The organism is Sphingobium lactosutens DS20 (assembly GCF_000445105.1).
GTDB classification, from domain to species: domain Bacteria; phylum Pseudomonadota; class Alphaproteobacteria; order Sphingomonadales; family Sphingomonadaceae; genus Sphingobium; species Sphingobium lactosutens.
The window spans coordinates 2,501-104,502 of the sequence record NZ_ATDP01000090.1 but is presented as its reverse complement, the minus strand read 5'-3'; the positions used below and the strand labels follow the sequence as shown (position 1 = coordinate 104,502).

The window sequence follows — 102,002 nt, the reverse complement described above, 5'->3', positions numbered from 1 at the left end:
TGTTGATTTCCACTGAGAAGTGACCCGGGTAGGGCGTAAATTTCCACTGAGAATTGACCCATGTTGAACTCGTCCCTGGCTTTGACAAGCGAGGGTATATGGAGTGTTGGACATGGCGTTATTGAGCGTTATCCGGCGCTGGCATTTTCGCGATCATCTACCGATCCGGGAGATAGCGCGGCGCACCGGACTATCACGCAACACGATCCGCAAATATTTGCGGTCCGAGACGATCGATCCGCGGTTCAAGGTGCCTGATCGACCAAGCAAACTGGACCCATTTGCTGAGCATCTGGCGGCCTGGCTGCGGCGCGATATGGGCCGATCGCGCAAGCAGAAGCGCACGATCAAGCAGTTTCACGCCGATTTGGTGAGCCTGGGTTATGAAGGATCCTACAACCGGGTTGCCGCTTTTGCTCGGGACTGGCGCGAAGATTATCGGCGCCAGCAACAGATTGGCGGGCGTGGGACATTCGTGCCCCTGTCGTTCGCGCCGGGGGAAGCTTTCCAGTTTGATTGGAGTGAGGACTGGGCAATCATCGCCGGGGTTCGGACCAAGCTGCAGGTCGCGCATTTCAAGCTCAGTTACAGCCGGGCATTCATCGTGCGCGCCTACCTGCTGCAAACCCATGAGATGCTGTTCGACGCCCATAATCACGCCTTCCGCGTGCTGGGCGGCGTGCCGCGCCGGGGTATCTATGACAATATGCGCACGGCCGTCGACAAGGTCGGGCGTGGCAAGGAACGCACCGTCAACGCACGCTTCCTGACGATGGTCAGCCACTATCTGTTCGAAGCTGAGTTCTGTAACCCGGCTGCGGGATGGGAAAAGGGGCAGGTCGAGAAGAATGTCCAGGATGCGCGGCACCGTCTGTGGCAACCCACGCCGCAGGTCGAAAGCCTTGATGCGCTGAACCTGTGGCTGGAGGAGCGCTGCAAGGCGTTATGGGAGGACATCCCTCACGGGATCGAACCCGGATCGGTTGCCAATGCCTGGGCCGATGAATCTGAGTGTCTGATGGTTGCGGGCAGGCCCTTCGATGGTTTTGTGGAATATCGCAAACGGGTATCGCCGACGTGCCTCATCCACTTTGAGCGCAATCGCTACAGCGTACCGGCCTCTTTCGCCAATCGCACTGTCAGCCTGCGCGTCTATCCTGATCGCTTCCAGGTCGTCGCCGAGGGGCAGCCAATCTGCGCACATCAGCGCATCATCAACCGCTCTCACGACGGTCCAGGTCATACGGTTTATGACTGGCGCCATTATCTGGCGGTCGTGCAGCGCAAGCCCGGCGCCCTGCGCAACGGTGCGCCCTTCCTTGAGCTACCCGATGCGTTCCAGCGTCTGCAGCGACATCTGTTGCGCAATCCCGGCGGCGACAGGGAAATGGTCGAAATACTGGCGCTGGTTCTTCATCATGATGAGCAACTGGTGCTGACGGCGGTCACCATGGCGCTGGAGGCTGGCGTTCCGACCAAGACCCATATCCTCAATCTGCTCTATAGGCTGGTCGACGGAAAACCGATCTCCACGCCGCCGGTGACGGCGCCCCAGGCGCTCAAGCTGGTCAGCGAACCGATGGCCAATGTCGAACGCTATGATGATCTGCGCAAGGAGAAGCGTCATGCGTCATGACCCTGCCAGCGGCGCCATCGTCGTCATGCTCCGCAGCCTCAAGATGCATGGCATGGCGCAGGCCGTCACCGATCTCATGGAACAGGGATCTCCAGCGTTCGAAGCCGCCATCCCGATCCTCTCCCAGTTACTCAAAGCCGAGACAGCAGAACGGGAGGTTCGGTCTGTGGCCTATCAGCTCAAGATCGCGCGCTTCCCTGTCTATCGCGATCTGGCCGGCTTCGACTTTACCAGTAGCGAGGTCAATGAAGCTCTGGTGCGTCAGTTGCATCGCTGCGACTTCATCGACATCGCCGACAATATCGTGCTGGTCGGCGGTCCTGGCACCGGCAAGAGCCATGTGGCAACGGCGCTGGGCATCCAGGCCATCGAACATCATCGAAAGCGCGTCCGCTTCTTCTCGACGGTCGAACTGGTCAATGCGCTCGAGCAGGAAAAAGCACAGGGCAAGGCCGGTCAGATCGCCAATCGCCTCCTGCACTCCGATCTCGTTATCCTGGATGAGCTTGGATATCTGCCGTTCAGTGCTTCAGGTGGCGCGCTGCTCTTCCACCTGCTGAGCAAACTCTACGAGCGCACCAGCGTCATCATCACCACAAACCTGAGCTTCAGCGAATGGGCCACCGTGTTCGGCGACGCCAAAATGACCACGGCGCTCCTCGATCGGCTTACCCATCACTGCCACATCCTGGAGACCGGCAACGATAGCTTCCGCTTCAAAAACAGCTCTGCCAAGCAGGCCAGAACCCAAAAGAGAAAACCACGGGTTGACCCACCCGTGACACCCGAAACATAATCCGCAGACGGGTCACTTCTCGATGGAAAACCCGGGTCACTTCTCAGTGGAAATCAACAGATTCGGCCTGCCGGCCATCGATCTCAGCGTATTTGAGCCGGATTTCTGCTTCGCGCATCCTCTCCGAATAGGGTTCCGTTGACGGCTTCGATCCCACTTGCGCATCAGCGTAGGTCGCCGTCGAGGGCACCGTTAACGTATGAGGCTCGAGAACCTGACCCACCTGCGAGGCCATCCGGATAGAATATTCGAACGCAATAGTCCGCCTCGTCCAGATCGATGACAGCGGGTCTAGGGACCTTATCGGCATCTCCCTTCTCGATAAGCCAAAATGTCTCGATCCGGCGTCGTAACGCATCATCAGCCCAGATGTCTTTAAGGTCCTTGCCTTCGACCACCGCAAGCCAATTGATCGGAATGCGGCGGTGCCGTGTGAACGACATCAGCAACGGGGCTCGATCAGCCGCGATGTCAGTAGATGTATTGAGCCCGCCCGGCGAATGAAGCCGGGTGAACTCGACCAAATTGTCAGTCGCGCCGAGAGCGGCTTTATGACGGCTCATCGATTCATTTTCATCGCTCGTTGGGCAGCGGGACTCCCTGAGCAGCCAGTCCTTGAACTCGGTCAGATATTATCCAATCGACATATCAAGTTCCTAACTAGGCTTAGTTGGGCAAGGCACCTCGATCGACGTCCCTGAAGTGGTGGGCTTTGCGGGCACCGAAATTAGGCGTGCGCGATTGAAGTAGACGACAGCATGGCGCATCGGCGCAAGGCATGCGGTTAGCTCTCGAAAGTTCTCCATTCGCGGCGCGAACGTCGCGGCGTTGGATCGTCTGGCTAAGTCGTTTGGCGTGGTGCCGCCTCGGTAAAGTGCGATATCGAAAAAAATCTCCGCGCCAGAGTGCGTAAAACGCGATCCCCAGAATGATCTCAATCATCTGAAGGGCGCCCTCTGGCGCGTCTTAGGTGGTCGCTTCAGCCGATTCCTTTGAAAAAAGAGAACTACGGCGTAATCTCTGTTCAAGTTAATGTGCATGAATCTTTAATGAGAATCATTGCATGACACGCCCGAAGCGCTTATCTGGAGCCCAGGAGATTTGACATGTCGGCCCTCAGCGATCTCAAGCGCCACCTGCGCCCTGGACAGGTTTACCGTCGCAAGGATCTCGCCCGCTGGTCCAACGCCGTCGATCGTCATGTGCGGCAATTGCTGGATGAAGGGCGCCTCGAAAAGGTTTCCGCCGGTGTCTATATGGCGCCGCGTCAAACAAGGCTCGGGGCGGCACCTGCCAAGCCCGAAAAGCTCGTCGAGACATTTCTCGGCGACGACCGTTTTCTGATGGTCTCGCCAAATGCGTTCAACGGGCTCGGGGTCGGTACGACGCAGCTCTACAACGAGCCGGTCGTCTACAACCGCAAGCGGCACGGGAAGTTCACCCTTGATGGGCGTGTCTATGATTTCCGGATGCGGCCGTCTGTACCCAAGCGGCTGTCCAAGGAAATCCTGCTGGTCGATCTGCTGCACAATCTCGATCGGCTGCCGGAAGACAAATCGGCAGTGCTCCCGCGCGCGCTCGAGCGGGCGAAGGAAATGGATCGTTCCCGTCTTGCCAAGGCGGTCCAAGATTTTGGCTCTGCGCGGGCTGAACGCTTGCTCTCGCCTGTTCTCGAACGGGCTTGATCTGTCGGCGGCTAGCGCACGATCCACGGCTCCGCGTCCTGCCGGCGCCGGTCGATCTCGGCAGCTTTCCCGTTGAGATGACATGGCATGTCCGCTACCGTCACGACCCGGCCCACCGCTGGCTGCGTGGACTGGTCGGGCAAGTGATCGGCGAACTCGCGGCGCCAGCTTGACGTTAGCCTTCCTCCGTTGATCATGCTCTCGAACGTTTGCTCTCGCCTGTTCTCGAACGAGCCCGAAGGCGCGTGGCCCCGGGATTATTTAGCGTTCTGGATGTTTGGTCATTCGCCAAGGTTCAAATAGTATCTTGTGTGCTTCAGTTCCCCTTCCTTTCGAAGGGCTCCCAACTCGACCAGTTCTGCGAGATCGCGAGTGGCCGTCGCGGGGGCTGCGTCGGTGATGGTCCGGTAGTTTGCCGCGCTCAGGCCACCCATGAAGCCGTCTGGGCCCTCGGCGAACATTCGGATGAGCGCCTTCTCCTGCCGTACGTTGATCCGATCGCGGAGGCGATCGAGCAACTTGGTCTTAGACAGGAGGAAATAAACCCGATCGAGTGTGCGCTGTTGGGCGGCAAGCGCGATATCCGAGAACCATTCGAGCCAATCGTCGATCCGGTTCGACAGGCTCGCCCATTGAAGCTGGGCGTAGTAATCCTTGCGGTGACGCTGGACGGTCTCTGCAAGAGCCGTGATCGCGGGCGCGCCGAGCCCTTGGGCCAGAGCCTTTTCCGCAATCGCGCGGCCGAGGCGACCGTTGCCATCTTCGAAGGGGTGAATGGTCTCGAACCACAGATGAGCAATACCCGCTCGCGTCAATGCGCTTACCGGTGAAGGGCCGGCCGGCCCGGTATCGTTGAACCAGGCAATGAATGCGCCCATCTCGCCTGGCACCGCTTGCGATGGCGGCGCCTCGAAATGCACCTTCGGCGCGTGCAGGGCTCCCGAGACGATCTGCATGGGATCGGCATGTGTTCGATATCGGCCTATATCGGCGAGGTCCCGCCTACCGTTCATGAGCAAGGCGTGCCAATAGAACAGCATGGCATCGCTGACCGGCTCGCCATAGCTGCGGAAGAGATTCGCCATGAGTTCTGCAGCGCCCGCCTCGGCGGCATTGGCGCGGCGGTGGTCGGCTTTAATTCCCAGGTGCTTCGCGACGGACGATTGCACGCTCGCGCGATCGAGGATCTCTCCCTCAATTGCAGAGCTATCGACAGCTTCCTGTGCCAGGAGTTCGATGGAAAGGTTCTGACGATCGTCGGCATCGAGGTGGGCCATGACACCGACCAGAATACCGGCACCCTTCAGAAACTGGTCCTCACGGCCTCTCAGACGCGTCGCGTCATAGGCGAAGTTAGGCCAGTCGGGTTGTTGCCAATTCCAACGCATGATCGATAGAACCCCTTCCTATCGATTATATATCAGCATTATTTGATCTATAAAAGATGTCACTATCGCTCAAAACGCCGCGTCGGCCAACTCTGCCGCCAGATGAGTTCGGCCTTCAGGGATTTGAAGAAAGTCTCGACGGACGCATTGTCGTAGCAATTTCCCTTGCCGCTCATTGATGGACGCAGGCCATAGGCCTGCAGCTTTTTCTGATAGTCGTAAGAGCAATATTGGCTGCCGCGATCCGAATGGAAAAGGCAGCCCTCGGGAGGCTGACGCAGGCGCACCGCCATATCCAGGGCCCTGATCGCCAGCTCTTTCTTCATCCTGTCGCTGACTGCCCAGCCCACGACGCGACGGCTATGCAGGTCCAGGATGACGGCCAGGTAGAGCCAGCCTTCGGATGTCCAGATATAGGTGATGTCGCCGGCCCATTTACGGTTGGGCGCATCTGCGGCAAAATCGCCGTCCAGCCAGTTCGCTGCGACACCCAGGCGATGGTGGCTGTCAGTCGTAACCCCTTCGACATGCTCAGGACAGGCTTGTGCTTGCGCGTGCGGACTGGCTTGATCCCGTTGATCTTCATCAGCCGCCCGACCCGGCGCTCGCCAACATCGAGCCCCACCTCCTTCAACTCCATCGTCATGCGAGGACGACCATAGCTACCGAGGCTGAGGCTGTACTGCTCCCTGATATGGGCCAGCACTTTCATATCCGTCCTCTCCCGCCGACTGATCGGTCGCGAGCGCCAGGATCGATAGCCGCGCTCACTGACAAACATGACACGGCAAAGCAGTTCAATGGGCCACCGATGCCGCCAGCTATGCACAAACGCGAACCTCACGGCCTTTGGCTCGCGAAGAACTGCGTGGCCTTTTTTAGCACTTCCCTCTCCTCCCGCAGCACGCGGTTCTCAAGGCGAAGGCGTTCATTCTCACGCGCCAGATCTGCCTGCGGCGCTGCCTCCAGGTCAGATGGCCGATACTGTGACACCCATTTGCCCAGCGTCGACTTCCCTATCCCCAAATCCGATGCAACCCGGTCGCGGGGCAACCCGCTGGTCAGTGCAATCCGCACCGCCTCCCGCTTGAACTCTTCTGTATGCTTCATCATCTCGTCGGTCTCCTGTCGCGAGCTCTAATCGCTCAGGTGACCGGCGCAAATCCGTTACAAGTCCACAAGTGGCATAATGAGATAGGCGACCGGCGCAAATCCGGTACAAGTCCAGATCATTTGGCGTCATCAAGGACGCTCACGCATGACTGGCTGGCGAAGCGCCTTCCAGAAGTCCGCGAGGGAAGTGCAGAGTAAACGCCGCACCGCCCTCCTGCTGGTTCGCGGCGGATGCCCGGACGCCCATCGCATCCGCGAAGCCCTTGACAATGGCCAGCCCAAGGCCGCTGCCGCCGTGGCGGTCGCCGCCGCGTCCCTGTGTGAAGGTTTCGAATATCCTGGACTCTTCCCCGACTGGCAGGCCCGGTCCACCATCGAGTATCGACAGTTCGACCGCGTCGGGGGTGCGGCGCCCTTCGATCGTGATACTGCCCCCCTCGCCGCCATGCTGCGCCGCGTTCGCCAGCAGGTTGATCAGAATATGATGGAGCAACGTCGGGTCTGCGGTGACGAAGGGCAGATTGACAGGGACCTTCAGATTGATGTGGCGACCACGGAAAAGCTCCTTGAGATCATGTACCGCGCCGGCGACCGCGTCGATCAGGTCGATGGGCTCCGGGTGTAGCTCAAGCGCACCCGCGTCGATCCGAACCATATCGACGAGATTATCCAGATACCGCCTCAGCCTCGCGACCTCCATCCGCGCGATTGCGAGCGTGGGCGCATGCGGAAGCTCGATGCCGGCCGCCTCGACGGCGCTCGCGACCGATGTCAGCGGCGTTCGCAGATCATGCCCGATCGAAGACAGCAGCGCCGCGCGCAGGCGATCGCGCTCCTTGAGCACTGTGACTTCCCTCACTTCGTCCTCCAGGCGCAGCCGCTCATGGGCAAGCGCGGCCTGACCCAGCAAGGTTTCAAGCAGCACAGCCTGGTCGGCGCGCACCGGATCGCGTCCGTCTGGCCGCGCCATGCCGATCACGGCCAGAACGCCCAGCGCCGTCTTGAGCGGATGGAATTGCCAGTCGGCGGCGCTGAGCGTGCCCGTACCGGAACCCGCGACCTCGCCCCGGCTCCACGCCCAGTCGGCAGCGGCGCGGTTGATCGGGTCGAGCTCACCTGGCTTGTCGGGACAACTTGCGACGATGGCGAGCCCCGCGCTGCGCTGGTTGAGAAGGACGACACTGAGGTCGAGCAGGCGGCAAACCTCCTCGCAGATGATGCGCGACGTGGTTTCCCAGTCCGACGCCTTTGCCAATGCCTGACCAAATGCCGCGATCGCAGCATTCTCCTGAGCGCCGCGCGCACCGATGGTGGCGCGCGCCTTGAGCTGTCCGGTGAGATTGGCGGTAAAGGCCGCGATGCCGATCAGCACGAATAGGGTGAGGACGCTCTGTGGATCCGCGATAGTGAAGGTGTGCAAGGGCGGCAGGAAGAAGAAATTATAGGCCAGCCCCGCACCCAGTCCGCAGACAAGACCCGGACGAAGCCCGTAACGCGCGGACGCGACAATGACGGGCAGCAGGAAGAAGAGATCGACGCCACCAAGGCCGATCCAGGGTTCGGCGAGCTTGCCGAGGCCGACGGTCAGTCCGATCAGCGCGACGATCGCGCCATAAGCGGTCCTGCCTCCCCATGCGTGCGGAGCAGATCGTACGGTTGGCGGCCGGCTGCCATCTGCCGCGGCCGGGACGACATGCACCGCCAACCCGTTGCCCAAGCGGAGCATTGCGCTCACCACCGAACCGTGGCGCCACTCGAACCACCAGCTTCGTTCGGACTTGCCGACGACGAGCTGCGTCGCCCGCATGCCGCGGATATGGGTAGTCAGCCCTTCTGTCACGCTCCCGGCGGGCACGGTCGCGATGGTGGCGCCCAGATTGGCGGCAAGGCGCAACGTGTCGGCGATGCGGCGTTTCTCGTCTTCGCAGAACTGTTGCGCACGCGGCGTTTCGACGTGGATGGCCTGCCACGGCGCTCGGAGCGCATCGGCCAGGCGTTTGGCGGAGCGCACCAATATATCAGAGCCTGGCAGCTCGCTGACCGCAACGAGAACGCGTTCGCCGCCCGCGAAGGTTCCCGGCAGCGCGCCGGCGTCGAGATGATCGAGCAGCGCCCGGTCGATGCTGAGCGCGGCACGGCGCAGCGCCATCTCGCGCAAGGCCGACAGATTGGGCTTGGAGAAGAAGTGGCCGAGCGCGCGCGATGCCTCGGCAGGGACATAAACCTTGCCAGCCTTCAGGCGGTCGATCAGTTCGTCGGGCGGCAGATCGACCACTTCGATCTCCGCGCCGTCGAACACGCTGTCGGGCACCGTTTCGCGCACGCGCACACGGGTGAAGCTGGCGACAACATCGTTGAGGCTTTCGACATGCTGGATGTTGAGTGTCGTATAGACGTCGATGCCGGCGTCGAGCAGCTCCATGACGTCCTGCCAGCGCTTGGGATGGCGGCTGCCATCGACGTTGCTGTGCGCGAACTCGTCTACGAGCGCGAGTTCAGGGCGTCGCGCGAGCACTGCGTTGAGGTCCATCTCCTCCAGCACATGGCCGCGATATGCGCGCTGGCTGCGTGCCACGACCTCGAACGGAGCGACCAGCGCCTCGGTTTCCGCGCGGCCATGCGTCTCGACGACCGCCACCACCACATCGGTCCCGCCGCGCAGACGTTCGGCACCCTCTCTCAGCATCTCAAAGGTTTTGCCCACGCCGGGTGCCGCACCGAGAAATATCTTGAGCCGCCCGCGTCCTTCGCGGCTCGCGGCACGCAGCAGCGCCTCTGGCGAAGGACGGGATTCGGGATCTGTCATGCCGCGACCCTGCCGCAGCGGCCAAACAATGCCAATGCCGGGCAGCACGAAACTAACGCAATCTTAATGGCCTGACCCAGCATTCACCGGCGAAACTTAACGCCCACCGCGCCTAGATCGGACCGACAGCCCCCGCGCCGCGGGAGGCGCCGAACCGATCGGAGCACGGCCATGCAGAACCTGATCTGGCTCGCCATTCTTGGCGGGCTTTTCGCCGCGACGCTCGCCTTCGTCCGTGTGTGCGACGGGGCGTGAGGCGATGACCCTCCACCTTGCGCTCGGCGGCATCACTGCGCTCGCCCTCCTCATCTATCTCGTCGTCGCGCTCGTCCGGCCCGAGAAGTTCTGAAAGCCATCGTCATGACCGTCCAGGGCTGGACCCTCATCCTCCTCTTCGCCGGCCTAGTCGCGGCGCTCGCCAAGCCGATGGGCCATTGGCTCTACGCGCTCTACGAGGGACGCCGAACGCCGCTCCATGCCGTGCTGGGTTCCGTCGAGCGCGGTTTCTACCGCGTCGCCAGAATCGACCCCGATGCCGAGCAGGGCTGGCGGCGCTATGCGCTCCACCTGCTCGTCTTCAATGCCGTGCTTCTGCTGTTCACTTATGCGGTTCTGCGCCTGCAGGGCGTTTTGCCGGTGAACCCACGCGGCCTGCCGGGCATTGAAGCCAATGGCGCATTCAACACGGCGATCAGCTTTACCACCAACACCAACTGGCAATGGTATTCGGGTGAGGTGGCGCTGTCGAACCTCAGCCAGATGCTCGGCCTCACCATTCACAACTTTTTGTCGGCCGCCACCGGCATCGCCGTCGCTTTCGCGGTGTTCCGTGGCTTTGCCCGGCGGCAGGCGAGCGGAGTCGGCAATTTCTGGGCGGACGTCACGCGGGTGACGCTCTACCTACTGCTGCCGCTCTGTCTGATCTACGCGCTCTTCCTCATCGCCAACGGCGTGCCGCAAACCTTTGCCAGCATCGTCGATGCGACCACTTTGGAGGGCGCGCGCCAGTCGATCCCTCTCGGTCCCGTCGCCTCGCAGGAGGCGATCAAGATGCTGGGCACCAACGGCGGCGGATTCTTCAACGCCAATAGCGCGCATCCGTTCGAGAACCCCAACGCGCTTACCAACTTCGTCCAGATGTTGTCGATCTTCGCCATCGGCGCCGGGCTGACATGGACCTTCGGCAAGGCGGTGGGCAATAGCCGCCAGGGCTGGGCGATCCTCGCCGCGATGCTGATCCTGTTCACCGTCGGGGCGGGTGTCGCCTACTGGCAGGAAGCGGCAGGCAATCCGCATCTCCATGCGCTCGGCATTACCGGTGGCAATATGGAGGGCAAGGAGGTCCGCTTCGGCATCGCCGCTTCCGCGCTGTTCGCCACCGTCACCACCGCCGCGTCCTGCGGCGCGGTCAACGCGATGCACGACAGCTTCACCGCATTGGGCGGGCTTGTGCCGCTATTCAACATCCAGCTCGGCGAAGTCGTCATCGGCGGCGTCGGCGCGGGGATCTATGGCTTCCTCCTGTTCGCCATCCTCGCGGTGTTCGTCGCGGGGCTCATGGTCGGGCGTACCCCGGAATATGTCGGCAAGAAAATCGAGGCGCGCGAGGTCAAGCTGGCGGTGCTCGCCATCGCCATCCTGCCGCTCTCGATCCTCGGCCTCACGGCGCTGGCATCGATTTTGCCCGATGGCCTGGCGGGGCCGCTTAACAAGGGGCCGCACGGTTTTTCGGAAATCCTTTACGCCTTCAGTTCCGCGACCGGCAACAATGGCTCCGCCTTTGCCGGGCTGAGCGCGGGCACGCCCTTCTACAACGGTCTTCTCGGCGTTGCGATGTGGCTTGGCCGCTTCTTCGTGATCGTGCCGATCCTCGCCATCGCGGGCAGCCTCGCCGCCAAGAGGTACACGCCCGAAACTCCCGGATCCTTCCCCACGACGGGGCCGCTGTGGGTCGGCCTGCTCGTCGGGATCATCCTGATCCTCGGCGGGCTCACCTTCCTCCCTTCGCTCGCGCTGGGGCCTGTCGCGGATCATATCGCGATGGTCCACGGCCAGCTCTTCTGAGTGACTCCCATGGCAACCAAGACCAGCCTGTTCACCGCCGACCTGATCATCCCTGCGATCGGCGATTCATTTCGCAAGCTCGATCCTCGTCAGCTGATCCGCAATCCGGTGCTCTTTACCACCGCTGTAGTGGCCCTGTTGCTCACCGTCCTGCTGGCGCTTGGCGGGGAGGGGTTGTCGCTTTCCTTCCAGATCCAGCTCATCGTCTGGCTTTGGCTGACCGTGCTCTTCGGCACCTTCGCGGAGGCGTTGGCCGAAGGGCGAGGCCGTGCGCAGGCCGCATCGCTCCGCGCGACCAAGGCCGAGCTTCGGGCGAAGCGCCTGGCAGGCGTCGGGGACGCATGGAGCCTCGTGGGTGCCTCGCATCTTGATCGTGGTGACGTCGTGCTGGTCGAAACCGGCGACCTCATCCCCGCCGATGGCGAGGTGATCGAGGGCGTAGCCAGCGTCAATGAAAGCGCCATCACCGGCGAAAGCGCGCCGGTCATTCGCGAGGCGGGCGGCGACCGCTCAGCGGTGACGGCGGGTACCCGCGTCATTTCCGACCAGATCAAGGTGCGCGTCACGCAGGAGCCGGGCCAGGGCTTTCTCGATCGCATGGTCGCACTCGTCGAGGGGGCGGAACGCCAGAAGACGCCGAACGAGATCGCGCTCACCATCCTGCTCGTCGGCCTCACCATCATCTTCCTGATCGCGACTGCGACCATCCCCGGTTTTGCAAGCTATGCGGGCGGCAGCATTCCGGTCACGATCCTCGCGGCGCTTCTCATCACGCTCATTCCCACCACCATAGCCGCGCTGCTGTCGGCCATCGGGATTGCGGGCATGGACCGGCTGGTGCGCTTCAACGTCCTCGCCAAGTCGGGCCGCGCGGTAGAGGCGGCGGGCGACATCGACGTGCTGCTGCTCGACAAGACCGGCACGATCACGATCGGCGATCGGCAGGCGAGCGCCTTCCACCCCGTGGCCGGTGTCGGCATCGAAGACCTTGCCCGCGCTGCGGTTCTCGCCAGTCAGGCCGACGAAACCCCGGAGGGTCGTTCTATCGTCACGCTGGCCGGCGAACGCTATGGCATTGTGGTGCCAAGTCTGCCTGCCGGGGCCGAGATCATTCCCTTCACCGCTCAGACCCGCATATCGGGCGTGCGGATGGCCGATGGCGTCATTCAGAAAGGCGCGGTCGATTCGGTGCTGCGCGCCAACCCCGGCGTCGGCGACGGCGCTGCCGCCGATCTGCGCGAGCTGACCGACAAAATCGCCCGCTCGGGTGCGACTCCGCTGGCGGTGGCGAAGGACGGCCGGGTGGTGGGTGCAGTGGCGCTGAAGGACGTTGTCAAGGCAGGGGTCCGCGAACGCTTTGCCGAGCTGCGCCGCATGGGCATCCGCACGGTGATGATCACCGGCGACAATCCGCTCACCGCTGCGGCCATCGCGGCCGAAGCGGGCGTCGACGACTTTCTGGCGGAGGCAACGCCCGAGGACAAGCTCGACCTCATCCGCAAGGAACAGGCGGGTGGGCGGCTGGTCGCGATGTGCGGCGACGGCACCAACGACGCCCCGGCGCTGGCGCAAAGCGACGTCGGGGTGGCGATGAACACGGGCACCCAGGCCGCGCGCGAGGCGGGGAACATGGTCGATCTCGACAGCGACCCCACCAAACTTATCGAGATCGTCGGGTTGGGCAAGCAGCTGCTGATGACCCGTGGCGCGCTCACGACCTTTTCAGTCGCCAACGACGTCGCCAAATATTTCGCGATCATCCCCGCGATCTTCGTCGCGCTCTATCCGGGGCTGGGCGTGCTGAACGTGATGGCGCTGGGATCTCCGGAAAGTGCCATCCTGTCGGCGATCATCTTCAACGCGCTCATCATCCCCTGCCTTGTGCCGCTGGCGTTGAAGGGCGTGACCTACCGGCCGATGGCTGCGGGTCCGCTGCTGGCGCGCAACCTTGCCGTCTACGGCCTTGGCGGACTGGTCGCGCCGTTCATCGGCATCAAGCTCATCGACGTCATCGTCTCCGGTCTCACCTTCGCCTGAGGATCACGAACATGCTCAACGATCTCACATCCGCCCTGCGTCCGGCGGTGGTGCTCACCCTGCTGTTCGCGCTGCTGCTGGGCCTCGCTTACCCCGCAGCGCTGACCGGAGCGGGCCAGCTTCTCTTCCCCCATCAGGCGAACGGCAGCCTGATCCGCGAAAATGGCAGGATCATCGGCTCCGAACTTCTCGGCCAGCGGTTCGCCGAGGCGCGATACTTCCACGGGCGGCCCTCGGCGGCGGGGAGCGAGGGCTATGACGCAGCGGCGTCCTCTGGCTCGAACCTTGGTCCCAACGCGCAGGCGCTGATTACCCGGGTGAAGGCCGATATCGCTGCCAATCCGGGCGTGTCAGGTGAACCAATACCGGCGGACATGGTGACCGCGTCGGCATCAGGGCTTGATCCCCACATCAGCCCCGCCACGGCGTTGGCGCAGATCGACCGGGTCGCAGCGGCGCGCGGGCTAAAGCGCGAGACAGTCGAGGCGCTCGTCAGCGACCATATCGAGACCCCGCTGTTCGGCCTGTTGGGCGAGGATCGCGTCAATGTCCTGGCGCTCAACCGCGCGCTCGACCGCGATGGCCGACGGCCCTAAAAGGGAAGGCATGCCGTTGCCTACCAAGCTGCTCGTCATTGAGGATGATGCCCATATCCGCCGCCTGCTGCGCGCCGCCATCCAGCGCGCGGGGCATGTCGCGGTGGAGGCGGCGACCGCGCGCGAGGGGCTGGCACTCCTCGACATCGAAAAGCCCGACGCCGTGCTGCTCGACCTCGGCCTGCCCGACCGCGACGGTATCGAGCTGATCCAGCCGATCAGGGCGCGATCGAAAGCGACCTTGATCGTGGTGTCGGCGCGCGAGGACGTGTCGGAAAAGGTCGCGGCGTTGGACCTTGGCGCCGATGATTATCTGACCAAGCCATTCGACACCGAGGAACTGCTCGCCCGCATCCGCACCGCGCTTCGCCACCGGCTCGCAGGCCATACGGAGCAGGCGCGCGTCGTCTGCGGTGATGTGGAGATCGATCTGGCCCATCGACGCGTGCGTCGCGGTGGCGAGGAGGTGCATCTTTCGCCCAAGGAATATGACGTGCTGGCGGAATTGGCCGCGAAGGCCGACCGCGTCATCAGCCACGCGCAACTGTTGCGCAACGTCTGGGGTCCCGCGCACGAGCGCCGCGTCGATTATCTGCGCATCGTCGTGCGCAACCTGCGCCAGAAACTTGAGCCCGACCCGGCCCGGCCGACACTGATCCAGAATGAGCCGGCGGTCGGATACAGGCTCAAGACGACCTCTCGTCAATGCACGGTTACGAACGTTAGACTTGTCTGTCCGGTGACTGCGTCTGGAGCGCTTTACGGCAAACGGACCCACCGCCATTTCGCGCGCCAAAAGCAGCGTTCCTAAGATCCCCCGATGTTTTCAGTATAATGAAAACAAATGGTGCCCGGGGACGGAGTCGAACCGCCGACACTGCGATTTTCAGTCGCATGCTCTACCAACTGAGCTACCCGGGCACGGGATTTCGGCGAAGCGTGCGCCGATTGGAGGCGTGCCTATAGGCGTCAATCGAAGGGGCTGTCCAGCCCTTCGTCGCGGTTTTTTTGCTGCATGTCGTCGGCGGGGGGACCAGCCACGCGATACCCCTCGCCCAGCCATTGCAGCAGGTCCCGGTCGCGGCAGGCCGCACTGCAAAAGGGACGGCTTTCGGGCCGGGAGGGCTCCGAGCAAATGGGGCAGGTGGCGGGTTTAGGCGACATGGCCGCCCGATATGGTCAGGGCCGGGTCCGCCCGCAAGCCCACCTCTCCGCCGCGCCGCCGCGCGAGCAGATCGATCCACTCGGGCCGCTGGCGCAGCAGGTCGATGACGGCGGGCGCGGCGATCAGCGTCGCCGCGCCGCCCGTCCCGTGCCGCTCAGCCCGGCGCAGCAAGGCCAGCGCAGCCGTCAACACCGGATTTTCGCGCAGCAACTCCATCACATTCGCACGCTCGCGGCGGCGAATGATCTGCAGGAAGCCAAAGCCGTTCACCGCCGTCCGTTCAAAGGGCAGCGGCAGATATTTGTCGATCTGGGCGGCTGCGATCATCCGCTCGTCCTTGTTGTTCATCGTCGGCAGGTCGATGCCGATCGACCCGCTCAGACCCATGCGCCGGATCGTCTGCGCCGCGAGCTTCGCGCCCTTTGGCCCCAGTTGCGCGGGGGGCAGGGAACCGTCGACATCAATCAACAGCATGGCGGGCGTCAGATAAAGGCGCAGGGCGGCCGCTTCGGTGCCCACCTCCCCGCTCATCGCCTCCTCCATCAATTCGCTCCAGCCATGCGCCTCCAGCCGGTCCTCCTCATGCGCTGGGCAGGGGACGACGGGCACGCCGGTCGCGCGGATGCGCTGGAGCAGGCTGGGGCCGGGATGCGGCTTGACGCCAGGCGGCGCAACGCGGGCCTTGGCGCGCTTGGGCCGCCCCTCTTCCGCGATCGCCTCGCGCAGGATTTCGACCAGCACATTGGCCCCTTCGGCCAGGCGCGGCGGGATCGGCTCCAGCAGCGCTTCCTCGCCGGAAAGCAGGCGAACGACGCCACGCTTCTTGGGGATAAGGGTAGCGATCAACCGCCCCTGTACGACAGAGCCAGCGCGCGCAGCGTCCGTTTCCCGCTCGATCAGCGCCTCGACCAGTCGGCCATGCTCGATCAGCCCGGCCCGCGCCTCGCCAATTCCTTCTTCATAAAGCCATTCAGCCAAAGGTGTATCCCGCAGATTCGAGGAGCGCGCGCGTGTCATAGAGCGGCAGGCCGACGACGCCCGAATGGCTGCCGGACAGAAAGCGCACGAAGCTTTCCGCGCGCCCTTGGATGGCATAGCCTCCGGCCTTGCCCAGCCCTTCGCCACAGGCGACATAACGGTCGATGTCCCGCGGCGTCAGCCGCTTGAACGCCACTACCGTATCGGCCAGGCGCAGCCGCGCCTTGCCGTCCAGGCCGATAAGACACACGGCCGACAGGGCATGATGCCGCCGTCCCGACAACAAGCCGAGCAACGTGCGCTGCACATCCTCCGTTTCAGCCGGCGGCAATATCCGCCGCCCGAGCGCGATCGTGGTGTCGCCCGCGATCACCAGTTCGTCAGGCCCGCGTTCGACGGCCTGCGCCTTTTCCTGCGCAAGCCGCAGCGCATAGGCGCGCGGAAGCTCCGCCTTGCGCGGACTCTCGTCAATATGAGGGCCAACAACGCGATCAGGCTGCACCCCGATCCGCGCCAGCAGGTCGCGGCGGCGCGGGGAGGTGGAGGCAAGCACGAGCCGCATCGGCCCGGTCATTTGAAGCGGTAGGTGATCCGACCCTTGGTCAGGTCGTAGGGTGTGAGTTCGACGAGCACTTCGTCGCCCACGAGCACGCGGATGCGGTTCTTGCGCATCTTGCCGGCCGTGTGGCCGAGAATTTCGTGATCATTTTCCAGCCGCACGCGGAACATGGCGTTGGGGAGAAGCTCCACAACCTGTCCGCGCATTTCAAGCAGTTCTTCTTTGGCCATAATATCCCGGATATGCGAAAAATCGCGCCGCCATAGCGTTAAACGGTGCAAAATGAAAGTCAGGCGTGCGAACCGAATTTTTCGCCGGCAGCATGCAGCGCCGCGAAGATCCTATCGAGCTGATCAGCATCGAGACAATATGGCGGCATCAGGTAAATGGTGTTGCCCAGCGGCCGAAGCAAGAGGCCACGTTCCAGAAAGAAGGCGCGGAGCCGGGGCGCCAGATCCGACAGATAGCCCGCGTCCGGCGTCACCAGGTCGATCGCGACGATCGTGCCGGCCTGACGGGGATTGGCAAAGGCGCGATGGCGCGCAAGGGCGGCGAGTCGATCCGCCATCGCCTGCGCCAATCGCGTGATCCGGCCCAGCACATCTTCCTCGCGCCAGATTGCCAGATTGGCGACCGCCGCGGCGCAGGCGATCGGGTTGGCGGTGTAGCTGGACGAATGGTAGAAGAGCCGGGCGCGATCGGTCGACCGGTGCGCTTCGAAGATAGGCGCGGTGGCCAGCGTCGCTGCCAATGGAATCGCGCCGCCCGTAATCCCCTTCGCCACCGCCATGATGTCCGGAACGACCCCAGCCTGTTCGCAGGCAAAGACCGTGCCCGTCCGCCCCCACCCCGTCATCACTTCATCCGCGATGAACAGCACGCCGTGACGGCGGCAAATGGCGGCCATCTCGCGCAGGACTTCGGCGGAATAGACGAACATGCCGCCCGCGCCAAGGATCAGCGGCTCGACGAGGAAGGCGGCGGGATGGCGGGCGCAGGCGACCTCCAGCGCATCCAGGCACGCCTGTTCCCGTCCCGGCGCCGGAAAGGGGATGGTGTCGACGTCGAACAGCAGCGGGGTCCAGGCGGCATTATAGACGCCCCGTTCCCCCACCGACATCGCGCCGATCGTGTCGCCATGATAGCTATGGTCCAGCACCAGAATGCGGCTGCGCGCCTGCGCCGCCCCGTCCAGCGACAGATTATGCCAATAGCCGAGCGCCATCTTGAGCGCGACTTCGACCGCCGTGGAGCCGCTGTCGGAATAGAAGACATGCGCCAGTTTCGGCTGGTCATCCGCGCGGGGTGCCAACGCAATCAGGCCCCGCGCCACCTCTTCGGCCGGTTCGTGGGTGTAGCCGGCAAAGATCAGTTGATCGAGCGTCCCGGCCTGCTGCGCGATGGCGGCAGCGATGCGGGGATGGCAATGGCCGTGCGTCGTCACCCACCAGCTGGAAATGGCGTCGATCAGCGTCGAACCATCGGCCAAATGCAGCAGCGCGCCTTCGGCGCGAACCACATGGGGTATGGCTTCGTTGAGGCCATGCTGGAAAAAGGGGTGCCAGACAGGAGAGGTCATGGACGCCCCTTAATCCAAGGTCCGGATGAAGACTATGGCGACTTGAGGGCAGCTTTGGGCGCAGGATTGGCGGCGTTGGGCGCGACCGGCGGCGGGACCACCACCCTGGGCAGGGCGACCGTCACCTCCACGCGGCGATTCTTCGCCTGGCCTTCGGGGTCGTCGCTGCCGTCTTCCCGGACATTGGGCGCAACCGGCCGGCCTTCGCCAATGGCGATGAGAGTGATGCGGTCCTTGGCCACGCCCTTTTCGACCAGATAATCGCGCACCAGTTCGGCTCGCTTACGGGAGGCGACCTTGTTGTCGCCATCGGCCCCGCGCGAATCGCTGTGGCCCCGCAGCGTGATGGGGCCGCCAGCCGTCATCGCCGGTGTGGCGATCAGCGCGTCGAGCGCCTGCCGGGCGGCGTCATCCAGCTTCATCGGTGTTTCGCCAAAGCCGATCACCGCCTGCGCCGGCTCGATCTTGGGCGGCTCTTCCGGCTCGGCCACTTCGGGGCGCAGGATGGACCGCTGCGGCTCTGCGGCATTTGCGCTTTCATTGGCGCCCGCCATCACCGAAACCGCATTGTCGGCATCGTCGACCGCAGCATTGGTCCCATTGGCCGGATCAGTCGCCTCGGGCGGCTGACAGGCACATAATGCGCCCAGCAGCAGGAGGGCTGGAGCCAGTCTTGTCATTCATCCTCTCCTTTCGGCTTCGGCTTGGACGGCGGCACATAGGTCAGGATGGTGTCGCCCGGTTGCGGCGTCGGCCGCGACGCATGGGTGAAGAAGCGCAGCGCGCCGCTTTTGCGCAGCAACAGCAGCATGTCGCCGCCTTCGGACAGGGACGCTTTGGCCGCATCGAAATCGAACTGCTCGCTGATGCGCGTCTTGCGGAAGGTCCAGCCCTGCTCCTCGCGCTGGATGATGTCCTCCACGCCATGGCCGGCGGAAAACAGCGCCCGGCCGCGCAGCGATTCGGGCAAGGCGCGCGGGTCCTCGTCATTGCTCGCGTCGCCCAGCTGATACACATTGTCGCGGCCGACTTCCGGCGCGAACTCGGTGCAGACCAACGCATTATAGGCTTCATTGTCGGTGGTTGCGGCCAGCACCTGAAATTGCGCGAGGTCCAGCCGTTCGTCCGTCGCCTCCGACAAAATCTCGCCATGATAGGTGGGAATGCCGGCGTGGCGCGCAGGGGACAGGCGCTGCCAGCTATTGTCCGCGATCGTCACCGGCACTTCCAGCTGCCGCAACTGCGTCGCCAGCTCCAGGCTGAACGGCGTGGCCCCGACGATCAGCAGGCCGCGCTCGGCCGCGCCCGTCACCTTGAGCAATCGCGCCACCGGTCGGATCGAAAAGCCGTGGAACAATATGGTCGCCACCACCACGGCAAAGGACAATGTCACCAGGATCGACCCGTCGCTATAGCCCAGCCGATCGAGCCGCAGCGCGAACAGGCCGGAAATCGCCACCGCGACGATACCGCGCGGCGCGATCCAGGCGACCAGCAGCCGCTCGTTCCAGGGGACCTTGGTGAAGGCCAGGCTGATCAGCACGGTCGCGGGCCGCACCAGGAACATCAGCACCAGCAGGAAGGCCAGGAAGCGCCATTCGAACTGGCGCAGCGCCTCGAAATCCAGCGAGGCGGACAGGATGACGAACACGCCCGATATCAGCAGGACAGTGACATTCTCCTTGAACGGCTGAATGTCGCGCAGGGAATCAAGCCGCATATTGGCGAGCGCCACGCCCATGATCGTGACCGCCAGCAGCCCGGTTTCCTGCTGGATCGCATTGGAAAGGACGAAGACGCCGATCACCGCGACCAGCAGGACGGGCGCCTTCAGATATTCGGGCACATGACCGCGCGGGAAGGCCCATCCAAGCGCCCTCGCCGCCAGCCAGCCGATCAGGCCCGCGACCACCGCCGCCGCGACCAGCGCGAAGATGACCGAGGCGAGCGAACCGCCTTCCCCAGCGCGCCGCAGATATTCATAGGTCACGACGCCCAGCAGCGCGCCGACCGGATCGTTGACGATCGCTTCCCATTTCAGGATCGCGCGCGGTCGCGCCGCGACATTGGACTGGCGCAGCAGCGGCAGCACCACCGTCGGCCCTGTCACCACCAAAATGCCGGCGAATAATATGGCCACCGGCCACACCAGGCCCGCGACATAGAAGCAGGCGACCGCCCCCAATATCCAGCCGATCGGCGCACCCAGCAGGACCAGCCGCGTGACCGCGCCGTCGGTCTTGCGCAATTCGCGAAAATTGAGGCTCAGCCCCCCTTCGAAAAGGATCAGCGCGACGGCCACCGACACCATCGGTTCCAGCAACTCGCCAAACACATGTTCGGGATTGATGAGATGCAGCACCGGCCCGCTGATGACACCGGCCGCCAGCATCAGCGCGATGGCGGGCCAGCCGGTGCGCCAGGCGATCCATTGGGCGCCGATGCCGAAGATTCCGATCAGCGCAATGGATAGGGCCTGGTCATGCATGGCGCGGAGCATAATCAGACTGGATCGTCGCCGTCACCCCCGATATTTTCGCTCGGATCGGGAACCAATTTCGTGCGCCAAATACATAAAAAGGGCAGCCCCTTTCGGGAACTGCCCTCCTGCTCTGCTATGCCCCGTGGCTTATTGCGGCGGCTGGGCCGGCTCGGCAGGTTGCATCGCGCCCGCGTCCGGTGCGGCCGGGGCTGCAGGCGCGGCGGGTGCCGATGCCTGGATACGCTGCTGAAGCGCAGGGTCGGCCGCTGCGGCCTGCCCGATCTGGTTGAACTTTTCGGGGGGAAGGCCGGACGATTGCACCGCGGCCAGCATCTTGGGCTGCTTGTCCGCTGCCGAAATCGTGCTGTCCTGCTGAATTTTCGTCACTTCGACGGCCGCGGCGGCAAATTGCTTGATTTCTGCGTCCGTGAAGTTGCCTGCGCCAGCCGCGGGCGCGGGTGTCGCCGCAGGCGCAGCTGGCTCTGCGGGAGCCGCCGGGCTCATCTGCGCATAAAGCGGGGTGGCGGCCAGAAAAGCGGCCGACATAAGACCAGCCTTGGTCAAACGGGATTGGATCAGACCCTTCATGTTCAGTCTCCTGCATGTCATTACCCAAATAAAATGGGTGAAGCATGCAGGGGAGGAAAGACCCTTTTGGCTGAATCGAGCCATCCGATAGACGACTGCCCGGTTCCATTCAGCCGACCCTTTTTTTGTCACGGCCTGTCGGCGCAAAATCATGGACAAGGCCGGCGAATGTCTCCGCCGGCCGTCTTTATTCTTACCAGATCTTCACGCGATTTTCCGGCGTCAGATAGATTTTGCCATTGGGCGACGGCTTGAACGCGTCATACCAGGCATCGAAATTGCGCACGATGTCGGTGCGATATTGCGACGGCGCGTGCGGGTCCGTGACCAGCCGCTGACGCAGATTGGCTTCGCGGTAATTGCGCCGCCACACTTGCGCCCAGCCCAGGAAGAAACGCTGATCGCCGGTCATGCCGTCGATCACCGGCGCCTTCTTGCCGCCCAGCGAGGCATGATAGGCGTCCAGCGCGACCGCCAGACCGCCCAGGTCGCCGATATTCTCGCCCAGCGTGAAAGCGCCCTTCACATGCGCGCCGGGGAAGGGCTCATAGGCATCATATTGCTTGACCAGCTTGTCGGTCAGCGCCTTGAAATTGGCGACATCCTGGTCGGTCCACCACTGGTTGAGCTTGCCCGTCTCGTCATATTTCGCGCCTTGGTCGTCGAAATGATGGCTGAGTTCATGGCCGATCACCGCGCCGATGCCGCCATAATTGACCGCCGGGTCCGCCTTGGGATCGAAGAAGGGCGGTTGCAGGATGGCAGCCGGGAAGACGATTTCCACCATGCCGAAATTGGCATAGGCGTTGATCTCCATCGGGGTCATGCCCCATTCCCAGCGATAGATGGGCTTGCCGAGCTTGCCGATATTATAGTCGAACTCGAAGGCGTTGGAGCGCATCGCATTGCCGAGCAGGTCGTCGCGCTTGATGTCCAGCCCCGAATAATCGCGCCATTTGTCGGGATAGCCGATCTTGGGCGTGAAGGCCGCCAGCTTCTTGTGCGCGCGCGCCTTGGCCGTATCGCTCATCCAGGGCAGCGCGTCGATGCGGCGGCCCATGGCGGCGAGCACATTCTTGACGAGGTCATCCATCGCCGCCTTGGTTTCGGGCGGAAAATATTTGGCGACGTAGATTTTGCCGACTTCCTCGCCCAGCGATTCCTTGAGGAAGGTGACGCCGCGCTTCCAGCGTTCCTCGCGCTCGGGCGTGCCCGACAGGGTGGTGCCGTAAAAGGCGAAATCCGCGTCGGCGACCGTATCGGGCAGATAATCGGCATAGGCATGCAGGCTGGACAGCAGCAACCCGTCCTTGAGCACCTGCATCGGCGCCTTGGCGATCAGCGCCGCTTCGCCGGTAATGGCGCTGGGCTGCGCGACCAGCAGGCTCGTCGGCTTGAGGTTATTCGCGGCATAATAGCCCGCAAAGTCGAAGCCCGGCGCGGCCTGCTCCAGCTGCGCCAGCGTCATCTTGTTATAGGTCTTGTCGGCGTCGCGGCTGTCGATCTGGGTCCAATGGACCTTGGCGATCTCCGTTTCGAACGCCATCAACGCGGCGGCGCGCGCCTTTGCGTCGCTCTGGCCGGCCAGGGTCAGCATCTTTTCCAGATGGGCGACATAGGCGGTGCGGATCGCCGCCATCTTCTCGCCCTGGTCGAGATAATAGTCGCGATCGGGCAGGCCAAGCCCCCCTTGCATCATCGAGAGGATGTAGGTTTCAGGATCTTTGTCATCCTGTCCGACATAGAATCGGAACGGTCCGCGAATGCCGGCGCGCGCTGCTTTCGCCGCAACCTTGGCATAGCCGGCGCGATCCTTCACCGCCTCGATTTCGGCCAGCCATGGCTTGATCGGCGCCATGCCCTTCGCCTCGACCGCAGCCTTGTTCATATAGGCGGCATAGGCATTGCCGATCTTGCTGTTAGGATCGGTCTGCGCAGCCTCCAATATCCCCTTGGTGCGTTCGCGCGACAGGTCGTCCAGGATATTGAACGCGCCATAGTTGGACTTGTCGGCCGGAATAGGCGTGTTCTTCGCCCAGGTGCCATTGGCATAGTCGTAGAAATCGTCGCCCGGCTTGACCGACCTATCCATGCCGCTTTCGTCGAAGCCATAGCTGCCATAAGTCGGCTTCGCGGTGGTGGACGATACAGCGGCCGGCGTCGCGGCCTGATCGGCATGGGCCACGGTCGCGGGTTGATCGGCATGGGCCGCAGTCGCGGCCAGGGCAAGCGCGCTGACGGCGGCCCCCAGAATATATTTGGTCATCAAAGCGTCCCTTGCTTGGCATAAACTGGGCGCGCCTGTGGCACACCCGGCATGAGCGGGACTTGAACGCCCGTGCAACAGGCTTGTCCATGTCGTTGGTCGAAAATTATGGCAGGTTGATGTGCCCGGCAAAGGCGTGCGCCAGAGCGTCCGGCGTCATCTCGGCCAGCATCGGCAACCGGCCCAGCGCCGCCACCTTGCCCAGCGCGGGAATGATCCGTTCATTTTCGGCATGTTCGTCGCCAATGAAGGCGATGCCGGCAATCGGCACGTCGCGGGCGCGCAACGCTTCGATGCTGAGCAAACTGTGGTTGATGGTGCCAAGGGCGGTGCGCGCGCACAGGATGACCGGCTGGCCCCAATGGGCAAACAGGTCGATCATCAGCATCGTTTCGCTGATGGGCACCATCAGCCCGCCCGCCCCTTCGACCACCAGCGGCCCGTCGACGCGCGGCAGCGCCAGCCGGTCGAGCCGAATGTCCACCCCGTCGATCCGCGCGGCAAGATGGGGCGATGCCGGCGTCGCCAGCCGGTAGGCTTCGGGCAATATGCGTTCGGCCGGCAGGCCGGACAGGGCGGCGACGGTTTCCTTGTCGCCTTCCGGATCGACGCCGGCCTGGATCGGCTTCCAGTAACAGGCGCCCAGCGCGCCGGCCAGGCCGGCGGCGAACACGGTCTTGCCAATGCCGGTATCGGTTCCCGTCACGATGAAGATGGTCATGCGACGTGACTGCGCAACAGCTCGCCCAGCGCCAGCACATCGTTGCGACCGACGTTGAGGCTGAGCGAAATGCGCAGCCGGCTGGTCCCCGCCGGCACGGTGGGCGGGCGAATGCCGCGCACGTCGAACCCTGCCTCCTGCAAGGCGGCGGCGGTCGCCATGGTGCGGGCGTCATCCTCCAATATGACGGGGATGATCTGGCTGCGCGGGCGCGACAGGCCGAGCGGCGCGCAGATCGCTTCCGCCGCATCCTGGCGCAGCGTCGCCAGCCGGTCGCGGCGATTGTCCGCCGCCTCGATGCGGTCGATCGCGGCGGCGGCGGCGACCGCCATCAATGGCGAGGGCGCGGTCGAATAGATGAAGGGCCGGGCGCGATTGACCAGATAGTCGATCAGGATGCGCGGGCCACAGATCAGCGCGCCCTCCGCGCCCATCGCCTTGCCGCAGGTGTGCAGCGTCACGACATTGTGCAGCCCGTCCAGACCCGCCGACAGACCACGGCCGGACGGGCCGAAGACGCCGGTGCCATGGGCTTCATCCAGCAGCAGCATCGCTTCATGCCGGGCGGCGAGCTTTGCCAGGTCCGCCAGCGGCGCCATGTCGCCTTCCATGGAATAGAGCGTTTCCACCGCGATCCACACCCGGCCCTTGCCCCCTTCGGCGCGAAAGGCGGCGATCAGGTCGGCAAAGTTCTGCACGTCATTGTGGCGCGCGAACACCGCGCTCGCCTTGCTCATGCGGATGCCGTCATGGACGCTGGCATGCACCAGTTCGTCCGCCACGATCAGGTCGCCGCGCTGTGGCAGCGCCGACAGCAACGCCAGATTGGCGACATAGCCATTGGCCAGGAACAGCGCCGCCTGGGTGCGGAAAAAGTCGGCCGCCTTCGCCTCCAGCCCTTCATGTTCGGGCGCATTGCCGCGCAGCAGTCGCGATCCGCCCGATCCCAGCGGCACGCCCCGCGCGACTGCATCGGCCACCGCCTGCGCGATCATCGGGTCGCTGGAAAGGCCGAGATAATCGTTGGAGGCGAAATCGCGACCGGCGCGGGGTGAAAGCCGGCGCAGGCGTCCGCGCTGTTCCAGCGCGGCAAGCTGGGACCGGAAGGGTTCGGCAGTCATGGCGCGGGCTATAGGCGCGCCCGGAAAGGGGGGCAAGCAAGCCGCTGCGCAGGTGCAGCAAGGATGCGAGACCGGCCATAGAAACATGCCGGCCCCGCTGGCGGAACGGAGCCGGCACGGTCGGCCAATACAGGCCTATGCCAGTCAGCCTAGCCGATCATCCCCCATGCGCCAGCGCGGCGAGCAATAGCAGCGCAACGATGTTGGTGATCTTGATCATCGGGTTGACCGCGGGACCGGCGGTGTCCTTGTAGGGATCGCCCACCGTGTCGCCCGTCACCGCGGCGAGATGGGCAAAGCTGCCCTTGCCGCCATGATTGCCGTCCTCGATATATTTCTTGGCATTGTCCCATGCGCCGCCCCCCGACGTCATCGACAGGGCGACGAACAGCCCGGACACGATCACGCCCAACAGCAACGCACCCAGTGCGGCAAAGCCATTGTCGATGCCCGCCACCGCCGCGATCGCGAAATAGACGATGATCGGGGCCAGCACCGGCAGCAGGCTGGGCAGGATCATTTCGCGGATCGCGGCGCGCGTGACCAGATCGACCGTGCGCGCATAATTGGGCCGCGATTCGCCGCGCAATATGCCATGGTCGGTGGCGAACTGGTGGCGCACATCCTTCACCACATGCCCCGCCGCGCGACCGACCGCCGTCATCCCCATCGCACCGAAGAGATAGGGGAGCAGCGCGCCCAGCAGCAGCCCGACGATCACATAGGGGTTGGACAGGCTGAAATCGACCGGCGCGGTCAGGCCCAGCGCCGAATTATAGAATTTCAGATCCTCGGTATAGGCGCCGAACAGCACCAGCGCCGCCAGCCCCGCCGACCCGATGGCATAGCCCTTCGTCACCGCCTTGGTCGTATTGCCGACCGCATCCAGCGCGTCGGTCTTCACCCGCACCGTCTCGTCCATATGGCTCATTTCGGCGATGCCCCCGGCATTGTCCGTAACCGGGCCATAGGCGTCGAGCGCCACCACCATGCCCGCCAGCGCCAGCATCGCGGTCGCGGCAAAGGCGATGCCTATCAGCCCTGCCGCCTGATAGGCCAGGATGATGCCGACGACGATCACGAGCGTCGGCAGCGCGGTCGCCTCCAGGCTGACCGCCAGCCCCTGGATGACATTGGTGCCGTGGCCGGTTTCTGACGCCTTGGCGATGGAGCGGACCGGGCGGTAATTGGTGCCGGTATAATATTCGGTGATCCACACGATCAGCGCAGTGACGCCCAGCCCCACCATCATCGACCAGAACAGCGCCATGCCGCTATAACCGCCAACACCGTCCAGATCGGCGCCGAACACCGTGGTCATATCCCCCAGCACCCAGTTGGTCGCGAGATAGATGGCAGGAATCGACAGGATGGCGGTGGTCCAGAAGCCCTTGTAGAGCGCGCCCATGATCGACTGCGACCGGCCCAGCCGCACCATATAGGTGCCGATGATCGACGTGATGATGCACAATCCCCCGACGATCAGCGGCAGGCCCATCAGCTTCATCAGGAATGCATTGTCCACGCCCGTCACCAGCAGCGCGGTCAGAACCATCGTCGCGCCGACGGTCACGACATAGGTTTCGAACAGGTCGGCCGCCATGCCGGCGCAATCGCCCACATTGTCGCCGACATTGTCCGCGATGACGGCGGGGTTGCGGGGGTCATCCTCGGGTATGCCCGCCTCCACCTTGCCTACCAGGTCCGCGCCGACGTCGGCCGCCTTGGTGAAGATGCCGCCGCCCAGCCGCGCGAAGATGGAGATGAGCGACGCGCCAAAGGCCAAGGCGACCAGCGAATCGATGACCAGCCGGTCGTCGGGCGCATGGCCTGCCGGCCCGGTCAGGAACCAGAAAAAGCCGCTGATCGCCAGCAGCGCCAGCCCCGCCACCAGCATCCCGGTGATCGCGCCCGCGCGAAAGGCGACGGTCAGGCCGCTCTGCAACGATCCGCGCGCCGCTTCGGCGGTGCGCACATTGGCCCGCACCGAAATGGTCATGCCGATGAAACCGGCCGCGCCCGACAGGATCGCGCCGATCAGGAACCCGATCGCGGACGTCAGCCCCAGGAACAGCGCGACCAGGACAGCGACGACGACGCCGACGACGGCAATGGTGCTATATTGCCGCCCCAGATAGGCCTTCGCCCCTTCCTGGATCGCCCCTGCGATCGCCTGCATCGTGGCGTTTCCCGGCGACGCGGCCAGCACCTGCCGCGCGGTGAAAAGGCCGTAGAGCACGGCCAGCAGGCCGCATCCTATGGCGATAAAGACTATCTCCATGCTTGATCCTCTCCCCCTGTTGTTGCTGTCATCGGCCGCTCCGCAGGGAATGACGGGCGGACGAAGGGCGCAAGGGCGGGCGGCCGGACAAAAGGCGTTCGGCATCTGGCACCGCGTCAATCAGCATCGGGCGTCACGCATGGCACGTGCCTTCCAACCAACTGAGAAATAGGCAGCGATCAAGCTACAGGCGCGATGGCGCGCGTCAAGATGGTCGCGGAACGTTGCGCAACCGGCCGCCGATGCTCTGGGTCAATGTTCCCAGCCAAGTCTTTCGGGCAGCGGCATGGCCGCGCCGTCGATCATCAGCGTCAGGCCAGCGCCGGACGACACATGGCCGATGGGGATAGCACGCACAGGCGGGGCGACGCCGCGCGGCAGGGTAAAGAGCAGTTCATAGTCATCGCCCGCCCGTGCCGCCGCCATCTGGACGGCGGTGCTCGCGCCGCGCGCCTTTTCCAGCGCCGGTGACAGCGGGACATGATCGATGGTGATCGCGACCTGGCTGGCCTGCGCCATGCGCGCCGCGTCGATCAGCAGCCCGTCCGACAGGTCCATCATCGCGCTGACCACCGGCGCGAGCAGCATGCCTTCGGACAGGCGCGGACGCGGCCGGCGATAGGCGTCGACCAGCGGACCCGACGCCGCCGGATCGGCGCGGGCCAGGTCCAGGCCTATCCCTGCGTCGCCCACCGGTCCTGTCACATAGAGCCGATCCCCCGCCTGCGCGCCGGCGCGGCTGGGCACCACGCCGCGCGATTCCCCCATGGCGGTCAGGCTGTAGCTGCGCGCCGACCCCGCCGGCATTTTGACAGTGTCGCCGCCCAGCAGCGGCATGGCGTGGCGGTCCAGCATGTCGTGCAACCCGCCAAGAAAGGCCGCGTCCCACGCCGCGTCGCCCGACAGCGCATAGTTGAGCATGCACCCCACAGGCCGCGCCCCTTTGGCCGCCAGGTCCGACAGGTTCACCGCCGCCAGCTTCCAGCCAATGTCGGCAGGCGGATCGGCGGGCAGATAATGCACCCCCTCCACGATCGTGTCGCTGGTGAGGACGAGGCGCGTCTCGCCAAGGGGCAGCACCGCCACGTCGTCCATCAGTCCGCGCGCGCCGTCGTGCACGATACGGCTTCGTAGCAATGTCAGGAATTCGTATTCGTCGGACATGGGATGCCATTCTAGGGCATGGGGAGCGACAAGACCATGGCGAAGGAGGAGGGCGGATGATGCGCTGGATCGGGCTTTTCGCCCTGTGGTTGAGCGCCCTGTGGCTGAATGCTCTGTGCGCCGGGACGGGAAATGCGCAGACGCCCTCGACCGGGCGGATCGTCACCATCGCGGACATGCCGTCGGCCTTCGTCGCGCCGCGCACCATCACCATCTGGCTGCCGCCAGGCTATGACGCGGGCGCGCGGCGCTACCCGGTCCTCTACATGCATGACGGGCAGAATCTGTTCGACGCCACAGCGGCCAATTTCGGCGTCGAATGGGGCATGGACGAAGCGGTGGCGCGGCTGTCCATGCTTCGGGCCGGCCGCCCCGCCATCATCGTCGGCATGGCGAGCACGGACGCGCGCTACCGCGAATATATGCCAAAGGGCGTCTATGACCGGCTGCCCGCAGCCTATGCCCGCATGGTGCGCGACAGCCATGGCGGCGAACCGCTGTCGGACGCCTATCTGCGGTTCATCGTCGAGGAACTCAAGCCCCGCATCGACCGCGACTATCGCACCCTGCCCGGCCGCGACGACACCGCGATCATGGGATCGTCCATGGGCGGGCTGATCTCGCTCTATGCGCTGGGGCGCTATCCTCACATCTTCGGCCAGGCCGCCGCGCTATCGGTTCACTGGCCGCTGGTCGGAGCAGGCGTCGCTGGGGATGTGCCGGCCGATGCCCCCGCCATCGTGGCGGCGGCCTTTTCCGCCTGGTTGCAGGACAGCGGCGTCGATCCGGCCGTCAACCGCCTCTATATCGATCATGGCACAGCCACGCTCGACCGCTATTACCCGCCCTTCGCGCGCGCGATGGAGTCGGTTCTTGCCCGGCGCGGCTGGCGGATCGGCCCCGCCTTCCAGAGCAGGACCTTCACCGGCACCGCCCATGACGAGCGCGCCTGGAGCGAGCGAGTGGATATTCCGCTGCTGTTCCTGCTCGCGCGGCCTGACCGCTGATCAGCCGCGCACGTCCTTCGCCACGCCGTCGAGCAGGCCGTTGACGAACCCGGCTTCGCGCTTGTCGTAAAAGGCGTGGGCGACATCGACATATTCGCTGATGACCGTGCCGGTGCCGACATCCTTGCGCGCCAGCAATTCATAGGTGCCCGCGCGCAAAATCTGGCGCATCGGCTTGTCCAGCCGATCCATCGACCAGCCGCTCGACAGCCGCGCGGCGACCAGCCCGTCAATCTCCGCCCGGCGCTTGTCCACGCCCGTCACGATATCGTCGAAGAAGCTTTCCTCCGCCTGCGCATAGGTCACGTCCTCGATGGTCGCGCCCAGGCGATGCTGGTGGAATTCATGCAGCAGGCTGGCGAGCGGCGTGCCCTCCATTTCCAGCTGGTAAAGCGCCTGGACCGCGGCAAGGCGCGCGGCGGAGCGGGATTTGGAGCGGTCGTTCATACGCCTAGATAATCCGTTCGGTTCGAGCCTGTCGAGAACCCTGTTCCTCCGGTTCTCGACAGGCTCGAACCGAACGGGGATGGTTGTCAGGACAAACGCAGCGCCACGGACGCTGCATGGGCCGGCAGCCCCTCCGCCCGCGCCAGCGCGACGGCGGCCGGGCCGATCGCGCCGATCGCATCGCGATCAAGGCTGAGGAAGCTGGTGCGCTTCATGAAATCGAGCACAGACAGCCCCGAGGAGAAACGCGCGCGCCGGCCGGTCGGCAGCACATGGTTTGGCCCGGCTACATAATCGCCCACTGCTTCGGGCGTCATCCGGCCCAGGAACACCGATCCGGCATGGCGCACCTGCGCGAACAGGGGTTCAGGGTCCTCCACCGCCAGTTCCAGATGCTCCGGCGCCAGCCGGTCGACCAGCGGCATCGCTTCATCAAGGTCGCGCACGATGATGATCGCGCCATTGGCGTCCCAGCTGGTCCGCGCGACCGCGCTGGTGGACAGCGCCGGAATCTGGCGCTCCACCGCCGCAGCGACGGCATCGGCAAAGGCGGCGTCGTCGGTGAAGAGGATCGACTGGCTGGTCGGGTCATGTTCCGACTGGCTGAGCAGGTCGGCCGCGGTCCATTCAGGATCATTGCGGCCATCGGCGACGACGACGATTTCCGACGGCCCCGCCACCATGTCGATGCCGACCACACCGTACAGCTGGCGCTTGGCTTCGGCGACCCAGGCATTGCCAGGACCAGTGATGACGTCCACCGGCCTGATCCGATCGGTGCCATAGGCGAGCGCGGCCACCGCCTGCGCCCCGCCCACGCGCCAGATTTCCTCGATTCCCGCGATCTGCGCGGCGGCAAGGACGAGTGGGTTGATCTCGCCCCCCGGCGTTGGCGTCGCCATCGCGATGCGCTGGACGCCCGCGACCTTGGCCGGGATGACATTCATCAGCAGCGAGCTGGGATAGGCGGCGCGCCCGCCCGGCACATAAAGCCCGGCCGCATCCACCGGCGTCCAGCGCGCGCCCAGCCGCACGCCCGCCGCGTCCACGCCGTCGCTGTCCTGCGGCTTCTGCTTTTCATGATAGGCGGCGATGCGCGCGGCCGCGAGTTCCAGCGCGTCGCGAAGCTCGGTGGAAATCCCGTCGAGCGCGGCGCGTGTCTCCGCCGCCGTCACCGACCAGCCGCTGACATTCAGGTCATGCCGGTCGAACCGCTGCGTATAGTCGGCCAGCACCGCGTCGCCGCCCGCGCGCACGGCCTTGAGGATTGCGGTCACATCACGCGACACATCCTCATCCGCTTCCCGCCGCGCATCGACCAGCGCGGTGAAGGTGGCCGGAAAATCCGCATCCGTGGTGGAAAGGCGCAGGGTCATGCGCGCGCCTCTCCCTCAACCGTCATCCCCGCGCAGGCGGGGATCCATCTCTCCAGCATCGCACTTGATGCAAGGTTGGGAGATGGGTTCCCGCCTTCGCGGGAATGACGAAAATAGATATCATGCCGCATCCTTCACCCCCACGGCGGCGCGGAAGGCTTCGACCAGCGGCACCAGGTCGGCCGACCGCATCTTGTACGCGGCGCGGTTGACGATCAGCCGCGCCGAAATCGGCATGATGATGTCGGTTTCGACAAGGCCATTGGCTTTCAGCGTCGCGCCCGACGACACCAGGTCGACGATCCGGCGCGACAGGCCGAGCGAAGGCGCCAGCTCCATCGCGCCATTCAGCTTCACGCATTCGGCCTGAAGCCCGCGCGCCTCATAATAGCGGCGGGTCAGGTGCGGATATTTGGTCGCGACGCGCACATGGCTCATCGCCGCCGGATCTTCATCGGCCAAGCCTGCCGGCTCGGCGACCGACAGGCGGCAATGGCCGATATCGAGGTCGACCGGCGCGTACAATTCGGAATAGCCGAACTCCTCCACCACGTCGGATCCCACGATGCCGATCTGCGCCGCGCCATGCGCGACGAAGGTCGCGACGTCGAAGGCGCGCACGCGGATGATCGACACGTCCGCCCGATTGGTGGCGAAGCGCAGCGCCCGGCTCTTCTTGTCATGGAATTCCGCCTCCGGCTCGATACCGGCCCTGGCAAGCAAAGGCAGCGCCTCATCGAGGATGCGCCCCTTGGGAATGGCGAAAGTGAGCGAACGAGTCATGACCGCCGCGCCTTACGCGCGAGGGCAGGAAAGGGCAAGGTTGGGGGAAATAGCAGTTGCCCTGAAATTCAGACCGAGCTTTCGCACACCTCAAAAAATCATGCAGTGAGCGAAAACCACCAAAATGAAACATCTGCGTCATTTCGGTATATTTATCTCCATCAAAATTTACCGAAATTTATCTAAAGATTGCGCACTAAATAGTTAAGATATAAATAACTATTTATGTAATCACTAATTTCATATTTTAAATATTTTACTGCATTTGCAATCAAATGGAGATCACAAATGAGAGTGATACGGACTTTTATGTTCTCAATTGCATTGATAACACCAGTGGTTGCATCGCCTCTACACGCTCAGACGACTACCCAATGGGAGAGGATGGATGCTGAGTATGCGCAATGCGTAGATCTGTATCGATCTCGTGGATTTTCCATGAATTATTCTGAGAACACATGCTACGCCCAAGTTTACCGGGGCGAAGGCGACCCACCCACAGGCCAGGATTTCGATCCTTCAGGTTACTACTATAACTAAGCCAGCTTTTGGCCCTATCCTAATTTGTGATAGGGCCAAAAATAATATTTGAGGATAAGTAGAAGGTTTTTGAAAATGAGTCAGGCCGCCTGCGCCATCGCGCCTTGCGTGCTGGCGATCCAGCCGCCGCCCAGCACGCGGTCGCCGGCGTAAAGGACCGCCGCCTGCCCCGGCGCGACGCCATATTCCGGCGCGTCGAAGATCAGCCGGTCGCCCTCCAGCCGCGCGGGCACGGGCCTGGCCATCGATCGCACCTTGGCGGTCAGCGGGCCGGTGAAGTCGCCGCCCAGCCAGTTGATATCCGATAAGAGCGCGCCCGACACCGCCAGCGCCGCCTTCGGCCCCACGATCACCCGGCAGCCTTCTGCCTCCAGCCGCACGACATAGAGCGGGTCGGGCTGCCCGCCAATCTCCAGCCCCTTGCGCTGGCCGACCGTATAATGAATCAGCCCCCGGTGCCGGCCCATTACCCGGCCGTCGACATGGACGATGTCCCCGCCTTCATCCGCGTCGGGGCGCAGTTTCCGAACGATCTTCGCGTAATCGCCATCGGGCACGAAGCAGATGTCCTGGCTGTCGGGCTTCAATGCGACGGACAGGCCGAGTTCGGCGGCGATCTCGCGCACTTGGGCTTTGGGCAGCCCGCCCAGCGGGAAGCGCAGATAGTCGAGCTGCGCCTGCGTCGTCGCAAACAGGAAATAGCTCTGGTCGCGCGCGGGGTCTGCGGCACGGTGCAGCTCCGCCCCGGCCGCGCCCTCGACCCGGCGGACATAATGGCCGGTCGCCAGGCAATCGGCACCCAGGTCGCGCGCGATCTGGAACAGGTCGGTGAACTTCACGCCCATATTGCATTTGACGCACGGGATAGGCGTGCGCCCGGCCATATATTCATCGGCAAAGTCGGCAATCACCGAGTCGCGAAACCGGCTTTCATAATCAAAGACATAATGGGCAATGCCGATGCGGTCGGCGACCGCGCGCGCGTCGCGGATATCCTGCCCCGCGCAGCAGCTGCCCGTGCGGCCGACCGCCGCGCCATGGTCGTATAGCTGAAGCGTGACGCCGATCACCTCCGCGCCGGTCCTGGCCGCGAGCGCGGCGACCACGCTGCTGTCCACGCCGCCGGACATGGCGACGACGATGCGCCGCTGATCGAGCGGCGGGGGAAGCTGAAACTCTGGCTGCATGGGCGCGCATATAGGGCCAAGCGCGGCAAGGCGCAAAAGTTAACGAAATATGACGGGCTTTCTTCGTTTTGCCGCCAGAATGACTCCCAGAACGGGGTGAAGCGTTGGCCGGGTTTACTCTCGATTATCCATTGCCCGCTACAAGCATCCTCCATGGACTTGAGTTTCCTCCGGGCAGGCGGGCTGACACCCGCCAACGCCAGAGTGACCGGCTGGCCCCGCGTGCCGGTCTGGCCCTTCCTGCGCGCCGCCACCGCGGCGGCCCAGGCGGCCAGCCCTACCGCCAAGGCCGTGGCGGGAAGCCTGCGGGGGCAGGATGGAGGCGATGATTGGGTCCAGGGACTGGCGAATATTTTTGCGCCACGTCCCGGCGGCATGATCGAAGCCGAGCGATTGTCGGGCAGTTTCAACCCGGTGGTCGCAGGTCGTCTGACAAGGGGACAGGAGGAATGAAGCCGGTGTTTACCTTCGCGCTTTAGCCCCTGTTCAGGGCTGATGGAGATAACAGGGTTTCACGGCAGAGTTCGGCAAGGCCAGCGCCGCAAATTGAGGTAAGAATGATCGAGAACCAGAAAATCAGGCCAGCCCAGGTCGTCGGTCCGCTCGGAGAGCCGCTGACGCTCGACAGCCTGCCGCCGCGCGACACGACGCGATGGGTGGTGCGGCGCAAGGCCGAAGTGGTCGCCGCCGTCAATGGTGGCCTGCTCAGCGTGGATGAGGCCTGCGCCCGCTACAATCTGACGCTGGAGGAATTTGCCGGCTGGCAGCGCGCGGTCGACCGGTCGGGCATGCACGGCCTGCGCGTGACGCGCATCCAATATTATAAGTCGCTCTACGAGCGGCAGCAGAAATACTGACCTCCCCCGGCTGATCGCCGCCCCTGCGGCAAGGACGACAGCTTATCCTTGAAGCCGCCGGCGCGCTCCGGCGGCTTCTTTTCGTTGGTGCGCAAAAAAACCTGCTCCAACGGGCGCAAAGCCAAGATGGTTTCAACCCCGGAATCATTTTTGCGTAATGGAACGCGATGCCCCTTGCTCCGTTGAATAGGCACCCAACCCGATGGGGGCCTGGTCAAGGAGAGTAACATGGGAATCATCTTGTGGCTGATCGTCGGCGGCATCATCGGCTGGCTTGCCAGCATGGTCATGCGCACGGACGCCCAGCAGGGCATATTGCTCAATATTGTCGTCGGCATCGTCGGCGCGTTCATCGGCGGCCTGATCTTCAGCGGCGGTTCGATCAATGACGGCCTGACCGTCTACAGCTTCCTCGTGTCGCTGGTCGGCGCGATCATCCTGCTGGCGATCGTCAACCTGGTGCGTCGCGGCTCGATGCGCTAAGCGCGAAAGCGCCTTAATCCTAAAAGGCCGCGCCCGCCGGGCGCGGCCTTTTTTGCGTGCGCTTAACGCCGGGCGATAGTCAGCCGATACAATATCAAGATCGCCGCCGATCCCATTAAAGCCGCAATAAAACCCGCTCTCTGATCCGCGCCGTAAAGCCCCATCAGTCTTCCCATGAAGCCTCCCAGCAACGCGCCCGCGATCCCCAGCAAAATCCTCACCACATGACCGCCCGGATCGCGCGCCGGCATCCGGAAACCCGCCACCACGCCCGCAAGTAGGCCGATGACAATCCACCCCAGCACGTCCATGACGCACTCCCCTCATGCCTGAATATGCGACCCGCGCGGATAGCGCCACAAAAGCGCGCGGTTGGCAAGTCGATGCGCTATCGAAACGGTCCAGCCCGTGCTATGGCGTCGCCATGACGAAAGGCCCGATCGGGTCTGGCCGGACGGTCACATTATCGCTTTGCCCTCTCCCCTGCCCCCATGATAAATGGGCTTGAGGCAGGTGATATATTCATATAACACAGTCGCCAACAGGGGCAAAGCGCCGGAGAGATGGAATCGGCATGAACTACGAAACCCAGCTGCTGGGCGACTCGGCAATCATCATGGACGGGGATGATCGGCGCCGCAGCAGGAAGAAGCTCATCATCGGCGCTGGTGTCGTCGTTGCGCTGATCGCGGTCGCCGCCGCCATTTCGATGCGCGGCGGTGATCCTGCCGCGACGCCTGCGCCGGGCGCGGTCGCGCCGGTCGTCACCGTCACCAGCCCCGGCCAGTCGACGGTCGCCCGGACCGTGCGCGCGACGGGCTCGCTCGCCGCGCGCGTCGACATGCCGGTCGGCGTCGTGGGCGAAGGCGGCATGGTCAGCCGCGTTCTGGTGCAGCCGGGCGACTGGGTGAAGGCGGGCCAGACGCTCGCGACGATCGAACGGTCGGTGCAGAGCGAACAGGTGCGCTCGCTCGCGGCGCAGGTCGAGGTCGCCCGCGCCGACGCCAAGCTCGCCCAGGCGCAGCTTGATCGCGCCAAGGCGCTGGTCGGCCGCGGCTTCATCAGCGCCGCCGACATCGACCAGCGCACCGCCACCCGCGACCAGGCGGAGGCGCGCGTGCGCGTCGCCCAGGCGCAGCTGGCCGAACAACGCGCGCGCACGGGCCGACTGGATATTCGCGCGCCGGCCGCCGGACTGGTGCTGACACGGTCGGTCGAGCCGGGCCAGATCGTGCAGGCGGGCAGCGGCGTGCTGTTCCGCATGGCCAAGGGCGGCGAGATGGAAATGCAGGCGCAGGTCGCGGAGGGTGACCTCGCAACGCTGCGTCCCGGCAACAGCGCCGTCATCACCCCCATTGGCAGCGATGTGCAGCTGACGGGTCGCGTCTGGCAGGTGTCGCCCGTGGTCGATCCCCAGACGCGCCAGGGCATCGCGCGCATCGCCATTCCCTACAGCAAGGCGGTCCGCCCGGGCGGCTTTGCCTCCGCCACGATCACCAGCGGATCGGGCAGCGCCCCGCTGCTGCCGGAATCGGCGGTGCAGAGCGATCCCAAGGGCAGTTTCGTCTACATCGTCAATGGCAAGAATCAGGTCGAACGGCGCAATGTCACGGTGGGTCAGGTGTCCGATGAGGGCGTCGCCATCACCAGCGGCATCACAGGCGCTGAAAAGATCGTGACCTCGGCCGGCGCCTTCCTGACGCCGGGGCAGAAGGTGAAGCCGGAACTGGCGAAGGGTCGCTGAGGCGACAGGGTCGATCTCGGCCCGGCAAGGACAGACAAGGCGATCGCCAAGGTTGGCGGTCGGTGAAGGAAGCGCGTCATGAACTTTCGCAACATTTCCGCATGGTCGATCCGTAATCCGGTGACGCCGCTGGTGCTGTTCGCCGCCCTGGTGCTGGCGGGCGTCGTCAGCTTCATGCGGATGGACGTGAACCAGAATCCCGACGTCAGCTTCCCCATGGTCAGCGTCACCGTCGTCCAGCCGGGCGCCGCACCGACCGAGCTGGAAACCCAGGTCACGCAGCGCGTCGAGGCTGCCGTCCGAGGCATCAGCGGGGTGGAGGACATCACCTCCTTCGCGTCCGAAGGCCAGTCGCTCACCAACGTCCAGTTCCAGATCGGCACCCCGGTCGACCGCGCGGTCAACGACGTCAAGAATGCCGTTGATCAGATCCGCAGCGACCTGCCACAGGGCATATTGGAACCACAGGTCCAGCGCATCGACGTGGATGGCGGCCCAATCGCCTATTTCAGCGCCGAAGCGACCGACATGACGCTGGAGGAACTGTCCTGGTATGTGGACAACACCATCGCCAAGCGCCTGCTGAGCATCAGCGGCATGGCGGCGGTCAATCGCGGCGGCGGCGTCAGCCGCGAAATCCGCGTGATCCTCGATCCCGCCAAGCTCCAGGCCTATGGCATCACCGCCGCGCAGGTGAATGCGCAACTGCAACAGGTGAACATCAATTCGGCGGGCGGCCGCACCGAAATCGCGGGCGCCGAACAATCGATCCGCGTGCTGGGCAACGCCCGCAACGCCACCGCGCTGGGCGAAACCCAGATCGCCATTTCCGGCGGCCGTACCGTCAAGCTCGCCGACCTTGCCACCGTGCGCGACATGTATGCCGAACAGCGCAGCCTGTCGTTGATGAACGGCCGTCAGGTGACAAGCTTCAGCATCGCCAAGGCCAAGGGGTCTTCGGACGTCACCGTTTATGACGAAGCGATGAAGGTGCTGGACCAGCTGAAAAAGGAAAATCCCAAGGTCCAGTACAAGCAGCTTTACAGCAGCGTCGAATATACGCGCGGTCAGTATCACAGCGCCATGTCGGCGATGATCGAAGGCGCGGTGCTCGCTGTCGTCATCGTCTTCCTGTTCCTGCGCGACTGGCGCGCGACGATGATTTCCGCGCTGGCCATTCCTCTGTCGGCCATCCCGTCCTTCTGGTTCATGGACATGATGGGCTTTACGCTGAACGGCATCTCGCTGCTGGCATTGAGCCTGGTCGCGGGCGTGCTGGTCGATGACGCGATCGTGGAGATCGAAAATATCGTGCGCCACATGCGCATGGGCAAATCCGCCTATCAGGCGTCGATCGACGCTGCGGACGAGATCGGCCTCGCCGTGCTGGCCACCACCATGGCGATTGTCGCAGTCTTCCTGCCCGTCGCGTTGATGCCGGGCCTTGCCGGCCAGTTCTTCATTCAGTTCGGCATGACCGTGGTCGTGTCGGTGCTGATGAGCCTTGCCGTGGCGCGGCTTATCACCCCCATGGTCGCGGCCTATTTCCTCAAGGCCCATGGTGAAGCGAGCCATGGCGAAGGCTGGATGATGGACCGCTATATGGGCGTGCTGCGCTGGTCGCTCGAAGACCGCAGGGCCAAGGCGCGCCACGCGCGTGGCGGCGTGCGCAATCACCTGGCGGGCTTTTTCACCGACCACCGCGTCTGGACGCTAGGCGCGGGCATCCTGGCCTTCATCGCCACGATCGCCGCCTTCGCCACGTTGCCCATGACGTTCCAGCCGACGATCAACACCGATTTCAGCCAGGTGAAGATCGAAACCGTGCCGGGCAGCACGCTGGAACAGACCACCGCGATCACGCGCAAGGTCGCCGACATGCTGGCGGCCGACACGCAGACGGTCGAAGCCGCCTTTGCCGACATCAATCCCACCAGCGCCGATATTTTCCTGACGCTCAAGAAAGACCGGCCGATGACGTCGGTGGAATGGGAACGCAAGGTCGCGCCCAAATTCCAGACGATCGCCGACGCGCGCGTCAATTTCCAGTCGCAATCAGGCGGCGGCTTTGGTCGCGACGTCATCATGATGTTCGGATCGGACGATCCGGCGCTGCTGGAACGCACCGCCAACAAGCTGGTCGGGGAAATGAAGGGCCTCAAGGAACTGCGCGACCCGCGCGTCCAGGGCGACATGCAGCGGCCCGAAATCATCATCAAGCCGCGCATGGACCTCGCCGCCAGCATGGGCGTGACGACGGCGGCACTCAGCCAGTCGATCCGTATCGCCACGATCGGCGATATCGACCAGAATGTCGCCAAATTCTCGCTGTCGGACCGCCAGATCCCGATCCGCGTGTCCCTTTCCGAAGACAGCCGGCGCGACCTGTCGACGATTCAGAACATGCCCGTCCCCACCGTGTCGGGCGGCACCGTGCCGCTGCGCGTAGTGGCCAATATCAGCTTTGGCGCCGGCCCAACCCAGATTCGCCGCTACAACCAGATCCGCCGCATCGTCGTCGGCGCCGACCTCGCCCCCGGCCTCGTCACCAGCCAGGCGATGACGAAAATCAACGCACTGCCGACGATGAAGGCGATCAACGAAGGCCGCATTCAGGGCGTGCAGAAAATCAATGCGGGCGACGCCAAATGGCAGCTGGAAATGCTTCAGAATTTCGTGATCGCCGTCTTTTCTGGCGTGTTGCTGGTGCTCGCTGTGCTGGTCCTGCTGTACAAACGGATCATGCCGCCCTTCGTCAACCTTGGCTCGCTGTTGCTGGCGCCGCTTGGCGGGGCGCTGGCGCTGCATGTCGCTGGGCAACCGCTGTCGATGCCCGTCTTCATCGGCCTGCTGATGCTGCTGGGGATCGTTGCAAAGAACTCCATCCTCGTCATCGACTTCGCGCTCGAGGAAATGGAAAAGGGCGTGCCCAAGAAGGAAGCAATCATCGACGCCGGCCACAAGCGCGCCCAGCCGATCGTCATGACCACGGTCGCCATGGTCGCGGGCATGGTGCCCACCGCCCTGTCGCTGTCGGGCGATGCGGCCTGGCGCGCGCCCATGGGCATCACCGTGATCGGCGGCCTTATCCTGTCGACCATCCTGACGCTGGTCATCGTGCCGGCGGTGTTCAGCCTGGCGATTGGTCTTGAAAGCTGGGTCGGTCCGCGCCTCGGCCGTGGCCTGCTGACCTACAAGCCCGGTGATGACGGGCGGCCGGTGCCGGGCCATGCGCCCGCCGAATGAGCGCGGCCGGCCAGGCGGCAGTGACTCTTGGACCAAAAGAGAGGCTTGCCTGAACGAAACGGGCGCGTAACCGTTTCCCGCCCATGAAGCTGCTCGCCGCGCCCCGCCCCCCACTGGCCCCTGCTTCCCATCCGGCGCGGCGCATGCGGATCATGGCGACGGGCATGCTGGTCGCGATGGCGCTGCTGTTCATCCTTGCGCGCGCGACCGTCCATCTTCATCCCGCAATCGGCTTCGTCCAGGCCTTTGCCGAAGCCGCGATGGTGGGCGGCCTGGCGGACTGGTTCGCGGTGACGGCCCTGTTCCGCCACCCGCTCGGCCTCCCCATTCCGCACACCGCGATCATCCCGCGCAACAAGGACCGGATCGGCGACACGCTCGCCATCTTCCTGCGCGACAATTTCCTCACCCCCGCCGTCGTCGCGCGGCGGATGCAGCATATGGACGTGGCCGCGGCGGCCGGTCGCTTCCTGGCCAGCCCGTCGGGCGGCGACGGTCGACTGCGGGAGGGCGCATCGCGCCTGATCGCGGACATATTGGAAGCGCTCGACCAGGAACGGCTGGGCGGCATGGTCAAGGGCGCGATCGGCCAGCGGCTGCGCGCCATCAATATCGCGCCGCTCGCCGGTCAGGCGATCGAGGCGGCGATGCGCGACGGCCGCCACGGCCCGGTCATGGATGGCATCATCCACTGGGCCGACCGCACGCTCGAAGCGAACGAGCATCTCATCCGCCAGATGGTGCATGACCGCGCGGGCAAGGTGCTGCGCTGGACCGGGCTGGACGAAAATCTGGCCGACGCCATCCTGTCGGGCCTGCGCAAGCTGCTCGCCGAAATGGCGCAGGACCCCGGCCATCCGCTGCGGCTGAAGGCGGAGGAGGGCATGGCCAAGCTCGCCTTCGACCTGCAATATGACCTGGACATGCAGGCAAAGGTCGCGGGCATCCGCGACGAAATCCTCGACAATCCGGCGATGCAGCGCTGGATCGACGGCTTGTGGGAACAGGCGCGCGCCGGCTTGCTGCGCGCGGTGCGCGATCCCGGTCGCGCCATGGCCGGACGGCTGGGCGAGGCGCTGCGCGCGCTGGGCGGCACCTTGCAACAGGAAGCGCGGCTGCGGCTCGTCATCAATCGCTTCGTGCGGCGCGCGGCGGTGGGCGCGACCGCCAGCTATGGCGATGCGATTGTGCGCCTCGTCAGCGATACGGTGCGCGGATGGGATGCGGGCACCGTCACCACCCGCCTTGAACATGCGGTCGGACGCGACCTGCAATATATCCGCATAAACGGCACGCTGGTCGGCGGTCTGGTCGGCCTTGCCATTCACGCCATCGACACGCTGCTGTGACGAACGGAGCCGGGACGCACCGGGCCAATCGGTGCGCCCCGGCGGGACCGGCCGCGCAGAGGAGAGAGTCAGGCGGCGGTCCCTGATCGAACCGAAAATCAGTCGGTGGGCGGCGCGGCCCGCTGGTCGGGTGCTTCGCCCTGCAGCGGGGGTGGCGGCAATTCCTCCGCGCTCAGCACGCCATCGCCATTCTGGTCCTCATCGCTGAACAGGGCGAGCGCAGGCGCGAGAAATTCGTCCCGCGATATCTGGCCGTCATCATTGCTGTCTTCGGGCCAGGGCATGGCGCGCCCGGGCGGGGGCGGCGGCGGGCCGGCATCCACCCTGTTCCCGCGTGGCGGTTCGCCGCCAGGGGGCGGGCCACCTGCCCCGCCTGGGCCACCTCGACCGCCATCGCCATCCGGTCCGCCGCCCGGACCACGTGCGCCCCGCGCGGCGCCTGGGCCGGGCTTTGCAGCAGGCCGCGCTTGCCGCTCATGCCCCAGCATCTTCTGCATCGCCTGTGCCGGGACCAGCCCGTCGCCGTCCGGATCCATCAGGCTGAAGCGGCGCTCCATATAGGCGCGCATTTCCTCCCGCGTGATCTGCCCGTCCTGATCGCTATCCGCAGCCCACGGACCGCCGGCATCGCCCGGCGGCTGCGCGATGGCGACGGACGGCGCGATCAGTCCGGTGGCAAGAAGGATAACTGGCAAACGCATGATGGCTCCTGGCGATGATCCATGATGCGCCACCGCCTCGCACAGAGGCTTTGCCGTCATATGTCCCGTTGCAGCCTGAATGTTGCAGGCTCAGAAGAATAATGTTGCAACATATCATCATTTGATGTTGTATCATTTCTCTTGGCACGGGTCAGAACCCGGCGGAAGAGGATGCAACTGATAAAGAGGAGCCAGTGATGCGACTCATGATGACGGCAAAATCAGCGCAGACGATGATGGAACAGAGCAACGGTGCGTCCCTGCGCTATGGGGCAGAGCGCAAGTCCCCCCTGGCATTGGGCGGCACGGTCGCGGTCCATGCCCTGGTGGTCGCCGCTTTCCTGCTGATCCCCAGGGAGGTGATCGATCGTTTCAACCCCGCCCCGCCGATCGACACCTACGCCGTGCCGCCCGATCCGCCGCCCCCGCCCGTGGACCAGGTCGATCCTGCCCCTGACGCCGCCTTGCCCAACCGACCGCTGCCAAAGCAACCAACCGCGCCTGACACCATCATTCCTCTGCCGCCGGCCGACAGCGGACTGATCGGCAATGCCGGGCCGGGCGATGCGCGCATTCCATTACCGCCCGTCCTGCCGCCGCCGCCCGCCTTGCCCGAACCGGTGCTGACGCAGGCGACCATCGATCCGCGTGCGCTGCCGACATTTCAGCCCGACTATCCCGGCGCGATGATTCGCCAGCAAAAGGAAGGGACCGTCACCGTCCGCATCACCATCAACGCGCAGGGCCGGGTGACGGATATCGAAAGGATCGAGGCAAGCGACGACAGCTTCTGGCTCGCGACACAGCGCCACGCATTGCGCGCCTGGCGTTTCCGTCCCGCGACCCGCGACGGCGCGCCCGTGGCATCGACCAAAATACTGACGGTGCGCTTCACCCTGACCGATCGCTAAACGCCGCCGGGCCCCACCTCGTCGCGCGGGGCCCGGCGTCACGCCCTGACGGACAGTTTTTGCATCCGTCCCGCCCTTGGCGTATAGGAAGACCATGGCGATCTTTCCCCGTCCCGTCTCCCCCAAGAATGCGCTTGGCGATTTCTGGAGCTATTTCCGGCAGCAGCGGCAGCATAAATGGCCGCTGCTCGGCCTGTCGGTGGCGATCACCTGGGTCATCATCTGGACCTTCGTGATCGACGCGAACACCAACACCATGCCGACCCGCAACAAGATCATATATGTCGAAAGCTGGGATGCCAACCGGTCCGACGCCGCGATCATCCTCCAGCAGAAGATCGACTTCGCCAAGCGCGAAGCGGCACTGGTGCGACAGCAGAAGCGGATGCAGGGCTATGCCGACGCCTTCGGCATCGAATGGCGCGAGGAGGAAAAGCGCAACACCGCCGAGCGCAAGCAGGCGGTCAAGGCGATCAACGAATTGCTCGACGACCGGCTGGTGAAGGCCGAATCGAGCGAGAAGGCTGCGCCGGCCACACCTGGCGCGGCGGGGGTTGCCCGCCCCTGAAACCGCCCGCTCCCGCCGATGACCGGCGCTACATGGCTGCGGCGATCGCGTTGTCGCGACGCGGTCGCGGGCTTTCCACCCCCAATCCCAATGTCGGTTGCCTGATCGTGCATGACGGTCGCGTCGTGGGGCGCGGCTGGACGCAAAAAGGCGGCCGCCCCCATGCCGAAGCGCAGGCGCTCGACCAGGCGATGGAACAAGCGCGCGGCGCCACCGCCTATGTAACGCTGGAACCCTGTTTCCACCTCAGCCCGCGCGGCCCGCGCTGCGCCGACCTGCTGTCGCGTGCGGGTGTCGCGCGCGTCGTCATCGCGCTGCGCGATCCTGATCCCCGAACGAATGGCCAGGGCGCGGCCTGGCTGCGCGACCGGGGCGTGGCCGTTGACATGGGGCTGATGGCGGATGAGGCAGCCGCCGCCATGGCAGGCTTCGTCCTGCGGCAAACGCTCGGCCGGCCGCATGTGACGCTGAAACTCGGCCTGTCGCTCGACGGGCGCATAGCGCTCGCCAATGGGGCGAGCCGCTGGATCACCGGTCCCCAGGCGCGCGCCCATGCGCATCTGGAACGCGCGCGGCATGACGCAATCCTGGTGGGCGGCGGCACATTGCGCGCCGACGCGCCGCGCCTCGACGTGCGTCTGCCGGGCCTGGCGGATCGCACGCCTCGCCGCCTCCTTTTGACGCGCGGATCAACGCCCGATGGGTGGGACCGGGTCGGCGCGCCGGGGGCGATCGCCGCGCTCGACCGCGTCGATCATCTGCTGGTCGAAGGGGGCGCGGGCGCGGCGGCGGCCTTTCTGCACGCCGACCTTGTTGACCGGCTGCTGCTCTATCGCGCACCCATCCTCATCGGCGACGGGCTGGCCGGCATCGGCGACATCGGCCTTGGCGACCTCGCCCAGGCGCATGGTCGCTGGCGGCTGACCGACGACCGCACGCTGGGCGTCGACCGGCTGGAGGTTTACGAGCGGGTTCGCAGCGCCTAAGCGACCTTCCATTCTGCGTAGCGGGGCAAGGCATATGTTCACCGGCATCATCACCGACATCGGCACCATCCGCGCCCATGAGCAGCGCGGCGACCTGCGGCTCGTCATCGGCTGCGGCTATGCGATGGACAGCGTCGCGATCGGCGCGTCGATCGCCTGTTCTGGCGCGTGCCTCACCGTGGTGGACAAGGGCGACGACTGGTTCGCGGTCGACCTGTCGGCCGAAACCGTCGCGCGCACCGCGCCGGGGCTTTGGCGGGAGGGCGGCCGGCTCAACCTGGAGCGCGCGCTCAAGGTCGGCGATGAATTGGGGGGCCATATCGTCACCGGCCATGTCGATGCCGTGGGCCATCTTGTATCCGCACAGTCGGAGGGCGATTCGATCCGCCTCGTCATCCGCGCGCCGCAGCAGCTCGCGACCGCGCTGGCCACCAAGGGATCGATCACCGTCGACGGCATCTCGCTGACCGTCAACAGCGTGGAGGATCGGCCCGACGGCAGCGTGGATTTCGGGCTCAACATCATCCCCCACACCGCCGCCGCCACGACCCTCGACAAACTGGAAGATGGTCGCGCCTTCAATCTCGAGATCGACGTTCTGGCGCGCTATCTCGACCGGATGCAGACGCTGCGCTCGGGAATGATGTGATCGAGGCTTGATTTTATCACATTGCAATGTGATATGGTCGCCATCCCAAAATAGGGATTGGAGTCCTGCCATGTCGTCTGCCCTGCTCGATACCGTCCGCAACCTCGTCAATGAAGGCGGCATGTCCCGCTCCGGTCTAGCCCGCGCGGCCGGCCTTCATGCCAATTCCCTGCGCAAGCTGGGCGAAGCCGACTGGAACCCGACCGCCGAGACGCTGGGCAAGCTGGAAGCCTATCTGCTGAAGCGCGAAGGCGGCACCGCGCTCGCGAGTCCCGAAGAGATCATCAACGAAGCGCGCAACGGCCGCATGTTCATCCTGGTCGATGACGAAGACCGGGAAAATGAAGGCGACCTCGTCATCCCCGCGCAAATGGCGACGCCCGATGCGATCAACTTCATGGCGACTCATGGCCGCGGTCTCATCTGCCTTGCCATGACGCGCGACCGGGTCGACCATCTGGGGCTGGAACTGATGAGCCGCAACAACGGCACCCGGCACGAAACCGCCTTCACCGTGTCGATCGAGGCGCGCGAAGGCGTCACCACCGGCATCAGCGCGGCCGACCGCGCCCGCACCATCTCCGTCGCGATCGACGGGTCGAAGGGACGCGCCGACATCGTGACCCCCGGCCACGTCTTCCCGCTGGTCGCAAAGGATGGCGGCGTCCTCGTGCGCACCGGCCATACCGAAGCGGCAGTCGATGTCGCGCGTCTGGCCGGCCTCAATCCCTCCGGTGTCATCTGCGAGGTGATGAAGGATGACGGCACCATGGCGCGGCTGGACGACCTCATCCCCTTCGCCCGCAAGCACAGGATGAAGATCGGGACGATCCGCGATCTGATCGCCTATCGCCGCCGCCACGACCATATGGTCGAACGGCGCGCCGAAACCAGCTTCACCAGCAAATGGGGTGGCGAATGGAAGGCGATCAGCTTCTACAACCGCGCGACCCGCACCGAACAGATGGTGCTGCAAAAGGGCCATGTCGTGCCCGATCAGCCGACGCTGGTGCGCATGCACCAGCTGTCGCTGATGGACGATATCTATGGCGCGCAGGGGAAACGCAGCGATCTGCTGGCCCGTTCGATGGAAATGATCGGTCGCGAGGGCGCGGGCCTGATCGTACTGCTGGCCGGATCGGACGCCGGCGATTTCCTGTCGACCTCCATCGCCCGCTATGCGGCAAAGGGCGCGGCTACGGGCGACATGGACGAACTGCGCGACTATGGCGTGGGCGCGCAGTTGCTCGCGGAACTCGGCGTGCATGACATGATCCTGCTGACCAACAGCCAGCACAGTCTGGTCGCGCTTGACGGCTATGACCTGGCCGTGGTTGGGCAGCGTCCGATCACAGTGTAAGGATTATCGACATGGCCAAATTCCTGATCGTCGAGGCACGCTTCTACGACCATCTCAATGACCTGCTGATTGAAGGCGCCAAGGCGGCGCTGGAGGAACAGGGGCATCGCCATGACGTCGTGACCGTGCCGGGCGCGCTCGAAATCCCCGGCGCGGTCGCAATGGCGGCGGAAACCGGCCGCTATGACGGCTTCATCGCGATCGGCGTCGTGATCCGCGGCGAAACCTATCATTTCGAAGTCGTGTCGAACGAAAGCGCGCGTGGCCTGATGGCGCTCAGCATGGATGGCATCCCCATCGGCAACGGCATCTTGACCGTCGAGAATGAGGAACAGGCGCTGGTGCGCGCCCGTCCCGATCAGAAGGACAAGGGCGGCGAAGCGGCCAAGGCCGCCATCGCCATGCTGGCCCTGCGCGATCGCTTCGGCGCATAAGTGAAAAGGGGTTCCGTCGCCGGAACCCCTCACCATTAAACCACCGTTTCCAGCGCCGGATAGTCGGTATAGCCTTCCGCCCCCTGGCTGTAGAAAGTCTTGGGGTCCCAATCGTTGAGCGGCGCGTAGATGCGCAGCCGCTCGACCAGATCGGGATTGGCCAGGAACGGGCGGCCGAAAGCGATGCCGTCCGCTACGCCGCTGTCGATCGCGGCCTGCGCGCTTTCCTTGGTATAATCGCTGTTGAGGATCAGCGGCCCCTTGAAGTGCTGGCGGATGAGCGGCGACTGGCGCGGTACGTCGCTGCTGCCATAGGTGCCTTGCGGGGTCAGTTCGCGCAATTCCAGAAATGCGATGCCCAAAGCGTCCAGCGCCTGCGCCGCCACCGGGAACAGGCTTGCCGGGTCGCTGTCGTCCGTGCCCTGCGTCTCGCCATTGGGCGACAAGCGCACAGCAGTCCGATCCGCGCCGATCGCGTCGACGACGGTGCCCGTCACTTCCCGCAGCAACCGCACGCGATTGTCCGCGCTGCCGCCATAGTCGTCGCTGCGCTGATTGACGCCGTCGCGCAGAAATTCGTCGATCAGATAACCGTTCGCGGCATGGATCTGAACGCCGTCGAAACCGGCCGCGATCGCGTTGCGGGCGGCATGGGCATAGGTGTCGAGAAGTTGCGGTATCTCGGCAACCTCCAGCGCGCGGGGCGTGGGATAATCCTTGTTGCCTTCATAGGTATGCGCATGGCCCGGCGCTGCGATCGGGCTGGACGACACCGGTGTTTCGCCTGTTACCGCAGGATGCACCAGCCGACCCATATGCCACAGCTGCGCAACGATGCGACCGCCCGCCGCATGCACCGCGTCAGTCACGGGCTTCCACGCCTCGACCTGCTGCTCGCTCCAAAGACCAGGCGCATAGGGCCATCCCAATCCCTGCCGCGAAATGCCGGTCGCTTCGCTGATGATGAGGCCGGCCGAAGCGCGCTGACGATAATAATCGACCATCAGGGGCGTCGGCACATGATCGCGGGTCGCGCGGGCGCGGGTCAGCGGCGCCATCAGGATGCGGTTGGGCGCGGCGATCGCGCCAAGCTGGATCGGGTCGAACAGGCTGGGCACTCAGATATCTCCCTTGCTATACGAGTTTCATATTGAAACTATAATGGGTGCGGTCCGGCAATTGGGAAGTGAACCGCCCGGCTTCAACCCTTGTTGCCGCCTTTTTGCGGAAACCCTGCCCCAACGAACAGCCCGGCAAATGGTTGTGCGCCACGCGCGCGCGTCCTAGATTGCGATCATGAGCGACACTGACGACCTCACCCTCGATGAAATCCGCGCATTGCTGGCGCCGATCCTCCCCCGCCACGCCGCCTTTGACGGCTGGCGGCCCCAGGCTGTGGCAATGGCCGCTCAGGAACAGGGCATAGATGGCGATGTTGCGCGGCTCGCCTTCGCTGATGGCGCTGTGGGAATGATCGACGCCTGGTTCGCCAGCATCGACGCGGCCATGCTGGACGCACTGCCCGCTGAGCAATTGTCCGCTTTGTCGATCCGCCGCAGGATCCTCGCGCTGGTCGAAGCGCGGCTCGACCTGCTTGCGCCCGACCGGGAAGCCTTGCGCCGGGCGCTGGCCGTTCTCGCCATGCCGGGCAATGTCGTTCACGCCGGCAAGCTAGGCTGGCGCGCCGCTGATGCGATGTGGCGGGCCGTCGGCGATACCGCCACGGACCTCAACCATTATACCAAGCGGATGACGCTTTCGGCCGTCTACGCCTCGACCCTGCTCGTTTTCGTCAATGACGAAAGCGACGACCATGCCGACAGCCGTGCCTTCCTCGCGCGCCGGGTCGAAGACGTGATGCGCTTTGAAAAGGCAAAGGCGAAATTCCGCAACGCGGGCGGCGGCGAACGGCTCAGCTTTGCGCGCTTCATCGGCCGCCTGCGCTATCCCGCCATCTGATCCCGCGCCGACACCGATTCCTCTGGCCATCGCGCATCGGTATTGATAGTCACTCGCAAAATCGTTTCATGAGTGATCATTCCTTGCGCCTGACCGACCTGCCGCTGCGCCAACCTGCCTATGTCGACCTGATCGACTGGACCAGCCTGTCCGCGATCGACGCGCAGCGGCTGCGGGAATTCGGCCTGTGCGAAGGCGCGAGCGTAGAGGCGCTGCACCATGGCGGGTTGCTTGGCCGCGGGCCGATCGCCTGCCGTGTCGGTCGCATGACCATCGCCATGCGCCGCGCCCATGCCGCCGCCGTCACCGTGCGCACGGGACCGGAGACTCTCGGCTCGAAGATTCTCGGGTCGGAGCGCGGGGCATGAGCGCCCTGCCCCTGGTCGCGCTGGTCGGCAATCCCAATGCCGGCAAGAGCGCGCTGTTCAACGCGCTGACCGGCGCGCGGCAGAAACTGGGCAATTATCCGGGCGTCACCGTGGAGCGCAAGGCGGGCCGCCTCTCGCTCGCCGATGGCCGGCCGGTCGAGCTGGTCGACCTGCCCGGCACCTACAGCCTTGATCCGGCCAGCCCCGACGAGCAGGTGACGCGCGACGTCGTGATGGGCAAACAGGTCGGCGAAAAGCGACCCGATGCGCTGGTCATCGTCGTCGACGCCGCCAATCTCGACAATCATCTGCGCTTTGCCCTCGAACTGATCGCGCTTGGCCTGCCCACCATCGTCGCGCTCAACATGGTGGATCTTGCCACGCGCGACGGGCTGGAGCTGGACGCCGCCGCCCTGTCCCGCGAACTGGGCGTGCCCGTCATCGCGACCGTGGCTGTACGCAAGCGCGGGTTGGATCATCTGCGCACCGAATTGGAGGCGCTGCTGAACGGCGCGCCCGCCCCTTATCCCGCGACCGCCCAGCCCCAGCGCGATTTCGACGCCACCCGGCAGGAAGCGCGACGCATCGCCCGCGCCGGGATCGTGCGCGAAACCCCCTCGCGCCGCCTGACCGCCGCCGTCGATCGCGTGGCCCTGCACCCGGTCGCCGGCCTTGCACTGCTGCTGGCGCTGCTGTTCGTCATGTTCCAGGCCGTCTATGCCTGGTCCGAAGCGCCCATCGCCATGATCGAGGGCCTGGCCGAAGCCACCGCCACGCTGGTGCGCGACAGCCTTCCCGATGGCATAGTGCGCTCCTTCCTGGTCGACGGCGTCATCAATGGCGTCGGATCGGTTGTCGTCTTCCTGCCCCAGATCCTGATCCTCTTCTTCTTCATCCTGATGCTGGAAGCGACCGGCTATATGGTCCGCGCCGCCTTCCTGATGGACGGCATCATGGCAAAGGTCGGCCTGTCGGGTCGCGCCTTCATTCCGCTCCTCTCCTCCTTCGCCTGCGCCATTCCCGGCATCATGGCGACCCGTACCATTGCCGATCCCAAGGACCGGCTGACCACCATATTGATCGCGCCACTCATGACCTGTTCGGCGCGACTGCCGGTCTATGCCGTCATCATTGGCGCCTTCATCCCGGCCCGCGACATAGGATATGGAATCGGCCTTCAGGGCTTCGTCCTTTTCTGCCTCTATCTGGCGGGGATCGTCGGCGCGATGCTGGTGGCGCTGGTGCTGCGCCTCACCGTGACCAAGGGCGCGAGCGGCAGCTTCCTCATGGAAATGCCCAAATATCAATGGCCGCGCCCGCAGGACATATTGCTCGGCCTGTGGCAGCGCGCGGTGATCTTCCTCAAGCGCGCGGGCACGATCATTTTTACCTCCACCGTCATCCTGTGGGTGTTGCTCAGCTTCCCGCGCGTCCCCGATGGCGATCCCGCCAGCCAGGTCGACCATTCGATTGCAGGCCGGGTGGCGAGCGGTCTCAACGTTGTCCTGGAACCAATCGGCTTCAACCGCGACATTTCGCTGGCGCTGATCCCGGCGATGGCGGCGCGCGAAGTCGCGGTGTCGGCGCTCGCCACCGTCTATTCGATCGACGCGGGCGATGACGAAGCCGCGCTGGAACAGAGCCTGGGCGACCGGCTGAGCAGCCAGTGGCCGCTCCCCACCGCGCTCGCCTTCCTCGCCTGGTTCATTTTCGCGCCGCAATGTATTTCCACCATCGCGGTGACGCGACGGGAAACCAACGGGTGGAAATGGCCGCTATTCATGGTCGGCTATCTGTTCACGCTCGCCTATGTCGCGGCGGGCCTGACCTATTGGACGGCCACGGCGATGGGTCTGGCCTAGCCTTTGTTCTGGACCCTCGGATCAGGGCCACTATAACAGCCGATCAATCTATCGGAGGTAACATGGCAGGCTCGGTCAACAAGGTCATTCTGGTCGGCAATCTGGGTGCCGACCCGGAGGTCAAGAGCTTCCAGAATGGCGGCAAGGTGTGCAATCTGCGCATCGCCACGTCCGAAAGCTGGAAGGACCGCATGACCGGGGAGCGCAAGGAGCGCACCGAATGGCACAGCGTCGCCATCTTTTCCGAAGGGCTGGTGGGCGTGGCCGAACGCTTCCTGCGCAAGGGCTCCAAAGTCTATATCGAAGGGCAGCTGCGCACCCGCAAATGGCAGGACCAGTCGGGTAACGACCGCTACACGACCGAAGTCGTGCTCCAGGGTCTTGGCTCTGTCCTTACCATGCTGGATGGCGCGCCGGGCGGTGGCGGCCAGGGCGGCGGCTATGGCGGTGGCGGCGGTGGCCGCTCGCAAGGCGTGAGCGACTGGCAGGGCGGATCGGGCGGCTTTGGCGGCGGCGATTATGATGATTTCGGCGGCGGGTCCGGCGGATCGGGCGGTGGCGGCTATGGCGGCGGCAACCGCTCGCAGGGCGGCGGCAATCGCGGCGGCGCGGGCAGCCCCAATTTCGACAATGATCTGGACGACGAAGTCCCGTTCTAATCGGGCGGGGGTCCGGCCATGGCGATCTTTGACGACCTGAGCGGCAAGCGCGCGCTCGTTACTGGCGCGTCGAGCGGCCTTGGCCGGCATTTCGCGCTGCTGCTGGCGCGCCATGGCGTCGCGGTCACGCTGGCCGCGCGCCGGCTCGACCGGCTGGAGGCCATGGCAGCCGAGATCGCCGCAACGGGCGCGCAAGCCGACTGCGTGCGCATCGACGTGCGCGATCCCGCCTCGGTGGACGCCGCCTTCGACCGGCCGGCCTTTGACATTGTCATCAACAATGCCGGCGTGGCGCAGGGCGGCCCAGCGCTCGCCATGGATGAAGCGGCCTGGGGCGATGTGATCGACACCGACCTGTCCGGCGTCTTCCGCGTCGCGCGCGCGGCCGGGCGGGCCATGGTCGCCGCGCAGCAGGGCGGCAGCATCGTCAATACCGCATCGATCCTGGGCCTGCGCGTGTCGACCTATCTTGCCGCCTATGCCGCGGCCAAGGCGGGGGTGGTTCAGCTCAGCCGCGCGCTGGCGCTGGAATGGGCGGGCCAGGGCATCCGCGTCAACGCGCTTTGCCCCGGCTATTTCGAAACCGACATCAATCGCGGTTTCCTCGCCAGCAAATCGGGCCAGGCGATGGTGGCGCGCATTCCCCAGCGCCGTGTCGGCCAGTTTGAGGATCTGGATGGCGCCCTGCTGCTGCTCGCCTCGGACGCGGGGCGCTATATGACCGGCACCGAACTGGTGGTCGACGGCGGCCATATGGTGTCGACGCTGTAATCGCCTGGCGCGATCATATTGACCGATATAATCGACGGGACCGCAGATGCGATCGTCCCTATATCCCTGCCATGTCCAGCATCGAACAGAGCATCGCCCTCCCCATCCGTCGCATGGTGCATCCGGCCCAGCTGGCCGTCGGGAGCGCCATCGCCATCAGCGGACTTGCCATCCTGCTGCACGGCGCGGTGGCGCTCGCCTGACCCGGCGGCTTAGCGCGCCAGTTCCTCCTGCGCGAAGGCGCGGATATGATCCTTCAGGTCCGCGCGCTCCAGCGACAGCGCCAGATTGGCCTCGATATACCCCGCCTTTGACCCGCAGTCGAAGCGGCGCCCTTCGAACGTCACGCCGTGGAAGGGCTGGGTGCCGATCATCGACGCCATCGCATCGGTCAGCTGGATTTCTCCACCCGCGCCCTTCTCCTGCGTTTCCAGGATCTTCATGACCTCGGGCTGCAAGATATAGCGGCCCGGCACGATCAGGTTGGATGGCGCGGTGCCCAGCTTGGGCTTTTCGACCAAGCCCTTCACTTCCGTCAGCACGCCGTCGCGCGCGCCCGGATCGATGACGCCATAGCTGGGCGTTTCGTCCATCGGGATTTCCAGCGCGCAGACCAGATTGCCGCCGACCTTGTCATAGGCATCGACCATCTGCTTCAGGCACCCATTGCCCTTCGCGCCCTTCATGAATTCGTCGGGCAGCAGGATGGCGAAGGGTTCATCGCCCACGATCTCGCGCGCGACCCAGATCGCATGGCCCAGGCCCAGAGGCTCCTGCTGGCGGATGAAGACCGCATTGCCGGGCATCAGGCGCGTGCCCTCCAGCGCGCCCAGATCCTTGCCCCGCTCGCGCTGGGTCGCTTCTGTCTCATAGGCGATGTCGAAATAATCCTCGATCGCGCCCTTGCCGCGACCGGTGACGAAAATCATCTGCTCGATGCCCGCTTCCCGGGCTTCATCCACCGCATATTGGATCAGCGGCCGGTCGACGACGGGCAGCAATTCCTTGGGCACTGCCTTGGTGGCGGGCAGGAACCGGGTGCCAAGGCCAGCAACGGGAAAAATGGCTTTGCGAATAGGCTTGTGGGACATGCTGCTCCATTCTCGCTGCAATGCGGAAAGATAGGCCTGAAATCGCGGGCGCAGCCGCAAAGGTCAAGCATTTGCGCACGCCCTAACGCGTCACACCGCCAGAAGTCGCTCCGCCACCGCCTCCAAAGCCGAAATTTCGCCATCCAGTTGATCCAGGGAAACATGGATGCGGTTATTGCGCGGGTCACGGCAGGCAAAGCCACCCGGCTCGGGCTGCTGGAACCCCTGGATGATGAGCGCGCGGAACCGGTCGATCCGCTGCATGTCCCGCTCGATCGCCGAAATTTCCGTGAGCGCGCTGGCGTTGCGGCGGTCGCGCATGGCGACCATGGTGCGCAATTCGGTCATCAGCTTGGACATGCTGGGCCGGGTGCGTGCGCCCACGGTGCGCACATCGCCCATGCCCTCGCGCATCAGGCCGACCTTGGCCTCCAAACTTTGTTCCAGCATCGTCCAGGCGCAGATCAGCCGCCCGACCGAACAAAGCAGCGCCGCGTCCTCCGGCGCATAATCCGATACCGGTCTCACATTTACGTCAGATACAAGATGCACACCCACGCCCCGAAATCTCCTTTATGAGGCTCGGTCCTGCACCCCGCAAAGGCGAGAGGCCAGTGTCGGCGCGGCATGCTCCTCGCTTCTGTCGCACGGATCACCGGCAGCCGTGCAGGAAGGGCGGCGAATCGTGCGCCCGCCCAAGCCGCAGGCACGTGCGCCAGGTCAGAAATCGATGGCGATGCCCTTGCGCTCCCAGTCGCCATAGCGAACCGGGCTCATCTCCTCGTCATGGGGCGTGGGATTGTCGATCGGGTCTGGCTCGGGCACCGGCGGGCTTTTCGACAGATGGTTGGGCGGCGTCACATGCGCGGGACGCTTGCCGTTGAAGGTTCCCATGAAGCGGCCTTTCGATTGGGGGCGGGCAATTGCGAGCAGCGCAGATCCACCCCATATTCATCTCTGCCCTGCTATCTGGGCGGGCAAGGAGCATTTGGCAAGTGAACGGCATCAAGACGACGACGTTGCTGGCGGCGCTGACGGCGCTGTTCATGGCATTGGGTTACACGCTGGGCGGCAGCGGCGGCGCGGTGATCGCGCTGCTGGTCGCGGCGGGGATGAACCTCTTCACCTTCTGGAACGCGGACAAGATCGTCCTCAAGATGCATAATGCGCGGGAGGTCGACGCCCACAGCGCGCCGGACTTTTACGGTCTGGTCCAGCAGTTGGCGCAGCGCGCGGGCCTGCCGATGCCGCGCGTCTATCTGATCGACCAGGACGCGCCCAACGCCTTTGCCACCGGGCGCGATCCCAACCATGCCGCCGTCGCCGCGACCACCGGGTTGCTGGCGATGCTTAGCCGCGACGAGGTGGCGGGCGTGATGGCGCACGAGCTGGGCCATGTGAAGCATCGCGACACGCTCATCATGACGATGGTCGCGACGATCGCGGGCGCCATTTCCATGCTCGCGCAATTCGGCCTGTTCTTTCGCGGCGGACGCGACGAAGGCCATGGCAATATCCTCGCCACCCTGCTCGCGGTGATCGTCGCGCCCTTCGCCGCGATGATCGTGCAAATGGCGATCAGCCGCACGCGCGAATATGGCGCCGACCGCGCCGGCGCGGAAATCAGCGGCAATCCCCGCGCGCTCGCCTCCGCCCTCGCCAAGATTTCAGGGGCCGCGCAGGCGATCCCCAACCCGGTCGTCGCGCGCAACCCCGCCACGGCACAGCTCTACATCGTGCCTACCCATGTCAGCGAACTCTTCTCCACCCATCCCGCCACCGAAAAGCGCATCGCCGCGCTACAGGATATCGCCAGCGACATGGGATCGGTCGACGGGATTGCACCCACCCCGATCGTCCAGCCGCGCGCATCCGCCCTGTCGCCGAACGCCCCAACCCCTGCACCCACGCGCCGCCGCAGCGCCCTTGATCCGCACGGGCGCCCCTAAAAGCCATAATCTCCGTTCGTTTCGAGCGTAGTCGAGAAACGCGATCAAGCGGTGCGCTACCCGCTTCTCGACGCGCCAGGCGCGAACGGAGGTTGCTTTTACCCGCAATGGGCCTAACCGCCTTCCATGCCTCCCCGTCCTTCGTCCCGCACGTCCCGCCCCCGTCCCGATGACGTCCCCGGCCTGCCCGCCCGTCGCGCGGCGCTGCGGTTGCTGGACGCGGTGCTGCGCCGGGGCGAGCCGCTGGAACTGGCGCTGCACGGCGCGGCGCAGGGATTGCCGCGGGAGGATCGCGCGCTCACCCACGCTATCGCCGCCGAAGTCTTGCGCCATCTGCCCGATCTCGACGCGCTGATCGACGACGCAACCCGCCAGATCCTGCCCGACGACGCCAAAGCGCGCATGGTGCTGCGCATCGCGCTGGCCCAGACCTTGCGGATGGACACCCCGCCCCATGCCGCTATCGCCACCGCTTTGCCGCTTGTCGACGGCGGCCCGCGCAAGCTGGTCCATGGCGTGTTCGGCACGGTGACGCGCAGCAACCCCGTGTTGCCCGATCCGCCAACCCTGCCCGCCGAAGTGCTTGCGCGCTGGAGCGATCAGTGGGGCGCAGCGATGCCGCAGGCGGCGGCCCATGCCTATGCCGTGCGCCCGCCGGTGGACGTCACTCTGCGCGACGCGGGCGAGACGGCAATATGGACAGAGGCGCTGGGCGGCACATCCTTCGCCCCCGGCCATGTCCGCCTGCCCGCTCATCCCATTGACGGCGGCGCGGCGATCCCCGCCCTGCCCGGCTTTGCCGAGGGCGCCTGGTGGGTGCAGGACATTGCCGCGTCCTGCGCCGCACGGCTGCTTGGCAAAGGCGATGGCTGCCCGGCGCTCGACCTCTGCGCCGCGCCGGGGGGCAAGACGATGCAGCTGGCCGCCGCCGGCTGGCGCGTCACTGCCCTGGACCAGTCGAAAAAGCGGCTGGAGCGACTGTCCGAAAATCTCGCGCGCACGGGGCTGGCGGCCGACATCGTCGCGGCGGACCTGCGGCAATGGCAGCCCCCCGCGCCCGTCGACGCCATTCTGCTCGACGCGCCCTGTTCGGCGACCGGCATCTATCGCCGCCATCCTGACGTCCTGCACCGCATCGGCCCGCGCCAGATCATGGAGCTGGCCGACTTGCAGGCGCAATTGCTGGCGCGCGCCGCCGATTGGCTGACGCCGGGCGGACGCATCATCTACGCCACCTGCTCGCTCGAACGCGCGGAGGGGGAGGATCAGGTCGCGCGCTTCCTCGACGCGCGAGCGGACTTCGCGCTGGACCCGATCGCGACCAGCGAACTGCCGGAAGGAATCGCGCCCGACCCGCAGGGCCGGCTGCGCACCCTGCCCGACACGCTCGCAAGCGCAGGCGGCACGGACGGATTCTTCATCGCCCGGCTTGTCAAGCGCGCACACTGACCTTTAACCATGATGGCGTAAGGCTGCGACAGCATCCCTTTTACCAGCCCAAGGTTCATCCATGCGCCCGATCGAGCCATTGCCACTTAATCATAGCTGGCCGCTCTATGATCTGCGCACCCATCTTGCCCCGGTCCTGCTGGACCCGGACATTGCCCGCAACGACGCGGCGCTGGCCGAACGCGGGCTGGGCCTGTGGCGATGCGACCTTGTCGACAACCGGCTGGAATGGACGGCGGGCGTCTACGACATATTCGGGCTGGAGCGCGACCTCAACGTGCCGCGGCCGCTCGCGGTATCGCTCTATGCCACGGACTCGCGCGAACCGATGGAGCGGCTGCGCGATTATGCGATCCGGCACAAGCGCGGCTTCACGATCGATGTCGATATCGATCAGGCCGATGGCCAGGGCCGCTGCGCGATGCGGCTGATCGCCGCACCCGTGCTCGACGACGCGGAACAGGTCGTCGGGCTGCATGGCGTCAAGCAATTGCTGCCGCAGGGCGCGCCCGCCTCGCGACGGCTCGACCCGACCATTTTCGTCATGCTCTGACCTCGCCTCCGGCTCCCGGCCTGATCGGCCCGGACGGTCGGGAAAATCGCCGTTGCCTCCCGCACCGCGCGCCACTAAGGCGGGGGGTTGATGACCCATCCCATCCTTATCTCGCCCTCCATCCTGTCCGCCGACTTCGCACGCCTTGGCGAGGAAGTGCGCGCCATCGACGAAGCGGGCTGCGACTGGATCCATATCGACGTCATGGACGGGCATTTCGTGCCCAACATCACCATCGGCCCTGCCGTGGTGAAGGCGCTGCGCCCGCACAGCCAAAAGCCGTTCGACGTCCATCTCATGATCTCGCCGGTGGACCCGTATCTCGATGCCTTCGTTCAGGCTGGCGCGGATATCATCACCGTTCATCCCGAAGCGGGTCCGCATATCCACCGCACCGTCCAGCATATCAAGTCGCTGGGCGTGAAGGCTGGCGTGGTGCTCAATCCCGGCACCCCGGCCAAGATGCTCGACTATCTGATCGACGATGTCGACCTCATCCTGGTGATGAGCGTCAATCCCGGTTTCGGCGGCCAGAGCTTCATCGAAAATCAGCTGCGCAAGATCGAGGCGATCCGCAAGATGATCGATAAGTCGGGCCGCGACATCCGCCTTCAGGTGGATGGCGGCATCGACCTTACCACCGCGCCCAGGGCGATCGCGGCGGGCGCGGACGTGCTGGTCGCCGGCACCGCGACCTTCCGCGGCGGCCAGAGCGCCTATGCCGACAATATCCGTCAATTGCGGGGCGGGTGAGCGACCCGCGACGCCTGTCGGCCCGCTCGGGCCAGGACCTGCCGCCCGACGAGGGCGCGGACGGCATCGAGCAGGGCAAGCGCCTCATCCGCGTCGCGGATGACAAGGGGCTGTCGCTGACGCAGAAGATCGCGCATCATGTCTATCTGCTCAGCTGGAAAACGCCGATCCACGGTCGCCGGCTGCGGGGCAAATATCCGCTCAAGCTGCTGGCCGTGCCCGACGACGACATTGTCGGCGATGGCCGCGCCGGGGCGGCGATGCGCGCGGGCTATTTCCTGTTTCGTGGGCAGAAATTGCCGATCGACCGGCTGGACTTTGCCCGGCCGGGCGTCGGTCCGGCCTTTAGCGATTATCTGCACAGCTTCCGCTGGCTGCGCGACCTGTCGGTCAGCGCCTCGCGCGAACAGGGCGCGCCGATCGCCGAAGGCGTGCTGCGCAAATGGCTGGCCGTCCATGCCGAAACGCCCAGCGAGCCGGCATGGCGGGCGGACAATGCCGGCTGGCGGCTGCTGTTCTGGACCGCCCACGCCCCGCTCATCCTATCATCCAGCGACCTTGTCTATCGCTCGCTGGTGCTTAACTGCATCGCGCGCACCGCCCGGCATCTGGACCGGGGCGCGGACAAGGCGCCGATGGGCCTGCCGCGCATCGTCGCCTGGTGCGCGATCATCGCCGCCGGGCTGCTGATCCCGGGCGGCGAAACCCGCCGGCAATTCGGCGAAGCTGGCCTTAAGCGCGCGATCGACAGCGGCATCCATGCCGATGGCGGCATCGTGTCGCGATCGCCGCTGGCGCAGATGGAAACGATCATGGCGCTCTCCATGTTGCGCGCTGTCTATGACGTGCGCCGGGAAAAGCCGCCGCTCTTCCTTGGCGATGCGCTGGCCCGCACGGTCCCCGCGCTGCTCGGCCTTGCCCATGGCGATGGCGGGCTTGGCAGCTGGCAAGGGTCCGGCGCCATCGCGCCGCAGATGGTGGACAGCGTCGTGCAGGCCAGCCGCGTGCGCGCCCGTCCGCTGCGCCAGGCGCGCGACTGGGGCTATCAGCGGATCGCCGCCGGCGCGACCGTGGTTCAGGTGGATGCCGCCCCGCCGCCGGTCGCGCGCCTGGCCGACGCCGGCTGCGCCTCGACCGGCGCGATCGAGATCAGCGACGGGCGCCAGCGGCTGATCGTCAATTGCGGCGGCGCGGCGCTGGAAGGCGCGTGGATCACCGCCGATCTGGCGCAGGGCCTGCGCACCACCGCCGCGCACAGCACGCTGGTGCTCAATGACAGCAATTCCACCGCCCTGCTGCCCGGCGGCACGCTGGGCAAGGGCGTGACCGAGGTCGAGCTTAACCGGCAGGAAATGGACAATGGCAGCCGGCTGGAACTCAGCCATGACGGCTATGTCCGGCGGATGGGCTATGTCCATCGCCGCCTGCTGATGGTGAGCGGCGATGGCCGGGAAGTGCGCGGCGAGGATATGCTCACCCCGGCCGAACGCCGCCGCAAGCCCGGCCGCCAGCCGGTGCAGATACGCTTTCACCTCGCGCCCGGCGTCGAACCCACGCTGACCGCCGACAATCAGGCCGCCGTGCTGCGCATCGACCAGGGCGCGCTCTGGCAGTTCCGCACCGGCACGGGCCTGCTCAGCGTCGAGGACAGCCTGTGGGTCGATGGCGATGGCCACCCCCATCCCACACGCCAGCTGGTCGTCACCGGCGAAGCCCTGCCGGGCGGCTCCAGCATCGGCTGGCTGTTCAAGCGGATGGGCTGACCGTCCCCGTCCTCACCTCCTCACTCCCCGCTCCTGCAAGGACATCGCCGCATGACCCCGACCGACCTGCTCGTCCCCACCTGGCGCCAGATGCTGGGCGCGCTGTCCGACTGGCTTGCCAAGGCCGAAGTGCAGATGGCCGGCGGCGCTGCCGACACGCTGCTGTCCGCGCGGCTCGCGCCCGATATGTTTCCGCTCGCGACGCAAGTGCGCTTCGCCTGCGTGCAGGTGTGGGAAGGGGCGCATCGCCTGCGCGACGAGCCGCTGCCCGACCGGGTCATGGCGCTACTGGACGAAGGGCGGCAGGCGGGCGATCAGCCCGGCACCATGGCGGACGCGCGGGCGCGCATCGCCGAAACCCTCGTCCTGCTCGACAGCCTGGCCACCGACGCGCTCGACCGGGGCAGCGACGTGCCGCTCGCCCATGACCTGCCCAATGGCATGATCTTCGACCTGACGTCCGACAGCTATGCGCGCGACTGGGCGCTGCCCCAATTTTACTTCCACGTCATGACCGCCTACGCCATCCTGCGCGCGCAGGGCGTGGAGCTGGGCAAGGCGGATTATGTCGCGCACATGCTGCCCCGCCTGCGCCAGCCGGGCGCGTCGCAGGACTGACCCCGCATCCCAAGGCTGTATTTTTCCGCCGACCCGGCCTAAGGGACGGCCCATTCTTCCTGTCCTGCGATAAGAAAGCCTGCCTCATGTCCGACGTCACCATCAAGCGCGCCCTCCTGTCCGTGTCGGACAAGGCGGGCCTCATCGAACTGGGCCAGGCGCTGGGGAAGCATGGCGTCGAACTGGTGTCGACCGGCGGCACGGCCAGGGCGCTGCGTGAGGCGGGCCTGACGGTGAAGGACATATCCGACCTCACCGGTTTCCCCGAAATGATGGACGGCCGCGTCAAGACGCTACATCCCAAGGTCCATGGCGGCCTGCTCGCCGTGCGGGGCAACCCGGATCATGTCGCCTCGATGGACGCGCATGACATCGGCGCGATCGACCTCGTCGTCGTCAACCTCTATCCCTTCGCCGCCACCGTCGCCAAAGGCGCGGATCGCGAGGAGATTATCGAGAATATCGACATTGGCGGCCCTTCCATGGTCCGCTCCGCCGCGAAGAATCACGAAAGCGTCGCTTGTCTCACCGATCCCGCCGACTATGCCCGGCTGATCGCCGAAATGGACGAAAAGGGTGGCGCGACCAGCTACGACTTCCGCCGCATGCTCGCGGCCAAGGCCTATGCCGCCACCGCCGCCTATGATTCGATGATCGCCAGCTGGTTCGCTTTCGCAGACCAGGGCGTCGCCTTCCCCGAAACGCTCAGCCTGGCGAGCACGCTGGGCGCGACGTTGCGCTATGGCGAAAATCCACATCAGTCCGCCGCCCTCTATCTGCCGGTCGGTCCCACCGCGCGCGGCATCGCTCAGGCGCAGCAGATCCAGGGCAAGGAACTCAGCTACAACAACTACAACGACGCCGACGCCGCGCTCGAGTTGGTCAGCGAATTTCGCGACGGCCCGCCGACCGTTGTCATCGTCAAGCACGCCAATCCCTGCGGCGTCGCCACCGGCGACACGCTGATCGAAGCCTATGAGGCCGCACTCGCCTGCGACAGCGTCTCGGCCTTTGGCGGCATCATCGCGGTCAACCGCCCGCTCGACGGCCCCACGGCGGAGGCGATCAGCGGCATCTTCACCGAAGTCGTCGCCGCGCCCGACGCCGATGACGCGGCCAAGGCGATCTTCGCGAAGAAGAAGAACCTCCGCCTGCTGCTGACCGGCGACCTGCCCGATCCGGCGCGTCCGGGCCTTCAGGTCAAGAGCATCGCGGGCGGCATGCTGGTGCAGAGCCGCGACAATGGCCAGGTCAGCCGCGACGCGCTCAAGGTCGTGACACAGCGCGCGCCGACCGAACAGGAACTCAAGGACTGCCTGTTCGCCTGGACCGTCGCCAAGCATGTGAAATCGAACGCCATCGTCTATGCCAAGGACGGCAGCACGGCGGGCGTCGGCGCAGGCCAGATGAACCGCCTCGAATCCGCGCGCATCGCCGCCTGGAAAGCAAAGGATGCCGCCGAAAAGGCCGGCTGGGCTCAGCCGCGCACCATCGGTTCGGCGGTCGCCTCCGACGCTTTCTTCCCCTTCGCCGACGGCCTGATGGCGGCGGTGGAGGCCGGCGCGACCGCGGTGATCCAGCCCGGCGGATCGATCCGCGACGACGAAGTGATCGCGGCGGCGGACGAAGCGGGCCTCGCCATGGTCTTCACCGGCATGCGCCACTTCCGGCACTGAATCTCATGCAGGTGCGAACGCATCCTGTTCGCACCTGCAAAATCGCGCAAATCCGCCACTTTTTGCCAAGTGGCCTCTTTTCAACCCGTCCTGCCGCGCCTATTTAAGGCGCGACCCTACTTCCACGTCAGACGTGGGGCACAAGACAAGAAAACATGTTCGACAGGAGACAAGGATGAGCATGAAGACGCTGGCGGCCTTTGCCGCCACGATCGCCCTTGCGCTGCCCGCTATGGCCAGCGCCGGCAGCACCAATAATGACGTGATTGTCGATGGCACCAGCGGCACGGAAACCCGGTCGATGACCGTTTCGCTCGCCGATCTTAATCTCGCCCGCGCGGGCGACGTGCGCCGCGCCGATTATCGCCTGATCCGCGCATCCAAGAAAGTGTGCGGTTTCGTCAATGGATCGGTCATCCCCGTGACCGACGATTATCGCAATTGCTACGGTGCCGCGATCGACGGCGCACGTAGCGATTTGACCGCCCTGACCCAGCGTCTGGGCTGATCGGGCCATTGCCAGAGCGCATCCGCCGCGCCTGATCCTTCCCCCACGAAGGGGACTGCAGGGGGCCGTTCCGCATCATGCGGGGCGGCCCTTTGTCTTGGCCGACGCGCCGTCATGCTTACCGGCGATTAACCACTCCTTAGAAGATTTCCTTCACTCCGGTCGGCACGAAGACCATCGGGGGACCATATTGCCATGCCGCGTACCGATCAGAAGGTGGATGTTGCCATTATCGGGGCTGGCCCGGCCGGCCTGACCGCCGCCTATCTGCTGACCAAGCAGGGCTATAGCGTTGCCGTGATCGAAAAGGACCCGACCTATGTCGGCGGCATCAGCCGCACGGTGGAGTTGAATGGCTTTCGCTTCGACATTGGAGGCCACCGCTTCTTTTCCAAGTCGCAGCAGGTGGTCGACCTCTGGAACGAGATATTGCCCGACGATTTCATCCAGCGCCCGCGCATGAGCCGCATTTATTATGAGGGCAAATATTACAGCTATCCTCTGCGCGCGTTCGAAGCGCTGCGCAATCTGGGCCTCTGGCGCTCGACGCTCTGCATGGCGAGCTTCGCCAAGGCGAAACTCTTTCCCAATCGTGACATCCGCTCCTTCCAGGACTGGACCGTCAACGCCTTCGGGCACAAGCTGTTCTCGATCTTCTTCAAGACCTATACCGAAAAGGTCTGGGGCATGCCGTGCGATGAAATGTCGGCCGACTGGGCAGCACAGCGGATCAAGGGCCTGTCGCTCTGGGGCGCGGTCAAGGATGGGCTCAAGCGTAGCCTTGGCCTCAACAAGACGCCCAATGACGGCATGGCGACCAAGACGCTGCTGGAAAGTTTCCGCTATCCGCGCCTTGGCCCCGGCATGATGTGGGACGCGGCGCGCGATTATGTGGTCGCGGGCGGCAACCAGGTGCTGATGGCGCACAGCTTCAAACGGCTGGAGGAAGACCAGACGCATGGCACATGGCGGCTCATTGCCGACGGCCCCGATGGCGACGTCACCATCCGCGCCGGCCATGTCATTTCCTCCGCGCCGATGCGCGAACTGGCCGGCCGCATCCACCCGCTGCCCGCTACGCTGCCGCAGGCGATGGACCTTAAATATCGCGATTTCCTGACTGTCGCGTTGATGGTGAAGGGGGATGATATCTTCCCCGACAACTGGATCTATATCCATGATCCGCGCGTGCAGGTCGGCCGCATCCAGAATTTCCGCAGCTGGTCGCCCGAAATGGTGCCCGATCCCACGCTCGCCTGCGTGGGCCTCGAATATTTCTGTTTCGAAGGCGACGGCCTCTGGTCCTCGACCGATGCCGATCTGATCGCGCTAGCGACACGCGAAATGGCGCAGCTTGGCCTGTGCGAGCCGCAGGATGTCGTCGGCGGCGCGGTGGTGCGTCAGGAAAAGGCCTATCCCGTCTATGACGACGCCTATGCCGCCAATGTGCTGGCGATGCGCACCGAATTGGAGGCGCGCTATCCCACGCTCCACATGGTCGGGCGCAACGGCATGCACCGCTATAATAACCAGGATCATGCGATGATGACCGCGATGCTGACGGTGCGCAACATCATCGCCGGCCGCCGCGTCCATGACGTGTGGCAGGTCAATGAGGATGCCGAATATCATGAGGCCGGCGCGGAAGGACAGGATGTAGACGCGCAGCCCGCGCTCGCCAGCGTCCGCGCCGTCCCCGCCCGGCTCAAGGCGGCCTGACCCCATGGCCTCCCGCCTGCGGGCGGCGGTCCTGCCGGTCGCGCGCCTGATGTTCGCCCGCTATCTGCTGGCCAGCATCATCGCGCTCGCCAGCGACTTCGCCCTGTTCCTGCTGCTGGACCGCCTGGGCCTGCCGCCGGTCGCGGCGGCGTGCGGTGGCTATGCCGGCGGCCTGCTGGTCCATTGGGCGATCAGCGTCCGCTTCGTCTTCGACACCGGCGCAGGGCCATCGCATGGCCAGCGCCTCGCCTTCATCGCCAGCGCGCTGCTGGGCATGGGCATGACCATGGCGATGGTCGGCGCGCTCAGCCTCGTCGGCACCGCGCCTGCGCTCGCCAAGCTCCTGTCCGTCCCGGTCAGCTTCCTCACCGTCTATGCGATCCGCAAATATGGCATCTTCGCCCGCGCCTGACCTGCGCCGCGCCGCGCTCTGGGCAGGGCTGGCCTGGCTGGTCTGCTGCCTCGTCCTGCTGTGGCTCTACCATGGCCGCTTTTCCGCGCCCGCCTTTCGCGATCCCGATGATGCGATGCGGCTGGTGCAGGTGCGCGACTGGCTGGCCGGCCAATCCTTTTTCGATGTGTCCCAGCATCGGGTGAACCCGCCCCATGGCGGGCCGATGCACTGGTCGCGAATCGTCGACATGCCGATCGCGGCCTTCATCCTCCTCCTGCGGCCGTTGCTCGGCGCGGCGAGCGCCGAGCTTGTCGCCTGCATCGCCGTGCCGCTGCTCCTGCTGGGCGGCCTCGTCGCCGCCGCCTTCACCGCCGCGCGCCGGGTCGCGGGCAGCGCCGTAGCGCTGGTCGGCGTCATCCTGCTGCTGACGTCGCCCAGCATCCTGGTCCAGTTCGCGCCGCTGCGCATCGACCATCATGGCTGGCAGATACTGCTTGCCGGCGTCGCGCTGATGGGCGCGTTCGATGGGCGCCCGGCGCGGGGCGGCGTCATCGCCGCCCTGGCGCTGGCGACATGGCTCCAGATTTCGAGCGAGGCGCTCCCCTATGCCGCGCTGTTCGCCGCTCTGTTCGCGCTGCGCCACTGGATCGACCGGAATCAGGGGCCGCGCTTCCTCGCCTTCGCCGTCACGCTCGGCCTTAGCGCCGCAGTCCTGCTCACGCTCCTACGCGGGCCGGGCGCGCTGCTCGCCACCCATTGCGACGCCCTGTCCTACGCCTATGTCTGGCCGCTCGTCGCGCTGGCCCTCGCCGCTGCCCTCGCCGGGCGCGTCATCGGCCTCGATACGGCCAGGCGGCGGCTGATCGTCGCCGCGCTGGCGGGCGGCGCGGCGGTCCTGACCTTCCTCGGGACCGGCGGCCCCTGCCTGTCGGGCGATCCCTTCGCCGCGCTCGGCCCGGTCGCCTATCGCCTCTGGTATCTCAAGGTCATGGAAGGGCGGCCGATCTGGGCGCAGGACCTTGCCATGCGCGGCGCCATCCTGCTGCCGGCGCTGGCGGGTCTGGCCGGCGCGCTGCTGGCGGCATGGCGCTCATCCGGCGCGGCGCGGGCGCGCTGGGTGACGCTCGCGCTGCTGATCGTCGGCGCGACGCTCGTGGCGATGCTGGTGATGCGCGCCCTGTCGGTCGCCCATCTCTTCGCGCTGCCGGGCATCGCCTGGCTCATCGTCCTGCTCTTTCGCCGCGCCCAGGCCGCACGCAGCCCCATCATCCGCGTCCTTGGTTCAGCGGCGCTGGTGCTGCTGTCGCCAGCGGGGCTGAGCGCTGGCTGGATCGCGCTTGTCTCCAGCCACCCGGCCGAGGACAAGAGCGCCGCCGCCGACTGCCGCGCCCAACTCCTCCTCGCGCCGCTCGACCGCCTGCCGCCCGCCACGCTGTTCGCGCCGATCGACATGGGCCCCGACATCTTGCTGCGCACCCGCCACAGCGTCATCGCCACCGCGCATCATCGCAATGTCGCGGGCCTGACGCAGGTTATCCGCGCCTTCGTCGCCGACCCGCAACAGGCGCGATCCATCGTCGCGGGCAGCGGCGCGACCTATCTGGTCGGCTGCGATTCGCTGACGGAACTGCGCTCCTACGCGCGCGAAAATCCTAAAGGGTTGGCCGCCATGGTCCGGCAGGGCCGCGCGCCCGATTGGCTGGAGCCGCTGCCGGGCAAGGGGCCGCTGCGGATATGGCGGATCAGGCGGGCTGGAAGCTGAGCGCCACGCCGTTCATGCAATAACGCTTGCCCGTGGGCTTGGGACCATCGTCGAACACATGGCCCAGATGCCCCCCACAGCGCGCGCAATGCACCTCCGTGCGCGGATAGCCCAGCGCGAAGTCGCGACTGGTGCCCACTGCGCGCGGCAAAGGCGCCCAGAAACTGGGCCAGCCCGTGCCGCTGTCGAACTTCGTCTTGCTGCTGAACAATTTTTGCGCGCACCCCGCGCAGGCGAAGATACCCGCGCGATGCTCCTCATTGAGCGGGCTGCTATAGGGGCGCTCGGTCGCTTCCTGCCGCAACACCTTATAGGCCCAGGGGCTCAGCTTCTTGCGCCATTGCGCGTCGCTCAGCGTGTAGGCATAGGCCGCCTCCGCCTCGCCCGGCAATAATTGCCACAGCGCCACAGCGCCCACGCCGCTGGCGACACCGCCCAGGAAATGCCGTCTGTTCATGGCCAACGGCATAGCGCAATCAGCCTGTCGCCGGCCTGAACAGCTGCTTCCACCAGCGCCCGCCCGACTGCATCACATGCCGCCGGAACAGCAGCACGCCCACGCGGATGATCAGCGCCACGAACGCCGCCTGCCATAGCAGCGCCAGCAGATGCGGCCACACCGCCGCCTCCTGCCCCGCCCGCGCGATCATCGCGAAGGGCGAACTGAACGGGAAGATGCACGCCGCGATCTCGGCCGGCGACCCCATATGGTCGACGGCATAGCTGGCGAAGAAGAAGATCAGCATCTGTCCCATGGTGATCGGCATGTTGAGCGTCTGCACTTCGCGCACGGTCGCCGCCTGCGCGCCGATCCCCAGGAACAGCGACCCAAGCAGCGTATAGGCCATGGTGAAATAGGCGAGCGCCAGCGCCAGGAAGATCGGCCATCCCACCGCCGGCGCGGGCAATGCCGCCGGCTGCCCGCCCGCCGCCAGGAAGATGGCGAGCGCCGTCCCGCCCCAAAAGGCGATGCCCACCAGGCTCATCGCCAGCATCGCCATCAGCTTGCCCAGGAATATCGCGTCGATCGGCACGGCCGCGGCCAATATCTCGATGATCTTGTTCGTCTTTTCCTCGACCAGGTTGGACAGGATCATGCCGGCCAGCAAGATGGTGAGGAAAAATATCACCACCTGCGCTGCCCGCCCGATCAGCAGTTGCGCCTGCGCCTGCGCGCCAAGGCTTTTCGCCACTTCCTGCCGCTCAACCGGCACGAAGCGCAACGTCCGTTCCGCCAGCGCCGCCGTCGCCAACAGGCTGACGTCGCCCTGCAACCGGTCCAGATCCTCGGGCTTTCCCGTCAGCACCGGGCGCGTCAGGCTGCCCGAGATAATCGCCACGACCTGCGAATCCGGGTCCGCCAGCTGCGCGCGCGGGTCGGGCGTCAGCGGCGCCCGTTGCAGGCGCGGCAGCGCATCCGCGCCCATCCGCTCGGTCAGCCGCCGTTGCGCCCGCAGCATCGCCGCCGTCTCCGCCGGGGCCAGCGCCACGCCCACTGCCGGCCGCAGGTCCGACCGCGAAATCCGCTCGCCCAGCCCGCCAAAGGCAAAGCCGATGACGATCGGCAGCAACGGCCCCAGCAGGAACAGGATGAAGGTGCGCGACAGCACCACCGCGGTGAAATCACGCCGGGCGATGACGAACGCCGCGCGCCACAATGCCCTCATGCCCGCGCCTCCTTGCCCGCTTCCTCGCGCATCTGCCGCGCCACCGCTTCGCCCGCGATCGCGACAAAGGCGTCGTGCAGCCCCGGCCGCTCGATCGACAGGCTTTCGATCCCCGCCCGGTCGTCGATCAGCGCGCGCAGCAGCGGCTCTATCCCCTCTGCCGGCAGGGCGAAATGCCACGCCCCTTCCTGCGCCATCGTGTCGGGCGGCAATGCGCGCCGCCATGCCCCGTCGGTCGCCCGCGTGCGCAACCGCACCTGTGGTTGCAACCGGTCGCGCGCCGCGCTGACCGTGCCGTCGAAACGGATGCGCCCGCCCGCGATGATGGCGACCCGTTCGCACAGCCGTTCGGCATGGGCGATGACATGGGTGGAAAACAGGATGGTGACGCCGCGCCGCGCCTGTTCGCGGATCAACGCCTCCAGCTTTTCCTGGTTGATCGCGTCCAGCCCGGAAAAGGGTTCGTCCAGCACGATGAGGCGCGGCTCATGCACGATCGTGCCGAACAATTGCACCGTCTGCGCCATCCCCTTGGACAGTTGGCGGATCGGCTTGGCGATGGCCGCACCCATGCCATGATCTTCCAGCAAAGCCTTGGCGCGGCGCCGCCCTTCCGCCAGCGGCAATCCGCGCAGCGCCCCCATGAAGGCGATCGCCTCATAGGCTTTCATCGACGGATACAGCCCGCGCTCTTCCGGCAGATATCCCACTTGCCGCGCCATGCGCAAAGGCTGGCTGGCCCCCAGCAACCGCCGCTCGCCCGCATCCGGGTCGACAATCCCTAGCAAAGTGCGCAGCAATGTCGTCTTGCCCGCGCCATTGGGGCCTAAAATGCCGTAAATCGCGCCCGTCGGCACCGCGATGTCGACGCCATCGACCGCGCGGAAGCTGCCGAATGTCTTGACAAGCCCATGGCCTTCGACCGCGAAGACGGGCATAGGGGCGGTCAGGGGAGCGGGGGAAGAAGCCGGGGTGTCGCCGATCATCCCGCCCTGATAGTCTGGACCCGTGGCCGTGCCTACAGAAACATTGGAGCAGCGCCTGAAGGCGCAGGCGCAGCAGCTGGGCTTTGCCGCCTGCCGCATCGCCGACGCCGACGCCGCGCCGCAAAGCGCCGCGCGGCTGCGCGCCTGGCTGGACGCGGGCCATCATGGCGACATGCTGTGGATGGAGGAGCGTGCGGAGCAACGCGGGTCGCCGCGCGGCTTGTGGCCCGCCGTGCGCAGCGTCATCATGCTGGGCATGAGCTATGCGCCCGCCCGCGATCCGCTGGCGCTCGCCGATGCGCCCGACCGCGCGCGCTTTTCGGTCTATGCGCAGGGCAAAGACTATCACGATGTCGTTAAAAAGGCGCTGAAGGCGCTCGCCCGCTGGCTGGTGGAACAACCCACGCGCGAAGGCGAAGCAAATGCCCTCAAGGTCTTCGTCGACACAGCGCCGGTGATGGAAAAGCCCCTTGCCGCTGGCGCGGGCCTGGGCTGGCAGGGCAAGCACAGCAACCTTGTCAGCCGGACCCACGGCAGCTGGCTGTTCCTGGGGGCCATCTATACCGAACGCGCGCTGACGCCCGATGCGCCGGAACGCGACCATTGCGGCAGCTGCACCGCCTGCCAGGCCGCCTGCCCGACCGACGCCTTTCCCGCCCCCTATGTCGTCGATGCGCGGCGCTGCATTTCCTACCTCACCATCGAACATAAGGGGCCGATCCCGCAGGATCTGCGCGACGGCATCGGCAACCGGGTCTATGGCTGCGACGATTGCCTGGCGGTCTGTCCCTGGAATAAATTTGCCGACCATGCCGCCGCGAACAAGGCGTTCCTTGGCCGGGCCGAACTCGCCGCGCCGGACATTGGCGACCTGCTGGACCTCGATGACGCGACCTTTCGCGAGATTTTCTCCGGCTCGCCGATCAAGCGCATCGGCCGCAATCGCCTCGTCCGCAACGCCGCCATCGCCGCAGGCAACAGCGCCGACCCGCGCCTGCTCACACGCTTACGCCCCCTATGCGACGATGAAGACCCCGTCGTCGCCGAAGCCGCCGCCTGGGCCATCGCCAAACTCACCGCCTGACGGGGGGCGGTGGCCGGCCATCGGCACCAAATCATCCTCCCCTTTGGGGGAGGTGTCAGCACGCAGTGCTGACGGAGGGGTGTCCCCCTCTCGCCCCGCGCCTGCCCCGGAAACAGCTTGCGCGAAAGAACGCGCCCTCGCCATCCAAACCCAAGACGACCTACCCGCCCCCCGTCATCCCCGCGAAAGCGGGGACCCATCTCTCCCCGCAATGCTCCATCAGCCACGACGCTGTGCGCCCGCGTCCCCCCATCCTATTTTCTTCCAAAATAGGATTTCGCCTGCTTTACCCTTGGCGATGCACCGCCGCCCCTTTCCTCGCCCTTTCGCGCTCTCCTGCGGTCCCCGCGACCACTGTCGCGTTGCGGTCGCTTCGGTGTCGCTTCGCAGGCGCTTAGGTGTCGCTTCGCACCCCAAAAGGCCCCACGACACTGTGAACTTCGGGCAATCGGAACAGCGCCGCCTATTTGCTCTGGAGCGCGCTCACGCAGGCGGCCGGATCGACATCCGCGCCGGTCGGGTTGCGCGCGTCGACATGCGTCACCACCGGCTCCTTGCCGCGCGCGGGCGCATAGAGATAGGCGTCCAGCACGCAGCGGCCATTGGCGAATTGCAGCTTGCGCACCGTGGTTTCCCGAATGTCGAGCCGGGGCGTGCCGAACAATTGCGTCAGGCGGCGCGCATCCGACCCCAGCAGAGGCCCCTGTTTCTGAAAGGCGCTGGCCGGCGGGCCGGCGGGCGGCGGAGCGTAGCTGCCCCGGGGAACGACCGATCCGCCACAGGCCGCCAGGGGGGCGAGCAGCAGGACCGACAGGACAGGGCGGGCAATCATCATCGGGTCTTCCGGCCAAGCAGCATATGAACCGCCATAGCCGCGCTGAAGATCGGCGCAAGCAGGTTGACCAGCGGCACCAGGAACAGAAGCGCCGAAACGAGCCCCATGAGCCACCGGCTGCCGCGCGGGATCGGCGGCAGCGCGGGATGACGCGGCTCGACCATGTCGGCCATGTCGCGGCCCAGCAGATAGGCGTTGAGGGCCAGGAACAGGCCGATCGTCCCCACGCCCGTCACCAGCAGCGCGATATAGGCCGGCAGCGCCAGCATGTTCCACCCGATCGCGCGCGCCAGCGAGGCGACCGCCAGCCGCGCGCTGCGCCCCCACCCTACCGGCCGGGCCGCGACCTGGGGATAGTCGGCGCGTTCGACCGCCGCGACGATATCGTCGGCGAACAGCCCCATCACCGCCATCGCCGTCGCCCGGAACAGCAGCCACCCCGCCGCCACCATCGCGATCGCCGTCGCGCTCGCTTCGGCCAGGCCCCCGCCGCCCCAGCCCAGCGCCAGTCGCGCGGCGTGGAAACCGCCCCACAGCATCGCCGCCAGCAGCGCGAACAACAACAGCGTCAGCGCCAGGGTCTTGGCCATCAGGCCCAGCGTCGCCCGCTGGAAGATGGAAGGAATGGCGCGCAGCGCGGCGATCAGGATCATGGGCCTGCTATCCGCCTGCCCGGCCCCGCCGTCAATCAGCGCCGTTGCACCCGCGCCGCCGGCCCGGTAGAGACGGCGCAATTTTATTACCAGCATAAGGATATTGCGTGACCGCTTCCGCCCCCACGCTCGACGTCGTCGCCATCGGCAACGCCATTGTCGATGTTCTCGCCCGCAGCGACGACGCCTTTCTGGCGCAGCATGCGCTGACCAAGGGCGGCATGCAGCTGATCGACGCCGCCATGGCCGAAAGCCTCTATGCCGACATGCCCCAAGCCAAGGAAATCAGCGGCGGGTCGGCCGCCAACACGCTGGCGGGCCTGGCTGCGCTGGGGAAAAAATGCGGCTTCATCGGCCAGGTCAATGACGATCAGCTGGGCGACGTCTTCGCGCATGACGTCCATGCGCTGGGCATCCGGTTCGACACGCCCGCGATGCAGGGCGACGTGCCCACCGCCCGTTGCCTCATCCTGGTGACGCCCGACGCGCAGCGCACGATGAACACCTTTCTGGGCGCGTCGCAATTCCTGCCGGAAGCCGCGCTCGACCTCGACATGATCCGCTCGGCCGGCATCCTCTATCTCGAAGGCTATTTGTGGGACCCCGAACAGCCCCGCGCGGCAATGCGGGCGGCGATCGACGCGGCGCGCGGCGCGGGCCGCAAGGTTGCCTTCACCTTGTCGGACAATTTCGTCATCGACCGGCATCGCGCCGACTTCATCGACCTCATCGACCAGGGGCTGATCGACATCCTCTTTTCCAACGAGGGCGAAATCCAGTCGCTGGGCCAAGTGGATGATTTCGACGCGGCGCTCGCCCGCTTCGCCGACAAGGTGCCGGTGCTGGTGTCGACCCGCAGCGAAAAGGGCGCGGTGGCGGTGGTCGATGGCGTGCGCTACGAAGCGCCCGCCGCGCCTGTCAGCCAGATCATCGACACGACCGGCGCGGGCGACCTGTTCGCCGCCGGCTTCCTCGCCGCCCATATCGAAGGACGCGACGTTGCCGATTGCCTGAGGCTGGGCGCAGCGGCGGCGGCCGAAGTGATTTCCCACTGGGGCGCACGGCCCGAAGCCGATCTTGTGGTGATCCGCGACCAGCTGTTCGCCTGACCGCGCAGGGCCGGAAGGCGCGGCTGGGCCCCCGGCTCAGCCCGCCTTCTGCTTGCGGAACAGCGCGCGGTCATCGGGTCCGAAGCCCCAGCGCCAGATGACCAGCGCATAAGCCCCCAATATTGCCCAGACGCCGACCGCCAGTTCGACCCATTCGAACCGCGCCGGCAGCGCAACGAACCCCGCGCCCACGATACAAGCGACACCCGCCGCGCTCAGCAGCGGCCAGCGCCAGGCATTGATCGGCGCACCTAGCAGCCGCGAAAGCAGCCGCGCCTTCACCAGCGCCCCCAGCGCCAGCGCCAGGCAGAGCGCCAGCGCAGGCGCGGCCGCCACCCACAGGCCCGGCAGTTCCATCTGCCGGGCGAGCAGAATAAGCGCGAAGCTCAGCGCCGCCTGGCACCCGATCATCACCAGCGAAATCATGAGGTTGCGGTGCCGGGCGATATAGACCAGCGCCGATTCGCTCACCACCGCCGTCGCCGCCACGACTTCGGCCAGCAGCAGGAAGGCGAGCGCGCCGGTCCCCCCGACGAAATGCGGCCCCACCAGCCCCATCACCGCTTCGCCCGGAATGCCCAGCGCCAGCGCGATCCCCGCCTGCGCCGCGATGATCCAGAAACCGACCTGGCTCACCTGCTTGGCGATGGCGGCCAGGTTGTTTTCCGCCAGATTGCGGGTGATGACCGGCCCAAGGATCGGGTCGAAACTGGTTTTGAGCTTCTGCGGCAGCGACGCGACCTGCTGCGCCACATAATAGACCCCGATCACCGCCGGGCTGACGAACAGACCCAATATCGCCATGTCCAGCCGGCGCGATCCCCATTCGACGCCATCGGCCGCCGCCAGCGGCAGATTGCGCCGCGCCAGCCGCCATAGCCGCCCGCCATCGGGCCGCCAGCCGCGCGGCAGGCCATAATGGCGCATCAGCGGCAGGAGCGAGGCGGCGAGCGCCGCGATCATCGACACGGCATAGGAGAGGATCAGCCCGTCGCGCGTCGAATAAAAGGCAAAGGCAAAGGCGCCGATGCTGATCGCCCAGGGCTCGATGATCGACCGCGCCCGCACGGTCGCGCCAATATCGAACCGATAGGCGCAGGCGGCCAGCGCCACGTCAGACCCCGCAACCCCGATCACCACCAGCGCCAGCAGCCGATCGAGCCCGTTGATGCTGCTGTTGGGGAACATCGCCTGCGGAAATGCGATCAGGATCGCCGCGCCCAGCAACGACGCCAGCAACGTCACCAGCATCGCATCGGCGACGACATGATTATGCGGCCGCTCGGTCTGGGCGAGCGCCCCGGCGAGGCCGCGCTTGAGGCCCAGCGTCGCGATCTGGGCGATGAATTCCACCACCAGCACGGCATAGGCGAAGCGGCCCAACGCATCCGCGCCATACCAGCGCCCCGCGATGAACAGGAAAGGAAGCCGCGCCGCCAGCCGCAGCAGGAAGCCAAAGATATTCGTCCGCCCGCCCTTCGCCAGCGCGGCGATATCGTCCCGATCATCGGGCAGGGACCGGTCGGTCGCGGTCAGCGGCGGTTCGGCCGGTGTCATGACAGGGAAAAGGATGTGGGCACGGGGCGGTTTATTCGGGTCGCAACGGGCGCGCAAGCAGCGCGTCGATCACATCGGCCAGCGGCGCGGCATCGGCCAGCAGGGCGCAGACCGCCTCCACCACCGGCATTTCGACCCCGGCCGCGCGCGCCGCATCGCGCAGCACCGGGGCGGTATGCGCCCCTTCGGCCACGGTGCGGCGGTTGGACAATAGCTCTGCCGCATGCGCGCCCTCGCCCAGCCCCTTGCCAAGCGAGAAGTTGCGCGAGTTGGTCGACGAGCAGGTCAGCACCAGATCGCCCAGCCCCGACAAGCCCCCCAGCGTTTCGGCGCGGGCGCCACGCGCCAGGCCAAAGCGGGTCATTTCGGCAAAGCCCCGGGAAATCAGCGCCGCGCGGGCGTTGAGGCCAAGCCCCGCCCCCTCCGCAACGCCGCAGGCGATGGCCAGCACATTCTTGACCGCGCCGCCAATTTCCGCGCCGATCACATCGTCGGACAGATAGGGGCGGAAGGAGGGCCGCGCGATCCGCGCGGCGAGCCGCTGGCCCAGCGCCTTGTCCTCACACGCCAGCGTGACGGCGGTCGGCAACCCCTTCGCCACTTCATGGGCAAAGGTCGGACCGGACAGAACCGCGATCGGCGACTCCGGCTGCGCCTGCGCCGCCACTTCCGACATCAGCAGACTGCTGCCCGCCTCGATGCCCTTGGAGCAGAGGACCAGCGGCACGCCCGTAGGGGCCTGCGCCACCACGGCGCGCAGATGCTGCGCCGGGCTGACCACCAGCAGCATCTCGCAGGCGGACAGGTCGCTCATCGAACCAGTCGCGTGGATCGAAGGGGATAGGGGGATATTGGCGAGGTAGAGCGGATTTTGATGGCTGGCGTTGATCGCGTCGACCACGTCCGCTTCCAGCGCCCACAGCATCACCTGCTGCCCATCGCTGGCCAGCAATTGCGCCAGCGCCGTGCCCCATGCGCCCGCGCCAATGACTCCCGCCCTCATGCTTTCACGCCCCTCATGCCTTGACACCGGCGCCGCGCGCTTTTTCGGCCGCCGGGTCGAGCGGCCAGCGCGGCCGTGCGGGAACGCTCAGATCGTCGACCAGCCCAGCGGCGTAGCGCTCCGCGCCCGCCCAGGCGATCATCGCCGCATTGTCGGTGCACAGCCACAGCGGCGGCGCGACGAAGGGCAGGTCATGATCGGCGGCCAGTCGTTCAAGAGCGGTGCGGATCGGCTGGTTTGCCGCCACCCCGCCCGCAACGACCAGCGCGGTGACGCTAGCGCTGCCGCCCAGCGCCCGGCGCGTCCGGTCAACCAGACAGTCGATCACGGCCTGCTGGAACGATGCCGCGATATCTTCGGTCGCATAGTGGCCGGACTGAACCGCCCGCATCACCGCGCTTTTGAGGCCCGCGAAGGAAAAATGCGGTTCCGCCGTGCCAACCAGCGGCCGGGGCAGGGGGACGGCGTTGGGATTGCCCCCTGCCGCTGCCTTTTCCACCAGCGGCCCGCCCGGATAGCCAAGGCCCAGCAGCTTAGCCGTCTTGTCGAAGGCCTCCCCCGCCGCGTCGTCGATCGTCGTGGCAAGCCGCGCATAGTCGCCCGGCCCCTTGACCTTGAGCAACTGGCAATGGCCGCCCGACACCAGCAGCAGCAGATAGGGAAATTGCAGCGTCCGGTCGGCCAGTCGGGGCGAAAGCGCATGGCCCTCCAGATGATTGACCGCGACCAGCGGCTTGCCCGCCGCATGGGCCAGCGCCTTGCCGGTGACAAGGCCGACCATGACGCCGCCGATCAGGCCTGGCCCAGCAGTCGCGGCGATCACGTCCACGTCGTTCAGGCTCATCTTCGCGTCGGCCAGCGCCGCTTCGATCAGGGGGCTGAGCGCCTCGACATGGGCGCGGGCGGCGATTTCGGGCACGACGCCGCCATAGGGGCGATGCACCTCCTCCTGGGTCGCCAGGCGATGCGCGAGAATCTGCCCGTCGGCGCTCACCAACGCGGCCGCGGTTTCATCGCAGCTCGATTCCAGGCCGAGAATGATGGTCATTGCCGCTTCCATCTAATGCCGCTGGTCATTAGAGCAAGCCGGATATGCTTTTCACCGATCGACCGTTGCGCCTGGGCACCAGGGGATCGCCGCTCGCCCTGGCGCAGGCGCGCATGACCGCGCAGGCGTTGATCGCCGCGCATGGCTGGAGCGCGGACGCGATCGAGATCGTCACCGTCCAGACTAGCGGCGACCGCATTCAGGACCGGGCGCTGGCGGACATCGGGGGCAAGGCGCTCTGGACCAAGGAACTGGACCGGGCGCTGGTTGCCGGCGAAACCGATCTGTCCGTCCACAGCATGAAGGATGTAGAAACCGTCCGGCACGACATATTCCATATCGCCGCGATGCTGCCGCGCGCCGACCCGCGCGACAAGCTGATAGGCGCGGCCAGTTTCGACGCCTTGCCCCCCAACCCGATCGTCGGCACCAGTTCGCCGCGGCGCGGCGCCCAGGTCAAACGGCTGCGTCCCGACGCCACCATCACGCTGTTCCGGGGCAATGTCGCGACGCGGCTGGCGAAGCTCGCGGCGGGGGAGGTGCATGCAACCTTGCTGGCGGCGGCCGGGCTGGATCGGCTGGACCAGGGGGATGTCGGCACGATCATTCCGGTCGACACGATGCTGCCCGCCCCGTCGCAGGGCGCGGTGGGTATCGAGATATTGGCCGGCAATGCGCCTGTGATCGACGCTGTGGCTGCGATCAATCATCGCGACACGTTCGATGCCGTGATGATGGAGCGCGCGGTGCTGCGGGGCCTGGGCGGTACCTGCCATTCGCCCATCGCCGCGCTCGCGCTGGTCGATGGCGACGATGTCACGATACGCGCCGAAATCATAAGCCCTGACGGGCAGGAAACGGTCAGTGAGAGCCTGCGCCTGGCACGCGGCGACCTGGATGCGGGCGAAGCCCTGGGCCGCGCGCTGCTCGACCGCGCCAGCCCGGCCCTGCGCGCCCTGTTCGAAGCGTGAGGCCACTCCTCATCCTGCGGCCGCAGCCCGGCGCGGATCGCACGGCGGAGAAGGCGCGGCGGCTTGGCCTGTCGCCTGTGGTGCATCCGCTGTTCGCGCCCGAAATGCTAGACTGGTCTGCGCCCCTGGCGCAGGATTTCGACGCGCTGCTGCTGACCAGCGCCAATGGCGCGCGCTGCGCCGGCCCCGCGCTGAAGGCGTATCGCGCGCTGCCAACCTATGCCGTGGGCCAGGCGACCGCCGCCGCGCTGCATGCGGCGGGCTGGAACGCAGTGATAACCGGCGACAGGGATGGCAGCGCCATCGCCGCGCGGATCGCGCGGGACGGGCATCGCCGCGTGCTCCATCTTGCCGGCACGACCGTCGCGCCGATCGACGCCGGCCCGCTCGCCATCACCCGCATCGCCGTCTATCACATGGCCGCGCTTCCGCCCGATCCGGCGCTAATTGCGGCAGCGACGCCGGGCGCGATCCTTTTGGTTCACTCGCCGCGCGCGGGCGAGCAACTGGGCGCGCAGATGCCGCAATCCCGGCGCGCCGCGCTGCACCTGATCGCGATCAGCCCCACGGCGCTCGCCGCCTGTGGCGATGGCTGGGCCAGCGCCGCCTGCCCGCCGCGCCCCGATGATGACGAGATGCTGGCTCTTGCCCGCGCTTTGTGCGAAGGACAGCAGCAATGACGGACGAACGGGTCAGCATGGATGGCGACAGCATGGATGCAGGCACGGTTCCGCCTGCGCCCGCGCGGCGGCGCAGCCTTTTGCCGCTGTTGATCCTCACCCTGCTCGGCTTTGCCCTGGGTGTCGGCCTGACGGTCTGGGCCTGGCCGCAGATCCAGGCCCGCTGGGGGCGCACGCAAATCCAGAAAACCGCCACGCCTACGCCCCGCGCCAATCGGCCGGCCGCCACCCCGCGCCCGCTTTCCGCCGATACGGCGCAGGTGCTGGATGGGCGCGTCGTGCAGCTCGAAGAAAGGCTGACCCGCATCACCGTGGAAGCGCAGGCCGCATCCGCCAACGCCGCCCGCGCAGAAGGGCTGCTGGTCGCCTTCGCCGCGCGGCGCGCGCTCGATAATGGCGGACCGCTTGGCTATATTGAGGGGCAGTTGCGGCTACGCTTCGGTCAGGCCCAGCCACGCGCCGTCGCCACCATCATCAACGCGGCGCGCGAGCCGGTGACGCTTGCCGATCTGCGCGCGGGCCTTGCCAATATCGGCGACGCGCTGGTCAAGCCGCCGGCCAGCGCCAGCTGGTGGGACGCGCTGGAACATGAAGCGCGCGAGCTTGTCACCATCCGCAAGGCCGATGCCCCCTCGCCCCGGCCCGAAGCCGCCTATGATCGCGCCATGCGCTATCTCGACGGCGGCCGGGTCAGCGCGGCGCTGGCGCAGGTCGAACATATGCCCGGCCGGTCGGTCGCGGAAAAATGGGTGCAGATGGCCCGCCGCTACATGGAGGCGCGCCGCGCGCTCGACCTCATCGAAACGGCGGCGATCCTGGAGCCGCGAACCTTGCGCAGCAGCGAAGGCGCGCCCGTCGCGCAAACCTCCCCGCTCGCGCCCTGATCCGGCTTCAGCCCGGCAGTCCGATCATCGACATCTGCCGCCCATAGCCCGGCTCGCCCCGGTGACAGGCGCGGCGATAGCTGAAGAAGCGCTCGGGCTGGCTATAGGTATCCTCGTCCAGCACCGCGACCCGCTCGACGCCCGCTCCGGCCAGTCGTGCCGCGACATAGCCGCCAATGTCGAATTGCAGATGCCCTGGCCGTCCTGCGGAAAAGAAGCGCGCATTGTCTGCATCCTCCTCCTCGAACCGTCGCGCGAAATCCTCCGTCACCTCGTAGGATGCGCGGCCGATGCAGGGGCCGATCGCCGCGACGATCCGCGATCGCGCTGCGCCCAGCGCCTCCATCGCCGCCAGCGTCGCGTCGGTAACGCCGCCAATCGCGCCCTTCCACCCTGCATGAGCCGCCCCCACCACGCCTGCCGCCGTATCGGCGAACAGCACCGGCACGCAGTCCGCGGTCAATATGCCCAGCAGCAATCCCGGCCGGTCGGTAACGATCGCGTCCGCCTCCGGCCGGGCGTCCATGGCAAAAGGCGCCGTCACCGTCTCGACGCGCGCCGAATGCACCTGCCGCACCGTGACCAGCGCCGCGCCCGGCAGGACGGCGTCGCGCGCCAGGTCCCGGTTGCGGAAAATCGCGTCGCGGTCATCGTCCGATCCCAGCCCGACATTCAGACCAGCATATAGCCCTTGAGACACGCCCCCGCGCCGGCCGGCAAAGCCGTGCGGCACGGCGTCCAGCAAATGCGCCTTTACCAGTTCAACCATGGCGACCCTTGTCCCTTTCATGTCATGACCGCGCAACATACTTGCGCGCAGCGGATTAGGCGATAGTCTGCCCTCCCCATAAGCAAAAGGGGTGCGTCCGGTGGCGTGCCGGGCTAAGGGAATAGAGGTCTTCATGATATTCGGGCGCGTAAAGCCTCTCGACGCCATATTGGCGACAGCGGAAAAGAAATCACTGCATCGATCGCTGGGTGCGTTCCAGCTCACCATGCTGGGCATCGGCGCGGTCATCGGCACGGGCATTTTCGTGCTGACCGCCGAAGCCGCGCAAAAGGCGGGACCGGGCATGATGCTCTCCTTCGTCATCGCCGGCTTCGTCTGCGCCGTGGCGGCGCTCTGCTATGCTGAAATGGCCGCGATGGTCCCGGTGTCGGGCTCCGCCTATACCTACAGCTATGCGGTGATGGGGGAACTGATCGCCTGGATGGTCGGCTGGGCGCTGATCCTGGAATATGCGGTCGCGGCCGGCGCCGTGTCGGTGGGCTGGTCGGGCTATGTCGTCGGCCTTATCGAACATACGTTCCACATGGACATACCCAATTTCCTGACGCGCGGCCCCTATGATGGCGGCGTCGTCAACCTGCCTGCCATGCTGATCGCCGCGCTCGTCACCTGGCTGCTCGTCATCGGGACCAAGGAAAGCGCGACCGTCAACGCCGTGCTGGTCGCCATCAAGGTGGCGGCGCTGACGCTGTTCATCATATTGTCGGTACCGGTCATGAACATGGACGGCTTCTCGCCCTTCGCGCCCTTGGGCTTTGCCGGCATTTCCGCGGCGGCTGCCTCGATCTTCTTCGCCTATGTCGGCTTCGACGCCGTGTCGACGGCGGCGGAAGAAACCAAGAACCCTCAGCGCAACATGCCGATCGGCCTCATCGGTTCGCTCGCCATCTGCACCATCTTCTACATGCTGGTCGCCGCCGGCGTCATCGGCACGGTGGGCGCGCAGCCCGTCACGGCCGGCAATATCCCGATCGCGCAGGGCGGCATCGCGCTGGCGCCCGGCTCCACCGAATTGTCCGCGCAGTGCGCCGCGCTGGCGAAGGCCGGGACGGAAGCTGTCACCTGCTCGAAGGAAGCGCTGGCCTGGACCCTGCGCGAAATCGGCTGGCCCCAGATCGGCAATCTGCTCGGCCTCGCCGCCGGCCTGGCGCTGCCCTCGGTCATCCTGATGATGATGTTCGGCCAGACCCGCATCTTCTTCGTCATGAGCCGCGACGGCCTGCTGCCCGACTTTTTCTCGAAAGTGCATCCGGTCTACAAGACGCCGCATGTCATCACCATCCTGACCGGCATCTTCGTCGCGCTGTTCGCCGCCTTCTTCCCGGTCGGCATCCTGGCGGACATCTCCAATTCGGGCACGCTCTTCGCCTTTGCCGCCGTGTCGATCGCGGTGATCGTGCTGCGCCGGACCGATCCGACGCGCAAGCGCCCGTTCCGCACGCCGGCCATCATGGTCACGGCGCCAATCGCCATCATCGGCTGCATGTATCTGTTCTGGAGCCTGGGCAGCGACACCAAGCTGATGTTCGTGGCCTGGGCCACGGTCGGCCTCATCGTCTATTTTGCCTATAGCCGGAACCGCAGCCATGTGGGTCGGGGCATCGTCGACGTGGCGGAGGATGACGCCGCCGTCCCGCCTCAGCCCGTGCCGCCGCTGCCGGGCGCGCCGACGCCGGGCGGGAAGGACGCCTGATCCAAAGTGAAACGGGGCGGGAAACCGCCCCGTTTTCGTTTACTTACGCCCTACCGGTTCAACAGGGGTCGCGCAGCGCCGCCAGATTGGGGCGGGTAAACAGCTTCCCCCGCTCCGCCCACACAACGATCAGGAAAGACAGGATTCCAAACACCAGAAGCCCCGTCGTGAAGGGCAAGGTCGTGCCATCGAACGCCCGGCCCACCAGGCTTCCCAGTGTTGCCGAAACGGCGGTCGTCAAAAATGCCTGAAAGGATGAGGCGACACCCGCCCCCTTGTGAAAAGGCTCCATCGAAATCGCGCTGAAATTGGCGGCGGTGAAGGCCACCGTCAGCATGGTGAGCGACTGAAGCATCATGAATGTCACCAGCGTTTCCCATCCCATCAGGATCACGCCCATATGGACCGCGGCGATCAGGCTGAAGGCGATCAGCGCGGTCTGGCTCATGCGGCGCGCGCCAAAGCGTTGCACCAGGCGGCTGTTGATCAGGCTGCCGATACCCATGAACCCGGCAATGGTCGCAAAGCCGATCGGGAAGATCCTCGCCGCATCGAACACATCAAAGAAAATCTGCTGGATCGACAGGATGAAGCCGATGAGGCCGCCCATCACGACTCCGCTCGCCAGCATATAGCCGATCGAACTGCGCGTGCGCAGGACCACGCCAATGGTCGCAAGCAGGCCACGCGCTGTGATACGCATCCGATTTTCCACCGCCAGCGTCTCAGGCATCCGCACCAGCATCCAGATGAGGATCATGCTGGCCAATATCACCAGCACCCAGAAGATCCATCGCCACGGCGCCACCCATAATATCGCTTGGCCGAAGCTGGGCGCGATCACGGGGATCAGCATGAAGACGGCAAAGATCAACGACATGACCCGCGCCATCGCGTCGCCGCGGAACCGGTCGCGAATGATGCCGACCGTAATGACCCGGCTGGCGCCGGCAAAGAAGCCCGCACAACCCCGGCCCACCAGCATCATGGCGAAGCTTTGCGCACTGGCGCATAGGACGGATGACGCAATGAACATCGCCATCGCGCTGCCCAGCACGACCTTGCGGCCAAATCGATCCGACAGGACACCGAACAGCAGCGATCCGATCCCCAGCCCCATGAAATAGACACTGATGATCAATTGCCGGTCATTGGGCTGCGGAATGGCGAGGTCGCGTCCGATCGTGGGCAGCGCCGGCAACATCGGGTCGATCGACAAGGCATTCATCGCCATCAGGCACGCGCACAGCAGTACAAATTCCCGAAAATGAATGTCCCGGGGCGGCGATGATGGAGGGTGCAAACTCATGCGCAGGCTATGGGGATTAAGCACCGGCCGCGCCACCCCAAAAGGCATAGGCGGTCACGCCCCGGCGGCGGGATTAATATAGCAAATATCCTGTTAACCATTTTTTATCGACTGCCCCGTCATGGTGCGTCCAACGCACATACCAAAGGGTCGAAACTTTGCTTTAGCGAGATGACAGGGGATTGGTTTCATGGGTAACAGTTTCAAGAGCGCGCAATTTCTGATGGAAGCCCGCATGTCGCGGGCGGCCTATGGATCGGCCGAAGACTGTCTTGATCTTGGCGTCGCCTATAGCTGCGGCACCGGTGATCTGCCCATCGACCTTGTCGAAGCGCATAAATGGTTCAATCTAGCGGCTCTGCGCGGCAGCGAGGAAGGTCAGTCGATGCGCGCCGAAATCGCGGAAGAAATGACTGCACGCCAGATCGCCGAAGCGCAGCGTCAGGCCCGCGCCCTCATCGCATCGCACCAAGCCCGCGCAGCTTGATGCGCTAATCTTCTTTCCGAAACGGAGTCCGCTGCGCCAGCCATTGCCGGTCGCGCCGCACCTCTTCCCGCTCGGCCTCCAGAAATCCCGCCACCGCGCGCCGGAAGCCGGCATTGGGAATATAATGGGCCGACCATGTCGGCTCGGGCGCGTAACCGCGCGCGAGCTTGTGCCCGCCCTGCGCCCCGGCCTCGACCTTGCGCAACCCGCGCGCAATGGCGACGTCGATCGCCTGATAATAGCAGAGTTCGAAATGCAGATTGGGCACGTCCTCGACGCAGCCCCAATAGCGGCCATATAGCGCATCGCCGCCGATCAGGTTGAGCGCGCCGGCAATCGGCTTTCCTGCGCGCAGCGCCAGCATCAGCAACACCTTGTCGGCCATCGTCTCGCCCAGGATCGAGAAGAAATCCCGGGTCAGATAGGGGCGCCCCCATTTGCGCGCGCCGGTATCCTGATAAAATTGCCAGAATATATCCCAATGCACTTCGCTCAGGTCGCCGCCGGTCAGGTGGATGATATCCAGCCCTTCCACCGCGCGGCGACGCTCCTTTCGGATATTCTTGCGCTTCTCGCTCGACAGGTCGGCTAGGAAATCGTCGAAACTGCGATAGCCGCGATTGGTCCAGTGAAACTGGCTATCCTCCCGGATCAGCCAGCCCGCCGCCTCGAACAGAGGCACCTGCTCGGGCGCAACGAAGGTTGCGTGCGCCGACGACAGGCCGTTTCGTTCGACCAGCGTCTCGATCCCGGCGATAAGGGCCGGCGCCATCGCTCCCTCGCGCAGCAGCAGGCGCGGGCCGGGCACGGGCGAAAAGGGCGCGGCGATCTGGATCTTGGGGTAATAGCGGCCGCCCGCCCGCTCCCACGCGTCGGCCCAGCCATGATCGAACACATATTCGCCCTGGCTGTGGCTCTTGGCATAGAGCGGTACGGCAGCGACAATTTGTCCATCGGCATCGTCGATCACCAGTGGCAAGGGTTGCCAGCCACTCGCTCCCCCGACACTGCCGGACCGTTCCAGCGCGTGGAGGAAATGCCAGCTGACAAACGGATTATCCGTCCCGGCGCAGGCGTCCCATTGGTCCTGCGGCAATTCGCCGACACCGTTCGCGACACGCGCAACGACTTCATCCATGGCCAAGCTCATGGATGATCTGATCGGCGTGACGCGCCGCGCGCGCCTGATCGGCCGGGCTGCGCACCGTCCAGCTCAGCACGGGCATGCCTCGGCGGCGCGCCCGTTCGGCAAAGGGGGAAGGCAGATCGCGAATGTCACAGGCCAGAAAATCGGGTCTGCCCAGCCAAAGTGCAAGGGTGCGCTCGACCCATCCCCGCATCGGCCCCTTATTCTGCTGACTGACCACCAGCCCCCGGACCTGTCGCGGTCGATGACCCGCGAACCAGCGCAGCACCAGCGGGTTGAACGCCATGATCGCCACCGGTGCATCCGGCCATGCGTCCAAATCCCGCGCAACCGCCGTCGCGACCCCGGCGACAGGCCGCCCGTCGGTTTTGATCTCGACCAGCAGCGGCGTCATCCCGCGACACAGCGCCAGCACGTCCGACAGGCGCGGAACGGCGCCGCCATCGGGCAAGCGCGCCCTATCCAGCTGCGCGGCATCCTGATCCGCGATCGCCCCCTGCCGTCCCGCCATCCGATGAAGGTCGCTGTCATGAAAGACATAGGCGACGCCGTCCCGGCTCATCCGCACATCGCATTCTATGCCATGGCCGGCGGCGATGGCGGCCCGGAACGCCGCCATGCCATTCTCACTCGCGCCGTCCCCATGCCACCCGCGATGGGCGAAGGGGCGGGCCGTCAGGAAATTCGTATCAAGCCGGCCGGACAAGGACGATCGCGTCGATTTCCACGACTGCGCCCAGTGGCAGGACGGGCACGCCCACGGCGCTGCGCGCATGTTTGCCCGCATCGCCGAACACGTCGACCATCAATTCCGATGCGCCATTGGCGACCTTGGGCTGGTCGGTGAAATCGGGTGCGCTGCTGATGAAGGCACCCAGCTTGACGATCCGTTCCACCCGGTCGAGCGAACCCAGCGCCGCCTTCATCTGCGCGATGAGGTTGAGGCCGCAGACCCGCGCGGCGGCGACGCCATAGTCCAGGTCGCGGTCCTCGCCCAGCCGTCCGGTCATCAGGCCATCGGGCGCCAGCGCGATCTGGCCGCTGATGTGCAGCAGGCCATTGGCCTCAACGGCCGGAACATAGGCGGCGACTGGCGCCGCGGCCTGGGGCAAGGTGATGCCGAGTTCGGCAAGGCGGGCGTCGATGCTCATGACATGGCTCCTGTTGTAACGCTATCGGTGGGGGCCGGCCCCTGCGCCAGCCTCTGCATGATCCAGGCCTCGGCCGCCGCCCAGTCGTCGATCCGCGCATGGGCATAGGGCGCGGCGGGAACGCCGGCGGCGATATCCGCCTCACCCACCATATGCAGCCGCCATACGCCGGGCGCGTGCGTCGCGACCGAATGATGATGTTCGGCCAGATCGTCGATAAACAGCGCGGCGCTTGGCTGGCGGTCAGCGACAATGGCGGCGAGCGGCCGGCCCTTGCCCCCCTGATTCCAGTGGACGGGAAAATGCAGACCCAAAGCCGCCAATTGCGCGATCCGCTGCTGATGGTGGCGCTCGCCGATATTGGTCAGCACTTCGATATCGGCGACGCGCGACAGGCGCAGCATCGCCTCGACCGCCCCGGCTATCGGCGCCTGCCGGTGCATTTCGGTGTCGAAAAAGCCGACCAGCAGCTGCCAGACCAGCTCGCGCTCCAGCGGCTCGCCACTATCCTTGTGGCGCAGCGCCTCGGTAAAGCTGCGATCATGCATGTCGAAATGCACGTCATGCGTCTCGTCCAGCCAATGGCGGAAGGGCGCGACCATGTGCAGCAGCACTTCGTCGCAGTCGGTGATGATGAGGGGACGGGTCATCGGGTCAATTTCTCCTGCGCCGCGATCAATGCGGTCGGGCTGGCATCGATCGCCTGCGCGCAACCCACAAGATCAGGCTCATGATCGGCCAGGAAGCCCAGCACGGCGGCCAGCACGCGCTGGTCGCCTATCCCCGCCCGCAGCGTATCGGCATCCATGCCCGTGAGCGCCAGCAACCGGTCCGCCCGCGCGCCATCCGCCAATATCCAGCCCAGCGCCAAAAGCGCCAGCATGGCCGGGTCCTGCGCGTCATCCGGCTTGCGATTCGGGCTGTCGGGTCGCATGATAGGGCCTTCTGGCGGGGAAGCGGGCGGGGCGCGCTTCACAGGTGATTGCGAGTGACTGGTGGCAAAGCGCGTGCTCGTTGTCGAGGACAACGAACTTAATCTCAAACTTTTTTGCGATCTGCTGCGCGCGCATGGGCATGAGGTGCTGCCGCTGCGCGACGGGCGCGACGTGTTGCGCGAAGCGGGCGCGTTCCTGCCCGACCTTGTCATTACCGACATTCACCTGCCCCATGTCAGCGGCTATGACCTCATCCTCTCGCTGAAGGCCGACGCGCGCCTGTCGCATGTGCCGATCATGGCCGTCACCGCCTATGCGGGACATGGCGATGAGGAGCGTATTCGCGGCGCGGGCGCGAACGCCTATGTGTCCAAGCCGATATCGGTGCTGCGCTTCGTCGAGCAGGTGAACGCGCTGCTCTAGGTCCGCCTGCGGCCTGTCACCGGGCCGTCACGCAGCTTTCATTTCAACGACTTCGTTCAGAAGCCCTGCCGTCATTCCGCTCTGCCAACCCGTAGCGCCATGGCGCGGCCTTTCGCCGACAGCCTGCACCACAGGGGTAGATTCATGTCTCATCTGACCGACGAAGCGCGGGCGCGCACCCGCGCCGCGCAGCCGACCATCGATATGGGCGACAATAGCCTGGAAGCCATCGTCGCCGCCAATCCGGCGCGCCGCACTGTCCTGAAAAACGGCCTGTTGGGCCTGTCGATCCTGCCGATGCTCGGTGCGCTCGCCGCCTGCGACGATGATGACGACAGCAGCAGCCCGACCCCCACGCCGACGCCGACCCCGACGCCCACCCCCAGCTACGGCATCACGTTCGCGTCGGTCGCCGCCAATATGAACGACACCGTCACCGTGCCGACCGGCTACACCGTGCAGGTGCTGCTGAAGGCCGGCGATTCGATCGAGGCCGGCACCGCCTATGCCGACGCCTACCCCACCCCCGATCAGGCCGAAAAATGGGCGGGCGGCAATCATGACGGCATGGCATATTTCGAACTGTCAGGCACCGATGCCAACAGCGGCGGCCTGCTCGCGATCAATTTCGAATATCCCGATTTCAACATCCTGATGGATGGCGATTATGACGCCGATACGGCGACCGCCGCGCAGAAGGCGCTGGCCCTGTCGGCCGTCGGCATCGGCGTGGTCGAAGTCGCCAAGGCGTCCGACGGCAGCTGGTCGGTGAAGGCCGATTCCAAATATAACAAACGCTACACCGGCAACAGCAGCTACAAGGCCAGCGGCCCCGCGTCCGGCCTGCTTTCTGGCACCATCAAGGGCATGCTCAACAATTGCTCATCGGGCCGCACCCCCTGGGGCACCTACCTCACCTGCGAGGAAACGACGGACAATTATCTTGATCCTACACAGCCGGAGGAAAATTACGGCTGGGTGGTCGAAATCGACCCCTATCAGGAACTGGCCGCTCCCACCAAGCGCACCGCGCTCGGCCGTTTCGACCATGAAAATGTCGCCTATATGGCCGACAGCAACAGCCGCGTCGCCTTCTACATGGGGCATGACGGGACGCCGGGCTGCATCTATAAATTCGTGTGCGACCGCGCCTATAGCAGCAGCAACCGCGCGGCGAACACCGACATGCTCGACCATGGCACGCTCTATGTCGCGCGCTTCAATGGCGATGGCACCGGCGAATGGCGCGCGCTGGTCCAGGGCCAGAACGGCCTGACCGCCGGCGCGTCCGATCCGGGCAATGTCAGCCAGTTCACCACGCCGCCTGAACCCACGATGGTGGATTTCACCAACCAGGCGCAGGTGCTGATCAACACCATTTCGGCCGCGCGCGTTGCCGGCGGCACCGTCATGGACCGCCCGGAATGGATCACGGTCGCGCCCGACAACAGCGCCGTCTTCGTGACGCTGACCAACAACAGCAGCCGTGCGACCGCCGATGCGGCCAATCCGCGCACAAAGAACCGCCACGGCCACATCATCAAGTTCAAGGAAGAAGGTAATTCGCCGCTCGCCACCACGTTCAGCTGGGAAATCTTCCTGCTGGCGGGCGATCCGGAACTGGCGGGCTTTGGCGACAAGCTGGAAGGCGACATCAACGGCGACACCTTCTCCAGCCCCGATGGCATCCGCATCGATCCCAAGGGCCGCCTGTGGGTCCAGACCGACCATTCGATCCCCGGCACGTCAGGCAAGCCCGACACCAGCATCGAGGATGTCTTTGGTCACAACGCGATGTTCTACATCGACCAGACGTCCAAGGAATCCAAGCGCTTCCTGGTCGGGCCGGAGGGCTGCGAAATCACCGGCATCGCCTATACGCCCGACCTCACCAACTTCTTCATCAACATCCAGCATCCGACCGGAAACTGGCCGGTCGATGGCAAGGAGCCGCGCTCCTCGACCATCGTCGTGCGCCGCACTGACGCGACGCCGATCGGCAATTAAGCCGGCACGAATGGCATGATGGGAAGGGGCGTTGCCGCAAGGGAGCGCCCCTTTCCTGTTCTAGGATTTCGCAGGGTTAACCCGTATGAAAACGGCAAAAGGCCCGCTCCCTGGTCGGGACGGGCCTTTGGCGTCGGAAAACCCTTCGGGTCAGGCACGCGGACCATTTCGGTCCGCCGCCGTTTACTTGATCTTGGCTTCCTTGAACTCGACATGCTTGCGCGCGACCGGGTCATATTTGCGGAAGCTCAGCTTCTCGGTCTTGGTGCGCGGGTTCTTCTTCGTCACATAGAAGAAGCCAGTGTCAGCCGAGCTGACGAGACGGATCTTGACGGTTGCCGGCTTGGCCATGGCCCTATTCCCTGGTCGTAAAATGCGTAAAAAGAAAAGCGGCCCGCTCGGACCGCCCCGTTTCAGCGGTCGCCCATGGGCCAGATTCGGCCCGCTGTCAAGGCCGCGGCCTGTGACGCCGAAGGCTTTACGCGGCTTTAACGGTCATGCCGCTAGACTGCCAGCCTTACAGGGACGGGAGAAATGATGATGCGGCATGACCCGATGATGGCGATCCAGGCGGACCTCATGCGCCGCGTCGACAGCCTGGCGGGCGAACGTGGTCATGTGTCGGCGCTGCGTCTGCACGACGAAGTCGACCAGATCCGCCATATCGCCCGCGCCTTTCACCTCGATGAGGTCGAAGGTCTCGCGAGCACGCTGGAAAGCGCGCTGTCGCTCCACGGCCTTGGCCCTGTCGTCCTTTCCTATCTCGACCGGATGCGCGACGCCATCGGCGCGCATGCCTTGCCGTCAATCATGCCCGCCCCCCTCGGCTCCGCCCTCGCGCCCCTGCGCGCCTGACGCGCACGCCATGGACGCCCTCCTGACTGCCCTGCTCGGCTGCCTGCTGGGGGAAATCGGCGACAAGAGCCAGTTGCTCGTGCTCGCGCTCGCCGCCCGCTATAACCGCAATGGCGCGGTGATCGCCGGCATCGTCGCCGCCGCCATCGCCAATGCCGCCATTTCCGCCACTGCCGGCGCGTGGATCGGCCCGATGCTGGGGGTCGACGCCCGGCTGCTGTTCCTGGCACTTGCCGCGCTGTTCCTGGGCGTCGGGCTGCTCTGGCGCGTGTCGCCACCCGACACATTGGATGGCTGGCCGACCGGGCCGTTCCTGACCACCGCGCTTGGCCTGTTCATCCTGGGGTTCGGCGACGGCCCGCAATTCCTGATCCTGGGCATCGCCACCCGCACCGCCGAACCATGGCTGGCGGGGATTGGCGGCGCAATCGGCGTCATCGTCGCGCTGGTGCCGGTCGTGCTGCTGCGCGCGCAATTGCTGACCATGGTCCCGGTGCGCGCCATTCGCATGTCCGGCGGCGGCCTGTTGCTGCTGATCGGCGCGGGACTGGCGCTGACGGCGACCGGCCTGCTCTGATCGACAATATCGTTCAGGCTGATCGCCAGAAAAAATGGCACCAAGTGCGGGCAGGATCATTATATGTGCGAAACCAATTCTCAACAGGAGGATTTCGCATGACCGCTGCCGATCTCAAGACCCCGACCGACCTTAAAAGCAATGAAACCAAGTCCGTGGCGCAGGCGCTGAACGCCGCGCTGGCCGACAGCTATGCCCTGTATCTCAAGACCAAGAATTTCCACTGGCATGTGTCCGGCCCCCATTTCCGCGACTATCATCTGATGTTCGATGAGCAGGCCGCCCAAATTCTGGGCACCACCGACGCGATTGCCGAGCGCGTGCGCAAGACCGGCAACACGACGCTGCGCTCGATCGGCGACATCGCCCGCCACCAGACGGTGAAGGACAATGACGCCGATTTTGTCAATGCGTCCGACATGCTCAAGGAATTGCGCGACGACAATCTCGCGCTGGTCGAAAGCTTCCGCGCAGTGAAGGAGGCCGCGACCCAAGCCGGCGACAACGCGACCGAAGGCATTGTCGATGATTGGACCGATCAGGCCGAAGAGCGCGCCTGGTTCCTGTTCGAAGCCGCACGTGGCGCATAACGCCCCTGCCCCTCATCATAAAAAGGCCCGCCGAATCCATCCGGCGGGCCTTTTTTCATAATGGCGACTGGCGGATCACGCCTCTTCAACAACCGTGATACCGATAATCTCGATCGCCTCCGCCTTGCCCGCGAAATCGACCTTCTCGCCGACTTCCGCGTCCATCATCGCGCGCGCGACCGGGGATGAGAAGCTGATCCGCCCGTCATGGGGATCGGCCTCGTCATCGCCGACAAGGATGACGCTTTTGTCCTGCCCGTTCTGGCGATAGGTCACGGTCGATCCGAAGGCGACGGCCTCACCATCGGGCACAGGTTGCTGCTGGGCCGTCGCCAGCCGGGTGCGCCAGTAGCGCAATTCCCGCTTGTGCTTCTTGGCCGCCTCCTCGTCCATCGACCCGCTGTCCACGGCTTCCAGTTCCGCGACCTTTTCCCGCGTCAGCCGCATTCCGCGCGCCGTGACCCAGTTGGGACCGGGCGGAATCGGGATTTCGAACGTGGGTTCCTTATGTTCATCGTCGCTCTCACGACGGAAGGCGACACTCATCGGCCTCTCCAATAGTTATAGGTCAGACTGGAAGGACAGCCCGCAAATGGCTGCTCAATCCTCGTCGAACAGCCCAGCGAGTTGTTCCACCATCGTCCCGCCCAATTGTTCGGCGTCCATGATGGTGACGGCGCGGCGATAATAGCGGGTAACGTCATGGCCGATGCCGATCGCCACCAGTTGCACCGGCGACCGGTTCTCGATCCAGTCGATCACCTGCCGCAAATGCCGCTCCAGATAGGTGCCGCTGTTGACCGACAGGGTGCTGTCGTCGACCGGCGCGCCATCGGAAATCACCATCAGAATGCGCCGTTCCTCGGGCCGCGCGATCAAGCGGCCGTGCGCCCACAGCAGCGCCTCGCCGTCGATATTTTCCTTCAGCAGCCCTTCGCGCATCATCAGGCCCAGATTCTTGCGCGCCCGCCGCCAGGGATCGTCCGCCTTCTTGTAGACGATGTGGCGCAGGTCGTTCAACCGACCCGGCATTGGCGGCCGACCGGCGGCCAGCCAGTCCTCGCGCGCCTGACCGCCCTTCCAGGCACGGGTGGTGAAACCCAATATCTCGGTCTTGACGCCGCACCGCTCCAGCGTGCGGGCCATGATGTCGGCGCTGATCGCGGCAATGCTGATCGGCCGCCCGCGCATCGACCCAGAATTGTCTATCAGCAGCGTGACGACCGTGTCGCGAAACTCCATGTCGCGCTCGATCTTGTAGGATAGCGACCGGGTCGGATCGATCACGATCCGCGCCAGCCGCGCCGCGTCCAGCAGCCCTTCCTCCTGATCGAAATCCCAGCTACGCGATTGCTGCGCCATTAACCGGCGCTGCAACCGGTTGGCGAGCTTCGTCACCGCGCCCTGCAAACTCACCAGTTGCTGATCCAGAAAACCGCGCAAGCGGCCCAGTTCATCATCGTCACACAAATCTTCGGGCGCGACGACCTCATCGAATTTGGTCGTATAGGCCTGATAGTCGAACCCCGGCGGCATGTCGGACATGGGTCGATTCGGGCGCACGGGCATCATGCCCTCTTCACCCATATCGTCGGCCCCTTCGTCGCTGTCGGCGTCGAAATCGTCGCTATAGTCGCTCTCGCCCTCCTCGCTCTCGCCGCCCTGATCCTCGGCGCGCGCTTCGGCGTTCATGTCGCTGTCGCCCGACTCCTCCTCGCCGGATTCGCCTTCTTCCTGCTCGTCCTCCTGATCCTCGCCATCCTCGTCCGATTCCGGTTCTTCGGTATCGGGCGGCACATCGGCGTCGATCAGTTGCAGATGCTCCAGCATCGCGGTCGTCAGCGACTGGAAAGCGCGCTGGTCGTCGATCGCCAGCATCAGCGAATCAAGGTCCGCCCCCGCCTTGTCCTCGATCCACTGGTCGACCATGGCGACACCGGGCGCGGCATCCTTGGGGATCGCCTGTCCGGTCAGCCGTTCGCGCACTTTGAGCGCCAGCGCGGTCGACAGCGGCACCTCGTCGGCCGAGCGCGCCCGGCGGATCGCGTCCGACTTCAGTCGCAGCGTAAGCGCCTCGTTCAAATTGGCGCGCACCCCCGCCATGGATCGCGACCCGATCGCCTCGACTCGCGCCTGTTCGACGGCATCGAACACCGCCCGCGCCACCGTTTCGCCGGGCGCGGAGGACGCATGCACCTTCGCGTCATGATAGCGCAGCTTGAGCGCCGACGCGTCGGCAAACCCCCGTGCCAGCGCCACCTGATCGGCGGGCAGGGCGCGCGCGGGCGTCGGCACCTTGATCGCCTTGCCAACCGCGTGGGGCGTATCGGCGGTAAAGCCGACCTCGACCTCCAGGTCGCGCGCGATCGACCGGGCCACGCCCGACAACACATCCTTGAAGGCGTCGAGTGGGGACCGTTCGGTCATGATGTCAGCAACGCGTCCTGCAACACAGCGCGAGCGTCGGCATCGACGCCCAGCACCTGCGCCAGATAGACGTCGATCCCGCCATGCTGGTGATCCAGCGTATCGAACAGCGCCTCGAGATAGGCGGCATCCGCCCGCAATATCGGTGCCACGACGTCGGCCCGCTCGCGCAGCGCACGGGTCAATCGCGACTCTGTTTGCGCCAGCCGCCATGTCCAGTCGGCATGGTCGTTGGTCGCCAGATAATCGGTCACGATCGCCTCACGCGGCACGCCCAGCGTCCACAGGATCAGCACAGCGCCCACGCCCGTCCGGTCCTTGCCCGCCGCGCAATTGATGAGGATAGGCAGGCGGCCAGACAGCATTTGCCCGAACATCGCGCGATAGGCGTCTGCATGGTCGGTCGCAATCGCGCAATAGACCCGCACCATCGCGTCATGCATGTCGGCGGGCGTCGCCCTGTCGGACCGCAATATTTCGCTCAGCACGCCGCTATGCTCGCTATAATCGCGGCAAAAATAATCGACCTCGTCTCCGTGCCAGCTTGTGGGTTCCTCCACCCGCTCGCTCGGCCGACGAAAATCGCAAATGGCCTGGATGCCAAGCGCGCGCAGCGTATCGGCGTCCGCGTCGGTCAGCAGCGCCATCGTGCCGGACCGATACAGCATGCCGGTGCGCACCTGTCGCCCGTCGCGCGTGCGATGACCGCCAAAATCCCGCAGGTTAAAGGCGCTGGCCAGCGGCAGCGCGGTCAGGGCAGCCGCAGCGGTCACGCGCCCTCCGGATCACCGACCCGCGGCACGGCGATCGTCTCAATCTGCGTTTCCACCTCCGCCATCAGCTTGTGCAGCGGGCATTTGGCAGCGACCGCGATCAGCCTGTCATGCTGCTCGTCGCTCATCGGCCCGGTAACGGCTATGCGCGTCGTCAGCTTGTAGACGCCTTGGCGTTCCTGGCTATTGTCGCGCACCACCCCGACATGGATATCCTCCACCGGAATGTCGTTACGCTGCGCATACCAGAGCATCGTCATCGCCTTGCATGCGCCCAGCGCCGCATCATAGAGGTCGTGCGGGTCCGGCCCGGCATCATGGCCATCGGGCGCGGACATATCCGCGACGATCTCATGCCCGCGAATGTGAATCCGGTGCGCGGTCCCGCCCTGGGGATCGATTCTCTCGACGACGATCATGCCATGCTCTCCCGATCCCATGAGGGCCGGGGCGAAGGATCAGTTCGCCCGGCTCGCGACGCTTTCCGGCAGGTCCTTGCCGAACACGCGCTGATAATATTCGGCGACCAGCGCTCGTTCCGCCTCGTCGCACTTGTTGAGGAAGGACAGGCGGAAGGCGAAGCCGACATTCTTGAAGATCAGCGCATTCTGCGCCCAGCTGATGACGGTGCGCGGCGACATGACGGTCGAGATATCGCCGTTGATGAAGCCCTGCCGCGTCAGTTCGGCGACCTTGATCATCGCCTCCACTTCCTTGCGGCCGCCTTCATGATCATATTCGCCCGACTTGGCCAGCACCACCTGCGCTTCGGTCGCGGCGGGCAGATAGTTCAACGCCACCACCAGGTTCCAGCGGTCCATCTGACCCTGATTGATCTGTTGCGTGCCGTGATAGAGGCCCGTCGTATCGCCCAGGCCGACCGTATTAGCGGTCGCGAACAGGCGGAAATGCGGGTTGGGCCGGATCACGCGATTCTGGTCCAGCAGGGTCATCTTGCCGTCGGTTTCCAGCACGCGCTGGATCACGAACATGACGTCGGGCCGGCCCGCATCATATTCGTCGAATACCAAAGCAACCGGACGCTGCAAAGACCAGGGAAGCAGCCCTTCGCGAAATTCCGTCACCTGCTGCCCGTCCTTGAGCACGATGGCGTCGCGCCCGACCAGGTCGATGCGGCTGATATGCGCGTCGAGGTTGATGCGGATGCACGGCCATTTCAGGCGCGCGGCGACCTGCTCGATATGGCTCGACTTGCCGGTGCCATGATAGCCCTGCACCATGACGCGCCGATTATAGGCAAAGCCCGCCAGGATCGCGAGCGTGGTGTCGGGATCGAACACATAGGCCGGGTCCAGGTCCGGCACGCGTTCGTCCGCCTGACTGAACGCCGGGATTTTCATGTCGACGTCGATGCCGAATATCTCGCGTGCATCCACTTCGCGGTCAGGCGCTTCCATCAGCGTTTCGGATCGCGTGTCGGGCTGGACGTTGGAAATGTCGGTCATCGGGCACATCATCTTTCTGCGAGTCACGTCCGCCCTAACCCATAGGCAAAGGGCATGTCGATAGAGTGGGGCCTCGGCCGCCGCCGATCAAGCAGCCCATTGGGCCAAATTGGCTTCCTCCCCGATCAAGGCCAAACCATGGGCGATCGATGTCAGTTCCCCGCCGGTCGCCAGCCGCGCCTCGCCAAACCGCGTGGCAAAGATGCGGCGGATCGCCGGGATCAGCGACGATCCGCCGGTCAGGAACACGCGGTCGATGGCGTCCGGCGCGACATTAGCCTTCTTCAGCGCCGCGTCCACCATCGCCTCGATCCGCTTAATATCGGGGGCGATCCATGTCTCGAACTGCGCACGCGACACCTGTTCCTCAATCTCCAGCCCGCCGCCGGAAAAGCGGAATGTGGCTGTCTCCTGCGAGGACAGGGCACGTTTGAGGGCGCCGACCGCATCATAGAGCGGATAGCCCAGCTCCTTCTCGATCACCGTCATCATCCGCCCGATCGCCACCGGATCGTCTGCCGCCTTTTGCAACCGTGCGAGTTCCTCCATGGTGCGCCGATTGCGCATCAGCGCCAGCCGCGACCAGTCGGCGAAATCCGCGAAATAGCTGCGCGGTATCTCCAGCGTCTTGCCGAAACTGCGATAGCCCCCGCCCTTGCCCAGCATCGGCAGCACCAGATGATCGAGGATGCGGTAATCGAACCGGTCGCCGGCAATGCCGATGCCGGTCGATCCCAACGGCGTCGCGCGCCGCTCTGCGCCCGGCGCCTCCACCCGGACGATCGAAAAGTCGCTTGTGCCGCCGCCAAAGTCCGCCACCAATATCGTTGCCGCGCGATCGAGGCGGCTGGCATAGCTGAACGCTGCGCCCAGCGGCTCATGCACATAATATATTTCGCTGCCGAACCCCGCGAACATCGCATCATAGCGCCGCCGGGCCAGCGCTTCATCGGGCCGCGATCCGGCATATTCCACCGGTCGACCAACGATGATCCGATCGGGCCGGGCATCGATCGTGCCGCCGGCATGGGCGATCATGCGCGCCAGGAACATCTGGCCCAGTTCCTCGAACCGGAAGCGTTTTTCAAACACGCTCGCGCTCTCGAAAATCGGGCTGGCCGCGACCGACTTGAAGGATTGCAGGAAGCGGCTGTCCTCGGGATAATCCATATATTCCGCGATCGCCCATGGCCCGGCTTCATGCGCCAGACCGCCCTTCGCGTCCTCATCATGCCAGAAGCAGAGCGCGGATCGGAATACCGCGCCCGTCGCGCGCGCGCCGGCAAAGTTTACCAGGTGCGACTCTCCCTGTGCGGCCAGCGCGACGACACTGTTGGTCGTGCCGAAATCCAGGCCCAGCGCGCGCGGCACCTGCTGCATCATCATACTCCGCCATGATAGAAAGGGTCGGGGGCTATGGCAGCGGCCCCGCCGCCACGCAAGCCTCAGCTGAACACCGTTGCCTTGCGCAAATGGCCATAGGCAGCGATCACCGCTTGCAAGGCACTCTCATGGCTGCGGTCGCCGCCATTATGATCGGGGTGATAGCGGCGCAGCAGTTCGGTATAGCGCGTGCGCAACGCCTTGCGGTCGGCATCGATGGGCAGGTCCATCACCGCCATTTGCCGCCGGTCCTCTTGCGACAGAAATTGCCCGTCCTGCCGCATCTGGCTGTCGGCCCGCGCCTTGGCGACGCGTTCCTTGAACCGCGCGCCGATGGCATCGAGCGGATCGGCAAAATCGGCCCAGCGCGGCGGTGGACTGGTCGCGTTGCTGGAAAAGGCGCGCGTTTCCCGCTCCCACCCGGCATAGGGTCGCTGGGCAGCGGCAATTTCCTCCGCGCTCATTCCGCTGAAGAAATTATAGCCTTGGTTGAAGGCGCGGACATGATCCAGGCATAGCCACCGCCATTGCGGTCCATCATGACCCGAACGCTGCCCTTCCGGCGCAGGTGCGCGAAATTCGCCCGGTTCGGCGCAGCCTTCCACGGCGCAGGGACGGCCGCTTTCCACGCGGCCATGAAATCGATTGAAACGACGACTGGAAAAGGGCTCGCTACTCAAGACGGTCCTGATGGCATGACTGACAAAGCGACCTATATAGGGAGCATGACCACAGACCTCAAAGGCCCGATCGCCACCGAAATCGACGCGCGGCTGCGCGCCGCCCTGTCACCCGTTCAACTCGCCGTGATTGACGATAGCGAGAAGCATCGCGGCCATGCCGGCCACGACGGCTCAGGCGAAAGCCATTTCACGGTGGAGATCGTAGCGGATCGCTTCACAGGCCAGAGCCGGGTGGCGCGCCAGCGCATGGTGAACGCGGCGCTGGCCGACTTGCTGCGTGACAAGGTGCATGCCCTGGCGATCAAGGCGCGGGCGCCTGGCGAAGCCTGACGCAACCGCAGCAGGAGCGGCCGCTGCGCGTGGCGCGTCGCTCATGGGCGACAGTCGCGGGCCGTAGACGCAGGAAAGCCGCAAGCGGTGGGCGTTGGCGGCTATCGTTGTGATTGATATTGGTTGCGGGGACAGGATTTGAACCTGTGACCTTCAGGTTATGAGCCTGACGAGCTACCGGACTGCTCCACCCCGCGTCACCATAGGGTTTGTTGGACAGGAACCGGAGACGGCGTCTCCGCCTTATTGGCGCTAAGGCCAAGGCCGGGGATATGGCCGCCGGCGCCTGAGGCCAACACACAAAGTGAATGGGTTTTATCCGTAAGCGCGAGCTTCAATGCCTGGCGACGCCCTACTCTTCCGGGGCTTGAGCCACAGTACCATCGGCGCAGTCAGGTTTCACGGCCGAGTTCGGGATGGGATCGGGTGGGTCACTGACGCTATGGTCACCAAGCAATGGAGCTGGCGCTGTTTGGATTTGGGTTTAATCGATGCCCGTGCATGTGGGTAATCTTGTATCTGGCTTATGTTTCTGACCACCATGGCAAGGACAGTGTATCAGGACTGTCGTTGATGGTGGGGCTCTACGGTTCGTGTGAACCGTTTCAAGCGCGAACAGAGCAATTAGGACCGGTTAGCTCCATGCGTTACCGCACTTCCACATCCGGCCTATCAACGTGATGGTCTATCACGGCTCGATGAAATCTTATCTTGAGGGAGGCTTCCCGCTTAGATGCTTTCAGCGGTTATCCCGTCCATGCATAGCTACCCTGCTGCGCCGTTGGCACGACGACAGGTACACCAGAGGCATGTTCAACCCGGTCCTCTCGTACTAGGGTCAACTCCTCTCAAATTTCGACGCCCACGGCAGATAGGGACCAAACTGTCTCGCGACGTTCTGAACCCAGCTCACGTACCACTTTAATTGGCGAACAGCCAAACCCTTGGGACCTGCTCCAGCCCCAGGATGTGATGAGCCGACATCGAGGTGCCAAACGATTCCGTCGATATGAGCTCTTGGGAATCATCAGCCTGTTATCCCCGGCGTACCTTTTATCCGTTGAGCGATGGCCCTTCCACGAGGGACCACCGGATCACTATGACCGACTTTCGTCTCTGCTCGACTTGTCAGTCTCGCAGTCAGGCGGGCTTATGCCATTGCACTCTAACAGACGGTTTCCAACCGTCCTGAGCCCACCATCGCGCGCCTCCGTTACTCTTTAGGAGGCGACCGCCCCAGTCAAACTACCCGCCACAGAGGGTCCCTGCACCGGATGACGGTGCGAGGTTAGACATCAGAAAACAACAGGGTGGTATTTCACCTATGGCTCCACGACAACTGGCGTCATCGCTTCAAAGCCTCCCACCTATGCTACACAGTTCTTTCCTAATGCCACTCTGAAGCTGCAGTAAAGGTGCACGGGGTCTTTCCGTCTAACCGCGGGTACTCCGCATCTTCACGGAGAATTCAATTTCGCTGAGCATATCCTGGAGACAGTGGGGAAGTCGTTACGCCATTCGTGCAGGTCGGAACTTACCCGACAAGGAATTTCGCTACCTTAGGACCGTTATAGTTACGGCCGCCGTTTACCTGGGCTTCAATTCAGAGCTTGCACTCCTCCTCTTAACCTTCAGGCACCGGGCAGGCGTCAGGCCCTATACGTCGTCTTGAAGCCGACTTAGCAGAGCCCTGTGTTTTTGCTAAACAGTCGCTACCCCCTGGCCTGTGCCCCCCATCAAAAGTTGCCTTAAGATGGGGCCTCCTTCTTCCGAAGGTACGGAGGCAATTTGCCGAGTTCCTTCAGGATACTTCTCTCAAACGCCTTGGTATACTCTACCATTCCACCTGTGTCGGTTTAGGGTACGGTCTATACGGTGGGGCTATTTCCTGGGACAATTTCCCTGCCAGGAGCAATCCAATAAGCCCTGACAAGTTACACCATCCGTCACACACCACCAGGCCCACGAATATTAACGTGGTTCCCATCGACTACCCCCTTCGGGCTCGTCTTAGGGGCCGGCTTACCCTGCTCAGATTAGCTTTAAGCAGGAACCCTTGGAATTTCGGCGAGAGGGCATCTCACCCTCTTAATCGCTACTCATGTCTGCATTCGCACTTCCGATACCTCCACGGTCGGTTACCCTCCCGCTTCAACGGCCTACGGAACGCTCCGCTACTGCTCAGTCCAAAGGACTGAACCCTAAGCTTCGGTGCACGTCTTGAGCCCCGTTACATCTTCGCCGCAGGATCTCTTGTTTAGACCAGTGAGCTGTTACGCTTTCTTTAAAGGATGGCTGCTTCTAAGCCAACCTCCTGGTTGTTTTGGAAATCCCACATGCTTTCCCACTTAGACGTGACTTGGGGACCTTAGCTGTAGGTTAGGGCTGTTTCCCTTTTGACGACGGACCTTAGCACCCGCCGTCTGTCTGCCGGACTAGACTCGTTGGTATTCGGAGTTTGGTTAGAATTGGTAGATCTCGCGACCCCCGCATCCATCCAGTGCTCTACCCCCAACGGCAATCATCCGACGCTCTACCTCAATAGATTTCGCGGAGAACCAGCTATTTCCCGGCTTGATTGGCCTTTCACCCCTAAACACAACTCATCCGATAATTTTTCAACATTAAACGGTTCGGCCCTCCAGTGCGTGTTACCGCACCTTCAGCCTGGTCATGCCTAGATCGCCGGGTTTCGGGTCTAATGCATCATACTCATGTCGCCCTATTCAGACTCGCTTTCGCTGCGCCTACACCTAACGGCTTAAGCTTGCATGATACACTAAGTCACAGACCCATTATGCAAGAGGTACGCTGTCAGGCTTCAAGAGCCCTCCAACTGCTTGTAGGCATCCGGTTTCAGGTACTGTTTCACTCCCCTCATCGGGGTGCTTTTCACCTTTCCCTCACGGTACTGGTTCGCTATCGGTCATGTACGAGTATTTAGGCTTGGAGGGTGGTCCCCCCATGTTCAGACAGAGTTTCACGTGCTCCG

The 102,002-nt window shown here is 65.1% G+C and carries 99 protein-coding genes, 2 tRNA genes, 2 rRNA genes and 2 pseudogenes (1 of these 105 cut by a window edge); 51 read left to right on the top strand and 54 right to left on the bottom strand.

What is annotated here, in order from left to right; all coding sequences use genetic code 11:
- Positions 1 to 112 precede the first annotated feature (112 nt).
- Both istA and istB read left to right on the top strand, forming a co-directional pair.
- The gene (gene istA / locus RLDS_RS41295) at positions 113 to 1,636 is read left to right on the top strand and encodes an IS21 family transposase (protein ID WP_009823850.1); all 1,524 of its coding nucleotides are present in this window, start codon (positions 113 to 115) and stop codon (positions 1,634 to 1,636) included.
- Complete coding sequence (istB, locus tag RLDS_RS41290) at positions 1,626 to 2,432, top strand: IS21-like element helper ATPase IstB (RefSeq protein ID WP_009821099.1); 807 nt, start codon at positions 1,626 to 1,628, stop codon at positions 2,430 to 2,432. The genes istA and istB overlap by 11 nt, the downstream gene beginning before the upstream one ends.
- Positions 2,433 to 2,596: 164 nt before the next feature.
- Here the strand turns inward: istB and RLDS_RS55975 are convergent, their stop codons facing one another.
- Positions 2,597 to 2,995 (bottom strand): hypothetical protein, encoded by a 399-nt coding sequence (locus RLDS_RS55975; protein ID WP_021226288.1) that lies wholly within the window; start codon positions 2,993 to 2,995, stop codon positions 2,597 to 2,599.
- A gap of 543 nt (positions 2,996 to 3,538) precedes the next feature.
- Here RLDS_RS55975 and RLDS_RS41285 point away from each other — a divergent pair.
- Entirely contained in the window at positions 3,539 to 4,117 is a 579-nt protein-coding gene (locus RLDS_RS41285; protein WP_021226287.1) for a hypothetical protein, read from the top strand.
- 281 nt (positions 4,118 to 4,398) lie between these two features.
- On the opposite strand, the gene RLDS_RS41275 is transcribed toward RLDS_RS41285, so the two are convergent.
- The 3 genes and pseudogenes from RLDS_RS41275 to RLDS_RS41260 form a co-directional block, all read right to left on the bottom strand.
- Positions 4,399 to 5,505 carry a Fic family protein gene (locus RLDS_RS41275; protein ID WP_021226285.1) on the bottom strand — a complete coding sequence of 369 codons (1,107 nt, stop codon included), beginning with the start codon at positions 5,503 to 5,505 and terminating at the stop codon, positions 4,399 to 4,401.
- A gap of 74 nt (positions 5,506 to 5,579) precedes the next feature.
- Positions 5,580 to 6,618 (bottom strand): annotated as a pseudogene (locus RLDS_RS57000) (IS3 family transposase); the annotation flags it as partial.
- A 139-nt stretch (positions 6,619 to 6,757) separates the two neighbouring features.
- A complete protein-coding gene (locus RLDS_RS41260; protein WP_031298227.1) occupies positions 6,758 to 9,424 on the bottom strand; it encodes a sensor histidine kinase in 2,667 nt (888 codons plus the stop codon).
- Between the two features lie 259 nt (positions 9,425 to 9,683).
- On the opposite strand from RLDS_RS41260, the gene kdpF reads away from it, so the two are divergent.
- The 5 genes and pseudogenes from kdpF to RLDS_RS0128245 all read left to right on the top strand — a co-directional run.
- Entirely contained in the window at positions 9,684 to 9,773 is a 90-nt protein-coding gene (gene kdpF, locus RLDS_RS41255; RefSeq protein ID WP_021226281.1) for a K(+)-transporting ATPase subunit F, read from the top strand.
- Positions 9,774 to 9,784: 11 nt separating this feature from the next.
- Positions 9,785 to 11,488, top strand: a complete 1,704-nt coding sequence (kdpA, locus tag RLDS_RS41250; protein ID WP_021226280.1) for a potassium-transporting ATPase subunit KdpA — start codon at positions 9,785 to 9,787, stop codon at positions 11,486 to 11,488.
- A gap of 9 nt (positions 11,489 to 11,497) precedes the next feature.
- Entirely contained in the window at positions 11,498 to 13,525 is a 2,028-nt protein-coding gene (kdpB, locus tag RLDS_RS41245; RefSeq protein ID WP_021226279.1) for a potassium-transporting ATPase subunit KdpB, read from the top strand.
- Positions 13,526 to 13,536: 11 nt separating this feature from the next.
- Positions 13,537 to 14,121, top strand: coding sequence for a potassium-transporting ATPase subunit KdpC (kdpC, locus tag RLDS_RS41240; RefSeq protein ID WP_021226278.1), 585 nt, complete (start codon positions 13,537 to 13,539; stop codon positions 14,119 to 14,121).
- 10 nt (positions 14,122 to 14,131) lie between these two features.
- Positions 14,132 to 14,809, top strand: a pseudogene (locus RLDS_RS0128245) (response regulator); the annotation flags it as partial.
- A gap of 157 nt (positions 14,810 to 14,966) precedes the next feature.
- On the opposite strand, the gene RLDS_RS41235 reads toward RLDS_RS0128245, so the two are convergent.
- The 14 genes from RLDS_RS41235 to thiL all read right to left on the bottom strand — a co-directional run bounded on the left by RLDS_RS41235 (position 14,967) and on the right by thiL (position 29,025).
- A tRNA-Phe gene (locus RLDS_RS41235) sits at positions 14,967 to 15,042 on the bottom strand.
- A gap of 48 nt (positions 15,043 to 15,090) precedes the next feature.
- Positions 15,091 to 15,285: a DNA gyrase inhibitor YacG gene (locus tag RLDS_RS55335; RefSeq protein ID WP_084514811.1), complete on the bottom strand. Its 195-nt coding sequence runs from the start codon at positions 15,283 to 15,285 to the stop codon at positions 15,091 to 15,093.
- Positions 15,275 to 16,264: a hypothetical protein gene (locus RLDS_RS41230; RefSeq protein ID WP_021226276.1), complete on the bottom strand. Its 990-nt coding sequence runs from the start codon at positions 16,262 to 16,264 to the stop codon at positions 15,275 to 15,277. The genes RLDS_RS55335 and RLDS_RS41230 overlap by 11 nt, the downstream gene beginning before the upstream one ends.
- Positions 16,257 to 16,826, bottom strand: coding sequence for a Maf family protein (locus RLDS_RS41225; protein WP_021226275.1), 570 nt, complete (start codon positions 16,824 to 16,826; stop codon positions 16,257 to 16,259). Before RLDS_RS41225 ends, RLDS_RS41230 begins: the two co-directional genes overlap by 8 nt.
- Positions 16,827 to 16,834: 8 nt before the next feature.
- The gene (gene infA / locus RLDS_RS41220) at positions 16,835 to 17,053 is read right to left on the bottom strand and encodes a translation initiation factor IF-1 (protein ID WP_003049127.1); all 219 of its coding nucleotides are present in this window, start codon (positions 17,051 to 17,053) and stop codon (positions 16,835 to 16,837) included.
- 59 nt (positions 17,054 to 17,112) lie between these two features.
- The gene (locus RLDS_RS41215) at positions 17,113 to 18,402 is read right to left on the bottom strand and encodes an adenosylmethionine--8-amino-7-oxononanoate transaminase (RefSeq protein WP_021226274.1); all 1,290 of its coding nucleotides are present in this window, start codon (positions 18,400 to 18,402) and stop codon (positions 17,113 to 17,115) included.
- Positions 18,403 to 18,434: 32 nt separating this feature from the next.
- Positions 18,435 to 19,082: an OmpA family protein gene (locus RLDS_RS41210; RefSeq protein ID WP_021226273.1), complete on the bottom strand. Its 648-nt coding sequence runs from the start codon at positions 19,080 to 19,082 to the stop codon at positions 18,435 to 18,437.
- The gene (locus RLDS_RS41205; protein ID WP_021226272.1) at positions 19,079 to 20,902 is read right to left on the bottom strand and encodes a cation:proton antiporter; all 1,824 of its coding nucleotides are present in this window, start codon (positions 20,900 to 20,902) and stop codon (positions 19,079 to 19,081) included. Before RLDS_RS41205 ends, RLDS_RS41210 begins: the two co-directional genes overlap by 4 nt.
- Positions 20,903 to 21,031: 129 nt before the next feature.
- Complete coding sequence (locus RLDS_RS41200; protein WP_021226271.1) at positions 21,032 to 21,472, bottom strand: DUF4168 domain-containing protein; 441 nt, start codon at positions 21,470 to 21,472, stop codon at positions 21,032 to 21,034.
- A 193-nt stretch (positions 21,473 to 21,665) separates the two neighbouring features.
- Positions 21,666 to 23,738, bottom strand: coding sequence for a M13 family metallopeptidase (locus tag RLDS_RS41195; protein ID WP_021226270.1), 2,073 nt, complete (start codon positions 23,736 to 23,738; stop codon positions 21,666 to 21,668).
- A gap of 106 nt (positions 23,739 to 23,844) precedes the next feature.
- Complete coding sequence (gene bioD, locus RLDS_RS41190; protein WP_021226269.1) at positions 23,845 to 24,459, bottom strand: dethiobiotin synthase; 615 nt, start codon at positions 24,457 to 24,459, stop codon at positions 23,845 to 23,847.
- Complete coding sequence (locus RLDS_RS41185; RefSeq protein ID WP_021226268.1) at positions 24,456 to 25,580, bottom strand: 8-amino-7-oxononanoate synthase; 1,125 nt, start codon at positions 25,578 to 25,580, stop codon at positions 24,456 to 24,458. The genes bioD and RLDS_RS41185 overlap by 4 nt, the downstream gene beginning before the upstream one ends.
- Before the next feature lie 157 nt (positions 25,581 to 25,737).
- On the bottom strand, positions 25,738 to 27,861 hold the full coding sequence (locus RLDS_RS41180; RefSeq protein WP_021226267.1) for a sodium-translocating pyrophosphatase: 2,124 nt from the start codon (positions 27,859 to 27,861) through the stop codon (positions 25,738 to 25,740).
- Between the two features lie 252 nt (positions 27,862 to 28,113).
- Positions 28,114 to 29,025, bottom strand: coding sequence for a thiamine-phosphate kinase (gene thiL / locus RLDS_RS41175; protein ID WP_021226266.1), 912 nt, complete (start codon positions 29,023 to 29,025; stop codon positions 28,114 to 28,116).
- Between the two features lie 56 nt (positions 29,026 to 29,081).
- On the opposite strand from thiL, the gene RLDS_RS41170 reads away from it, so the two are divergent.
- On the top strand, positions 29,082 to 30,032 hold the full coding sequence (locus tag RLDS_RS41170) for an alpha/beta hydrolase (RefSeq protein WP_021226265.1): 951 nt from the start codon (positions 29,082 to 29,084) through the stop codon (positions 30,030 to 30,032).
- Here RLDS_RS41170 and nusB read toward each other — a convergent pair whose 3' ends face one another.
- The 4 genes from nusB to mnmA all read right to left on the bottom strand — a co-directional run bounded on the left by nusB (position 30,033) and on the right by mnmA (position 34,365).
- Positions 30,033 to 30,479 (bottom strand): transcription antitermination factor NusB, encoded by a 447-nt coding sequence (gene nusB / locus RLDS_RS41165; protein WP_021226264.1) that lies wholly within the window; start codon positions 30,477 to 30,479, stop codon positions 30,033 to 30,035.
- Between the two features lie 86 nt (positions 30,480 to 30,565).
- Positions 30,566 to 31,855, bottom strand: a complete 1,290-nt coding sequence (gene hisD / locus RLDS_RS41160; RefSeq protein WP_021226263.1) for a histidinol dehydrogenase — start codon at positions 31,853 to 31,855, stop codon at positions 30,566 to 30,568.
- Positions 31,856 to 31,975: 120 nt separating this feature from the next.
- Positions 31,976 to 32,638 (bottom strand): ATP phosphoribosyltransferase, encoded by a 663-nt coding sequence (gene hisG / locus RLDS_RS41155; RefSeq protein ID WP_021226262.1) that lies wholly within the window; start codon positions 32,636 to 32,638, stop codon positions 31,976 to 31,978.
- A 620-nt stretch (positions 32,639 to 33,258) separates the two neighbouring features.
- Positions 33,259 to 34,365: a tRNA 2-thiouridine(34) synthase MnmA gene (gene mnmA / locus RLDS_RS41150; RefSeq protein ID WP_021226261.1), complete on the bottom strand. Its 1,107-nt coding sequence runs from the start codon at positions 34,363 to 34,365 to the stop codon at positions 33,259 to 33,261.
- A gap of 153 nt (positions 34,366 to 34,518) precedes the next feature.
- Between mnmA and RLDS_RS41145 the strand changes: the two genes are divergently transcribed.
- The 3 genes from RLDS_RS41145 (at position 34,519) to RLDS_RS41135 (ending at position 35,705) form a co-directional block, all read left to right on the top strand.
- The gene (locus RLDS_RS41145) at positions 34,519 to 34,818 is read left to right on the top strand and encodes a hypothetical protein (protein ID WP_021226260.1); all 300 of its coding nucleotides are present in this window, start codon (positions 34,519 to 34,521) and stop codon (positions 34,816 to 34,818) included.
- Positions 34,819 to 34,922: 104 nt separating this feature from the next.
- Positions 34,923 to 35,222 (top strand): CtrA inhibitor SciP, encoded by a 300-nt coding sequence (gene sciP / locus RLDS_RS41140; RefSeq protein ID WP_009820412.1) that lies wholly within the window; start codon positions 34,923 to 34,925, stop codon positions 35,220 to 35,222.
- Between the two features lie 228 nt (positions 35,223 to 35,450).
- On the top strand, positions 35,451 to 35,705 hold the full coding sequence (locus RLDS_RS41135) for a GlsB/YeaQ/YmgE family stress response membrane protein (protein ID WP_009820411.1): 255 nt from the start codon (positions 35,451 to 35,453) through the stop codon (positions 35,703 to 35,705).
- A 62-nt stretch (positions 35,706 to 35,767) separates the two neighbouring features.
- Here the strand turns inward: RLDS_RS41135 and RLDS_RS41130 are convergent, their stop codons facing one another.
- A complete protein-coding gene (locus RLDS_RS41130) occupies positions 35,768 to 36,016 on the bottom strand; it encodes a GlsB/YeaQ/YmgE family stress response membrane protein (RefSeq protein ID WP_021226259.1) in 249 nt (82 codons plus the stop codon).
- 263 nt (positions 36,017 to 36,279) lie between these two features.
- Between RLDS_RS41130 and RLDS_RS41125 the strand changes: the two genes are divergently transcribed.
- The 3 genes from RLDS_RS41125 to RLDS_RS41115 all read left to right on the top strand — a co-directional run bounded on the left by RLDS_RS41125 (position 36,280) and on the right by RLDS_RS41115 (position 42,044).
- The gene (locus RLDS_RS41125) at positions 36,280 to 37,449 is read left to right on the top strand and encodes an efflux RND transporter periplasmic adaptor subunit (RefSeq protein WP_021226258.1); all 1,170 of its coding nucleotides are present in this window, start codon (positions 36,280 to 36,282) and stop codon (positions 37,447 to 37,449) included.
- A gap of 78 nt (positions 37,450 to 37,527) precedes the next feature.
- A complete protein-coding gene (locus RLDS_RS41120) occupies positions 37,528 to 40,695 on the top strand; it encodes an efflux RND transporter permease subunit (protein ID WP_021226257.1) in 3,168 nt (1,055 codons plus the stop codon).
- 83 nt (positions 40,696 to 40,778) lie between these two features.
- On the top strand, positions 40,779 to 42,044 hold the full coding sequence (locus RLDS_RS41115) for a DUF445 domain-containing protein (protein ID WP_021226256.1): 1,266 nt from the start codon (positions 40,779 to 40,781) through the stop codon (positions 42,042 to 42,044).
- Between the two features lie 98 nt (positions 42,045 to 42,142).
- Here the strand turns inward: RLDS_RS41115 and RLDS_RS41110 are convergent, their stop codons facing one another.
- On the bottom strand, positions 42,143 to 42,745 hold the full coding sequence (locus RLDS_RS41110) for an EF-hand domain-containing protein (RefSeq protein WP_021226255.1): 603 nt from the start codon (positions 42,743 to 42,745) through the stop codon (positions 42,143 to 42,145).
- A gap of 197 nt (positions 42,746 to 42,942) precedes the next feature.
- Between RLDS_RS41110 and RLDS_RS41105 the strand changes: the two genes are divergently transcribed.
- The 6 genes from RLDS_RS41105 (at position 42,943) to ribH (ending at position 47,653) form a co-directional block, all read left to right on the top strand.
- Positions 42,943 to 43,656 carry an energy transducer TonB gene (locus tag RLDS_RS41105; protein WP_021226254.1) on the top strand — a complete coding sequence of 238 codons (714 nt, stop codon included), beginning with the start codon at positions 42,943 to 42,945 and terminating at the stop codon, positions 43,654 to 43,656.
- 94 nt (positions 43,657 to 43,750) lie between these two features.
- Entirely contained in the window at positions 43,751 to 44,224 is a 474-nt protein-coding gene (locus tag RLDS_RS41100) for a hypothetical protein (RefSeq protein WP_021226253.1), read from the top strand.
- Positions 44,221 to 45,210, top strand: a complete 990-nt coding sequence (ribD, locus tag RLDS_RS41095) for a bifunctional diaminohydroxyphosphoribosylaminopyrimidine deaminase/5-amino-6-(5-phosphoribosylamino)uracil reductase RibD (RefSeq protein WP_269078214.1) — start codon at positions 44,221 to 44,223, stop codon at positions 45,208 to 45,210. The genes RLDS_RS41100 and ribD overlap by 4 nt, the downstream gene beginning before the upstream one ends.
- Before the next feature lie 34 nt (positions 45,211 to 45,244).
- On the top strand, positions 45,245 to 45,859 hold the full coding sequence (locus RLDS_RS41090) for a riboflavin synthase (RefSeq protein WP_021226251.1): 615 nt from the start codon (positions 45,245 to 45,247) through the stop codon (positions 45,857 to 45,859).
- 70 nt (positions 45,860 to 45,929) lie between these two features.
- Positions 45,930 to 47,219, top strand: coding sequence for a 3,4-dihydroxy-2-butanone-4-phosphate synthase (gene ribB, locus RLDS_RS41085; RefSeq protein ID WP_021226250.1), 1,290 nt, complete (start codon positions 45,930 to 45,932; stop codon positions 47,217 to 47,219).
- A gap of 11 nt (positions 47,220 to 47,230) precedes the next feature.
- Positions 47,231 to 47,653 carry a 6,7-dimethyl-8-ribityllumazine synthase gene (gene ribH, locus RLDS_RS41080; protein ID WP_021226249.1) on the top strand — a complete coding sequence of 141 codons (423 nt, stop codon included), beginning with the start codon at positions 47,231 to 47,233 and terminating at the stop codon, positions 47,651 to 47,653.
- A gap of 35 nt (positions 47,654 to 47,688) precedes the next feature.
- Here the strand turns inward: ribH and RLDS_RS41075 are convergent, their stop codons facing one another.
- Positions 47,689 to 48,771, bottom strand: coding sequence for an alkene reductase (locus RLDS_RS41075; RefSeq protein ID WP_021226248.1), 1,083 nt, complete (start codon positions 48,769 to 48,771; stop codon positions 47,689 to 47,691).
- 178 nt (positions 48,772 to 48,949) lie between these two features.
- Here RLDS_RS41075 and RLDS_RS41070 point away from each other — a divergent pair, with 178 nt between their 5' ends.
- The 6 genes from RLDS_RS41070 (at position 48,950) to RLDS_RS57205 (ending at position 53,475) form a co-directional block, all read left to right on the top strand.
- The gene (locus tag RLDS_RS41070) at positions 48,950 to 49,612 is read left to right on the top strand and encodes a COQ9 family protein (RefSeq protein WP_021226247.1); all 663 of its coding nucleotides are present in this window, start codon (positions 48,950 to 48,952) and stop codon (positions 49,610 to 49,612) included.
- Between the two features lie 83 nt (positions 49,613 to 49,695).
- Positions 49,696 to 49,980: a FeoA family protein gene (locus tag RLDS_RS41065; protein WP_031298221.1), complete on the top strand. Its 285-nt coding sequence runs from the start codon at positions 49,696 to 49,698 to the stop codon at positions 49,978 to 49,980.
- Entirely contained in the window at positions 49,977 to 51,842 is a 1,866-nt protein-coding gene (feoB, locus tag RLDS_RS41060; RefSeq protein WP_021226245.1) for a ferrous iron transporter B, read from the top strand. Before RLDS_RS41065 ends, feoB begins: the two co-directional genes overlap by 4 nt.
- Before the next feature lie 62 nt (positions 51,843 to 51,904).
- A complete protein-coding gene (gene ssb / locus RLDS_RS41055; protein ID WP_021226244.1) occupies positions 51,905 to 52,501 on the top strand; it encodes a single-stranded DNA-binding protein in 597 nt (198 codons plus the stop codon).
- Positions 52,502 to 52,519: 18 nt separating this feature from the next.
- A complete protein-coding gene (locus RLDS_RS41050) occupies positions 52,520 to 53,272 on the top strand; it encodes an SDR family NAD(P)-dependent oxidoreductase (RefSeq protein WP_021226243.1) in 753 nt (250 codons plus the stop codon).
- Positions 53,273 to 53,343: 71 nt separating this feature from the next.
- Entirely contained in the window at positions 53,344 to 53,475 is a 132-nt protein-coding gene (locus RLDS_RS57205) for a hypothetical protein (protein WP_021226242.1), read from the top strand.
- 9 nt (positions 53,476 to 53,484) lie between these two features.
- On the opposite strand, the gene RLDS_RS41045 is transcribed toward RLDS_RS57205, so the two are convergent.
- The 3 genes from RLDS_RS41045 to RLDS_RS55330 form a co-directional block, all read right to left on the bottom strand.
- Positions 53,485 to 54,363, bottom strand: a complete 879-nt coding sequence (locus RLDS_RS41045; protein WP_031298219.1) for a UTP--glucose-1-phosphate uridylyltransferase — start codon at positions 54,361 to 54,363, stop codon at positions 53,485 to 53,487.
- A 90-nt stretch (positions 54,364 to 54,453) separates the two neighbouring features.
- Positions 54,454 to 54,915, bottom strand: a complete 462-nt coding sequence (locus RLDS_RS41040) for a hypothetical protein (RefSeq protein ID WP_031298217.1) — start codon at positions 54,913 to 54,915, stop codon at positions 54,454 to 54,456.
- A 168-nt stretch (positions 54,916 to 55,083) separates the two neighbouring features.
- Positions 55,084 to 55,257, bottom strand: a complete 174-nt coding sequence (locus RLDS_RS55330) for a DUF1674 domain-containing protein (protein ID WP_021226239.1) — start codon at positions 55,255 to 55,257, stop codon at positions 55,084 to 55,086.
- 101 nt (positions 55,258 to 55,358) lie between these two features.
- Between RLDS_RS55330 and htpX the strand changes: the two genes are divergently transcribed.
- The 11 genes from htpX to RLDS_RS40985 all read left to right on the top strand — a co-directional run bounded on the left by htpX (position 55,359) and on the right by RLDS_RS40985 (position 67,507).
- On the top strand, positions 55,359 to 56,312 hold the full coding sequence (gene htpX / locus RLDS_RS41035; protein WP_021226238.1) for a zinc metalloprotease HtpX: 954 nt from the start codon (positions 55,359 to 55,361) through the stop codon (positions 56,310 to 56,312).
- A 126-nt stretch (positions 56,313 to 56,438) separates the two neighbouring features.
- Complete coding sequence (locus RLDS_RS41030; RefSeq protein ID WP_021226237.1) at positions 56,439 to 57,761, top strand: RsmB/NOP family class I SAM-dependent RNA methyltransferase; 1,323 nt, start codon at positions 56,439 to 56,441, stop codon at positions 57,759 to 57,761.
- Between the two features lie 61 nt (positions 57,762 to 57,822).
- Positions 57,823 to 58,314 carry a hypothetical protein gene (locus RLDS_RS41025; protein ID WP_021226236.1) on the top strand — a complete coding sequence of 164 codons (492 nt, stop codon included), beginning with the start codon at positions 57,823 to 57,825 and terminating at the stop codon, positions 58,312 to 58,314.
- Positions 58,315 to 58,404: 90 nt separating this feature from the next.
- On the top strand, positions 58,405 to 59,067 hold the full coding sequence (rpe, locus tag RLDS_RS41020; protein WP_021226235.1) for a ribulose-phosphate 3-epimerase: 663 nt from the start codon (positions 58,405 to 58,407) through the stop codon (positions 59,065 to 59,067).
- Positions 59,064 to 60,830 carry a heparinase II/III family protein gene (locus tag RLDS_RS41015; protein ID WP_021226234.1) on the top strand — a complete coding sequence of 589 codons (1,767 nt, stop codon included), beginning with the start codon at positions 59,064 to 59,066 and terminating at the stop codon, positions 60,828 to 60,830. The genes rpe and RLDS_RS41015 overlap by 4 nt, the downstream gene beginning before the upstream one ends.
- A 51-nt stretch (positions 60,831 to 60,881) precedes the next feature.
- Positions 60,882 to 61,448, top strand: coding sequence for a DUF1993 domain-containing protein (locus RLDS_RS41010; RefSeq protein ID WP_021226233.1), 567 nt, complete (start codon positions 60,882 to 60,884; stop codon positions 61,446 to 61,448).
- Between the two features lie 86 nt (positions 61,449 to 61,534).
- Positions 61,535 to 63,124, top strand: coding sequence for a bifunctional phosphoribosylaminoimidazolecarboxamide formyltransferase/IMP cyclohydrolase (gene purH, locus RLDS_RS41005; RefSeq protein ID WP_021226232.1), 1,590 nt, complete (start codon positions 61,535 to 61,537; stop codon positions 63,122 to 63,124).
- A gap of 175 nt (positions 63,125 to 63,299) precedes the next feature.
- The gene (locus tag RLDS_RS41000) at positions 63,300 to 63,632 is read left to right on the top strand and encodes a UrcA family protein (RefSeq protein ID WP_021226231.1); all 333 of its coding nucleotides are present in this window, start codon (positions 63,300 to 63,302) and stop codon (positions 63,630 to 63,632) included.
- 195 nt (positions 63,633 to 63,827) lie between these two features.
- Positions 63,828 to 65,351, top strand: coding sequence for an NAD(P)/FAD-dependent oxidoreductase (locus RLDS_RS40995; RefSeq protein ID WP_021226230.1), 1,524 nt, complete (start codon positions 63,828 to 63,830; stop codon positions 65,349 to 65,351).
- A 4-nt stretch (positions 65,352 to 65,355) separates the two neighbouring features.
- Positions 65,356 to 65,763 carry a GtrA family protein gene (locus RLDS_RS40990; protein WP_021226229.1) on the top strand — a complete coding sequence of 136 codons (408 nt, stop codon included), beginning with the start codon at positions 65,356 to 65,358 and terminating at the stop codon, positions 65,761 to 65,763.
- Complete coding sequence (locus tag RLDS_RS40985) at positions 65,741 to 67,507, top strand: hypothetical protein (RefSeq protein ID WP_021226228.1); 1,767 nt, start codon at positions 65,741 to 65,743, stop codon at positions 67,505 to 67,507. Before RLDS_RS40990 ends, RLDS_RS40985 begins: the two co-directional genes overlap by 23 nt.
- Here RLDS_RS40985 and msrB read toward each other — a convergent pair.
- Genes msrB through RLDS_RS40970 form a run of 3 tightly spaced genes read right to left on the bottom strand, consistent with a single transcriptional unit; the run spans position 67,488 to position 70,160 of the window.
- Entirely contained in the window at positions 67,488 to 67,964 is a 477-nt protein-coding gene (gene msrB / locus RLDS_RS40980) for a peptide-methionine (R)-S-oxide reductase MsrB (RefSeq protein ID WP_040603808.1), read from the bottom strand. The genes RLDS_RS40985 and msrB overlap by 20 nt on opposite strands.
- A 19-nt stretch (positions 67,965 to 67,983) precedes the next feature.
- Positions 67,984 to 69,174 carry an ABC transporter permease gene (locus RLDS_RS40975; RefSeq protein WP_021226226.1) on the bottom strand — a complete coding sequence of 397 codons (1,191 nt, stop codon included), beginning with the start codon at positions 69,172 to 69,174 and terminating at the stop codon, positions 67,984 to 67,986.
- Positions 69,171 to 70,160: an ABC transporter ATP-binding protein gene (locus RLDS_RS40970; protein ID WP_031298216.1), complete on the bottom strand. Its 990-nt coding sequence runs from the start codon at positions 70,158 to 70,160 to the stop codon at positions 69,171 to 69,173. Before RLDS_RS40970 ends, RLDS_RS40975 begins: the two co-directional genes overlap by 4 nt.
- A gap of 43 nt (positions 70,161 to 70,203) precedes the next feature.
- Between RLDS_RS40970 and queG the strand changes: the two genes are divergently transcribed.
- Positions 70,204 to 71,244 carry a tRNA epoxyqueuosine(34) reductase QueG gene (gene queG, locus RLDS_RS40965; protein ID WP_021226224.1) on the top strand — a complete coding sequence of 347 codons (1,041 nt, stop codon included), beginning with the start codon at positions 70,204 to 70,206 and terminating at the stop codon, positions 71,242 to 71,244.
- Positions 71,245 to 71,707: 463 nt separating this feature from the next.
- On the opposite strand, the gene RLDS_RS40960 is transcribed toward queG, so the two are convergent.
- Both RLDS_RS40960 and RLDS_RS40955 read right to left on the bottom strand, forming a co-directional pair.
- Positions 71,708 to 72,079 (bottom strand): hypothetical protein, encoded by a 372-nt coding sequence (locus tag RLDS_RS40960; RefSeq protein WP_021226223.1) that lies wholly within the window; start codon positions 72,077 to 72,079, stop codon positions 71,708 to 71,710.
- Entirely contained in the window at positions 72,076 to 72,732 is a 657-nt protein-coding gene (locus tag RLDS_RS40955; RefSeq protein ID WP_031298215.1) for an EI24 domain-containing protein, read from the bottom strand. Before RLDS_RS40955 ends, RLDS_RS40960 begins: the two co-directional genes overlap by 4 nt.
- A gap of 107 nt (positions 72,733 to 72,839) precedes the next feature.
- On the opposite strand from RLDS_RS40955, the gene RLDS_RS40950 reads away from it, so the two are divergent.
- Positions 72,840 to 73,841 carry an adenosine kinase gene (locus tag RLDS_RS40950; RefSeq protein ID WP_021226221.1) on the top strand — a complete coding sequence of 334 codons (1,002 nt, stop codon included), beginning with the start codon at positions 72,840 to 72,842 and terminating at the stop codon, positions 73,839 to 73,841.
- Positions 73,842 to 73,877: 36 nt separating this feature from the next.
- Here the strand turns inward: RLDS_RS40950 and RLDS_RS40945 are convergent, their stop codons facing one another.
- From RLDS_RS40945 to tsaD, 3 genes are read right to left on the bottom strand one after another with little or no spacing between them, the layout of a single operon-like run.
- Positions 73,878 to 75,398, bottom strand: coding sequence for a lipopolysaccharide biosynthesis protein (locus RLDS_RS40945; protein ID WP_021226220.1), 1,521 nt, complete (start codon positions 75,396 to 75,398; stop codon positions 73,878 to 73,880).
- A 31-nt stretch (positions 75,399 to 75,429) separates the two neighbouring features.
- The gene (locus RLDS_RS40940; protein ID WP_021226219.1) at positions 75,430 to 76,401 is read right to left on the bottom strand and encodes an NAD(P)H-dependent glycerol-3-phosphate dehydrogenase; all 972 of its coding nucleotides are present in this window, start codon (positions 76,399 to 76,401) and stop codon (positions 75,430 to 75,432) included.
- A gap of 13 nt (positions 76,402 to 76,414) precedes the next feature.
- The gene (tsaD, locus tag RLDS_RS40935) at positions 76,415 to 77,449 is read right to left on the bottom strand and encodes a tRNA (adenosine(37)-N6)-threonylcarbamoyltransferase complex transferase subunit TsaD (RefSeq protein ID WP_021226218.1); all 1,035 of its coding nucleotides are present in this window, start codon (positions 77,447 to 77,449) and stop codon (positions 76,415 to 76,417) included.
- Positions 77,450 to 77,493: 44 nt separating this feature from the next.
- Between tsaD and hemC the strand changes: the two genes are divergently transcribed.
- Genes hemC through RLDS_RS40920 form a run of 3 tightly spaced genes read left to right on the top strand, consistent with a single transcriptional unit; the run spans position 77,494 to position 79,984 of the window.
- A complete protein-coding gene (gene hemC / locus RLDS_RS40930; RefSeq protein ID WP_021226217.1) occupies positions 77,494 to 78,420 on the top strand; it encodes a hydroxymethylbilane synthase in 927 nt (308 codons plus the stop codon).
- Positions 78,417 to 79,100, top strand: coding sequence for a uroporphyrinogen-III synthase (locus tag RLDS_RS40925; protein WP_021226216.1), 684 nt, complete (start codon positions 78,417 to 78,419; stop codon positions 79,098 to 79,100). The genes hemC and RLDS_RS40925 overlap by 4 nt, the downstream gene beginning before the upstream one ends.
- The gene (locus RLDS_RS40920; protein ID WP_021226215.1) at positions 79,097 to 79,984 is read left to right on the top strand and encodes a hypothetical protein; all 888 of its coding nucleotides are present in this window, start codon (positions 79,097 to 79,099) and stop codon (positions 79,982 to 79,984) included. The genes RLDS_RS40925 and RLDS_RS40920 overlap by 4 nt, the downstream gene beginning before the upstream one ends.
- 7 nt (positions 79,985 to 79,991) lie before the next feature.
- Here RLDS_RS40920 and pgeF read toward each other — a convergent pair whose 3' ends face one another.
- Positions 79,992 to 80,753, bottom strand: a complete 762-nt coding sequence (gene pgeF, locus RLDS_RS40915) for a peptidoglycan editing factor PgeF (RefSeq protein WP_021226214.1) — start codon at positions 80,751 to 80,753, stop codon at positions 79,992 to 79,994.
- Positions 80,754 to 80,886: 133 nt separating this feature from the next.
- On the opposite strand from pgeF, the gene RLDS_RS40910 reads away from it, so the two are divergent.
- Positions 80,887 to 82,467, top strand: coding sequence for an amino acid permease (locus RLDS_RS40910; protein WP_021226213.1), 1,581 nt, complete (start codon positions 80,887 to 80,889; stop codon positions 82,465 to 82,467).
- Positions 82,468 to 82,525: 58 nt separating this feature from the next.
- Here RLDS_RS40910 and RLDS_RS40905 read toward each other — a convergent pair whose 3' ends face one another.
- Positions 82,526 to 83,776: a multidrug effflux MFS transporter gene (locus tag RLDS_RS40905; protein ID WP_031298214.1), complete on the bottom strand. Its 1,251-nt coding sequence runs from the start codon at positions 83,774 to 83,776 to the stop codon at positions 82,526 to 82,528.
- A gap of 190 nt (positions 83,777 to 83,966) precedes the next feature.
- On the opposite strand from RLDS_RS40905, the gene RLDS_RS40900 reads away from it, so the two are divergent.
- Positions 83,967 to 84,263, top strand: a complete 297-nt coding sequence (locus tag RLDS_RS40900; protein WP_021226211.1) for a hypothetical protein — start codon at positions 83,967 to 83,969, stop codon at positions 84,261 to 84,263.
- A 4-nt stretch (positions 84,264 to 84,267) separates the two neighbouring features.
- Here the strand turns inward: RLDS_RS40900 and RLDS_RS40895 are convergent, their stop codons facing one another.
- From RLDS_RS40895 to RLDS_RS40875, 5 genes are all read right to left on the bottom strand, one after another.
- Entirely contained in the window at positions 84,268 to 85,401 is a 1,134-nt protein-coding gene (locus RLDS_RS40895; protein WP_021226210.1) for a GNAT family N-acetyltransferase, read from the bottom strand.
- The gene (locus RLDS_RS40890) at positions 85,394 to 86,029 is read right to left on the bottom strand and encodes a glycerophosphodiester phosphodiesterase family protein (RefSeq protein ID WP_031298212.1); all 636 of its coding nucleotides are present in this window, start codon (positions 86,027 to 86,029) and stop codon (positions 85,394 to 85,396) included. The genes RLDS_RS40895 and RLDS_RS40890 overlap by 8 nt, the downstream gene beginning before the upstream one ends.
- Positions 86,030 to 86,099: 70 nt before the next feature.
- A complete protein-coding gene (locus RLDS_RS40885) occupies positions 86,100 to 86,561 on the bottom strand; it encodes a RidA family protein (RefSeq protein WP_021226208.1) in 462 nt (153 codons plus the stop codon).
- Entirely contained in the window at positions 86,558 to 87,211 is a 654-nt protein-coding gene (locus RLDS_RS40880; protein ID WP_021226207.1) for a hypothetical protein, read from the bottom strand. Before RLDS_RS40880 ends, RLDS_RS40885 begins: the two co-directional genes overlap by 4 nt.
- On the bottom strand, positions 87,208 to 87,495 hold the full coding sequence (locus RLDS_RS40875) for a DUF3572 family protein (protein ID WP_021226206.1): 288 nt from the start codon (positions 87,493 to 87,495) through the stop codon (positions 87,208 to 87,210). The genes RLDS_RS40880 and RLDS_RS40875 overlap by 4 nt, the downstream gene beginning before the upstream one ends.
- Before the next feature lie 61 nt (positions 87,496 to 87,556).
- On the opposite strand from RLDS_RS40875, the gene RLDS_RS40870 reads away from it, so the two are divergent.
- Both RLDS_RS40870 and RLDS_RS40865 read left to right on the top strand, forming a co-directional pair.
- Positions 87,557 to 87,919, top strand: a complete 363-nt coding sequence (locus RLDS_RS40870; protein WP_021226205.1) for a response regulator — start codon at positions 87,557 to 87,559, stop codon at positions 87,917 to 87,919.
- A gap of 144 nt (positions 87,920 to 88,063) precedes the next feature.
- Entirely contained in the window at positions 88,064 to 89,926 is a 1,863-nt protein-coding gene (locus RLDS_RS40865) for a PhoX family protein (RefSeq protein ID WP_021226204.1), read from the top strand.
- 183 nt (positions 89,927 to 90,109) lie between these two features.
- Here RLDS_RS40865 and rpmG read toward each other — a convergent pair whose 3' ends face one another.
- A complete protein-coding gene (rpmG, locus tag RLDS_RS40860) occupies positions 90,110 to 90,277 on the bottom strand; it encodes a 50S ribosomal protein L33 (RefSeq protein WP_021226203.1) in 168 nt (55 codons plus the stop codon).
- Between the two features lie 189 nt (positions 90,278 to 90,466).
- Between rpmG and RLDS_RS40855 the strand changes: the two genes are divergently transcribed.
- The 3 genes from RLDS_RS40855 to RLDS_RS40845 all read left to right on the top strand — a co-directional run bounded on the left by RLDS_RS40855 (position 90,467) and on the right by RLDS_RS40845 (position 91,948).
- A complete protein-coding gene (locus RLDS_RS40855; RefSeq protein WP_031298210.1) occupies positions 90,467 to 90,781 on the top strand; it encodes a hypothetical protein in 315 nt (104 codons plus the stop codon).
- Between the two features lie 10 nt (positions 90,782 to 90,791).
- Positions 90,792 to 91,358: a TMEM165/GDT1 family protein gene (locus RLDS_RS40850; protein ID WP_021226201.1), complete on the top strand. Its 567-nt coding sequence runs from the start codon at positions 90,792 to 90,794 to the stop codon at positions 91,356 to 91,358.
- A 98-nt stretch (positions 91,359 to 91,456) separates the two neighbouring features.
- The gene (locus tag RLDS_RS40845; protein WP_021226200.1) at positions 91,457 to 91,948 is read left to right on the top strand and encodes a Dps family protein; all 492 of its coding nucleotides are present in this window, start codon (positions 91,457 to 91,459) and stop codon (positions 91,946 to 91,948) included.
- A gap of 75 nt (positions 91,949 to 92,023) precedes the next feature.
- On the opposite strand, the gene RLDS_RS40840 is transcribed toward RLDS_RS40845, so the two are convergent.
- The 7 genes from RLDS_RS40840 to RLDS_RS40810 form a co-directional block, all read right to left on the bottom strand.
- Positions 92,024 to 92,494 carry a GreA/GreB family elongation factor gene (locus RLDS_RS40840; RefSeq protein WP_021226199.1) on the bottom strand — a complete coding sequence of 157 codons (471 nt, stop codon included), beginning with the start codon at positions 92,492 to 92,494 and terminating at the stop codon, positions 92,024 to 92,026.
- 54 nt (positions 92,495 to 92,548) lie between these two features.
- Positions 92,549 to 94,375, bottom strand: coding sequence for a cobaltochelatase subunit CobT (cobT, locus tag RLDS_RS40835; protein WP_021226198.1), 1,827 nt, complete (start codon positions 94,373 to 94,375; stop codon positions 92,549 to 92,551).
- Entirely contained in the window at positions 94,372 to 95,148 is a 777-nt protein-coding gene (locus RLDS_RS40830; RefSeq protein WP_021226197.1) for a tyrosine-protein phosphatase, read from the bottom strand. Before RLDS_RS40830 ends, cobT begins: the two co-directional genes overlap by 4 nt.
- Positions 95,145 to 95,567, bottom strand: coding sequence for an OsmC family protein (locus tag RLDS_RS40825; RefSeq protein ID WP_021226196.1), 423 nt, complete (start codon positions 95,565 to 95,567; stop codon positions 95,145 to 95,147). The genes RLDS_RS40830 and RLDS_RS40825 overlap by 4 nt, the downstream gene beginning before the upstream one ends.
- Before the next feature lie 39 nt (positions 95,568 to 95,606).
- Positions 95,607 to 96,614: a cobaltochelatase subunit CobS gene (gene cobS, locus RLDS_RS40820; protein WP_021226195.1), complete on the bottom strand. Its 1,008-nt coding sequence runs from the start codon at positions 96,612 to 96,614 to the stop codon at positions 95,607 to 95,609.
- 87 nt (positions 96,615 to 96,701) lie between these two features.
- Positions 96,702 to 97,994 carry an Hsp70 family protein gene (locus RLDS_RS40815; RefSeq protein ID WP_031298208.1) on the bottom strand — a complete coding sequence of 431 codons (1,293 nt, stop codon included), beginning with the start codon at positions 97,992 to 97,994 and terminating at the stop codon, positions 96,702 to 96,704.
- A gap of 65 nt (positions 97,995 to 98,059) precedes the next feature.
- Positions 98,060 to 98,677 carry a DnaJ domain-containing protein gene (locus tag RLDS_RS40810; RefSeq protein WP_021226193.1) on the bottom strand — a complete coding sequence of 206 codons (618 nt, stop codon included), beginning with the start codon at positions 98,675 to 98,677 and terminating at the stop codon, positions 98,060 to 98,062.
- Between the two features lie 45 nt (positions 98,678 to 98,722).
- On the opposite strand from RLDS_RS40810, the gene RLDS_RS40805 reads away from it, so the two are divergent.
- Positions 98,723 to 99,010: a BolA family protein gene (locus RLDS_RS40805; RefSeq protein ID WP_031298206.1), complete on the top strand. Its 288-nt coding sequence runs from the start codon at positions 98,723 to 98,725 to the stop codon at positions 99,008 to 99,010.
- A gap of 120 nt (positions 99,011 to 99,130) precedes the next feature.
- Here RLDS_RS40805 and RLDS_RS40800 read toward each other — a convergent pair.
- The 3 genes from RLDS_RS40800 to RLDS_RS40790 form a co-directional block, all read right to left on the bottom strand.
- Positions 99,131 to 99,207: transfer RNA gene (locus RLDS_RS40800), tRNA-Met, on the bottom strand.
- A 142-nt stretch (positions 99,208 to 99,349) separates the two neighbouring features.
- Positions 99,350 to 99,464, bottom strand: a 5S ribosomal RNA gene (gene rrf, locus RLDS_RS40795).
- A 150-nt stretch (positions 99,465 to 99,614) separates the two neighbouring features.
- Positions 99,615 to 102,002: ribosomal RNA gene (locus tag RLDS_RS40790) — 23S ribosomal RNA — on the bottom strand (it continues 409 nt past the right edge of the window).

Excerpts from the sequence above, each read along its gene's own strand:
- istA (WP_009823850.1), top strand. The coding sequence starts at position 113 with ATGGCGTTATTGAGCGTTATCCGGCGCTGGCATTTTCGCGATCATCTA.
- istB (WP_009821099.1), top strand. The coding sequence starts at position 1,626 with ATGCGTCATGACCCTGCCAGCGGCGCCATCGTCGTCATGCTCCGCAGC.
- RLDS_RS55975 (WP_021226288.1), bottom strand. The coding sequence starts at position 2,995 with ATGAGCCGTCATAAAGCCGCTCTCGGCGCGACTGACAATTTGGTCGAG.
- RLDS_RS41285 (WP_021226287.1), top strand. The coding sequence starts at position 3,539 with ATGTCGGCCCTCAGCGATCTCAAGCGCCACCTGCGCCCTGGACAGGTT.
- RLDS_RS41275 (WP_021226285.1), bottom strand. The coding sequence starts at position 5,505 with ATGCGTTGGAATTGGCAACAACCCGACTGGCCTAACTTCGCCTATGAC.
- RLDS_RS41260 (WP_031298227.1), bottom strand. The coding sequence starts at position 9,424 with ATGACAGATCCCGAATCCCGTCCTTCGCCAGAGGCGCTGCTGCGTGCC.
- kdpF (WP_021226281.1), top strand. The coding sequence starts at position 9,684 with ATGACCCTCCACCTTGCGCTCGGCGGCATCACTGCGCTCGCCCTCCTC.
- kdpA (WP_021226280.1), top strand. The coding sequence starts at position 9,785 with ATGACCGTCCAGGGCTGGACCCTCATCCTCCTCTTCGCCGGCCTAGTC.
- kdpB (WP_021226279.1), top strand. The coding sequence starts at position 11,498 with ATGGCAACCAAGACCAGCCTGTTCACCGCCGACCTGATCATCCCTGCG.
- kdpC (WP_021226278.1), top strand. The coding sequence starts at position 13,537 with ATGCTCAACGATCTCACATCCGCCCTGCGTCCGGCGGTGGTGCTCACC.
- RLDS_RS55335 (WP_084514811.1), bottom strand. The coding sequence starts at position 15,285 with ATGTCGCCTAAACCCGCCACCTGCCCCATTTGCTCGGAGCCCTCCCGG.
- RLDS_RS41225 (WP_021226275.1), bottom strand. The coding sequence starts at position 16,826 with ATGCGGCTCGTGCTTGCCTCCACCTCCCCGCGCCGCCGCGACCTGCTG.
- infA (WP_003049127.1), bottom strand. The coding sequence starts at position 17,053 with ATGGCCAAAGAAGAACTGCTTGAAATGCGCGGACAGGTTGTGGAGCTT.
- RLDS_RS41215 (WP_021226274.1), bottom strand. The coding sequence starts at position 18,402 with ATGACCTCTCCTGTCTGGCACCCCTTTTTCCAGCATGGCCTCAACGAA.
- RLDS_RS41210 (WP_021226273.1), bottom strand. The coding sequence starts at position 19,082 with ATGACAAGACTGGCTCCAGCCCTCCTGCTGCTGGGCGCATTATGTGCC.
- RLDS_RS41205 (WP_021226272.1), bottom strand. The coding sequence starts at position 20,902 with ATGCTCCGCGCCATGCATGACCAGGCCCTATCCATTGCGCTGATCGGA.
- RLDS_RS41200 (WP_021226271.1), bottom strand. The coding sequence starts at position 21,472 with ATGAAGGGTCTGATCCAATCCCGTTTGACCAAGGCTGGTCTTATGTCG.
- RLDS_RS41195 (WP_021226270.1), bottom strand. The coding sequence starts at position 23,738 with ATGACCAAATATATTCTGGGGGCCGCCGTCAGCGCGCTTGCCCTGGCC.
- bioD (WP_021226269.1), bottom strand. The coding sequence starts at position 24,459 with ATGACCATCTTCATCGTGACGGGAACCGATACCGGCATTGGCAAGACC.
- RLDS_RS41185 (WP_021226268.1), bottom strand. The coding sequence starts at position 25,580 with ATGACTGCCGAACCCTTCCGGTCCCAGCTTGCCGCGCTGGAACAGCGC.
- RLDS_RS41180 (WP_021226267.1), bottom strand. The coding sequence starts at position 27,861 with ATGGAGATAGTCTTTATCGCCATAGGATGCGGCCTGCTGGCCGTGCTC.
- thiL (WP_021226266.1), bottom strand. The coding sequence starts at position 29,025 with ATGTCCGACGAATACGAATTCCTGACATTGCTACGAAGCCGTATCGTG.
- RLDS_RS41170 (WP_021226265.1), top strand. The coding sequence starts at position 29,082 with ATGATGCGCTGGATCGGGCTTTTCGCCCTGTGGTTGAGCGCCCTGTGG.
- nusB (WP_021226264.1), bottom strand. The coding sequence starts at position 30,479 with ATGAACGACCGCTCCAAATCCCGCTCCGCCGCGCGCCTTGCCGCGGTC.
- hisD (WP_021226263.1), bottom strand. The coding sequence starts at position 31,855 with ATGACCCTGCGCCTTTCCACCACGGATGCGGATTTTCCGGCCACCTTC.
- hisG (WP_021226262.1), bottom strand. The coding sequence starts at position 32,638 with ATGACTCGTTCGCTCACTTTCGCCATTCCCAAGGGGCGCATCCTCGAT.
- mnmA (WP_021226261.1), bottom strand. The coding sequence starts at position 34,365 with ATGCAGCCAGAGTTTCAGCTTCCCCCGCCGCTCGATCAGCGGCGCATC.
- RLDS_RS41145 (WP_021226260.1), top strand. The coding sequence starts at position 34,519 with ATGGACTTGAGTTTCCTCCGGGCAGGCGGGCTGACACCCGCCAACGCC.
- sciP (WP_009820412.1), top strand. The coding sequence starts at position 34,923 with ATGATCGAGAACCAGAAAATCAGGCCAGCCCAGGTCGTCGGTCCGCTC.
- RLDS_RS41135 (WP_009820411.1), top strand. The coding sequence starts at position 35,451 with ATGGGAATCATCTTGTGGCTGATCGTCGGCGGCATCATCGGCTGGCTT.
- RLDS_RS41130 (WP_021226259.1), bottom strand. The coding sequence starts at position 36,016 with ATGGACGTGCTGGGGTGGATTGTCATCGGCCTACTTGCGGGCGTGGTG.
- RLDS_RS41125 (WP_021226258.1), top strand. The coding sequence starts at position 36,280 with ATGAACTACGAAACCCAGCTGCTGGGCGACTCGGCAATCATCATGGAC.
- RLDS_RS41120 (WP_021226257.1), top strand. The coding sequence starts at position 37,528 with ATGAACTTTCGCAACATTTCCGCATGGTCGATCCGTAATCCGGTGACG.
- RLDS_RS41115 (WP_021226256.1), top strand. The coding sequence starts at position 40,779 with ATGAAGCTGCTCGCCGCGCCCCGCCCCCCACTGGCCCCTGCTTCCCAT.
- RLDS_RS41110 (WP_021226255.1), bottom strand. The coding sequence starts at position 42,745 with ATGCGTTTGCCAGTTATCCTTCTTGCCACCGGACTGATCGCGCCGTCC.
- RLDS_RS41105 (WP_021226254.1), top strand. The coding sequence starts at position 42,943 with ATGCGACTCATGATGACGGCAAAATCAGCGCAGACGATGATGGAACAG.
- RLDS_RS41100 (WP_021226253.1), top strand. The coding sequence starts at position 43,751 with ATGGCGATCTTTCCCCGTCCCGTCTCCCCCAAGAATGCGCTTGGCGAT.
- RLDS_RS41090 (WP_021226251.1), top strand. The coding sequence starts at position 45,245 with ATGTTCACCGGCATCATCACCGACATCGGCACCATCCGCGCCCATGAG.
- ribB (WP_021226250.1), top strand. The coding sequence starts at position 45,930 with ATGTCGTCTGCCCTGCTCGATACCGTCCGCAACCTCGTCAATGAAGGC.
- ribH (WP_021226249.1), top strand. The coding sequence starts at position 47,231 with ATGGCCAAATTCCTGATCGTCGAGGCACGCTTCTACGACCATCTCAAT.
- RLDS_RS41070 (WP_021226247.1), top strand. The coding sequence starts at position 48,950 with ATGAGCGACACTGACGACCTCACCCTCGATGAAATCCGCGCATTGCTG.
- feoB (WP_021226245.1), top strand. The coding sequence starts at position 49,977 with ATGAGCGCCCTGCCCCTGGTCGCGCTGGTCGGCAATCCCAATGCCGGC.
- ssb (WP_021226244.1), top strand. The coding sequence starts at position 51,905 with ATGGCAGGCTCGGTCAACAAGGTCATTCTGGTCGGCAATCTGGGTGCC.
- RLDS_RS41050 (WP_021226243.1), top strand. The coding sequence starts at position 52,520 with ATGGCGATCTTTGACGACCTGAGCGGCAAGCGCGCGCTCGTTACTGGC.
- RLDS_RS57205 (WP_021226242.1), top strand. The coding sequence starts at position 53,344 with ATGTCCAGCATCGAACAGAGCATCGCCCTCCCCATCCGTCGCATGGTG.
- RLDS_RS41045 (WP_031298219.1), bottom strand. The coding sequence starts at position 54,363 with ATGTCCCACAAGCCTATTCGCAAAGCCATTTTTCCCGTTGCTGGCCTT.
- RLDS_RS55330 (WP_021226239.1), bottom strand. The coding sequence starts at position 55,257 with ATGGGAACCTTCAACGGCAAGCGTCCCGCGCATGTGACGCCGCCCAAC.
- RLDS_RS41030 (WP_021226237.1), top strand. The coding sequence starts at position 56,439 with ATGCCTCCCCGTCCTTCGTCCCGCACGTCCCGCCCCCGTCCCGATGAC.
- RLDS_RS41025 (WP_021226236.1), top strand. The coding sequence starts at position 57,823 with ATGCGCCCGATCGAGCCATTGCCACTTAATCATAGCTGGCCGCTCTAT.
- rpe (WP_021226235.1), top strand. The coding sequence starts at position 58,405 with ATGACCCATCCCATCCTTATCTCGCCCTCCATCCTGTCCGCCGACTTC.
- RLDS_RS41010 (WP_021226233.1), top strand. The coding sequence starts at position 60,882 with ATGACCCCGACCGACCTGCTCGTCCCCACCTGGCGCCAGATGCTGGGC.
- purH (WP_021226232.1), top strand. The coding sequence starts at position 61,535 with ATGTCCGACGTCACCATCAAGCGCGCCCTCCTGTCCGTGTCGGACAAG.
- RLDS_RS41000 (WP_021226231.1), top strand. The coding sequence starts at position 63,300 with ATGAGCATGAAGACGCTGGCGGCCTTTGCCGCCACGATCGCCCTTGCG.
- RLDS_RS40995 (WP_021226230.1), top strand. The coding sequence starts at position 63,828 with ATGCCGCGTACCGATCAGAAGGTGGATGTTGCCATTATCGGGGCTGGC.
- RLDS_RS40990 (WP_021226229.1), top strand. The coding sequence starts at position 65,356 with ATGGCCTCCCGCCTGCGGGCGGCGGTCCTGCCGGTCGCGCGCCTGATG.
- RLDS_RS40985 (WP_021226228.1), top strand. The coding sequence starts at position 65,741 with ATGGCATCTTCGCCCGCGCCTGACCTGCGCCGCGCCGCGCTCTGGGCA.
- msrB (WP_040603808.1), bottom strand. The coding sequence starts at position 67,964 with ATGAACAGACGGCATTTCCTGGGCGGTGTCGCCAGCGGCGTGGGCGCT.
- RLDS_RS40975 (WP_021226226.1), bottom strand. The coding sequence starts at position 69,174 with ATGAGGGCATTGTGGCGCGCGGCGTTCGTCATCGCCCGGCGTGATTTC.
- RLDS_RS40970 (WP_031298216.1), bottom strand. The coding sequence starts at position 70,160 with ATGATCGGCGACACCCCGGCTTCTTCCCCCGCTCCCCTGACCGCCCCT.
- RLDS_RS40960 (WP_021226223.1), bottom strand. The coding sequence starts at position 72,079 with ATGATGATTGCCCGCCCTGTCCTGTCGGTCCTGCTGCTCGCCCCCCTG.
- RLDS_RS40955 (WP_031298215.1), bottom strand. The coding sequence starts at position 72,732 with ATGATCCTGATCGCCGCGCTGCGCGCCATTCCTTCCATCTTCCAGCGG.
- RLDS_RS40945 (WP_021226220.1), bottom strand. The coding sequence starts at position 75,398 with ATGACACCGGCCGAACCGCCGCTGACCGCGACCGACCGGTCCCTGCCC.
- RLDS_RS40940 (WP_021226219.1), bottom strand. The coding sequence starts at position 76,401 with ATGAGGGCGGGAGTCATTGGCGCGGGCGCATGGGGCACGGCGCTGGCG.
- tsaD (WP_021226218.1), bottom strand. The coding sequence starts at position 77,449 with ATGACCATCATTCTCGGCCTGGAATCGAGCTGCGATGAAACCGCGGCC.
- hemC (WP_021226217.1), top strand. The coding sequence starts at position 77,494 with ATGCTTTTCACCGATCGACCGTTGCGCCTGGGCACCAGGGGATCGCCG.
- RLDS_RS40920 (WP_021226215.1), top strand. The coding sequence starts at position 79,097 with ATGACGGACGAACGGGTCAGCATGGATGGCGACAGCATGGATGCAGGC.
- pgeF (WP_021226214.1), bottom strand. The coding sequence starts at position 80,753 with ATGGTTGAACTGGTAAAGGCGCATTTGCTGGACGCCGTGCCGCACGGC.
- RLDS_RS40910 (WP_021226213.1), top strand. The coding sequence starts at position 80,887 with ATGATATTCGGGCGCGTAAAGCCTCTCGACGCCATATTGGCGACAGCG.
- RLDS_RS40905 (WP_031298214.1), bottom strand. The coding sequence starts at position 83,776 with ATGAGTTTGCACCCTCCATCATCGCCGCCCCGGGACATTCATTTTCGG.
- RLDS_RS40900 (WP_021226211.1), top strand. The coding sequence starts at position 83,967 with ATGGGTAACAGTTTCAAGAGCGCGCAATTTCTGATGGAAGCCCGCATG.
- RLDS_RS40895 (WP_021226210.1), bottom strand. The coding sequence starts at position 85,401 with ATGGATGAAGTCGTTGCGCGTGTCGCGAACGGTGTCGGCGAATTGCCG.
- RLDS_RS40890 (WP_031298212.1), bottom strand. The coding sequence starts at position 86,029 with ATGGCGGCGTTCCGGGCCGCCATCGCCGCCGGCCATGGCATAGAATGC.
- RLDS_RS40885 (WP_021226208.1), bottom strand. The coding sequence starts at position 86,561 with ATGAGCATCGACGCCCGCCTTGCCGAACTCGGCATCACCTTGCCCCAG.
- RLDS_RS40880 (WP_021226207.1), bottom strand. The coding sequence starts at position 87,211 with ATGACCCGTCCCCTCATCATCACCGACTGCGACGAAGTGCTGCTGCAC.
- RLDS_RS40875 (WP_021226206.1), bottom strand. The coding sequence starts at position 87,495 with ATGCGACCCGACAGCCCGAATCGCAAGCCGGATGACGCGCAGGACCCG.
- RLDS_RS40865 (WP_021226204.1), top strand. The coding sequence starts at position 88,064 with ATGTCTCATCTGACCGACGAAGCGCGGGCGCGCACCCGCGCCGCGCAG.
- rpmG (WP_021226203.1), bottom strand. The coding sequence starts at position 90,277 with ATGGCCAAGCCGGCAACCGTCAAGATCCGTCTCGTCAGCTCGGCTGAC.
- RLDS_RS40855 (WP_031298210.1), top strand. The coding sequence starts at position 90,467 with ATGCGGCATGACCCGATGATGGCGATCCAGGCGGACCTCATGCGCCGC.
- RLDS_RS40850 (WP_021226201.1), top strand. The coding sequence starts at position 90,792 with ATGGACGCCCTCCTGACTGCCCTGCTCGGCTGCCTGCTGGGGGAAATC.
- RLDS_RS40845 (WP_021226200.1), top strand. The coding sequence starts at position 91,457 with ATGACCGCTGCCGATCTCAAGACCCCGACCGACCTTAAAAGCAATGAA.
- RLDS_RS40840 (WP_021226199.1), bottom strand. The coding sequence starts at position 92,494 with ATGAGTGTCGCCTTCCGTCGTGAGAGCGACGATGAACATAAGGAACCC.
- cobT (WP_021226198.1), bottom strand. The coding sequence starts at position 94,375 with ATGACCGAACGGTCCCCACTCGACGCCTTCAAGGATGTGTTGTCGGGC.
- RLDS_RS40825 (WP_021226196.1), bottom strand. The coding sequence starts at position 95,567 with ATGATCGTCGTCGAGAGAATCGATCCCCAGGGCGGGACCGCGCACCGG.
- cobS (WP_021226195.1), bottom strand. The coding sequence starts at position 96,614 with ATGACCGACATTTCCAACGTCCAGCCCGACACGCGATCCGAAACGCTG.
- RLDS_RS40815 (WP_031298208.1), bottom strand. The coding sequence starts at position 97,994 with ATGCAGCAGGTGCCGCGCGCGCTGGGCCTGGATTTCGGCACGACCAAC.
- RLDS_RS40805 (WP_031298206.1), top strand. The coding sequence starts at position 98,723 with ATGACCACAGACCTCAAAGGCCCGATCGCCACCGAAATCGACGCGCGG.